The sequence below is a fragment of the Paenibacillus oralis genome, from assembly GCF_003863965.1.
GTDB classification, from domain to species: domain Bacteria; phylum Bacillota; class Bacilli; order Paenibacillales; family Paenibacillaceae; genus Fontibacillus; species Fontibacillus oralis.
In genome coordinates this window covers 230,686-346,028 of the sequence record NZ_RRCN01000001.1, presented here as the reverse complement: position 1 = coordinate 346,028, position 115,343 = coordinate 230,686, and the positions used below count along the sequence as shown (strand labels likewise).

Here is a 115,343-nt window from a genome sequence, read left to right as displayed (position 1 = left end):
ATACGGTAGCCGTGCAGACGATCGGGTATATCCGGAAATACTCCAATGCGTCGACGAACCTGGATTTTTATAAACAGATCCGCGCGCAAAAAGATACGCCGCCGGATATGCAGTATACGGAAACCGAGGACGTCGGTTACGACGGGCTGGAATTGTATTATCAAAGCGAGCTGCGCGGCAAAAACGGGTACAAAAGCGTTCCGATCGATCCGCGGAATATGGCCACGGGCATCCCTGAGGTAACGCCGCCGGTGAAAGGAAACGATCTGCATACAACGATCAACAAAAATGTCCAGCTTGTGGCCGAACAGGCGATTTTGGACCAAATCCAGTGGGTGCATACCCACCGGGTGTCCGGTGAAGTTCATCCCAATGCCAAAACCGGTTATGCCGTCGCTATGGAAGTAGATACCGGCAACGTGGTGGCGATGGCCAGCATGCCGGATTACGATACGAACGTCTGGCAGTCGGGCGGGGTTTCGCCTGATGATTGGAAGAAGATTTCAAGCAACTATATGAATGGAACCATTACCCCATTCAGTTCGGGGCGTTCAGGACATGATTTCGAATCTACCGTCTTGCTTGGATCCACGATTAAGCCGTTATCCGTGTTAATCGGCTTAAACGAAAACTTGTTTACGACAAATTCGTATTACAACGATACGGGTATAGCTTATTTCGGGAAAAACGATTCGTCGAGCGTCCGAAATTCCCAAAGACACGCGTATGGCGTTGTTGACCCAAGACTAGCGATCCTTCACTCCTCCAACACCTTTATGGTTGATATGGTTGGGGAAAGGCTATGGAAGAAATACGGAGACAAAGGGATCGACGTCTGGGACGACTATATGAAGCAGTTTGGCCTTGGCGTATCCACGGGTGTGGATCTTCCGCAGGAATACCTGGGCAAGCTGGAATATATGAACGATAAGGAAACCTCCTTGTCCCGGTTGGCGTACGCTTCCTTTGGACAGCAAGGGAAATATACCACGTTGCAGCTGGCCCAATATACGACAACGCTTGCGACCCGAGGCAAGCGGATGGAGCCGCATTTAGTGAGCAAAATTACCGATTCCGAAGGAAACGTCGTTGAGGAATTTAAACCGAAAGTGCTGAACGAGGTTAAATTTAACGACGCATACTGGAAAGAAGTAATTGCCGGGATGAGCACCAATGTGTCGTCCGCTTTTTCCGGCTTCCCGTATGACTTTGCCAGAAAAACGGGGACCTCGGAGCAATGGGGTGCCGGGAAAAATAGAGATAACGGCGTATTCATCGCCTTTGCGCCGCGTGAAAATCCCAAGCTCGCCGTTGCTGTCGTCATACCCGAAGGCGGATTTGGCGCCTACAGCGCCGCGCCGGTAGCCCGCAAAATTTTCGACGCTTACGATCAGGAGTACGGCCTCGACGGGGTGCCGAAGAAGACGAAAAATCAGCAGACGAACGGCCAATCCAGTAAGAACAACAAGGCGGAGTAAGAACCCGAAATTGAAAAATACATGCGTCAGCGATCTTTTCACAACATCGGTTGGGAAAAGATCGCTGATTTTTTTGCGGCCATTAAAACCAATATTCTCATTCTTCGAAGTTACAATCTCGATACAAGTCTTCTGAAATCCGAAACAAAATCCCTCTATAATAAAATCCAACGGGTTTGTTTATGGTAAAACCACGGTATCCCCGGGCTTCAGGCCATTCAGCACTTCAGTTTTGTCATCGGTTTCGATGCCTGTTTGTATCGTCTGCCGTTCGTAGTTGCCATTGCCTTTGTCCAGCATTACATAAGCTTCATTTTGCTCGCGCATGACTGCAAGACTGGGAACAACAATCGCCTTTTCCTTGCGTGCTGTTTCGATCTTACCTTCGAGGCTTATTCCGCCGATCAGGCTCGGGTCCGGCTTCAGATCAATCACAATATCAAACTGGGAAACCTGCTTCGGATCATTCTCCGCTCCTTTTTTGGCAAACTTCGAAATTCTACTGACCTTTCCGGTTAAGGGGATTTCTTTTTTACCGGTCATCTGCACCTTGACGGGCATACCTGCCTTGATGCGAAAGATTTCCTGCTCGCTGACGGCAGCCGTAAACTGGAGCTTGCCCGTATTTACAACAGTACCCACGTATTGTCCCTCGTTCACCATCCGGGTCTTCGTATCCGTCTCATTCAGCAAAAATACACCGGACGCCGGAGCAGATACCGTCGACATACCTATGAGGCTTTTTTTAAACGCGATATCCTGCTCTTTCACAGCAATAGCTTCCTCGTTTATATCGCTCATGAGACGCTTGGATTCCCTGTCGGCAAAAGCTTTCTTGCGTTCTTCTTCCGTAACGCCGGGCTGCTCGGCACCTTCTCCCTGCTTGGCTGATATTTTATTCAGCTTGTTCTCCAATCTGGATTTCATCATCTCGCTCTCCATTTGCTGAACCTCATTTTGCAACGTCTTCGAGTCCAGCGAAAACAACGCGGCCCCTTTACGAACCGCCTGTCCGTTCTCCACATGCCACTGCTTGATGGGTCCCGTAAACGGAGCGAATACGTCGGTTTGATCCGTATAAGCTGATTTTCCTTTTACTTGAATCTCCTGGGTTATCGTTTCCTGTGTAACTTGAAATGTAATGGGCGCCGGCGCCTCAACCGGTGCTTCCGGTGCCGGTTTATATTTTTGATACAAAAAAAATCCTGATCCTGCGAGCAGAAAAATAATAACGACCCGCTTGATCCATTTGACTGCTATCGATTTATTCATGCCGTTTGTCCTCTCATTAATTCGGATATCATCTTATTCAAGTTCCATTTAAGCGGATTTAATGACTTCTAACGCGTTGGTGCGCGAGGCGCTGATAGCGGGATAAATTCCCGAGACGATCCCGGTCAGGATCGAGAAGGCGACACCGGCGGGCAGCGCCGAAACCTGGATGACCACGTTAAGCGGGGTGCTGCTTTGAAGACTGATCTGATTGACCAACACTTGATTGACTCCCCCAATTGCTGCGTAGGCAATGACTACTCCAACGATACCTCCCAGCATACCCAATACAGCCGCTTCGGTGATAAACATTTGCCGAATCTGCCACAGGTTTGCCCCGAGCACCTTCATGACGCCAATCTGTTTGCGGCGCTGATGGGTGGACATAATCATGGCGACAATGATGGACAGGGAAGCTAATAGCATAACGAAGGTGCCAATCCCTATCGCCGCCTTTTCATACATGCCTAACTGCTCGCTCATCATTTTTTCCTGAAACAGATTGCTTTCTGTTCTGAGGGTCAGCCGTTTGATTTGCTCCTCCACCTGGGCGACATACTGCTTGTTTTCCACTTTTACGAGTGCCGAATTTAGCCTCCCGGCCGGAGAAGATGGGTTGGTCTGGAGCTGATCGGCAAGCATTCTTGCTGTCTCAAGCGAAACATACAATTTTTTATCATATTTGGCCGATTCCTCGTTTACCCCCTTCTGCATGTCCAATATGCCGGTAACGCGCAGCGGCGAGCTTGTTCTTATTTTGGATGGAGTATTCATATCCTGGGATTTCAGATTAATTTGGGCCTGAAAAAGCTCTGCGGGTGTGGACATCATTTGCATATACTCCTGAATCAACTGGTCGTTGTAAGGGTCTTCCATCAGTTTGTCATTCAATTGACGTACAACCTCGGGATCAGCCAGACCAAAAATGGCGCCGTAGTTGGCTACCACAGCCCCACCGGTCGTGGAGGCGCCGCCCTGGGCGAAGCGGGATCCGAAGCGGCTTAGTGTTCCCAGTTCTGTTCCGGTTACCTCCACCCACGAGCTTTTTCCGTCTGCTGTCGTCATTTCCAGCATGTCCAGTTTCAGCATGGGGGCCACGGAAACAACATGCGGCAGTTTGGAAATAATATCAATTTTCTGTTGGGTCAATGCTCCACGCTCGAAGGTGGACGTTTGCCCCTTGTTTCCGCCCGAGCTGATTCCTTCGTTCGGAGTGACCGTAATCTCATCCATCTTGTAGTTTTCATTCAGAGTTTTTTCCCCGTATTCCTGTACTGACGTCCCTATGCTGAGCGCCATAATCATGGCTGCGCAGCCAATGGACAACCCAACCATACATAGCAGGGTCACCACTTTTCGGCGAATGATCTGGCCCCATGACATTCGTATTAGATCAAGAAATCTCACACCTTTTCTCCTTTACTGTTCAATTCTGTCGCTTCCGGACAACTCGCCTTGTACAAGAGAACCATTATGGAGAGTAATGATATCTTGCATTTGCTCAGCTACTTCCGCCTCATGGGTGACAATGACGAACGTGGTGCTCAGCTCCTGATTCAGCTCCTGCAAAATCGAGATGATCTCCTCCTCGGTCTGCGTATCCAGATTCCCCGTTGGTTCGTCGGCAAAAATGACGGACGGTTCGGTAATCAAGGAACGCGCAATACTGACCCGCTGCTGTTGACCGCCGGATAGCTGAGACGGGAACAATTCCGCTTTGGGGGCAAGTCCTACCTGTTCCAGCAGTTGCATTGCTTTAGTCTTGCGGAGAGACGGACGTACGCCCATAAAAACGAGCGGCAGTTCCACATTTTCCCGAATCGTTAAATTTCCCAGCAGCTCATACGCCTGAAAAATAAACCCGATGTGAGTCCGCCGGAATTCGGCCAGCTTATTTTCGCTTAGCTGCACAATATCCTGATCTGCAATCCATATTTCTCCCGCATCAGGCTTCATCAGTCCGGCCATTAGATTCAGCAGCGTGGATTTGCCTGAGCCGGAGCTGCCCAGCAGCGCCACCATCCGGCCTTTGCTTACCGAGATGTTGATGTCTTGCAGGACAGGAACCGCGCCCTGAGCATTGCGGAATGAATGCGATACATGTTCAACACGCAGCATGTAAATAGCTCCTTTTCTCCTAGGTTCAGTACTTGTCGGAAATCATTATAATTGGCAGATGTATCCGTCTTGCTCACGATTGTATCCAAGTTGTAAAATGAGCCCGTGGCGCCTGGTTACCAGGCGCGGAACGTGAAGCGGTAAATCTCGCTTTTTTCCATGGAGCTGCTCACAACAAAGAGATTGTCGCCGTTCCATTTGAGATTGACAAAATTATCGATATTACGGTACACGACCGTGTCCGACAATAACTTGCCGCCTTCAAGATAGGCCATGTGCAGTTCGTTTTTTTGGTTTTCGAGCACCGTGAAATAAGCAATCCGGGACTCATCTTCATTCAGGTCGAAGCTCCAGATGTTGCTTTTCATCAGCAGGTCGAACCGCTTCGAGGCGTTTCGGTATATAAATAGTCCCTGCACCTTGTTCACAATACCTTGAACCAGTAAATCGCCGTTCTTAAGCACTCTAAATTGCTGGATTTCGTCGGCAGGGGTATATGCAACTACATTGTTCCGATCGTTCACGGAAAAACGGTATACCATGAACTTGTTATCCCCGCCGACAAGAGCATAAAAATACTGCAAATCCCTGCTGAACTCCATGGAATCGGGGAGAATCCACACCTCATCCGGATTCGGGATATGGTTCTCCTTGGCTACCAGATTCTTGATTTCTTCATCGCTGTACAGTAAACGCTTCTTGCCAGTACTTAAATCGATCATTCTGAAAACGAGGATATCATACCCGATATATGTGTCATTGCCGAAATACCGCCGAAAATAGAAGTTGTCATTGGCCAGTTTCCGCCGCTGTCCGGATTTTATGTCGTACTCATAGGTTGTTCTCTGTGCCTGCGCAGAGCGATATTCGGAGAAGATCATCTTCTCCTGATCGGGGCTTAAGGCTACGCCGTACTCGGTATTCGTCGCAAGATCCTTAACATGATTGTCATCCAGTTTAAGCATTGAGATTTTGATACCGGTATAAGAGTTTTCCGGCCGGCTCAGGATCAGGGTGTTTTGATCGGCGACTTCAAAATCGTAGATGGCAAAATCATTAGGCCGTTTGATCGCGGCTTCAATCTGGACCGTACTGTTTGGCGGAGAGACGAGACTGCTGTTGAACTGTTCTCCGGGGAGAATGACCGTCCTCAATTTGGAACCGCCTATCTCGAACATACTGCCGACCCCGAATATGCCGCCGACAAAAACGGCCAGCAAAACGGTTACCAGGAACATATCGCGATATTTTTTCCAGAAATCCCGGTTCTTCATGCCGGCCATTCTCCCGGAAGATGGATGTGTACCTGTGTGCCCTGGTTCACTGCACTTTTCATTTGAACGGTTCCTCCATGCTGTTCTATTGTATTTTTTACGATGGACAAGCCGAGGCCTGCGCTTCCTTTCTCTTTTCTGTTCGCACCGCTCTCCCGGTAAAACGGCTCAAGCACATGTTTCAACGCCTCTTCACCGATCCCTTCTCCCTGATCGCTGATCACCACAGAAGCCAAATGGCCCGACCGGAACGACCGGACTTCGATAATCGAATTGACATATCCATACTTGACCGAGTTATCGAGCACATTTAGGAACGCTTCCTTGAGCTTGTGCCGATCGCCCTGGATATGGAGGTTCTCCTCCAGTTCATAATGGATGCCGATATTATATTTGCCCGCCTTGATCGCCATGTCCTCGCAGGCCTCCCGAACGACCTTCGACACATCGATCCGTTCGAACCGATAAGCCTGCATCGCGGCGGACGATACGGAAAATTCCAGAATGTCCGCAACCATCACGTTCAGGCGCTGACTCTCATTAATAATGTAGTTCAAGCCCTTGTCGAAAAACGCTTTGTCCGTAAATCCATTATCCCGCAATATTTGGGCATATCCGAGAATGGTGGTCAACGGTGTTTTCAATTCATGGGTCACATTGTCAAAAAATAATTTGCTGCGCGCTTGCACCTGCTTCACTTCATCCCGCTCACGTTCAATCACGTCGATCTGTTCCCGCACACGGTTGATCATAATATTGAAGCTGGAAGCCAGTTCACCAATCTCGTCTTTCGTGGAGATGTTGACGTCCGCGTTCAGATTGCCCTGCGCCACTTGCACCGCGCGTTTCGTGAGCACGCGAATCGGCCTGGTGATTTGCCGGGAAATGAAGACGGAGGCGATAAATACAAATACAAAAATGATCGCCGCCAAGCCTTTGATCGTATTTTGAAAACGCTGATGCCGCTTGAACAGCCCGGTATAATTTTTCTCCAATTGAATGATGCCGATGACTTGCCGGCCAGACATGATGGGAAAGGACAGGCTGGCGATGACTTCATCCTCTTGCATCCATGTGGAATAAGCGATCTTCGATTTGAGGGCAGCCTGTACATCCGGCCGTTTGGCGGCACCAAAGGCAGGGCTGGACGAGGCATTATACGAAGAAGCGTCCGGGCGATAGAGCGTAACCTTACCGCCCGCTGCAGCGCCGATCTGCTCCGCAAGGTCCCGATTGACTGCCTCCAGCGACTTTTCGTTTAATCGTTTGTTTTGAATCAGGAAATATTGATTGAGCGCGATGTCCAGATTTTTTTTGACCTGAATCATGTCTTCATGTACTTCCCGATACATGTTCTCTTCACCCACCTTGTTTGAAAGGATGAGCAGGGAAGAGAAGCCGATAAATACGATGACCGAGAAAAGGACGACCATTTTGAACTGGATCGTCCACTTCATGTCCGCACCTGGGTATCCATCTTGTATCCAACGCCAAACACCGTCTCGATCATGGAAGCTCCCTGCTCGCCGTTTTCCAGTTTTTTGCGGATACGCTGCACATGAATGTCCACTGTGCGGGTGTCGCCGGCAAAGTCGTATCCCCATACCTTGTCCAGCAATTCGGACCGCGTAAACACCTTGCGGTTGTTGATGGCAAGAAAGAGCAGCAAATCGTACTCTTTGTTCGTCAGCCCCGCGCGCTGCCCGTCCTTCCAGACCTCCCGCTCATCTTTGCGGATCTCGATGTGCTTGCCGAGACGAATAACCTCAAACGATTGATTTTCCAGCGTCTCGCTGATCAGATCAATTCGGCGGAATATCGCCCGGATGCGCGCCACGACCTCCCGAATATCAAACGGCTTGGTGATGTAATCGTCTGCTCCCAGCTCCATGCCGAGCACCTTGTCCAACATATCCGATTTGGCCGTAATCATGATGACCGGTGTTTTAGTAGCGGCTGACATCTGCCTGCATATGTCAAACCCGCTCATGTCGGGCAGCATCAAATCCAGCAGTACCAGATCGGGGGTGAGCCGGCTCAACATTTCAAGCCCTTCCGTACCCGTTGATGCTTCATGAATAACGAATCCTTCCTTTCCCAAGGAATAGGACAGAATGTCACGGATAGCATCTTCGTCCTCGATGATCAATATTTGCTTTTGTCTCATAATCCTTTTAAGTCTCCCTTGCTCCATACAATTAAACCTTTTATATATTTTGAATCGTCTACGGACAATTGAATAGAGGGAAAAAATAAAAGTTACAACTTCGATACAAGTAATTTTTGAACCACCATTCCGGTTCACTTAAAACTGAAATGCTTGTGGAAAAATCCTCTTGCTTTTTTGTATGCTCTGCGTTTAAAATTTGCATTAGGGAAACATTTTTATATTCAACTAAAAAACGAGCATTAGGAAAACAAGTGTTCACTGGGGAAACTATTCCAAAATGAGGAGATGAACTTGGGAAAATGAGCGAAAAGGACGAATGGAAGATCAAAAAGAGCCCGTTTCAGCGGGCCAAGGTGACGCTGGGCATGCTGGCTTTAATCATTCTGGCGGCATGCTCGAAGGTGGAGGGGCAAGCCGATCTGACGCATCGGCACGATGACGGGACCCCTATTCAGGTCGTGTCGACGATCGGTATGATTACCGACATCGTTCAAGAGGTTGGCGGGAAGGAAGTGGACGCCGCCGGGCTGATGGGCCCGGGCGTCGATCCCCATTTGTACAAAGCGTCGCAAGGCGACGTGAAGAAGCTGGATGAGGCGGAGATTATTTTTTACGGTGGACTGCACCTGGAAGGAAAAATGACGGAAATTTTCGAGAAGCTGGAGCAGAAGAAGCGGACGGTCGCCGTTTCCCAAAATATCGACCCTGCGCTGCTTAGATCGGGCGAGGATGCGGGGGGCTCGCAATACGATCCGCACATCTGGTTCAACGTCAAGCATTGGGTGACCGCGACCGAAACGATCCGCGACACGCTGATGGAGTACGATCCAAAGCACGCCGAGGAGTACCGGCAAAATGCGGAGGCCTACATAGGCGAGCTTACGGAACTGGATGCCGAGGTTAAGCGGCAGATTGCGGAAATCCCCGAACAGGACCGGGTCCTGGTGACGGCGCATGACGCGTTCGGGTATTTCGGGGACGCTTACGGGATTAAGGTGATGGGGCTGCAGGGCATCAGTACGGCGGCGGAATACGGTTCGAGGGATGTCAGCAAGCTGCGGGATTTTTTGGTGGAGAACCAAATTAAAGCGGTGTTTGTGGAATCGAGCATACCGACGAAATCGATGGAAGCCGTGATCGCCGGCGCCAAGGAAAAAGGGCATACGGTGAAGATCGGCGGTGAATTGTACTCCGATTCGCTGGGCGAACCGGGCAGCGAGGCGGATACATACATCAAGATGGTCCGCCACAACGTAAACACCATCGTGGAAGCGTTGAAATAAATGAGGGGCGGCAGTGCTGCCCGGAGAAATGAGGCGATAAAATGAAGATGGTTCCGCTTGAAGTTGATCAACTGACGATTGCTTATCAAAAGAAACCGGTGTTAAGATCGGTGTCGTTTCAGATTCCCGCAGGAAAGCTGATCGGCGTGCTGGGCCCAAACGGAGCGGGCAAGTCGACCCTGCTCAAAGCGGTGCTTGGGCTCATCCCGAAAGTGGAGGGGGAAGTCCGTATTTACGGCAAACCATACCGGGAGCAGCGAAAAATCGTGGGATACGTGCCCCAACGGGAATCGGTGGATTGGGATTTTCCGACGAACGCGCTCGATGTGGTGATGATGGGCCGCTACGGTCATTTGGGCTGGTTTCGCCGGCCCGGCGCGAAAGAGCGGCAGATCGCCATGGAGTGCCTGGCGAAGGTGGGCATGGCCGATTATGCGAGCCGGCAAATCAGCCAGCTGTCCGGCGGGCAGCAGCAGCGGGTGTTCCTGGCCCGGGCGCTGGCGCAAAACGCGCAGCTCTATTTTATGGATGAGCCGTTTGCCGGGGTGGACGCCACGACCGAAAAAGCGATTATCAGCCTTTTGCATGAATTAAAAGAACAGGGTAAGACCGTGCTCGTCGTCCACCATGATCTGGCCACGGTTAGGGAATATTTCGACCACGTGCTGCTGCTGAACGGCGAACTGATCTCCGCCGGTCCGACCGCGGAGACGTTTACCCCGGAAAATTTACAAAAAACGTACGGCGGACGGATCGCCATGCTGCAGGATTTCGCGGCCGTACCGGCGGGGACGGTGTGACGAACATGCTGGCTAACCTGATCTCTTGGATCACGGATCCGAACATGCAGTGGATTTTGGCCGGTTCGCTGCTGCTCGGGCTCGGGAGCGGCGTGATCGGATCGTTTGCTTTTCTGCGCAAACAAAGCCTGCTGGGGGACGCGCTGGCGCATGCCGCGCTGCCCGGCATCTGCATCGCCTTCATGCTGAGCGGCGTCAAATCGGTGGGCCTGTTCATCATTGGAGCGATTCTTTCCGGGATGCTGGCGACATTCGGCATTTCGGCCATCACCCGCTATTCGCGCATCAAGCAGGACGCGGCGCTTGGCATCGTGTTGTCGGTCTTTTTCGGGATCGGCATCATCATGCTGACGAAGATCCAGCACAGCGGCAACGGCAATCAAAGCGGGCTGGACAAATATATGTTTGGCCAGGCGGCCTCGATGATGCTGTCCGACGTGTATATGATGGGGGCGGTGTCGCTGCTGCTGATCCTCATCTGCACCTTGTTGTTCAAGGAATTCAAGCTGGTCAGCTTTGACCCGGGATTCGCCCGGGGGATGGGGATGAACGTGGCTTTCCTAGAACAGGTGCTGCTGTTCATGACCGTGGTGGCCGTCGTCATCGGCATCCAGGCGGTTGGCGTCGTGCTCGTGGCGGCGCTGCTGATCACGCCGGCGGTGGCCGCCAGGTATTGGACGGACGCCCTGGGCCTCATGGTGCTGCTGGCCGGATTGTTTGGAGCGCTGTCCGGCGTTACGGGCACACTGATCAGTTCGACGCTGTCCAATCTGCCGACCGGGCCGGTGACGGTGCTGGCCGCCACCTCGCTGTTTTTGGTCTCGGCGCTATTCGCGCCAAACCGCGGACTGCTGGCAAAATGGGTCCGGCACTGGCGCAACCGCAGCGAAGTACGGCAGCACGTCGAAGGGGCGGTCATCCGCCAAAACGCAGGCACCGTGGAAAGGGGGGCGGAGTAACATGGCCGATGTATGGATTATCGTGACCGGCACGCTGGTCGCCGCTGCCTGCGGCATGCTGGGATGTTTTCTGATTTTGCGCAAAATGGCGATGGTGGGCGACGCGATCAGCCACTCCGTGTTGCCGGGGATCGCGATCGCGTTTCTGGTAAGCAGCTCACGGGATTCGCTGCTGATGCTGATCGGAGCGGCCGTGCTTGGCCTGATTACCGTTTTCCTGATTCAAGCGCTTCAGCACAGCGGGCTGCAGTCGGACGCCTCGATCGGCATCGTGTTTACGGCTCTGTTCGCTGTGGGCGTCATTCTCATCAGCCGCAACGCCGCCCATATCGACCTCGATCTCGACTGCGTGCTGTTTGGCGAAATCGCCTACGTGCAATGGGATACCTGGGTTTGGAACGGCTATGACATGGGCCCGGCCGCCGTGTGGATGCTGGGCGGCACGCTGCTCGTCGTGCTGGCGGCGATCCTGCTGTTCTACAAGCAGTTCAAGCTGTGCGCGTTCGACCCGGCGCTTGCCGCCGCCGTGGGCATTCCGGTGGCGCTGTTCCATTATCTGCTGATGGGACTTGTCTCCTTGTCCACGGTCGCTTCGTTCGAAAGCGTCGGGGCGATCCTGGTCGTCGGCATGCTGATCGTCCCGGCCTCGGCGGCTTATTTGCTGACCGACCGGCTTAGCGTGATGCTGCTCCTCAGCGTGCTGATCGGCGCGGCCAGCGCCGCCGGCGGATATTACGCCGCCCAATGGCTGGACGCTTCGATCGCCGGCTGCATGGTCGCCGTGGCCGGGCTGCTGTTTGTACTGGCGTTTCTGTTTTCGCCATCGCACGGTCTCGCGGCCCGGCTGAGCCGGCGCCGGCGGGTGAAATCCGCCGCGGCCGCTTAAGACGGCGGCGACTCCCGGCTTTCGCGGCCGTCAACGCCAACAACCACCTTCCATCTCTTTCAGAGAGAGTGGAGGTGGTTGTTGGCGTTCATGTTTACGCAGGCCGGTAGCGGAAATAGCGGTAAAAAAGGGCTCTATTTCGGGCGTGAGGGGGATTTGGGCCTCAATAAAGGAGTTTTTTACCGCTATGCTCGACGGATGGTGGCAGATGTGCGCTTTTTCCATGGCCGGCAACAAAATAAGTACATAAAGTTCCGCTATTCCTCCAGCGAAAGGGAGAATATCAAAAATAGCGGTAAAAATTACCGCTATCTTCGGTGGGGGCGGCGCTAACCGCGTTCTGTCTCCGTTAAAGGATGCCGTCAGGTATTTTCTCCCGCCCGGACTTAGCCGATGTTCGGCGTGGATTCCCGGATGACCGGTTTGGTGTGGATATGGGACACTTGGTAGGGTTGATTCGGATCTTTAATGCGCGAAAGCAGCATTTCGGCGGCTTTGACGCCCATTTCGTTGCTGAAGATATGGACCGTTGTCAAATGCGGCTCGACGATCACGGACTCGGGCCCGTTGTCGAAGCCGCAGATGACGATATCCTGAGGAATCGACAGGTTCCGGCTCTTCAGCGCCTTCATCACGCTCACGGCAATGTAGTCGTTTGCACAGACAAAAACAGAAGGGAGCTCCCGAATCCCGGCCACCCGCTCGTCCATCCATTCCGGTTTGGAGAAGAACAGCCGATCGTCATCGACGATGCACTGAGACAGGTCAAGGGCGATGCCGGCCTCGGTCAGCGCGCGGTTAAACCCGGCCCATCTTTCGTTAAAGCTCCGGCAATGGTTGTAATCGCCGATAAAGCCGAAGCTTTTGTAACCGCCATCAATTAATTTCCTGGTAAGCTGATAGGTGCTGTGTTCGTTCTCCATCAGCAGCACATCGGCACGAAAATCCGGGTAGCAAACGTAAGCCGAGCAGTCGATAAAGATGGTCGGGATGCCGAGCCCGGTGATGAGCTTGCTGTATTCCAGGTCAAACAGCTCGATGCAGATGATGCCGTCCACATTGGCCGCGTCGAAGTTGTTCGGCAGCGACAGCGATTTTTGCTCGATGTCCCTGACGATATGGATGGACAGGTTGTAGCCTTCGGCGCTGATTCTTTTTTCCAGGCCGCTGATCAGGGTTGAACCGAAATGGGATGTGTTCGGCAAGTTCTCCGTCAGCAAGGCGATGTTGCCCGAACTTTTGGACAAAAGGCCGTCGCTGTCCATAAAGGCAAACTGCTTGTATTTTAACTCAATGGCTTTTCTGATTACTTTATTGCGCGTTTCCGCCGGGATGCTTTCGCTTCCGTTCAGCGCTTTGGACGCCGTGTTGCGGGAGATGCCCAAAGCGTCGGCGATATCCTGAATCGTTACTTTTTCCTTCGCCATCATTTCACCTCTATAGTATCCTCGGGTCACGATGCATAAAAAGCGGGTATTTGCAAAGATTTCCTATTACCAATGTATAATAGATCGAGAAAAATAGCAACATTTATTTTACAAATGCACAGTAAGACTTTACATTTATTACGTTTACATTTGTCAATTTTCATCGCGACTTGCTGTTTGGTTTTTGTCTTGTGTACTACAGGGAAAACGCTGCTTTTCTGCTGCTATTTTTGTCAAAGTTGCTTATTCTAGTGTTTTTTGGCCAGTGAACAAAGCGTTTTTGTGCAAATATCGAGGCTTGTTTTAACAAATGCACAAAAATAATTTTACAAAATATATTGACTCAGAGAATCTTGTTTGTTAAATTGTAAATGCAACGGGGTGCAGACAGTGAATAAGTGTTTTTGCTGAAAGCCCTTACTTCACAAGAAAATGTAAACTTACCGGGAGAACGGAGGTAACAAAATTGCAAAGCACAATAAAGGCAGGTCAAGGAAAATCGGCACTCGGGAGATCCCGCGGACAAAGTCCTTTCGAATATTTGCGGAAATATGGATTTCTCTATTTACTGCTTGCGCCGGCCCTGATCCTCACCTTGATCTTCAAATACGGGCCGATGTACGGAGCGGTGATTGCGTTTAAAGATTTCAGTCCGATCAAAGGCATCCTCGGCAGCGATTGGGTCGGGCTCAAAAATTTCGACAAGTTTCTGTCCTCGCCCAACTTTGAAGTGATTTTTATGAATACGCTTAAATTAAGCTTGCTTGGGCTTGTGCTCAGCTTTCCCGTGCCGATCTTGCTGGCGCTGATGCTCAATCAGGTCCGCCGGGCCGGCGTAAAAAAGAACATCCAGTTGTTTCTGTACGCCCCCAATTTCATTTCCGTCGTGGTCGTCGTTGGGATGCTGTTCATCTTCCTGTCGCCGACGGGTCCAGTCAACCAGTTGTTCATCCGGTTTACGGATGAGCCGATTATGTTCATGTCGCGCCCCGAATATTTCCGGTGGATTTATATTTTGTCGGATATTTGGACGGGAGCGGGCTGGTCATCGATCATTTATGTGGCCGCGCTGGCCAACGTGGACCCGGAGCTGCACCATGCGGCCAACCTGGACGGCGCCAACCTGCTGCAGCGGATTCGCCACATCGATCTGCCGACCATTCGTCCGATTATGGCGATCGTGTTCATTCTCGCCGCGGGCGGAATCATGTCGATCGGATTCGAGAAGGCTTACCTGATGCAAACGGCCATGAACCTGCCAACCTCGGAGATCATTCCGACTTACGTGTACAAGATCGGTTTGCAGTCCGGGGATTACGCCTACTCCGCCGCCGTCGGACTATTCAATTCCGTCATCAACGTCATTCTGCTTGTGACCGTGAACTTTGTGGTTAAGAAGCTAAACGAGGGCGAAGGCCTCTATTAAATGGGGGGGCTAAACTCGCAATTGTATTGAAAGGAGCAAACTGCCATGCCCATCAAACATTCGAAATTCGACCGCTTTCTGCTGGGTTTAAACGTCATCGGGCTAGCGTTCGCCGTCTTGATCGTGGTCGTGCCGCTGATTTATGTCATCGTGGCCTCATTTATGGACCCCTCCGTATTGCTCAGCCGGGGCCTGTCCTTCAACATTGCGGACTGGACCCTGGACGGTTACAAGAAAATCCTGACCAATCCGGCGATGGTCCGGGGGTTCGGCAACGCCGTGCTGTACTCGACTTCTTTTGCCCTGATCACTGTGACGGTGTCGGTCTTCGCGGGCTACGCCCTGTCGGATCACCGGCTTGTCGGCCGCCGCATCTTTATGACCTTGTTTTTGATCACGATGTTTTTCGGCGGCGGGCTGGTGCCGACTTACCTGCTGGTCAAAGAGCTCGGCATGATCGATACGATCTGGGCGGTCATTATTCCCGGAGCGGTCAACGTATGGAACATCATCTTGTCGCGGACGTTTTTCAAAGGCGTGCCGAACGAGCTGAGGGAGGCCGCCAACGTTGACGGCGCTTCCGAAGCGATGATTTTCTTCCGCATCGTGCTGCCTCTGTCCAAGCCGATCGTTTTCGTGCTGGCGCTGTACGCCTTCGTCGGCCAGTGGAACGCCTATTTCGACGCGATGATCTACCTCGACAATCCGAACCTGCATCCGCTGCAGCTCGTGCTCCGGTCGATCCTGATCCAGAACCAGGTCGATCCCGGCATGATCGCCGACCAGCTGGCCATGGCGGAAATGAAGCGGTTGTCCGAGATGATCAAATATGCGGCGATCGTGATTTCGAGCCTGCCGCTCGTCGTGATGTATCCGTTTTTCCAGAAATACTTCGAGAAAGGTGTTATGGTCGGCTCCCTGAAATAACGCCGGCTGCACATAAATGCTTTGCCTAAAGCACAAACCTGGGAGGTCAAAAGACAATGGAAAAAAGCCAAAAGTTGAAATTCGCCCGCACCTGCAAAGCCGTATCCGTCTCCATACTTGCTTCCGCGCTTTTGCTGTCCGCCTGCGGTAACGGAGGAAGCAAAAATTCGGCCGGCAATGAACAGGACCCGAGCGGGAAAGTCACGCTGAACGTGATGACGCAAAGCTCGCCGCTGGCCCCCGCGGACCCCAACGACAAGCTGATTTTCAAACGGCTGGAGGAAAAAACGAACATCCATATTAATTGGAAGAATTTCACCAAGGATGTGTTCGTGGAAAAAAGAAATCTCGCCATGGCCAGCGGCGATTTGCCCGACGCCATCTTCGACGCCGGCTACGGCGATTACGAGCTGCTCAAGCTAGCCAAGGACGGCGCGATCATACCGCTAAACGACCTGATCGAGCAGTATATGCCGAATTTAAAAAAAGTGCTGGAAGAAGCGCCGGAATACAAGGCGATGATCACTGCGCCGGACGGCAACATCTACGCTTTTCCGTGGATCGAAGAGCTTGGCAAGGGGAAGGAGCGGATTCAATCCGTCGACGCCGTTCCGTGGATCAATGTGGAATGGCTGAATAAGCTCGGTCTTGAGATGCCGAAAACGACGGAGGAATTGAAGCAGGTGCTGATCGCCTTCAAAACCCAGGATCCGAACGGAAACGGGCAGGCCGACGAAATTCCGCTGTCTTTTATCAACAAGCCAGGGGCCGAGGATTTGGTGTTCCTGTTCGCTGCGTTTGGCTTAGGGGAAAATCCCGATCACGCGGTAGTTACGAACGACGGTAAAGTCGTGTTTGCGCCTGCCGAAGAAGGCTATAAAAACGCCGTCAAATATATCAACGAGTTATACAAGGAAGGACTCATCGATGTCGAAGCGTACACGCAGGATTGGAGCACGTATCTCGCCAAAGGCAAGGACCACAGATACGGCCTCTATTTCACCTGGGACAAGAGCAACATTACGGGCGCTAATGACAGCTACGAGGTCATGCCGCCGGTAGCCGGGCCGAACGGTGAAATCAATGTGGCCCAAACGAACGCGCTCGGCTTCCACCGCGGCCGGATGGTCGTTACGAGCACCAACAAAAACCTGGAAGCGACGGCCAAATGGGTGGACCAGATGTACGACCCGATTCAATCCGTGCAGAACAACTGGGGCACTTACGGGGACGAAACGCAGCAAAACATCTTTGAATACGACGAAGCGAGCAACAGCCTGAAGCACTTGCCGCTGAACGGAACCGCTCCGGTCGAACTGCGGGAGAAGACGAGCGTCGGGGGGCCACTGGCGATTCTGGACAGCTACTTCGGCAAATACACCACTGTGCCGGACGACGCCAAGGAAAGAATGCAGATCGTCAAGGAGGTTATGGCTCCCCACATGAAGGCGGAGCAGGCGATGCCGAACGTCTTCCATTCGATTGATGAGCTGGAACGGCTGACGACGATCGAAACCGATCTGTTCGCCTATGTGCTGAGAAAGCGCACCGAGTGGTACCAAAACGGCAAAATCGATCAAGAGTGGAGCGGCTATTTGCAGGAGCTCGACCGGCTCGGGCTGCAGGAATGGCTGAAAATCAAGCAGGACGGTTATGACCGGGCCATGAAGCAGTAAACCCGGGGAATAGAAAACGGCGGGTAGCCATAGAGATAGACGATTTTATTACGGAAACAAAAAGGAGAGACGCTGGAATGACGACAAGCGCTAAGCAGAACTACAGAGGCAGGTATCATTTCTCGCCGGAGAAGAATTGGATGAACGATCCGAACGGAATGGTTTATTTTGCCGGAGAATACCATCTATTCTATCAATATTATCCTCACGGAACGACCCATGGGCCGATGCATTGGGGCCATGCCGTAAGCGCCGACCTGGTTCGCTGGGAGGAGCTTGACATCGCGCTCTTCCCCGACGAGAACGGCACGATTTTTTCGGGAAGCGCGGTGGTGGATTGGCATAATACGACCGGTTTTTTCGGGGAGGAGCCGGGACTGGTCGCGATTTTCACCCATCACCTCGAAACGGAAGGCAAACCTCCCGTGCAGACACAAAGCCTCGCCTACAGCAAGGACAAAGGCAGAACCTGGACAAAATACGCGGGAAATCCGGTGCTGAGACACGATCACTTCGTTGATTTCCGCGATCCCAAGGTGTTCTGGCATGAAGCCACCCGGCGCTGGATTATGATCGTCGCCTGCGGACAGACGGTATGCCTGTATCATTCTCCCGATTTAAAAACTTGGACGTTCGGCAGCGAATTCGGCAGCGGAATCGGTTTCCATGAGGCGGTTTGGGAATGCCCTGATTTGTTCCCGCTGGCGGTCGATGGTGACGCCGCTCGGCAAAAATGGGTGATGCTGGTCAGCGTAGGCGATCATCCCGCTTATGCGGAAGGGTCGAGAACGCAGTTTTTTACCGGGGATTTCGACGGCGTGACGTTTACGCCCGACGAAGAATCGCGGAAGGTCCGCTGGGTGGACCACGGCCGGGACAACTACGCGGGAGTCAGTTGGTCCGATATCCCGGCAGAGGACGGGAGACGGCTAGTGATCGGCTGGATGAGCAACTGGAAGTATGCGAAGCTTACGCCGACGGAAGTGTTTCGCGGGGCGATGACGGTGCCGCGGGAACTTGCCCTTGAATCCAGGAACGGCGCCGTCGTCCTGGTGCAGAGGCCGGTGCGGGAACTGGCGCATGTTCGCCGGCCGGTGCTGACTCTGGCGGATGTCACCGCTAAGGAAGTTGAAGCGGCGCTGCGTTCCTTGCGGCTGGAAAGCTGTGAGCTGATTGCGGAAGCCGCACCCGGTGCGTCCTTTGCCTTCAAGGTCAGAACGGGGGCCGACCAGGAGACGGTTGTCGGCGTGAACGCGGCTTCCGGAGAGGTTTATGTGGACCGCACGAAGTCCGGACAGCACGAGTTTCACGAGCAATTCCGCGGCGTACACGCGGCCAAGCTGCACTCTGCAGAGGGTAGGGTCGAGCTGCGTATTTTCGTGGACCGCTCCTCCGTTGAAGTGTTTGCTAACGAAGGGGAGGCCGTCATTACCGACCTGATCTTTCCTGGGCCGAAGGCCACCGGCCTATCTCTGGCGGCGGAAACGGACTTGGTGCTGAAGTCGCTGTCGATTTATGAGCTGGCGCCGTAATTTAGGCGGAGGCAACGATGTCTGGGACGTTGTGACCGGAGGCAACGGTGGGTGCGCCGGCCTGGGCGGCTAACGGACCTGAGCGACCTTATTTGCTCGAAAAGACGGCGTTTCAAGCTCTAACGGACCGTAGCGCTCTTATTTGCCCGAAAATGACCGGAAACGCACGCTGTAATGCCAAATAAAGTCCGTGGTGTCCGTTACGCAATGCAAACTGTTGTTTTTGGCGAAATAACGGTGCTGGTGTCCGTTAGGATCGGCCCAGCGGCCGATGAATGCGGCCGGCTGAATGCGGCCGATGAAACATACAAGACGCGGGACCGCTCTGGACTGTATCGAAAAGGAGATCATCAACATGCGCATAGGAGCGATTGAGGCCGGCGGGACGAAATTTGTCTGCGGCATCGGCGATGAGCATGGCGTGATTGAGGATAACATCAGCTTTCCCACGGAAAGCCCGGAAATCACGCTCGGCAAAGCGATTGCTTATTTAAAGGACAAACAGGTGGAGGCGATCGGGGTCGGATCATTTGGCCCCATTGACCTTCGACAAGATAGCCCAACTTACGGCTATGTAACCACAACGCCTAAACCCGGCTGGAGCCGGTTCGATTTTCTTGGCACGCTGCACCGCGAATTCCCGGTTCCTCTGGGCTGGGATACCGACGTGAACGCGGCGGCGCTGGGGGAAGCGGTATGGGGGGCCGCGCAAGGCCTAAACAGCTGCCTGTATTATACGGTGGGAACCGGCGTCGGGATCGGCGTTTATTTGGAAGGCCGGCTGGTGCATGGACTGGTTCACCCGGAGGGCGGCCATGTGCCGGTAAGGCGGCACCCGGACGATGATTTTGCGGGCCGTTGCCCGTATCACGGCGATTGCCTGGAAGGCATGGCGTCGGGACCGGCGATTGAAGCCCGCTGGAAAGCCAAAGGGCATGAGCTGCCGGCGGATCATCCCGCTTGGGAGATCGAGGCGTTTTATCTTGCCCAGTCGATTACGGGGGCGGTGCTTCTGACCTCGCCGGAAAAGGTCATCCTGGGAGGCGGGGTTATGCAGCAGCCCCAGCTGTTCCCGTTGATCCGGGAGGCGGTGCGCCGGAACCTGAACGGGTACGTAAACGCCGGCGAGATTTTGGAGCGCATGGAGGAGTATATCGTGCCTCCCGGCCTTGGGCAGCAAACGGGGCTTTGCGGCGCTTTGGCATTGGGGCTGAAGGCGTTAACCGGGCGGCTGCCTTCTTCTTAAGCGAAAGCGAAGAAAGCGGCGAAGAGGGCGTGCCGGAGGGAGGCGTGGCCGTGATCCATGGCCTCCTGTACCGGAAGCCGAAGTTGTTTGTATCTCTCACTAGGAAAAGAGGGTGTATCATGGGCAAACGCAAATCCGTATTATCCATCCTTTTGTCCTCTGCGCTTATTTTTGCCGGGATCGGGGCGGGGATGGTCCACGCGGCGGGCACGGAGGCAGAAACGGGAAAGGGGGCTAACGCCATTTTTGAAAGCGCAATCAACTTTGAGACGAATTTGACCGGCTGGCGAATCGAAGGAAAAGGCCGGATGGAGACGGCGGAACAGGGGCTTCTGCTCGTCTCGGAGCCGAGGGAAAACGTCATGGCCCTCACGGAAACCCGGGCGGCTGATTTTATCTATGAAGCCGACGTCATGGTGATGAAGAGGCAGGCAGATGCCACGTTGGTTTTCCGCTCCAATGAGGACGGGTGGTCTTCCTATATGCTTCAGCTTGTGCCGAACGCGGGGCTGATCCGGCTCAGGGACGCGAGCGGAGAAGGCAAGCTGCGGGAAGAACGGCGGGTCGATTTGGCCGAAGGGGAAATCTATCATCTGAAAGTCAAAGCCGAAGGAAGCCGGCTTCAGGTGTATTGGGGGGACCGCTACCAACCGCTGATCGACGTGCATGATGAGGCTTATGCTTCCGGGTATTTGGGCCTGAACGTTTGGGACGGCTCCGCGCTGTTTCAGAACGTGAAGGTCAGCGAACTGAAAAGCAATTTAGGCGCGGCGATCGCGAGCTCGGGAGCCTGGCAGCCGGACCTGCGAGGGGAACTGGGAACGGCGGACGGTTCCCGGCGGGCGCTGCGGATTTATCAGGGTTATGAGCGGGATTTCGTGTTGGAAGGAAACGTGTCTTTTGCCGCCGATCAGGGGGATGCCGGATTGCGGTTCAGAGCGAACAAGCAGGGGACGGAAGGCTACGAGGCGGCTTTGCGAAAAGACGGCGGCCAGGTTTGGGCGGAGCTGAGAAAAGCAGGTGGCCATGTTATCGCGACCTCGAAACGTTCCTACCCATCGACTTTCACCACGAGACACCATCTGGAAATCCATGGGCTCGGGAGCCGGATTCAGGTATATGTGGACGGATACGCCGAACCGGCCGTCGATGCCGTCGAAGGTAGCTACGCGGACGGTCACGCGGGATTTGCGGTATCTGCGGGAGCGGCGTATTTTCAGGACGTTTACTTGACCGCGTCAGCCGATTATTACATGGAAAAATACCGCCCAGACTACCATTATTCACCGGCCCGCGGTTCGGCGAGCGATCCGAACGGGCTGGTCTTTTATGAAGGGGAATACCATCTGTTTCATCAGGACGGCGGAACTTGGGCCCATGCGGTCAGCACCGATCTAGTTCATTGGAAGCGGTTGCCCATCGCCTTGCCCTGGAACGATTTGGGACATGTCTGGTCGGGTTCGGCCGTCGCCGATCTTCATAATGCCTCCGGCTTGTTCACGGATTCCGGGGGAAAAGGCCTAATCGCTTATTATACTTCCTATAATCCGGACAGCCCAAACGGCAACCAGCGCATTGGGCTGGCGTACAGCAAGGATCGCGGCCGCACCTGGGAATACGCCGCAGAGCGCCCGATCGTGATCGAAAATCCGGGCAAGCAGGGGGACGATCCGGGAGGCTGGGATTTTCGCGATCCCAAGGTCGTGCGGGACGAAGAGCATAACCGCTGGGTTATGGTTGTGTCCGGCGGCGATCATATCCGCTTTTTCACTTCGACCAACCTGATCGACTGGACGCTTACCGACAATTTCGGATACGGGGCTTATGTCCGCGGCGGCGTGTGGGAGTGCCCCGATTTGTTCCAACTGGCCGTGGACGGCACGGGCGAGAAGAAATGGGTGCTCATGATCAGTACGGGCGCCCATCCGAATACCCAGGGTTCGGCGGCGGAGTATTTTGTCGGGGAGCTTACTCCGGAAGGCAAGTTCGTTAACGACAACCCTGCCGGCAAGGTGCTGACAACCGATTACGGAAAAGAGTTCTACGCCTCCATGTCTTTTGCCGATATGCCGGACGGACGCAGGGTGATGCTGGCCTGGATGACGAACTGGGATTACCCGTTTGCTTTTCCGACCGAGGGGTGGAAGGGGGTTCTAAGCCTTCCGCGCGAGTTAATGCTGCAGAAGACGGAAGAGGGAATCCGCCTGACGCAGGTGCCGATCCGCGAGCTGGAATCGCTGCGCGGCCAGCTGCTGTTTGCGGCGTCGGACCGCCGAGTTCAACCGGATAGGGCGAATCTGCTGAAAGGCGTGTCCTCCGGCGCCTATGAAATTGAAGCCGAAATTGAAATTCCGCAGGACAGCCGTGTGAGCGAATTCGGTTTCCGTCTCCGTGAGGGAGCGGGCAAGCGGACGGTCGTCGGCTACAAAACGGCGGAGAACGAGATGTATGTGGATCGCGCCCTTTCCGGCGATACCGGCTTCTCCGACCGGTTCACTACGCTTCATCAAGCGCCGCTTCCACCGGACAACCGCCGTGTGAAGCTGCGTATTTTCGTGGACGATTCCTCGCTGGAAGTATTCGGAGGGGATGGCCGGACGGTGTTTTCGGAGGTGATTTTTCCCGATCCCGCACACCGGGAAATGAGCTTCTTCGCCGCTGGCGGAGAAGTGAACGTAGTTTTCATGAAAGTACATGCGCTCAAAAATATATGGAACGAGGCGGCGGGAAGCCAAACCTCCATCGTCATGGATACAAGTCCGCGCGAAATGGGGCTGGGGGACACCCGGACCTTGTACGCGGCGGTGAGCGGCGGCGTGCAAGGCGGGCGCAGCGGCGGTACGGACGTCAACCCCAATCAGCCAATCCGCTGGGAGTCGAGCGATCCGGAAGTCGTGGACATCGCCTCATCCGATAAGCAGCAGGCGGTGATTCAAGCGGTTGGCCCTGGAGAGGCGGTGATCACCGCCTCCACCTCGAACGGAAAAGCATCGGCCAGCGTTCCGGTAAAGGTGTTCGCCGGGGAATTTCACACGAATCTGAGCGGCTGGGCTCCCGATTTGTCCGCCTCCGCCTGGGTGGCGACGGAGCAGGGCATTCGCGGCAGTTACGGGAGCGACGCTCTGTACGTGGCGGAGGAGACGGCCGGTGATTTTGTGTATGAGGCCGAAATGACGCTGGCCGAAGCGGGCGGGGCGGGCTCTATCCTGTTCCGGGCCAGCCGGGACGGGCGTAGCGGGTACTATTTTAATATTGATCCGAATATGAAAGCCTTCCGCTTATTTTACAAAATCGGCGGCGCGTTTGCCGAACGCCAGGTGCTGGCGAAAGTGCCAGCCTTCATCCAAACCGGCAAAAAGTACGCCATCGTCATTGAAGCGGACGGGCCGCGTATCCGGATTTCCGTGGACGGTGCCCAAATCATCGACCTTAATGACGGAACGTTTGCGGAAGGGCATTTCGGTGTTCACGTTTTTGGCGGAGCGGCGTATTACCAAAACGTCACCGCCGGCCGGGTGGAGCAGCCCAAGCTGCGGAAGACAAGCTTCGTTAACGCCGGCACGAATGCGTCGCTGTACGCCGCGAAAGCGGAAAACGGCGAGCTGGTTACACTGCTCCAAGGCGGTGACGGGGAAGTTTCCCGCCAGGCTTGGGTTTTGGTGCCGACCGGAGACGAGTTAGGCTCCTATTCGATCCGCACCATCGCGGGAGACAAAGCGTTGGACCTTGATACCGGCCAAAACAAACTCCAGTTGTACGATTATCTCGGCTACGACAATCAGCGTTGGCTGCTTCGCGATAACGGCGACGGCACAGTAGCCATTCTGTCGCTTCATACTCAGCAAGCGCTTGAAGCCTCGGCGGACGGCGGCTCTTTGCACTTGAAAGAGCCGAATCCGGGACTGGACCGGCAAAAATGGCAAATGGCGGAGAAGGTTTCTTCCGCTTGGGAGCTCTTTTTTTGGGTATTTGCGAGTAATGATATAGTTTATACTATATAAATCAACTTTCGCAGCAAAAAATCGGCAGGCAAGCCTTGAGGTAGCTGGGTAAAGCAGCAACCCATTGCCGGAGTTGAAGCTGAACCAGAGGCGGACAGTGTTTTCCCGGCTTTTTGGACTACTACGTTGATCAAGTCGAGCAACTGTTGTAAGGCAACCAGCCGACACCAGGTGAGGGGGCTGTCTAAAGGGTTCGTGTCTTGGTGTTCCTGCCTGCTGGCTGCCTTTGCATGATTATCCCTTTCGTTCATGGAGCAGGGGGGGAGGGCTAGAGCAAGGTCCAGAAAAAGTGAGAAGAAAAAACAAAAGAGATGGGGAAAAATGAGGCGGTCAGGTGAGATTTTCGGCTTGTTCAGAGAACGTATGCTCGGTATAATAAATTAAAGTGAACGTATGTGCGTAAATTCTTAATTCGGGGGAGGGAGCGGATATGGAAGTCAATGCGGGAACAGAACTTCAACCATTCAGCAGCCGTTATAACAGCGAGAGGCTACAGCAAAATCAAGGTCTTTTCGTTTCCCTCGCGTCTTGTCCTTGATCTCCTGTCTTGTTCTCTTGTCCAGTCTGTTTCACCTCTCCTAAACCTGATTCCTTCTCCTAAGCCCGTCTGAATTATCTCGAACCCATTTTCTTCTCCGCCAAATATTTTCTTCTCCCGAGCTTATCTGTTTCTCTGCTACCCGATCAAACGGGATAATCGTGCAAAGTCTCCGGACAACGAGTGTTGATCTGACGCCCGCCCTACTTTTCTATCCTCAAGCTGATTTTTGCTTTGCGAAAGGATTTCTACAACATCTGAATTTAATTGAATTAGAGAAAAATTTCAAAAACATCCGATAAACTCGTGTTGACGGAAGAGGAAGTCCGCTACATGCTTCATGCCGCCGACAGCATCGCCGGGCGCGCGGGAAGAACGATGCTGGCCAAAATACTGAAAGGTTCCCGCGCGCTCGTGCTGGAAGGCGCGCCGGTGGATGCAGGGGGCAATGCCTGGCCGATTATCAGGGAACGGAAGAGCGAACGATTGAAATGCCGGAAGGAGCGCAGGTCTCTCAAGACTCTTTGACTTTAATGGCTGGATATGATGCAATAACGGCTCGCAAGCTGCGACCGGCGAGTCTCCGGTCAGCCTGCCTGCTTTTGCCGAAGCTTTGTTGGGATTACGGGATTATGGTAAAATGGCGGTGTGCTACTATAGGATGACCCGAAGATGGGAGGAGCTTTTTTTTGAAGTACAAATTGTTGGCGCTCGATATGGACGGAACGTTGTTGAACGATGAGCAGCAAATTACGCCGGAAACGGAAAAATGGATTCGCAAGGCGGCAGCCGCCGGGGTACATGTCTGCCTGTCGACGGGGCGGGGATATCACGAGGCGATCGCGTACGGGGAGCAGCTTGATCTGGGCACGCCGATGATCACCGTGAACGGGAGCGAAATATGGAGAACGCCGAAAGAGCTGCACAGCCGGGTATTGCTTGACCGGTCGCTTGTTGCCGGGATGCACGCCATTGCCCAGGAAAAAAAGGTATGGTTTTGGGCCTACTCGGTGGAAGGCAGCTACAATGAAACGAATTGGATCCCTGAAGTGCTGGAGCGCAACCAGTGGATGAAATTCGGTTATTTTACCAAGGACGATGAGGTGCGGCAGGATATCAAACGGCGGCTTCAGGAGCTGGGCGGTCTGGAAGTCACCAATTCGTCGCCGTACAATTTGGAGATCAATCCCGCGGGGATCAGCAAAGCGAGCGGCATTCGCACTGTATGCGATTGGTTTGGACTCGATCTGTCCGAAGCCGTGGCGGTTGGGGACAGTCTGAACGACCTCGCCGCGATCGAAGCGGCCGGGCTCGGCGTCGCCATGGGCAACGCCCAGGAAGCCGTGAAGGCCAAGGCGGACGTGGTGACGGCCACCAACAACGAGGACGGCATCGCGCTGATTATCCGCGATTTTATTTTAACGGGAGGGTGAAGTTGTCGTGATGACCATGACCGTGCTCGGATGGATTTTGGTGATATTGCTGTTTGCTATCGGTATGGCGGGGGCGGTATATCCCGTGCTTCCCGGCGTAATCGCCATCTACTTTGCCTTTTTTGTGTACGGCTGGTTTTTCTCCTTCGAGCCGTTTGGGCCGTTTTTCTGGATCGTGCAGACGTTGATCGTCGTTGTGCTGCTGGTCGCGGACTATGCGGTCGGGGCCTGGGGCGTGAAAAAATTCGGCGGCAGCAAGCTGTCCGTCTGGCTCAGCACGATCGGCATCATCATCGGACCGTTTGTCATTCCGGCGTTTGGCCTTGTGATCGGGCCGCTGATCGGGGCGATGCTCGGGGAGCTCATCAGGGGCGAGTCGCTTTCCAAGGCGTTTAAAGTCGGGATCGGCTCGGTCGTTGGCCTGTTCAGCAGCATCGTCGTCAAGGTGATTTTGCAGCTGGTCATGATCGTCGCGTTTATTATCTGGATCATAGCGGCATAGCTTTGCGGCGGGTAGGCCGGTGCCAGGCTCTTAGAACGTTATAATCATCAGAGAAATGGACTTATTCAGGGTAGCGAAAGAAGGAATCGTTGTTGTCCAAAAAAGAATCGTTTATTAAAGGCACTTTGATTTTGGCGGGGGCGGCGCTGATCGCGAGGGTGCTCGGACTGTTTCAGCGCGTGCCGTTGGAGCACATTCTCGGCGACGTCGGGAACGCCTCCTATTCGCAGGCGAACGCGGCCTACTTCATGCTGCTGACGTTGGCCACGGCCGGCATTCCCAGCACGTTAAGCAAAATGGTTTCCGAACGCCACGCCTTAAACCGGCCCGACGAGGCCCGCCGCGTGTATCACGCCGCACTGATCTTTGCCGCAGCCGCCGGTGTGATCATGTTTGCGTTACTGTTTGTTATGGCGCCTTATTATGCGCAAGCTGCCGGCGTTCCTGAGTCGGTGGTGGCGATTCGGGCGCTTTCTCCAGCGCTGCTGTTGTTTCCGCTGATCGCGATCATCCGCGGTTATTTGCAGGGGCGGAACATTATGATCGCCGGCGGCGTCTCGCAGGTCATCGAACAAATTGTTCGGGTCGTGACCGGCATTGTGTTGGCCTTTTTGCTGTTCAACTGGGGTTTTTCGGGCGAGGACGTGGCTGCCGGCGCCACTTTCGGCGCGGTGCTTGGCGGTGTCGCCGCTTTAATCGTCATGTTGTATTTCAGCGTGAAAATGCTGCGGCAGGACCGGGGGGATCGAACGCCGGATGCCCAACCTGAGGAAAAACTGCCGTTTAAACGGATTTATGCGGAAATTTTCAAATTGTCGATCCCGATTGTGCTGACCGCGCTGGCGGTTCCGGCCGTCAATTTTATTGACAACTCGATTTTGAAGCCGCTGCTGAGCGGGCAAATCGGCTCCGGACAAGCCACCTATATCCTGGGGATTTTGGGCAACCGGGCGCAAATGATCGCTGGCATTCCGCCGATTTTGGCCATTGCGCTGAGTCAATCGCTGGTGCCGATTATTTCCGCAGCCTACGCCCGGAAAGATCAGGAGCATTTGCAGCGCCAGGTTACGTTGGCCATGCGGGTTTCGGTGCTGACCGGCATGCCGATCATCGTCGCGCTCGGTTCGGCGGCTTATTCCGTGAACGGCTTGCTGTTCAGCACGCGGGACGGCAGCAGCATCGTGGCTTTGCTGACGTTTGCGACGATTTTTCAAATTACGATGATGACCAGCAACTCGATCCTGCTCGGCGTGGGCAAAGCAAACCAATCGATGGTTCACGTCGCGATCGGGGTTGTCGTGAAGCTGGCGGCGAGCTATATTCTCGCACAGTTTTGGGGAATTTACGGCATCGTTACGGCAACGGGTTTGTGTTTCCTGGTCATTACGCTGCTCAATGTACGGGCGATGAAGCGGATCGTTCCGTTCTCGCTGATGGGCGACCGTTGGCTGGGTTTTCTGGCGACGGTGATCGTGCTGTCCGGCGTGGGCTACGGCCTGAATCAGGCCGGTATCCAAATGGAGGCGCTGATGCCGGCGCGGGTTGCCTTCTTCCTGACCTGCTGCATCGTCGGAGCGGCCGTGGTCGCTTTGTACCCGGTCATGCTGATCCTGCTGCGGGTGGTCCGCAAGGATGAACTGGCCGGTTATCCGAAGCCGCTGCGGAAAATCCTGTCCCCGCTCATGCGCCTGCAGCGCGGCGGCCAAACCACTGTCGGCAAGTAGGTTGTGGCGGCAGGCAGGGTTCGGGCGCTGCTGCTAATGCGACTTTTCCCGGCGAGCGTTCCCGTGCTGCGGGGGTGCTGGTTAGACCGTGTGCTGCGCTTGGACAAACTTTTGCCGTCTGGCGGAGCGAGGTAGCATTGAACGCGGCCGTGCTGGAACGGGCCGGCCTGCGGCCGCTTTGCGACCTGCGGCCGAACCCGGGCGTCCGCTAGCGGTAAAAAAGGGCGCTATTGATAGAATTTAGCTTGTTAACAGGAAGTTAGCGGAATTTTTGGGCGTTATTTTTGTGGGATCGGCTATGAAGCACCTGTTTTTGCCGGCGGCCCCTCAAATAACGCCTTTTTATTCCGCTATTTCCTTATGGGGGCAAACGTTGGCGGAATAAGACCATAATTTACCGCTATTTAATGGCGTATTATTTGGACTTAAGCGTGTTGGGGTGCGACTTGCGACAATGGTGCTCTCGAGCAACTGGGCAGGTGTAAATCACTTATGTCGCGTTTAGGAGCCATGCCCGATAGTTTTGTTCACGATAGTTTTGTTTACGCACGATAGTTTTGTTTACGATAGAAGTGTTGCGCGCAATTGGGAGTTTTGTCCATCTTAACGAGCAGCACCGGCTTTTAGGAGTCGCCCAGCGCATCGTGGAGCAGCGCCGTTTCAAGGATGCCGTTCCTGTGCTCGCGGCTGATGTCGCACAGGAACGGCCGCTTCGGCGCGCTGATCCCGTCCAGCGCGCGGTGGTCCTTGAGCCAATCCTCCCGGGATATTGGCTCATACGGTGTGTCGCCCCAAGCGCTTAGCAGATTGGGGCTGTAGAGACGCTCGCCCGCCGGCAGCGTCTCGCCTTGAAGAAGCTCTGACGCCTGCCTGCCGGCGGTCAGAGCTTCTTCCTTATTGGCCGTGAACAAGCCCGGCCAATAATCCGCCCGCGAGCCGCTGTGCGGCACGCTCGCGGCGAACCGCTCCGCGCCGCTGCGCACGGCGCGGTAGCCCATCAGCATCGCGTACAGGCTTTTGCCTAACGCGATGCGGGCGGGCAGGCTGCCGAAGTCGGAGACGACGCGCCCCGCGAGGCGGCGCACCTCCCACCCGGCAGCCGGCCCCGGCGCGGCGCCTTGCGCCTCCGCAGCGCCGCTCCTCGCGCTGGCCCGTCCCGGCAAAGCCGCGCCTTCCGCGCTGTCACTCCCGCCGGGATAGCCCGCTTCCGGAGCGCCCTCACCGCCGTCGTCACATACTTCCGCCCCGCCCTCTGCAGCGGAAGTATTCGCCCCGGCTCCACCCAACGCAGCCGCACCAGCCTCGGCCCCGCTCTGCGTGGGCTCCCCGGCTTTCCCGCGTTCTTCCCGTTCCAGCAGCGGAAACACGACTTGATTCAACCCGGCCAGGCTAAACAGATGAAACTTGGTTTTGCCCGTCACGTATTTTTGAAAATACGGATGGCGCACGACCCGCTTTTCGATATAATTCTGCTCGTTGATGATCAGTCCGACGGTGAGCAAAGCACTGCCCCGGTCAATCCAAAAACGCTCCCAAAACGGCCGCATAAACTGCGATACATGAAAATACGGGAGCAGATGGAAGTGGCTGGCTCCGCGTTCCCGGCTCTTCATATAAAGCAGCAGTTGAGGGTAGGCGTCCTGGAAAATGAGCGCATTGTTTCTCTCCAAAAACCGATAGGTCAGCCGTATCTCTTCGGCATCGATGATGTCGGCCATGCGGCTGCCGCTTAAGTCGGTCATATTCCATCCCGCATTGCGGGATACCATATGGGCGAGGAACGCCCAATGCAATTCGGGATACGCCTCATAGCAGTTCAGGTATGCCGCGGTGCGGGCAATATTGCTGATCCCGGCCCGATTCGTCTCGGCGGCGATCTCTTCTGCCAAATCCACATCCTCGGGACTCCAAAACGGCTCTTCCGCCGGACGGGTGGTTACGCCGCGCCGCAGCATGTCCTCGATTTCGGCGATGACGGTGCGGGCGGCCGATTCGTTCCAGTCCAAAGTTAGCGCCTCTTCGCGCATCCGTGAGGAATCGGCGAATTGGGCGGTTTTGTTTTTGAAAATGTTTAAGGCGATGGCGGGCAGTTGGGTGATCAGCTTTTTGGCATTTTCGGACAATACGTTGTTGCGGCGTGGTTGCGAACTCATGGCGGAGGGTTCCCTCCCCTTAATTCAAATTTATTCATCAGGATTGGATATTTCCAATAGAATAGCTGCCGCATTTGCTGCCCCATTTCCATTCAATTGGATATTTCCAAATAGTCATATCGCGTTTCGCCGCTTCCGGCTTCATCACTGGAGCGCCCAGCCAGACAATCGTTATTTACTTGCAAGTATGCCCAAAAAATTGACTTCCACTCCCGGATTTGGTTGACTTAAGGGGAGAGAGGAACAGAAAGGAAGGGAAGCAAAATGAAAAAAGTGACATCTCCCGGAGAATTTCAGGTCAGCATCCAATCCAGCAGCCTGGTGATCGCGGTTTTTAAAGCGGACTGGTGCGGTGATTGCAAATTTATAGATCCTTTTATGCCGGACGTTGAGGAGAAATACGCGGACCGGCTAACCTTCATCGAAGTGGATGTGGATCAGGTCGGCGAGGTGAGCCAGGAGCAAAACATTCTCGGCATTCCGAGCTTCGTGGCCTATACCGACGGCCGCGAGCTGGTTCGTTTCGTCAACAAGCTGCGCAAATCGCGCGAGGAGATCGAGCAGTTCCTCGGGCGGGCGCTGGATGTTTACCATACGCTGCATGATACGCCGGAGAGAAGAGATCTGTGAAGAGGTAATGCCGCCTATGAAAGAGGTTGCTTTATCGGTTATAATGAGAAGGATATGTCAACCGAATGAAGACAATGAAGATACAAAGGTGTGAACCATTTGAATACGAGACAATTAAAATGGCTCAGTTATGCTTCCTGCTTGGTGATGTTTCTGGCAACCTTGGGGGGCAGCGTCGTCACCAAAACGGAGTCCGGGCTGGGCTGCGGCAATGAGTGGCCGCTTTGTCACGGCAAATTCGTCCCTGCCCATACGCTCGCTTCGATGATCGAATATTCCCACCGGGCCGTGAGCGGAGCTGCCGGGCTGTTGTCGCTGGCGGTGTTCGTCGCCTTTTGGCTGTACCGGAAAAACCGCAGGGATCTCCAGCTTTTTTCGTTCCTGGCGTTGGTTTTCGTGATGGTACAAGCGTTTATGGGGGCGATGGCCGTCATTTACCCGACATCTTCCTACGTTATGGCGCTGCATTTCGGTTTTTCGCTGATCGCTTTCGCCAGCTCGATTATGCTGGTGCTGGGCATTCGCCAGGAGGAACGCAGGCAGGCGGGATTCGCGCCCAAGGCCGGGGTGTCCAAAACCTTCCGCAACCTGACCTGGATCGCAACCGGTTACACCTATATCGTCGTATATCTCGGCGCCTACGTCAGCCATACCGATTCGGCGGGGGGCTGCAGCGGGTGGCCGTTATGCAACGGACAGCTGATCCCGGGGCTGGCGGGGGGAGAGGGGATCGCGTTTACCCACCGGGTGGCCGCCGGCCTGCTCTTGCTCGTCATCGCCGCGCTCGGACATTTGGCCTTCTGGAAGCATCCCGATCTTCCCGAGATACGCAAGCTGGGACTCGCTGCAACGCTGCTGATCATCGTTCAGGTGTTCACCGGGGCGAGCATCGTGTTTACGCTGAACAACTATCATGTTTACTTGTTTACTTCGCTGGCGCACATTATCGTGTTGGCTGCGTTGTTCGGCGTGCTTTGTTACCTTAGCGTCCGCACTTGGCAGCTAAGCAGGGGAACCGAAGGGTCCTTGGCCGGTGCGCGCAAAGCGGTTTAGGAGGATTGATCAATCATGAGTTATAAGAACCTGCGACAATGGATCGATGCGCTGAAAAAAGAAAACCAACTGGCGATTATCGATGTTCCGGTTGACCCCTATCTGGAGTTGGCGGAAATTCACCGCCGGGTCATTGAGGAGGGCGGACCGGCGCTGCTGTTCACCAACGTGAAAGGAACCCCGTTTCCGGTGGCGACCAATTTGTTCGGCACGGTGCGCCGCGTGGAAATGGCGTTCGGCACCCGTCCGGAATTGCTGGCGAACCGGCTGGTCGACGCGATACATAAGCTTTTGCCGCCTTCGCCGAAGGCGCTGTGGAATGAGCGGGGATTAATCCGGGAAGTGCTAAAAGTGGGGATGAAAACCGTCACCAAAAGCGATGCCCCGATTTTGGAGGCGTGCCGGACCGAAACGCCGCTTAGGGAGTTGCCGAAGGTGACCAGCTGGCAGGAGGATGGCGGTCCTTTCATCACCTTGCCGCTCGTATATACGGAGAACCCGCTGCAGCCCAAGGAGAACAACCTGGGTATGTACCGGATTCAGCTGTATGACGATCAGACGACGGGGGTGCACTGGCAAATTCAAAAAGGCGGCGGCTTTCATTACCATGAAGCCGAGAAACGGGGAGAGCCGCTTCCGGTTTCGGTGTTTTTGGGCGGCCCGCCGGCGATGATCGCTTCGGCGATTTCCCCGGTGCCCGAGCATTTGTCGGAGCTGCTGGTCGCTTCGTTTATTCTCGGCGAAAAGCTGCCGATGGTCGACAATCCGCTCGGCGGACACCGGATTCCGGCGGAATCCGAATTCGCCATCACCGGGCTGGTGCCGCCGCATGAGCGCCGGCTGGAGGGCCCGTTCGGCGATCATTTTGGGTATTATTCCCTGCAGCATGAGTTTCCGGTACTGCATGTAAACCATATGTGGCACCGCAAAGACGCGATTTATCCGGCGACGATCGTCGGCAAGCCGCGCCAGGAAGATTATTATATGGGAGACTTTTTGCAAAAGCTGCTGTCCCCGGCTTTCCCGGTCGTCATGCCGGGCGTCCGCTCGCTTTGGACTTATGCGGAAAGCGGGTTTCACGCGCTCAGCTCGGCGGTCGTCCGGGAGAGCTATTCCCGCGAAGCGCTTGTTTCGGCGCTCCGGATTTTGGGGGAAGGCCAGCTGTCGCTGACGAAGATTTTGATGCTGACGGACAAGCCGGTTGATCTGGCCGATTTCCGTCTGCTGCTGAAGACGGTGCTGGAGCGCTTTGATCCGCGTACGGACTTGTTTATTCTGAACAATACCTCGCATGATACGCTGGATTATACCGGGCGCAAGCTGAACCACGGCAGCAAGGCGATTCTGATTGGGGTCGGCAATCCGGTCCGCGAGTTGCCGCAAGCGTACAACGAAGGCGAGATTGCCGAGATCGAGCGGGTCCGCGTGTTTCATGACGGATGCCTGGTCGTGTCCGGCGCGTCTTACGAGGCGGAGCCCGAGCTTGCGGAACGGCTGCTTGGCCGGCTTCGCGAGCGCGGCACGAGTTGGCCGCTGGTCGTTCTGGTCGATGACGCCGACGCGGCGACGCGGGATCAGACCGCCTTTTTATGGACGGTGTTTACGCGCTTTAATCCGGCGGACGATATTTTTGCCGCGGCCGAGGTGCGGCAGCATCATCTGGCTTACGGGCTGCCGCTGGTCGTCGATGCCCGGATGAAGCCGGGGTATCCTGACGAACTGTTTCCGCGGGAAGATATCGTGTCTTTGGTGGATGGGCGCTGGAAATCCTATTTTTCGTGAAACGGGGACAAACGAATGCTGCGAAGCTTACTTGGCGAACCGCCGAGACGAAATGAAGGCCGGCTGGCCGAGACGTTGGGTGCGATGGCGCAAACCGTGAAGCTGCTGCAGAAGGAAATGAAGCGGCATCAAGATCCTACCCATGATTTCCGTAAGCTGGAAGTTTGGATGCACGGCCTGATTACCTCGTTGGACGAATTGGAGCAATGCCTGTTTGCCGCGGCGTTTTTCCGCAAAAAAGTGCGGACCGGTTTCGTGGATGATATGGGAGCGGACGAGCGGGAGAATTATGCGCGGTACGTCTTTTTTTACAAGGACGGATTCATTCGGGTGTTTTCCGCCTTGGATAAGCTAGGCACGGTGCTGAACGAGCTGTTTGATTTGAATACGTCCAAGGTTAAGACGCATTTTTCCTATTTTACGGTGCTGCGCCAATTCGCGCATCTTCAGGTGCATTCCGAACTGGGCAGCAAGCTGACGGCGATTAAGGAGGAGTACCGCGAGGTGCTGGGCGTGCTGCGGCGCCGGCGGAACACGGAAATCCATTACATGAACTCGGAAATGAAGGACGATCTGTGGCAGCGGCACCAGGCCCTTCACGGGAAGATCGAACTGGAGGATCTCGACCGGCATCTGCGGGATTTGGAGCAGGGTTACCGCATGGTTTGCGAAACCTTCTGGACCGTTTTCGATTATACGAACCGGCGGTGGAAAAAGGTCGCAACAAACTGACTTCCAATGAGCTATTTTTCCTTTGACAAAATGCGAGAAAGTCTTTATACTCAACAATAGTTTCAGAAAGCGTGAAATAGTTTCTTCCAAATTTAATATTTTTCTTATCGAGAGAGGCGGAGGGAAAGGCCCGATGAAGCCCAGCAACCGATTCGACAAGGTGTTTTCGCGGGTACCCGCGGAGCTTGGCGGATGTCATGGTGCTAATTCCTTCAAAACCGATGGCTGCAGTGGCGGATTGGTTTTGGCAGATGAGAAGGCATTGTCTTTACGTAAAGAGAGCCCTTTGATTCTGTCAGGGGCTCTTTATTTATATGAAGCGGAAATGGTGTGGAAAAGGGGGTTAGGAGCTTGATTGAACTCAAAGGCATCACCAAAATTTACAGCGGCAAAAAAACGTCAACCACCGCGTTGTCGGGCCTTAATATGAGCGTGCAAAAAGGGGAAATCTTCGGCGTCATCGGCCACTCGGGGGCCGGCAAAAGCACGCTGATCCGCTGTATTAACTTGCTTGAACGTCCGACGGAAGGCGAGGTGTGGGTCGGCGGCGTGGAGCTGACGAAGCTGGGCAAACGCGAACTGCAGCAGCAGCGGCGCAAAATCGGCATGATTTTTCAGCATTTTAACCTGCTGTCGTCGGCCACCGTCTATGATAACATCGCTTTTCCACTGACGCTGATCGGAACGCCGAAGGCGGTCATTGCGGAAAAGGTGGGCAGCTTGCTGGCATTGGTCGGTTTGGAAGAGCACCGCCATAAATATCCGGCGCAGCTGTCCGGGGGCCAGAAGCAGCGGGTTGGCATCGCCCGGGCGCTGGCGAGCGACCCCGATGTCCTGCTGTGCGACGAAGCGACTTCGGCGCTTGATCCGCAAACGACGGACTCGATTTTGAAGCTGCTGCTGGACATCAATAAGAAGTTTCATTTAACAATCCTGCTCATTACGCACGAGATGCACGTCATTCAAAGCATCTGCGACCGGGTGGCGGTCATTCACGAGGGCGGCATCGTCGAGGAAGGGCCGGTGACCGAGGTGTTCCTGAAGCCGAAGCATCCGGTCACGCGTGAGTTTATTCACCGGGACGCCGCCGGGGAGGAAGGCGTCAAGCTGGGTGCTTCAGTGCCGCGTCCGGAATGGTCCCGGCTGGTGAAGATCACGTTCCTTGGGGCGAAGACGTACGAGTCGGTATTGTCCCAGGTCGTCCGGGAGACCGGCGTGAATTTCGCAATCCTGCAGGGGACGATATCGACGATCAAGGAAGTGCCGTACGGGCAGCTTACCGTTTCTTTTGAGGGCGCGGACGCCGATGTTGACCGGACGCTGGCGCTCCTGAAAGCACGGGATCTTGATGTGGAGGTGATCGGATAATGTGGAACGTGGATTTCGCCGGGTTGGATTGGCCCGAAATGGGCACGGCCACGATCGATACGCTGAAAATGCTGGGATATGCCTCCCTGTTCACGTTTTTGATCGGGCTTCCGCTTGGGGTGCTGCTGTTCACCTGTTCCCGTTCATCGTCCGCGGTGCTCGCCTGGATTTACCGGATTGTCTCGTTTATCGTCAATATCCTGCGTTCGGTGCCGTTTATCATTCTGATCGTCGCCTTGATTCCGGTGACCCGGGCGATCATGGGCGTTTCGACCGGCGTGGAAGGAACGATTCCGCCGCTGGTGATCGGGGCCGCTCCGTTTTTCGCCCGTTTGGTGGAAACGGCGTTGCGCGAGGTTGATCGCGGGGTGATTGAAGCGTCCCAAGCGATGGGCGCCTCATCGTTCCAAATCATCCGCAAGGTGCTGCTGCCGGAATCGCTGCCCGGCCTGATCGCCGGGATGACGATCACCGTCGTGACGCTCGTGTCCTACACGGCGATGTCGGGCATGGTCGGCGGCGGCGGACTCGGCGACCTGGCCATCCGTTACGGTTACTACCGTTACGAGTCGGGAGTGATGCTTGTCTCTGTCGTATTCATGGTCATTCTGGTGCAAGTGCTGCAAATGCTGGGCGACCGGCTGGTTATCTTTTTTACGCGGAAATAAGGAATTACCCAAATAGATATGAATCCTTATTCAAAACACATTTTAAGGGGGAAGAACTGCAATGAAAAAATGGACTTTATCTTTGCTTACGCTGGCGCTTGTATTGGTACTCTCGGCGTGCGGCAGCAACAACGCGGCAAATAATGGTGCGGGCAGCGCTGCAGGCGGAAACGCCGGTACGACGAATGCCGGGGCTGCTGAAGGCAGTTCGGAAAGCGGGGACACGAATACTGCGGCTGAACCGGTGAAACTGGTGGTAGGCGCAACGGTGCCTCATGCCGACATTTTGCGCTTCATCGCTCCGAAGCTGAAAGAGGAAGGCGTTGAGCTTGAAGTCAAGGAGTTCACCGACTACGTGCAACCTAACGTACAGCTTTTCGAAAAAGAACTCGATGCGAACTATTTCCAGCATCAGCCTTATCTTGACGAGCAAAACAAGCAAAACAGTTTTGACCTCGTTCCGGTAGTAGGCGTTCACGTTGAGCCGTTTGGCGCTTACTCGAACAAATACAAATCCGCGGACGAAATTCCGGACGGCGCGAAAGTGGCGATTCCGAACGACCCGACCAACGGCGGACGCGCGCTGCTGCTGCTCCAGAAACAAGGTTTGATCAAGCTGAAGGATGACGCCGGCATTACGGCCACGACAAAGGACATTACGGAAAATCCGAAAAACCTGAAGTTCGTCGAAGCCGATGCGGCCATGCTGCCTCGTCAGCTGGCGGAAGTGGATCTGGCGTTGATCAACACGAACTATGCGCTGGAAGCCGATCTGAACCCGACGCAGGACGCTTTGTTCATTGAGGATAAAGACTCACCGTACACCAATATTTTGGTAGCCCGCCCGGACAACAAAGATTCCGAGGCGATCCAAAAGCTGGCCAAAGCGCTGACTTCCGACGATGTCAGAACGTTCATCAACGATACGTACAAAGGCGCGCTGGTGCCGGTATTTTAAGAAATTGTTATAGTTATCCCGCTGCGAGAGCAGCGGGATTTTTCTGTTATTGGAGAATCCTGCACGGACCTGTTTGGTGCACTGTTGAATAGTTGTAAAATGTACACTTATTTAACAGGATATATGGTTATATGAGTGTTTAAATGCAAATCCTGCAATTAAATCTGTGTATCCCGAAGGGATGACGGAATAGTTTAGTTGTAGTTGCATGATATGCAATTAAAACATATGATTCCGTAACTTTAATTAAATCTAGTTGTAACTTTTACAACTAACCGTTCAAATATGCCGATAGACGTGTCTTTCGTGTGATTTTAAACTTGTCCAACATTTGTATATCCTCCAAAATAAAGGGGAAACGAATGAGTTTGCAGAATAACTTACCCAGCCGGAAAGAAGGTCAACCGATGAAATTTATCAAGCGATGACCGGCTTTGCACAAAATGCAGAACGGTTTTGCCTAAGCTAAGATTATTAGGAGGTTGATGGCCATGGGTTCGGTTCGTGCCGGAGCTTTTCAAGGTTTTTCCCCCGAAACATTGACGTTTCTGGAGGAAGTGCAGCGCAACAATTCCAAGCCGTGGTTTGAGGAAAATCGGGCAGTATATACGCGAGTTTTACTGGAGCCGATGCAGTCGTTGGTGGCGGATTTAAGCGAAGGTATGCTGAATATCGATCCACTGCTGGAAACCCGGCCATCCGTCAATAAAACGATATCGCGCATTCATTGCGACACCCGTTTTTCGAAGGATAAGCTCTTGTATCGCAACACCATGTGGATAACGTTTAAACGGCCGTCCAAGGAATGGAGGGACGCTCCGGCGTTTTTCTTCGAGCTGCATCCCGATTCTTATCGCTTTGGCATGGGATATTACGGCGCAACCAAGGAAACGATGGACAAGCTGCGCGAATGGATCGATGCTGAGCCGCAGCAGTTTCAACAAGTTACTTCATTTTTCAACTCGCAAAATACATTTGTGATCGAGGGGGAGCGTTACAAGCGTATTCTCGATCCGGCTAAATCCGCGGAAGTGCTGAACTGGTATCAGCGCAAAAACCTGTATTTGGTTCATAACGAGGCCGTTAATGACAAGTTGTTCAGTTCCGGGCTGGTCGTGGATCTTTCGTCCGGATTCAACTTATTGGCGGAGTTGTACCATAGTCTGTATAAGCTCAAAGCGATGTAAAGTGTTTGGCCGTTTGTGGGAACGTCCCAAATCTTTTATACTTGAAGTAAATGCGCAGTTTGGGAGGAGGAGTAGGAACGTTGCTGGGTAAGGTTGCCCTAATCACCGGGAGCGCCAAAGGTCTCGGAAAAAAGACGGCGCTCACGTTGGCCGCGCAAGGCTGCAATATCGCGCTGAATTTCGTACATAGCGAATCGGAAGCGCTCTCCCTTCGTTCCGAAATCGAGCGGATGGGCGTGCGCTGCATCGCAGTGCAGGCGGACATATCGCACGGAGAGCAAATCGAAGATCTGGCCCGGCAGGTGAACGAAAGCTTAGGGACGATCGATATCCTCGTCAACAATGCCGGCCCTTTCATCCGGGAACGCAAGCTGTTCGCCGATTACAGCCAGGCTGAAGTGCTGGAGATGATCAACGGCAATCTTGTCGGGACGATGCTGCTGGATCATCAGGTGCTAAAGGGCATGCGGGAAAAAAGCTGGGGACGGATCATCCACTTCGGCTTCGGGCACGCGGCGGAATCCCGGGCCTGGCCGCATCGCGCGGTGTATGCCGCCGCCAAAACGGGGCTCGTCTCCTTCACGAAGACGCTCGCCGTCGAAGAAGCGCCGTATGGGATTACCGTCAATATGGTATGTCCCGGCGACATTCGCGGACGGAACAAGGAGATTTCGATCCGCGAGGCGAGGGAGAAGCAGGACGGGGAAACGCCGCTCGGCCGGCCCGGCAGCGGCGAGGATATCGCCCGCGTCATCGCTTTTTTGTGCCATCCGGATTCCGATTTCATCACCGGGAACATTATGGACATTTCCGGCGGGCTGGACCCGATCCGTCCGTGGATCAAACCGTCATAACAAAACAAAAAACTCGGCCTCGCCGGCTAAAACCGGTTGGGCCGAGTTTATTATTGCATCATGATGGTCTTAGAATACTTGGACAACCTCTTCCACGCCTTCGACTTCTTCAAACAGGGCGCGTTCGATCCCCGCTTTGAGCGTGATGGTGGAGCTTGGGCAGCTGCCGCAGGCACCCATCAGTTTCAGTTTGACGATGCCGTCCTCCACGTCGACCAATTCAACGTCGCCGCCGTCGCGCTGCAGGAAAGGACGCAGTTTGTCGAGCACTTCGGAAACTTCGTCATACAATCTATCTTGTACATTTTCACTCATTGTGTTCAACTCCTTTCTTGCCTTATTATATTACAAAAAAGCTAAAATTTAAATGCTTCTTAAAGCGGGAGGCCGAAAAGTGAAGCCGATTATTGAATTTTGTGCAAACAATGCCGGTTTCGGGACCGGCGAGGCGATCCGCAAAGTGCGAGAGCGGCAGGATTGCGATGTTTACGAATACGGCTGCCTGACCAGCTGCGGAACCTGTTTTATGTTCCCCTACGTGCTGGTCGACGGGGAGCCGGTGGAGGCGAAGAACGCCGACCAGCTGTATGAGCGGATTCTGACGAAAATTAAGGAATCCGCGTCGGATTATTCGTAAACTTTGATTTCGTTGTAGAATGTGTCCCGCTCGACCGGGATGCGCCCGGCTCCTTTGACAAGCCAGATCAGCTCTTTCAGCGTGAGCCCTTCCGGCGTTTGCGCTCCGGCCGCGTGGCTGATTTGCTCTTTCAAAATCGTACCGTGCACATCGGAGGCTCCGAACGTGAGGGCGACTTGCGTCAGCTGCACGCCGATATTGATGAAATACGCCTTGATATGCTGGATATTGTCGAGCATCAGCCGGCTGATCGCGATTGTCTTGAGATCCTCGTAAGCCGAATTCCGGCGCATAATGCTGGCGTTTTTGTTGCGCGGCTGCATGGACAGCGGAATAAACACGCTAAATCCGCCGGTCTCGTCCTGGAGTTCGCGAATTTGAATCATATGGCGAATCCGGTCCTCATACGATTCGATCGAGCCGTACAGCATCGTCGTTGGCGTTTTCATGCCTAGCTCATGAGCGGTCCGGTGAACGTCCAAATACTGCTGGACATTCGCTTTTTCCACCTTCATTTTTTCCCGGTATTGGTCGGACAAAATTTCCGCGCCGCCGCCGGTTAACGACTGCAGGCCGGCTTTTTGCAGCTCCACGAGCACTTCCTTGGTGCTGAGGCCGCTAATCCGGGTGAAAAATTCGATTTCCGCCGCCGTATACGCCTTTAACGTCACATCCGGAAACCGCTCCTTCAGCGCTTTCAGCGAATCCACATAATATTGAAAAGGGACATGATTATTATGCCCACCTACGATATGGAATTCACGAACGCCGGGGGTAATGTGCTGCTCCACGAAAGCAACCATTTCCTCGCCGGACAACGTGTATGCTCCTTCTTCGCCCTGATCTTTGCGGAAGCTGCAAAACGCGCAGTGCGATTCGCAAACATTCGTAAAGTACAGGCTCATATTTTCGATAAAATAGACCTTTTTGCCGTTTTTCCGTAAATTGACCTCATTGGCTAATTGCCCAATAGTCAATATATCGTCGCTTTCATATAAATAGACCCCGTCCTCCAGAGTGAGGCGTTCTCCGCGGTGCACTTTATCGGCAATCTCCGCCATTTTTTGCTCCGTGTTGGGGGTGACGACTGTGGACATGACATTCCCTCCGTTTCCAACGATTCTGACAATGAAACCACCTTCCTATTATAAACCTCACTTTTTAAGGGGGCAATAAGCCTGCCTCTTGGAAAATGATCCGGCAATGAGAAATATCGCATTTATCGGATTTATTGGATTTGTTGAGCGGATTCGGGTTGTGGAGTATAATTTCTTATAAAGGAGTGTGAAAAACATGATTACAATTACCGATAGCGCGCTGGCGCGAATTAAAGATATGCTCGCTGAGGAGGAAACGCCGAACATGTTCCTTCGCGTCGGGGTCAATCCCGGCGGCTGCAGCGGTTTTTCATATGGGATGGGACTTGACGATCAGGAGAGCGAAGACGACGTGTACATGGACGTCAAAGGGCTTAAAGTGGTGGTTGAAAAAGAGAGCATCCGCTATCTGAACGGGCTGGAGATCGATTTCAAGGAATCCGGCATGAGCGGCGGCTTCACCATCCACAACCCGAACGCCATCGCCACCTGCGGCTGCGGACAGTCGTTCCGCTTTAAAGATGAAGAAGGCGCGCCGCAGCCTTGTGATTGATTAATGGTGAAAAATTGAGCGTTAACAACCCTGAAATCAGCGTTTTAGGGTTGAAGATCACGGCCTCTATGCGTGTAATCTTGTGATTACTACGCGTTGGAGGTCGTTTTTATGTCGCTTAAAAAAGAGAACGATGGTCCTTAACGGAGCCGGGACGCTCCGCGAATATCCGCGAACACTCTGGATTAGGCCTTGTGGCATGCAAGATAAGAAAAAAGCCTCACATAATTTCGTTAATTATGGTAGAATCCTGGTATGAAAGCCAGTCTCTGCCGAAAACCGTCACATGTTATGTTCGAGTATCATTGATAATGAGGAGGTAAAACAACCGGTTTAATTTGCTTAATTTATACCATGGAGGTCCCAACGTGAAGCTAAGAAAAACAATGAATAGTGAAATCCTATGATACCCCCAGTGAAATTTCCTCTGGTCTAGAAGAGTTAGAGCAAATTAAAAAAGAAGTTCCGAGTCTTAGCGGATACGCTAATCAGAAATATGATGAGTTAAATAGCAAACTAAAAATGTTTCAAGCAGTATCAGGAGCAATTAGATACATATTGATTGATCACACCGTTGAGCTCGAAGACGAAATGTCTCCCGCAAATTCTACAGTGATATTGATGAATGAGTATGAGGATGTCCAAAAGACGATATCGGCTCTTGAAAAATTAAGTTCTGACCTAAATTCACATATCATAGAAATTGAGGCAATTGAAGAAAAAGATAATAGTATTAATGGACTTTATGAAGCAATGACCGAAAATAAAAAGTGCCTGGATTCAAAAATCAACTATCTCAAAAAGAACAGTGCAAAAATCACCTCTTCAAATTCATTACTAACCGAGGATAATATTTTTGCTTTGTTAGACTCAACGGACATCATATCTGATGTTGAGGCTATCGATAGTCAAATTGAGACCTCTCTGAGCGATCTAAAACAAAGAGCTAAGAGCCTTAATGACCTGTATTAATCCATAGTGGAACGATGCTAAGAAGGCAGGTTTTAAGAGAAAATAAAAAAGTAAGGATGTAGCTGAATGAAAGAAAAAACACATTACTTTGTGATCAGTATTATATTATTACTTTTAGTTACTGGATGTAATTCAGGAAATAAAGCAGATGATATAGATATCTCTGCCCTTAACAAAAATGCCATTTCACCGGGCGATATAACTATTCTCGATAATAATAATCAAAAAGTATATCTCGGAATGAGCCGTAAGAGTGCCGAAAAAATATTAGGAAGCGGTGAACAAAGTGAGGAAGAGAAAAATAATTATGATTATGAGCATGGAGTTAAGATAATCTATGTAAATGATAAGGTCATTGCGATAAGTTTAAGTAGTGAATCAGAAAACTTTTATCGTACTATTCGCGGGGTGCATATTGGTATGTTAAAAGATAAGGTGATTAATTTATATGGGGAAGAATACATAGAGGAGGGGCCCATGGGAGATGAAAGTTTATTGGCCTATATGTATGATTCAACAAATAAAAAATACCTGAAGTCATCTACCCAGGATCATAGTGATTCCCAAATATACAGAGTCGCATTATCCCTTGATAAGGATGGTTTGGTGACGGGCATGGGTATGCTACCTCAATTTGTTCCGGATGACTTCTAGTAGCATAGATATTCATACTGCTGCGGAGCAATATGAGCTAACGAAATGAAAGAAAAGGCGGCTTTTCGTTAATTATAATGGCAGTCCTTACGGAGTTGTCCGTTTGGACTGTACTTTTTTTCAATTTCTCCGTCCAAAATCCGTGTCCCTCACGATAACACTCCCTACGCGGCCAAGAGCCCTAATTATGCGTAAATTGTGCGGAAAACGCACACTAGAAAAGGCCGCAAACCTCAACGGTCACAGCCGGTATATACGAAATTGCACTTATTATTAGGTTTATTTATTCACTGGAGGTGGGATTGAGGGCTAGTCTTCAACGTAGTGTAACAGATCATTTGGAGTACATCTCAATTCGCGGCAAAACGCATTAAGAACATCAACACTAATTGATTTGACTTCCTTCCCCTCTGCGCGCAGTTCCTCGTTATTTACCCACTGACTGACCGTATTTGGTCTAACCTTGGTGGCCTTGCTAAGTTGATACATAGTGATTCCGCGGTCACGAAGTACCTCCGACAGCTTAAACTCGATCATTACAGTCACCTCAAAATATTTTTGGGAAGTACAAATTTAACGCTTGACGTTACTAACGATTAGAGTTATTATCTAATTAAGTTATTAACTCAAAAAGATAATACGATTGTAGCACCATTTTCCAGAAAAATCTACTATTTTCTGCTTCTTTGTTGCACCCATTTTAGGTTTAGGAGGCGAAGGCCATGTATCGCGGAGGCCGACGGATAAACGGGCGGCTATATGTCCGGACACGCGGCGGAAACTGGATTGATTTACAGTTAATTATTTTAAATTTAAGCAGGACGTAGCGGCATTGGAGGGATGATTCGAGTGAACCTCGTAAAAATAACGGAGATTTGCGAAGACCCCGACGGTTTAGGCGAAACGAGCGTGCTTGTCTACGATGGGTTCAAATTAAGCGGAAATATCGCGGCCTACGTGGATCGATCCGGCACAGGCACGTATCTCGTTGTTGAGAGGGTCAAAGAAACGGAGAGCGGGCTGCGGACGGTCAGCGATCCCGGCAGTGTATTGTTTGACACCAATCTGCCGCAAAAGCTAACGATTCAGGAAATCGCCGCTATGACCGCGCTCGAATTATTGGAGGTGCTTGCACATGCCGGCAACCATTGGTCTTGAACGCGTTTTGGTCGTCGACGGCTATTTCTGCGGCGATCCGCTTGACTATGATCTGCACCGGGCGTGGCTAATCCGTGACGACCTGGCGCTATATTTTAGCGGTAACTATCTCGTTTTGCGCTGTGTCACGCGCTATGCCGACACCGCAAACCATCCGCGTCTCTACATTTCACGCGAGATCAAGTATTCCGTTCGGGTCGCGAAGGGGATCGAGCAGACGGACGAGATTGTCGCGGAAGTGGCCGCTTGCCTGTTACGGATGTCGGCGCTCGACTTTCTTGTCGAATGTGTTATGAACGATCCGGACGCCGGGGAAGAATTCCGAGTTGTACGATAGGGCCGCGCTACTCGATGATCCTACGCCGCTGCAACGGCTTAAGGTGTGCCAACACCGCAAGGGACCTTTTAGGAATATTTATCCACCATTTTAAGTAAATAATTTCGAAATTCTTCAACATAGGATTTGGGTTCTACGATTTCTAGATTTGTACCGAAACTTGCTAAAAATTGAAATCCAATGCTGTTTTGAGGAACATGGATGGTTGCCAAAAAAAGTTCAGAACTATAGTTTTCAATACTCTTTCGACCATACCTTTCCATGAAATGATCTTTTATGCTGGGCGAAATCAACGCTTTTACAGCGACTAGTTCCGGTTGATAACTGGCTTCATGTTCCTGTTCTAATGAATAATCTCTAGGGTTAAATGTTTTTTCATCCATTTGAAGATGATCGATCCGAGATAATTTAAATGTTCTATATCTCATACGATGTAAACAGAATCCTTTCAAATACCAACTCGTTTCGCTAAAATGAAGCTGGTATGGCTCGACCATTCTATTCGTTTTCATACCATTTTTATCGATATAATCAAATGAAATTAACCTTCTCGCTAATATTGCTTCTTGACACTTCTTCAAGGTTTGACGAATTTCAGACCGACCCTCCCAATCATAAAATGACAGTTGGATTGAACCTTTCAGAGACAATGGGCTAATCATGGCTTCTATTTTTTTTATAGTCACTGCAACTTCTTCGCTAATAAGAATTTGTTCCAATCCGCCGAGCGCAGTCAATATATTCTCCAAGTCAGAGCTGCTTAAAAGACGTTTATCAAACTTGTATTCATCCATAATACTGTAGCCACCATGAATTCCATTGACGGAATAGATGGGGATGTTTGATAAGCTCAGTGTTTCCATATCACGAAGAATCGTTCTTTTGGAAACGTTAAATAATTGTGTGAATTCTTTGGTTGAAACAACATCCTTTTTCAGCAATATCATGATGATGGAAATTAATCTCTCAACCTTTTCCATATGTTCTCCTTCTTTTTGGTTCAAAACCGAGATCAGTGCTTGACAAAATAAATTATAGCGTTCGTGTCTTGGTATCCCTGCATGCTGCTTTGCACGATTATTCCTTTTGTTCAGGGGGGGAGAGGGTGGGGGCTTATCACGGTCCTTTCAATTTTCCCGGTGCCTTACCCCATTCCTCCTGTCAGGTCTGCTTCACTTCGCCTAAACCTCCTTCCACAAACCTGTCTAACAATCTCGAACATGTCTGCTTCTCCCAACATATTCTCTTCTCCTGAATTTACTCTCTGCTTCCGGATCAAACGGGATAATCGTGCAAAGCGTCCGGACAGCGGATGTTGAACTGCCGATATTTCTTACCATGATCGGTTACCGGCTTGACTGTCAAGCGCTGATTATTAGGTTGAGCCTCTTCTTTTGTACTTTATTTATAAATGGTGACATACTTATGTCACCTCTTATTCATTATACTACATTCATAACAAGAAGGAGGTTTTGCTTTATGTCAGCTATTGTATATTTAAACTTTGATGGAGTTGCAGAACAAGCGATTGATTTTTATTCGAAGGCTTTAAATGCGAAAGAAGTTAAAAAAGTAAAATTTAAGGATTTCCCGCAAGATCCAAACTATCCATTGCCGGAAAATGAATTAAATATGATCATGGAGTCTTCAGTCGAATTTGCTGGCGGAAAAATCATGATATCGGATATTTTACCTTCCATGGCGGCGGTAACAGGGGAACTAGTGAAAGGAAATAATGTACTTATTAGTCTAGTCAATGATGATCAACCAACATTGGAAGAATACTTTAAACATTTGTCTGTTGGCGGCCATGTTGTGATGCCATTATCCAATACGCCTTGGTCTTCGTGCTTTGGAATGCTGGTTGATCAGTTCGGAGTTTCCTGGAAATTTAATAGCGACGCGGATCAGTTTCTTGATAATGTAATTTCGAACAAACAGTAAGTCATTCCAAAAAATGGTCTAAGGAAAAGGGATTTTAATAATGGACATTGAAAGCTTAATTCCCGTAAAATCGAGAGGAGATTTAAGGATCTGGCTGCAGGAAAATTGTAAGGTTGAAAAGTTCAGTTGGGTGTTGGTTAGTATGAAGCCCGTCCCTGATATGTTGTTATATTTGGACGCCGTAGAGGAAGCGTTGTGCTTTGGATGGATTGATGGAGTCAAAAAGAAAATATCTGAAACGGAGCTGGCGCAGAGACTATCTCCTAGAAGTAAAAAAAGTTCGTGGACTGAATTAAATAAAGAACGTGTCCGCCGCCTTGAAAAGTTGGGGTTAATGAGAGATGAGGGAAGAAAGGTTCTTCCTGATATGAATCCGGATTCTTTTAGAATAGATAAGGTGGTAGAGCAAAGGCTAAAAGAGGAGAGGCAAGTATATGAGAATTTTATGGCTTTTCCAGATCTTTATAAAAGAGTTCGGATCGACACAATCCAGAGCGTTATAAATCAGCCTGAATTATTTAAGAGTAGATTAGACAAATTCATAACAAACACGAGAGAAAATAAAATGTACGGTCAATGGAATGATAATGGTCGTTTACTAGATTGTTAAAAATTGACGATCTGCTGAGGGGAAAGCTTTAGCGGTGGGAACGGCTGTGCAGAGTACAGATAAATTCGTTTTAGGAACGGTAAAACAAAGTGCAGGCTTGCGGAGTAATTCCGTTGGGCCTGCGCTTTCTTGCGTCTTCGACTATATATAGTCGTGCGCGCTTGGGTTTGCTGCGGTATGTCCGATTAGGTATAATTGGGGTATCTATAATCTAAGTATAAAGTTCCGAGGGAACAGAAGAGGAATCAGGGGGCTAAGGGACACCAGAGCCGTTATTTTCGAAAAAACGGGGGTTTGCAAATTGTAACGGACACAGATGACGTTATTTACCTCAAATCGTCCTGGATGAACAGGTTTTGAGCGAAATAGGGGCGTTGATGTCCGTTAGGCTGGGAAATACCCGGGAAATAGGCGGATAAGGTCGCTGGTGTCCCTTAGAGTAACGTCTAAAGTAGAAGTCAAAGCCATTAAAAGACGCCGTTAGGCGTTTTTCTTATGTCGCAATATACGCGAGATAACACCGGCTCCAATCGCCTGCATGGCCGATTTTACGAGGTACTGGCCGAGAATAGCTGCCGGAACCGCAGACCACGGAAGGATTCCGGCCCCCAGCGGAGAGAGTCCGACGATGACAAAAACCGCGCTATCGATCGCGCCGCCAACCAGGCCGCTGTATAGCACACGTTTTGCCAGGCTGGCCTTTAGCCGTGTAAATATCTCGGTATCAATCGTTTCGGATAGCGCAAAAGTAATCGCGCTGGCCACGGAGATAAGCAGCGTGTCGCCAAGCAGGGCCGACGAGATTGCGGACAAGACTAGAGCTGCTAAAATTACCAAATAAGTGGCGCGGCGTCCGATCCTTTTTTGCACCAGGTCCCGAAGAATAAATGTCGCACCTATCAGAAACGTCCCCATCGGAACGATAAACGGCCCCCAAACCAGAGGAGAAAAGGCCGCCGTTATTACGTTTGCGCTGATAATGGCCAATAAATACAAGATGACCCGGATCAAGCGGCCTCACCTAACCTTTCGTATTTTTTTCGTGCATAGCCAAGTATACCATCTTCTATATGCTGCGTCTCTGCCGTTTCGGCACGCGGCTGAATAACTAAAATAAAGGCGCAGGTTCCCTTTGAGAACACCGCGCCTTTTGACTTAATAGTATTCGCCTGGTTTATACACCGCAACTGCTTCAAAATACAGATGCTTCATTTCATCCTCTTGCAGATCAGGAGAAAGTTCCTTAAACCAATCTTGTTGGAGATCTTCTTCCGTTAAAATAACGGGTCTCCATAATGACAGACCCATCTCCGGAAAATTATATGTATACCCTAGTTCACTATCATTTCGATCATATGGAGATACTTGATCAAGAATCTCTACTAATTCGGTCACTTTTGTATTAAATAGATCAATATCTCTATATAAACACCGATATCTGTCAGCCTCGCCATAACCTATCTCAATAAAATGGATTTTATCATTTGAATCATACTCTATTTTCGCAAAAAGATCGGCATGCGACTTGATAGCATTTTCAGCCTGGGTTTTGGTCATCCCTAACTTTATGTCTCCTATGGATTGCCCAGGTATAATATTCAGGTTGTCCAATGTAATCCTCCTAGTCCAATAGAAAAATGATTTGTAAGCCATCCGTCTGATTGGATATTTCCAATAAGAGGCAGAGCCAATGAGAAGTGGAACGGCTGGAGCGACGGCCCCGTCTATTTCACTTCCTCCAGCAGCTCGGGGGAATCGTTCCGGACGTTGCCGACCTTGGACGAGACCGGATAGGCGCGCATTTGCTCGGCATCGTAGGGCCGGAGCAAGCGGAGCAGGGCCGGAACGTCCGCATGGTCGCGGGCCAGCCATTCGGCCTCGTCTTCCTGGCGGAGGATGACCGGCATGCGGTTATGGATTTCGGCCATCAGCGCATTAGGCTCCGTAGTGATGATCGTGCAGGTGGCCAGTTTATTCCCGTCCGCGTCCGTCCAGATATCGTAAAGACCGGCCAGGGAAAACGGGCCGCCGTCCTGCATGACGATCCGGTACGGCTGCTTAATCCCGTCCCGCTGCTGCCATTCGTAAAAACCGTCGGCCGGGATGATGCAGCGCCGGGAAGCCAGCAGGCGGGCGAAGGAGGGCTTTTCGGTTAACGTCTCGGCCCGGGCATTGATCATTTTGCTGCCGATTTTGTCGTCCTTCGCCCAGGAAGGCACTAGCCCCCAGCGCAATTCACCCAGCCGGTTGCCCGTTTTGCCCCGGATGATGGCGGGGATAAACTGCATGGGAGCGGCATTATATCTCGGCATATAATTGAAGATTGCCGATTCCTGGATAAGGTAATGCAACATTAATTCATCGATCGGCAGCGTAATCGTAAACCGCCCGCACATCTTCGAACCCCTCCCGCAGGATTATTCTTTGGATGATCCGTTCTCGCTTTCCACATGACCCACGACTGCGGTGTCTGCCTTCGGCTCGTACAGGCCCGAACGCCGTTCGAACCATTGGAACAGATGCGTGCAAATGACTTTGAGCACAGCATATCCAGGGACGGCCAAAATAATGCCGAGCACCCCGAACAGATTGCCGGCGGTCAGGATGACGAAAATGATCGTAATCGGATGGATTTTCAGCGTTTTGCCCATAATTTGCGGCGAAATAAATTTGCCTTCGATCAACTGCACAACCGTCCAGACGATAATCAGCTTCACCAGCATGATCGGCGACGTGACGAGGGCGATGATCAACGCGGGCGTTATCGCAATCGCCGGCCCCAGGTACGGCACGATGCTCGTAAACGCGGCGATGATGGCCAGCACGAGCGAATAGTCGAGGCCGATAATGAGAAAGCCGACGTACATCAGCGCCCCGATGCAGAAGCTAACGATAATTTGCCCGCGGATGTAGGAGCTGATCTGGCCGTTCATTTCCGTCATAACATGGTGGGTTTGCTGACGGAGACGGACGGGAACGAATCTTAGAATGAAATGCGGCAATTTTTTGCCGTCCTTTAGCAAGTAGAACAAAATAAACGGTACGGTGACGATCGCCAGCACGACGTTTTTGACCGCTCCGATGAAGCCGCCGATGCCGGACCAGGCGCTATTGAGCAGCGCGGTAGCTTGTTCGGATAACGTGTTGCCGAGGTCGTTCGGGTTGAATCCCGTCGATTCCTGGAGCTGAGAAAAGAAATTGCCCCCGATCAGATCTTCAAATTGCCCCTGAATTTCAGTGCTGTATTGCGGAATATTTTCGATCAGGCCGGTCACCTGCTCCTTTACCAGAGGAACGACACTCATGATCACCACCGTGATGATCCCCGCGATGAAGAGATACAAGGCGGTAATGGTATACACCCGCCGGACTTTTCTCCCCTCCAGCCAATCCACAAGCGGATTCAGCAAGTAGTAGATCGCCCCTGTCAGCAGGATCGGCAGCAGTACGGTTTTAAGCAGCACCGTGACCGGTGTGAAGACAAACGAGATTTTGGTGAATACGAAAATATTCAAGCCAATAAGCAGCAAAATCAGCAGAAACAGCACAAAACGATTGTTGATGAACAACTTTTTGAACCGTTCGCTCCAAAGCTGAGTGGTTCCCATGCAAATATAACCCCCTGTAGAGATTCAGGCAGAAATTTTAAATTTTTTATATGTAGTAATACGTATCAGAACGATTTGGTTCCAAAAAAATTGGCGCCGGTGACGTCCTAGATCAATGATCCGGGCCGGGAAGCCTGCGTATATGCTAGAAAAATTGACGGTTTATCATCATCACGATCATGCCGGCGGCGACCAGCGAAAAGACGATGCAGCCGATCCCTAAGCCTTTGCGCGAGCTTTTGATCATTTTAAACCCGGTCAGGAACAAGGCGACGGTAATCGCCGCCAAAATGAGCGACATCGCGATCATCGCAAACCAGTACAATACTTGAAAAAATTTAGCCTCAAACGATTGCCCCGCATCCAAAACTTTCATTCCCCTTTCTTGATAGCATTGTTTTCCCCATCATATACGCTAATTCCCCAAAAATGCAAAAAAAGCTGCTGGAAAAAGGCCATTCGCGCGCTTCTCAAGGGCTAACGGGAAAAGGGGCGGGAGGCCTCGGACAAACATCCAAGAATATCTCTCTTTTTTGAGTAGTATATCGTATAGTGCGAGAAAGGGGATGGTGTAATGGCGGGAAGACAGCTGGCCAATAAATGGCTGAAAACCGAGGCGCTACTTAGCAACGCGGACGTGGCTCCCCACATACCGCTTACCCGATTGTACAGCGCCGACTCCCTGAAGCAAATGCTGCACCAGTTTGGCATGGTCGTGATCAAACCGGTTCGCGGCGGCGGGGGATACGGCGTCATTAAGGTCACATACGCAGGTGGGATTTACGCTTTTACCTATATGTCAAAGCGGAGAACATTCTCCAGTTTCGCGGCGATGTTCCGGGCGTTAAACCGCGCCAAGGTCGGGCGGAAATACATGATTCAGCAAGGCATTCATCTGGCCACGATCGCCGGACGGCCGATTGATTACCGGGTCAAAGTCGTCAAGGACAACGGAACTTGGGTATATCGTGCCATGGTGGGGCGCCTCGCCCGGCCGGGACTGTTTGTCACCAATCTTTGCAAAGGCGGAACGATGTTAAGCGCGCGCGAAGGGCTGGGGCGGTCGTTGGGCCGGAAAAAATCCGTCCGCAAACGCCGTGAAATGCGAACGCTGACCAATACCTGCGTGCACATTATGGAAAATGCTTTTCCGGGCGTCGGATCGCTCGGTTTTGATTACGGTATAGACCGCAGCGGAAAGATATGGATTTTTGAGGTAAATACACGACCGCAGTAAGGAAAAGATCAAAAATCTATGATTCTCAAAAAAATTTTTGCTAGGAAAAGGCGGTACGGCCATCCTGTGAATAACTTTTATCCACATTATCCCAATACATTTTTCAACGCTTTTCGCCGATTAATAACATGTTATTCACAGGATTTCCACAAGCGTTTGTGGATAACAGGAACACTTGTTCTACTAAACTTTTCCTGTTATGATTAGGAAAAATATAGAAAGGATGTGTGACTAATGGCGCTGTTAACGGATGAGCTGCTCCTGGAATCCTATCAAAAAGCAACGGAGTTGCAGTTGGATCGGGAGTTTATCGCACTGCTGTTAGCAGAAATCCACAAACGCGAATTGGAGCTGACCGTGTCGTCCGTTGTGCATTAAAATGGGACAATCTTATCCACAGTTTGAATGTATAGTGAGTTATCCACAACTTTTATGGCGCTTGCCAAGCGTTCACATGATAAATATAGGCTTCATGACAATGCGGACATTGGACAACATGTTCGCAGCCGGACGGAATGTTCGCGGAGATCGCGGAAGTGTATTGATCCGCCGAACCGTAAGGGCTGTAAGGCCCGACGTAATCCTCTTTCCTTCCGGCGTTCTCAAGTACGTGTCCGCAATCGGGACAGGTGGCGGTTAGTGATGCCAAGCCGTTGCATAACGGGCATATAAAAGGCAAGGGTATCTCTCCTTTACGGCAGAATATTCCGTATAGGTAAGATACCCTTTTGTTTGCAATCTCATGTATGGATTACAGTTTCATGTTGCTGCTGTGGCCCGGAGACAGTTTGGCGTCCGGGTCGATATACACCTTGGCGTTGTTGACCGCGGTTGGCGCTTCGCCGAAGCCGACGGCGATCAGATCGAGTTTGCCGGGATATGTCGTAATGTCTCCGGCGGCAAAAATGCCGGGAATCGAGCTTTCCATCCGCGAATCGACGACGATCGCGTTGGTTTCGATGTCGAGCCCCCATTCGGCGATCGGACCAAGCGAGGAAACGAAACCGAAATTGACGATAACATCGTCAACGGCGATTTCCCGCGTTTCTTTCGTTTTGACGTCGGCAAGGATGACGCGCTCGATGCGCTCTTCACCGTGCAGCGCGGTGATTTCCGTCGGCGTGATCACTTGCACGCGGGAGTTCATCAACTGCTCCACGCTGTGTTCATGGGCGCGGAATTTGTCCCGGCGGTGAATGAGCGTCACTTGCTCGGCGATCGGTTCAAGCATGAGCGCCCAGTCCACGGCGGAATCGCCGCCGCCGCTGATCAGCACTTTTTTGCCGCGGAACCGGTTCATGTCGCTGACGAAATAATGAAGGTTCGTTTTCTCGAACGCTTCAGCGTTTTCGAGCTCCAGCCGGCGCGGTTCGAAGGCGCCAACGCCTGCGGTAATAATGATGGCGCGTGCCTGATGCACGTCTTTATCGGTCGTTACGACGAAATGGCGTTCGTCTTTTTTCTCGATTTGGAGCACTTTTTCTTCCAGCCGGATGTCCGGCTGAAACAGCTTGAGCTGCTCGTTCAGGTTGTTGATCAGCTCCTGACCGGTGATCTTGGGGAAACCGGCGATATCATAAATATATTTCTCAGGGTAAAGGGCAGCAACCTGTCCCCCCAGTTGAGGCATACTTTCGATAAGTTTGACGGAAGCCTTTCTCATTCCTCCGTAAAAGGCGGCAAACATGCCTGCCGGGCCGCCGCCGATAATCAGCAGATCGGTAAATTCACCGCTATTGCTTTGGGATGACACGGGCCAAACACCTCCAGATGGTTTCTCTTTTATAAATGTCATTTCTACTTTATTATAAACGCCCCGCTTCGACTTGCAAAGGAAAGGCCGGTCAGGCGGAAAAACGTCAAGAAAAAGGTGGAAAGTCCCGCAATGGCGCGCAAATTAAGACTTGATCTTTTATGTAAAAGTCGATATTATTCAAATGTATGTACATTTATATGTGACGAAAAAAGTACATTTATGAAAAATACGGCTCCATTGATATAAAGTCGATAGAAGCTTTTCTTATGTGTGAATTTTCACATAAACATAAATGGGTTAATAAATAAATATAGAGTGTTTACATTTGGAAGGAGAACAAATTCATGAGTACCATACCGAAGATCGTGATTCTTGGGGCGGGGTATGGCGGGATTTTGACCGCGCAACGTCTGCAGAAGGAATTGAACTACAACGAAGCGGACGTAACCTTGGTGAACCGTCACGATTATCATTATTTTACGACCCATCTGCATATGCCTGCGGCGGGAACCGATTCGATCGATCATACCCGCGTAGCGATTTCCAAGCTGATCGATGAATTCAAAATCGATTTGGTGAAATCCAATGTTCAGGAAATCCGCCTGGCCGATAAGAAAGTCGTGCTTCAGGACGGCACGTTGTCATACGATTACCTTATTATTGCGCTGGGCGGCGAACCGGAATCGTTTGGCATTCCGGGGCTGACGGAATATGCGATGACGATCCGCAGCATCAACTCCGTGCGCTTGATCCGGCAGCATATCGAATATCAGTTTGCGCTGTACAAATTGGATGAAACCCGCACCGATCGTTTGAATTTCGTGGTGGGCGGCGCCGGGTTCAGCGGCATCGAATTCGTGGCCGAGCTTGCCGACCGCATCCCGCAGCTATGCAAAGAATACGACGTTGATCCTAACCTGGTCAATGTCTACAACGTGGAGGCGGCTCCGACGGCGCTGCCCGGCTTCGATCCCGAACTGGTCGATTACGCGATGGAAGTGCTCCGCAAGAAGGGCGTCCAGTTCAAAATCGGCGTGGCGATCAAAGAATGCTCGCAGGATGGCGTGGTTTTGGCTACGGGCGAAGAAATCAAATCGGCCACGGTGGTTTGGACCGGCGGTATCCGCGGCAACCGGCTGATCGAAGCGGCCGGCTTCGAAACGGCCCGCGGGCGCGTGAAGGTCGACGAATATTTGCGGGCGCCGGGACATGACAACATCTATATTATCGGCGATAATTCGCTGGTGATTAATCCGGAGGGCCGGCCGTATCCTCCGACGGCTCAAATCGCCATGCAGCAGGGCGTCACCTGCGCGCAAAACGTCGTAGCTTCGATCCGCAGCAAGGAAATGAAAAAGTTCGTGTTCAGCCATAAAGGAACGGTGGCTTCCCTCGGCAAAGGCGAAGCGATCGCTTCGGCTTTCGGCAAGACCTATAAAGGCTGGGTGGCGGCCCAGTTGAAAAAAATGGTGGATATGCGCTATCTGTTTATTATCGGCGGCATTCCGCTCGTGCTGAGAAAAGGCAGATTTTTCTAAAATGCGCCACTGCAGCGTTCAGGTGCGCGGGCTGTTGACCCGGGAGGAACTGGACCGGTACAATGCGCTGATGGAGGTTGGTTCCTTCCTCGAGTCGCAGCAGCGTTACGATTTGTCGTATACGATCCAGAAGGAAGTCGACATCCTGATCCTTCCGGCGATCGAGCGGCTGAAGGAGAAAAGCCGGGACCGCGACCGGGCGACGGCGGAATTTCTCGAATCGCTGAAATCCGGGGAAGAGGATGAGTAAAAGAAGGGGGTGCCCGTGTGTTGGGGGCATGCCCTTTTTCGTCCGTAACTTTTTATGCGGGGCCTCTTTTTTGTTTAAACGAAATGCAAAAGTACATCTCATGTGGCCCAATTTTCCCCTTTGGAGGCAACGGACTGCAAAAGTGCAGTTGAAAAGAGCGAATCTGTAAAAATATGGTTGTATAGGCGGAGACGAACTGCGCTTTTGCATTTGATCGGCTATTTTAGGGGCATTTTGATGAGAACAGACTGCACTTTTGCAGTTCGTGGTGGTAGTGGAGTGAGATAGGGCGCGGTACGACATAGAATAAAGGAAAAGGGATATGGGGCAGCACGGCGAAACCGTCCGCGAGGCCTCATATCCCTTATTTACTTGTTACAGCTTTAGCATTTCGTCAAGCAGCTCCGCGTTCAGCAGGTTGCCGACGAAAAAGCTGCCGAATTCGCCGAACCGCGCGCTCACTTCATCGAAGCGCATTTCGTACACCAGCTTTTTGAACTGCAGCGGGTCATCGGAGAACAAGGTGACGCCCCATTCCCAATCATCGAAGCCGACGGAGCCGGTGATGATCTGCTTCACCTTGCCGGCGTAGCCTCGCCCAATCATGCCGTGGCTGCGCATCATGGCGCGGCGCTCTTCCATCGACAGCATGTACCAGTTGTCGCTGAGGTCGCGCTTTTTGTTCATCGGGTAGAAGCACAGATGCTTCGCTTTGGGCAAAATCGGCTGCAGGCGGGCCATCACTTCCGGGTTGGCTTTAGGGTCGCCGTCGCCGGAGCCCAAATAGTTGCTGAGCTCGACGACGCTGACGTAGGAGTAGGCCTTGGTCGTATATTCCGCGAACGTCGTTTTGTTGAAGGCCGTTTCCAGCGCGTTCAGTTCCTCCATCGTTTCCCGGAGATGCATAAACACGATGTCCGCTTTTTGGCCGACGATCGAGTAGACCGCAGTGCTGCCCGTTTTATTTTGCTCCATATCGTTCCATTCCTGCAGGAAGTGGTGCAGCTCCTCCAGGGCGCCGGCGCGCTCTTCGTCGTCCGCCGCTTTCCAGGCTTTCCAGTTGATTGTGCGGAAATCGTGGAGGGCATACCAACCGTCCAGGGTTAATGCCGCTTCGTTCATTTATAATCACTCCTAGATCAATATCTAACCATTATCCATGTATAGGAAATTGTGCTGCTCTTATTGTATCGCATGGTAGGCGGACGGGGCAAACCGATTCACCAATATTTCATGTAAAGTTCATTGCTTCGTGACATTTTTTCTAGTAAACTAACTACTAGCTTGAATTCGTGTGATTTATTTTATAGTTCGCGTTTTGGACTGCTGTTTGAATAAAGGTTCAAAAGTCAGGTTTGGAGCACCGAGAGGACTTTTTGAACTACCTCTTAGAAGGGTGGGAGAACGATGGGCTGGCTCATCGTGTTGATTCTGATGGTTTTGTTTTTCGTCATGATGTTTGGCATCGGTTTCATTCTGAACATGCTGATGAAAACGACGTGGTTTCCCGCATATATTTTCATTTTGGTCATTTTGCCGATCGTCGTGTACACCTTGTGGAATCATGACAAAAGCTTCGGCGTTTATTTGGCATCGTTCCGGCTGGTCGATTATTTGACGGCGCTGGCCGGGCTTGGCGGAGCCATCTTGAGCGGATGGACGATCCGCAAGCTGCGGCAGGCCGGTTACAAAATGTTTTAAGGCAAGAAAAACTGCCTCTAAACACGGTTGGGCTTCCTTGAAAGTATAGTCGACGATACGCAGGTAAAGAAGGGAAGAGGAATCTGAAGGCTAAGGGACACCAGAGCCGTTATTTGCGGAAAAACGGACGTTTGCAAAATGCAACGGACACAGATGACCTTATTTACCTCAAATCGGCCCGGATGAACTGGGTTTGAGCCAAATAGAGTCATGTGGGTCCGTTAGGCTGGGAAATACTCGGGAAATGGACGGATAAGGTCGCTGGAGTCCCTTAGAGCAGCGTCCAAAGTTTAGAAAGAGCCGAGATCCTCGGTGCTTCTGCTGATGAAAGAAGGGAAGGGTTCTAGGAGTAAAACCGAAGAGGGGAATGGATGTGGGGTGAAACCCCATACCCATTCCCCTCGCGCATCCAACGTATGGGAATGCGCAGGCTTTTTTTGCGCTGGCCGTTATTCCTTTTGCCCCAGTTTCCACTTCTGGTATTCGAGGAAGTCCTTGAACTCTTTTTTGCTGACGCCAGAAGCCATCGCTTCCTGCACCAGCTCCCACCATTCCGGGTCAAGCAAGTCCTCCGCAGGGCGGTCGCCGTACAAGAGCAGGTGGATCGAAACGTTTAAAGCATCGGCGATTTTCTCGATGAAGGAAATGGAAGGATTCGATTGAATATTTCGTTCGACATTGCTCAGGTAGGATTTTGCCACATCCGCTTTATCCGCAAGCTCGGACAAGGAATATCCCCGGTTCTGGCGGATTTTCTGGATGCGTTCGCCAATACGTTCTGCCATGTAGCGATCGCCCTTCTATCAGAAATAATTTGATGCCATTATATCAAAATATACGTGATAGGACAAAGGCGTATAGTCGGAATTTTCGTGAAGAAAAGAACACCTTAACCCGAGGAGCGGGGTAAGGTGTTCTGCTTCGATTTGACGGCTGAATTATTTGAATTCTCCTGCGCCTTGCTTTGCTTCGAATGTCCATTTCAGGTTCAAAGCGTCACCTTGGAACTCGTTTTGATCCTGACCGTTATCCTTGAATTCGAAGTTGACGATCAGGTCGTCGGTATCGCCGGCTTTCAGACCCCCGTGCTCTTCGAACCAAGCCACCCATTTGTTTTCCACGGCGTCAGGGGCTAAATTTTGCAGGTCATACAGTGTGGTTTGGTAAATGACGGTTTCCCCTTTGTCGAGGTTCTTCAAAAATTTAACGACGATATGTTTGCCGAAGTCATCCACGTTTTCAGGGGCGCCCGGCTTATTCACAACCGTATAGGTCGTTTTCAGCAATACCTTGGCGATGTCGAGCGTACCGTCGTTTTTCAGTTGGAACGTGCGGGTTGCGGAATCCCCTGGTTTGAGGTTGCCCACGTCAATGATCGCCGTCGGATCGGCGTTGAGATCCAAGGTGCCTGCGGCGAATGTGCCGGTCGTTTCAATGGAATCGCTAAAGTAAGCGAACGTGCCTCCACCGATCAAAGTCAATCCAAGCGCTGCGGTAGCTACTCCAAAACCCAATGTCTTTTTGATACCCATACCCAATTCCTCCCTAATTTTAATTGATTTTTTATTATTGCACCCTTATGAAGTCATAAGGAGAACAACCGAAAGTAGGAAACAAGCGATACAGCGCGTCATGGGGCCTTGGTGTCCGGTTGGGCTGCGTTCGGATCCGGCTTCTTGTCTTCCAGTCCCGAAATGGCTTTCCATAAGGACGCTAAGGCATACAGGAACAAAAGGACCCCCGGGATGATCAACAGCGTGACGTTCCCCAATTTCGTCCCGGCGAAGTTGAGAGCGTATCCAATGTAAGGGACGGTAAAGCCGGTGTAAACGCCGGTGACATTGGCCGGATCAACCGGCTCCAGGTCGGCGGCATCGTTGTTGTCTCCCTTGGTCCGGTAAAGGAGCTGGCCGGTTTGCTCATTGCTGATTACTTCGACGATGCGGTGGGTAATCAGCTTCTGTTCGTCCGCCCGGAAGGTGATGACATCACCGGCGGCAAATCGGGTCATGTCGCCTCCGGGCTTAATGGCCACGATGGAACCGGTAGGTATGGAGGGCTCCATCGAGCCGGACAACACGGTTTTCAACTGATAACCGTAGAAATTCGGTCCGTTGCCGGACGTTTTCGACATGACGACGGAGCCGGCCACGGTTATAAAGGCAGCCACCATCAGAACCGTCAGCGCATTTCCCAACCATTTTCGAATCCGCATGACTCATTCACCACCTTTCGGATCATTTGCGGGAGAGGGGGCGGCATCGGCATCGGCGGAATCCGCCTGGCCTAACTCATCCTCGTCCTCGTCCTCGTCTTCAACTTCATCTTCGTCCGCCGAATCGCCGCCGCCGGTCGGAAGCACATCCTCCGGTTTGGTCAGGTCGAGATCGTCCGTCGCATCCGGTTGGGTTGGCGGAAGCGGCGGTTCCGACACAGGCGCGTCGCCATGATCCGGCGCCTCTGGTTGGCCGGCAGGTTGCCCACCTTCGTCCGGCGCGCCATCTTCGGAAGCCAGCGGTTCTCCGGGCAGCGCGGGACTTGGACCTGCGGCAGGCTGATCCGGGTGGGGCGGCGATGGTTCGTTTGCATGTGAATCGTTAGGATCGGCGGATTCTCCAGCGGAGGAGGAATTTTCGCCCACAGCGGCGTCGTCGTCGCCATCCACAGGAGTCCGTACATCCCCGTCGCCCGTCTCGCCAGCCGTCGGGGTCTCCCCATCGCCAGGCGCTTCACCCGTTGCCGGTTGTTCGTCTCCCGGCGGAGGCGCAGCGCCATCGCTCGGGTTCTCGGTCTCGCCCGGGGCGGCCGGTTCACCCTCTTCGGCTTGCTCTTCTTGTTTGGCCTGCTCCTCCTGCAGCTTCTTCAGCCGCTCGATTTCCGCCAATCGCTGTTCTTCCGCCTCCGCCAACAGCTGCGCTCTTTGCTCCTCTAGACTAGAGATGTCGGCGGTCAGACCGTCTATGGCCGACTGCAGCGAGGCCTGCACGCTTTCAAAGTATGCGAGCAACTCTTCTCCGACGGGGTCCCCATCGACAGCGATCTGGCTTTTGAAAGGTTGGGCGAAGGCAACAGCTGCATCGCTATCGGCTTCAAAGCCGTCAGACGTCGTCAATCCTAATTGATGGACGGAACGCAAGTAGTCCAGGATCTCTTGCAGCGTCCCGCTTAGCGGACCGGAATGCAATTCGTGCTGCTTCAAAAGGTCGGCGATGCGGTCCAGCAGCGTCGTTTGCGGCAGTTCGGCGCAATTCGGCTCCAGCTCGTTCAGCGAGGTTAGCAGTTCATGAATCGGCGCGGAGGTGGCGGCGATTTCCTGCTGCAGCTCCTGCCAAATGGACTGATTCAAGGCCTTTTGCTGCTCCAACTGCTGAATCATGGCGTTCAATTCACCAATTCGCTCCGACAGGCCGGCCGCGGCCGCCTTTAACCGGCTGCTGGCCTCGAATCCGCTTGCACCTTCGTCGCCGGTCGAATCGCCGCCGGCATGAACCGAATCGTTAGCGGATGGATTATAATCAGTAGGGATCACGGTAGCGCTCGTCAATCTTCCTTTTAATGAAGCGGCCCGTTCAAGGTGTTCGGCCAACAGCGAAAGTTGGCTTTCGATTTGGCTGGGAAATACCCGGCAAGCCTTGATTTCCGAATTATCCTCGCTTACGCTGGTGTATTCCCCGAAGGTGGTGCCAACTTGCTGGGTGGTCCACAATAGCAAGGTAGAAAGGATCAATCCGGATCGCAGCGATTTAACCACATTTTGTTTCTTGCGTTTTTGGCGCCGTTTGCGGATCGCGCCAGTTCGGGATCTTCGCAGAAAAGGTCTCTCCTTTCTAAGCAGGATTCCGGTTTTTGTTCGTTGATATGTTCGTTATTAAGAATGAATTCCTTGACTTAAATATACATGAAATACCAAGGAAAGGAAAATCGGAAATTCATTGGAATATTCTCAATAAAGAACAAATATCTTGTATTATCTTGGTTTTTTGGCCGTTTACGTTCGTTATTTATGAATATCGTTCTTTTTTAAGAACAAAAACCTTATTTTGCGTTTGTGATGTTTTTACTGAAATTGACATTAGATGTAATCATCAAACAATAAAAGCTAACTTTTTCCATGAAATTCGCTTGCTTGGTCTACGCGGAACGACATACTTTTCATATCGGGGACATTATAATAAGAACCAAGGAAGCTTTCTGGCTGAAAGCCCGGCATCCGTTGGCACAAAGTCTCAGATCTAAGATAGAGATACAAGTATGGCTGTCTGCCCGGGGACAAGCCCAAATAATGATCTTAGGAGGGGATTGTTGTTGAAAAAGTCCGCCCAGGTTATTGTTCGTGACCGGTACCCCGGAGAAATCGACCCGGAATGGGTGGTTCTGCTCGCCATGGCAAAGGATGCGGGGATATCCGCCGAGGAGGTTCGGCGCTTTTTGTCGGGGGAACGAGCAACAAATTATGCGCAATGGCATTTATATCATAAATAGCTGGAAAAGGGAGCAGGAGAATCGTCCCCGCGCGGAGTGGGACGGTTCTTTTTTTGGCGATCTTTCTTCGGAGGCAAAAAGGGGCGTAAAACGTGGAGCCAGCGCGGTGCGAGGGGAAAAACGGCGATTTTTGTATGCCAAAGGCGATTCAGGACGAAGCCTTTTATGCTAAAATAGAGGAAGTCTATTTGTGCGTGAGAGGGAAGGAGCGATGAATCCGTGCGCATGAACAACATGCTGCATTTTACCGAAAATCACCGTTATTGCGTATACCGTGACTTCTGTCTCAGTCCCGTAGACGGCAAGATGTTGGGGTTAGTCTATCAACCGATGGTCGGAGCGTTCGCCGTATCGTTATACCGGCTGCTCACGGAACAGGTTCCGCTGGAACAGGTGGGTTATTCCGCCGTGGAGCAGCAGCGGAAGCTGTTTCTGACGTTAAGCGTTGATCCGAGCGAAAAAGGACGGAAATTCCTGATCGAGCAGGCTTCCCGTTTGGAGGCGGTAGGTCTCCTGCAGACGAGCCGCCTGTATGTCCCGGACAGCGATGATTATATGTATGAATACGAGTTGCAGCCGCCGCTGGCGCCTGCGGAATTTTTCCGGACCCAGCATCTGACCCTGCTGCTGCGCGACAAGATCGGCAAGTTTGCGGTATTGGCGCTGCGGGAGCAGCTGTTCAGCAAGGAACCGGAGGCTTGGTCGGGTTTAAACTATAATAAGGAAAATATTTCGGTGCCTTTCTATGAAATTTTCGAGCTGAATACGCATTCCATAGATTACGAGCTGGAGCAGGCGATCGCCGAGACGTCGATTGCCAGACAGCCGGGCGTGCGGCTTGCGCCGGAGGAAGAAGCGATAAATTACGCGGATATCATTCTCCGGTTTCCGCGGGAATCGCGGAATCGCAGCTTCGTGGAGGCGCTGCGCTTCGATCCGGAAGGGATGGGCGTGGTCAATTACGTGGCCCGCAAATACGATTTGAGCGTACAGGATCTATGCCGATTGCTGGATGAGGACGGCGTGTTTGATCCGGGCGGCTTCATCCTGCTGGACGAGCTCCAGTATAAGGCGAACCTGCAGTTCCGGCAGGGAAAACGGCGCAAGGAGGAACGCGAGGTCGCCTACGGGAAAATCGTCGCGCTGCGCGGCGAGGGGCAGAAAGCGGCCCCTTCCGCGATCCTTCCGGAAGAGGTGGCGGTGCAGATGGAGTATTATGTGGACGTACCGCCGCAATTTCAGAGCAAATGCGATGTTCATCAATACAATATGATGCTGCGGAACGAGCCGTATACCCGGCTGCTGAAGACGTTTTTTCCGGGGACGGTGCCTGACAACCTGCTTGATATTTTTGAAAAAGTCGACCTGAATTACAAGCTGCCCGGCGAAGTGATCAACGTACTTATTCATTATTTGATGTCGCTGTTAACCTCTGGCGGGGAGCAGCGGATCAACCGCAATTTCATCGATGCGATCGCGGCAAACATGCTGCTGAAGCAGGTCGACACCTATGAGAAGGCGGTTCAATACATTAGAGACCAAGCCAAGGTCAAGGACAAAACAACCGGGAATGCGGCGGCAGCCGGCGGCGCCAAGCGGGGAAGAACCTACGGAAACCGGGGCGCGAAGCCGAAGCCGGAGATTCCGATCGTGCAGCAGTCGGGGGATGATCAGGCTGTATCCGAAGAGGAATTTGCCGAAATGATCAAAATGGCTGAACGGATGAAGGCAAGTAAGCAAAAAGGGATATGAATGATAACGGGCCATGGGGGCCGGGGAAGGTGAATGCGACATGGAAACACTTGGGGAACTGCTGTCGCAAATGAAAAGCTCGCAGCTAAGGCAGCGTTCGGAGGAGCTGGCCGCGAGACTCATGAACGATCCGCTGGTCTGGGAGCTGCGCGACAGCCATCCGGAGCTTGAGCAGCAGCAGCTCACGCGCGGCATGGCCAAGCTGTATCAATATGTGAACGACCGCCGGCACTGCGAAAACTGCCCCGGGCTCGAGAACTGCCCAAACGATTTTCCCGGGCATTATACGAAGCTTACGGTGGAGCAGTTGGGCGGCAAGCCGGAACTTGTGGATCTGCAGGTTCCCTGCGGCAAGCAGCTGCAGTATGAGCGGGAAGTTTCCGTGAAAAAGCGGATCCATAGCTTTTACGTGGATGAGCGAGCGTTAGAGACAGGGTATGATGAAGTTGAAATTATGATGAAAGATAACCAGCGTGCGCCGGCAGTTACCAAGGTTTTCAGCTACATCAATGAGGTCAGGGAACAAGGCCTGAAGCCAAGTGGGCTGTACCTTGAAGGGCATTTTGGCACGGGCAAAACGTTTCTGATGTGCTACCTTCTGCATGAGCTCGCTAAAGAGGGGCATTCCGGGGCAATCGTGTACATGCCCGAATTTGTGGAAGAACTGAAGTCGATGCTGCAGGACAGCGACAAGCTGCGCGACACGGTGGAGATGATGAAGCAGGTGGACCTGCTCATTTTTGACGATATCGGGGCGGAAAATTTGAACCCTTGGGCGCGGGACCATGTCTTGGGTTCGATTTTGAACTACCGGATGAACCGCAAGCCGACCTTCTACACGTCGAATTATTCGCTGAACGCGCTGGAGAAGCATTTGAGCTTCACGAGCAAGGACGGGGAAGAGGCTCATAAAGGCCAGCGGCTGATGGACCGGATCGCGCCGTTCGTGGAGGTCGTCCAGGTTCGCGGGACGAATAAGCGCGGGCGGTCTTGACGGGAAGCTTGGCAGGGGACGCGGATCGGATTAAACGGCCGCGGCTTGGGGCTGAACGTGAGGTGAACGGCCGCATCCTGGCCGCACTTGACGTGCCGCCGCCGTGGGGTGTGGTCCACGTTTGCTGAGGCCGCGGGAATAACGGTAAAAAAGGGCGTTATTTTCGCCGAGGTAAGGGCATGGCATAAAATAGCGGAATTTTTTTCCTCTATTTTTACCGGATGGGGGGAGAAAGGCGTTTTTTCAAGCCCAATAGGAAAATAGGGACCAAAAGTTCCGCTATTTTGTGCGTGAGGAGTAATATCGCAAAATAGCACCAAAAATTACCGCTATTTCCGGGAGGGCCAGTTTCTTCCCATAGAAACGGCAAAAAACCGGACTTCCGAAGGAAGCCCGGTTTTTTGCTGCCGTGCCGTAGCGAGTGCCAATGCCGGAGGTATGTAGGCGCTTCAATTAACCGGCAATAAATTTAATAATAACCATCCCGAAAAAGATCACAATCATTAACGTCAGCATGCCGAAGAAACCGTTCATCAGATCGAACAAGTCGTTGCGCGGTTCTTCGTTAATATGCTGCCTTGGATCGTTCGCATGTGTGTTTGCATCCATAGCGATGGGGCCTCCTCGCGAATTTATCGTGTCGTCAATTACATTTGTCATAGACAATTCGTTTTCAGGTTATTCTTAGTATAACCAATCGCTTTTCACTTTGTAAAGAAGAAGGGATGGGCCGAGCACTTTCTTTTTTTTAGTGGAATGTGGTATAATTGGTTCGGCAGCTGTCGCTTACCGTGACAGGCTCCCTGAAAATGTTCATCATGGAACGTTTTACCGGCGAGCGGTCTGCATCATTCTCACATTCAATCCAATTGCTGGGCTGCGGCAGCGGGTATTTGACGCGCTCCCAAGCAAACCTATAAGGAGGAGAATATCATGGCCATTGTTAATGTATCCGATCAGTCTTTCAATAGCGAAATTGAAGGGCAAGGTCCGGTTCTTGTTGATTTTTGGGCTCCCTGGTGCGGTCCCTGCAAAATGATCGCTCCAATTTTGGAGGAGCTGTCGGCAGAAGTGGGGGATGCGGTGAAAATCGCCAAGCTCAACGTGGATGACAATCCGGAAACGGCTTCCCGTTTTGGCGTAATGAGTATTCCTACCCTGATCCTGTTCAAAGACGGTCAACCGGTCGACAAAATCGTCGGGTTGAACTCGAAAGACACGCTGAAAAACCTGATCGCCAAGCATCAATAAGACAGGGATAAGGCGCAGGGACTTTTGCTTCGCGCCTTGGATTACGCCTCCGGTTTTGTCCGGGGGCGTTTTCTATGTAAGCGGTGTACGTTTCGGGCGGTACGGATGTTTTTCTAAATTCCATGCGGGAGGAGGACGAAGGGCGTGGACTCATTTGTTAACGACGTGCGGGAGCAGGAGAAGGCCTTGGAGGCGATTCGTCACAAGCTGGCGCTGCTGCCGGACTTGCCGGGCTGTTATTTGATGAAAAACAAAGACGGCAAAATCATCTATGTCGGCAAAGCCAAAGTGCTGAAAAACCGGGTCCGTTCTTATTTTACCGGCAGCCATGACGGCAAAACGCAGCGGCTGGTCTCGGAAATCCGCGATTTCGAATATATCGTAACCGGAAGCAACATGGAGGCGCTCATTCTGGAGTGCAATCTGATTAAGCAGCATCATCCGCGTTTTAACGTGCTTTTGAAGGATGACAAGACCTTCCCTTATATCAAAATTACGAATGAACCGCATCCCCGGCTCGAGGTGACCCGGCGGGTGCTTAAAGATAAAGCGAAATATTTCGGCCCGTACCCGAATGCGTATGCGGCCCAGCAAACGAAAAAGCTGCTTGACCGCATGTATCCGCTGCGCAAGTGCAACGTGATGCCCAAAGAGGTGTGCCTTTACTACCATATGGGGCAATGCCTGGCGCCATGCGTGCAGGAAGTGCAGCAATCGACCTATGATGATATGACCCAGGAAATAACGTCGTTTCTCAGCGGCGGGCATGAGGAGATCAAAAAAGAGCTGGAGCGCAAAATGCACGAGGCGGCCGAGGAGCTGCAATTCGAGCGGGCCAAGGAGCTGCGCGACCAGATCATCAATATCGACGCGCTGATGGAGAAGCAGAAGATCACGATGAAGGACGCCAAGGACCGCGACGTGTTTGGCTTTGCCGTGGACAAGGGCTGGATGTGCGTGCAGATTCTGTACATGCGGCAGGGGAAAATGATCGAGCGGCATGCGTCGGTGTTCCCGTTTTACGGCGATGCTTACGGGGATTTTCTGTCGTTCGTCACGCAGTATTACAGTGAAAATCCGGCTTTGCCGCAGGAGATTTTGCTGCCGGAGATGAAGGAGGATGCGGAGGGCCAGGCCGCTAGGGCTGAGGGGGATCCGAAGCCCGGGGCTGAGCCGGTTGAGGCCGCGGCGGCGGGCCAGGGCGAAGCCGGGGCCGGAGCAGAGCCAGAGCTGGCAGGCGCGGCTGGACAGGCCGAAGCGCCGGAAGGCGCGGACGGTGCGGTACCGGCGCTGGATGCACAGGCGGGGCTGGCTCCGGCAACAGAAGGCGAGGACGGCCTGCTGGCGGCGCCGGGCGCCCAAACGGGGGAAGCCATGCAACTGGCAGGCGAGGCTAGCCCGGTGCCAAAGCCGGATGGCGAAGCCGGCTCGGAAGACCAGCCCGCGGACCAGCCGGCGGCGCTGGATTCGGCCTCCGGCGCGGCGGCGCTGCAGGAATGGCTCGGCGTCAAGACGCTCGTGCCGCAGCGCGGCCTGAAGAAGCAGATGATAACGATGGCCGTGGAGAATGCGCGCGTGTCGCTTGACGAGAAATTCCGCCTGATCGAACGGGATGAGGAGCGGACCTCGAAGGCGGCGGAAAACCTCGCGCAGGCGATCGGCTTGGAGAAGGCGGCGCGCATCGAGGCGTTTGACAACTCCAATATCCAGGGGACGAATCCGGTATCGGCGATGGTCGTGTTCATTGACGGCAAGCCGGCCAAGAAGGAGTACCGCAAATACAAGGTGCGGACCGTACAAGGGCCGGACGATTACGAAACGATGCGCGAGGTGATCCGCCGCCGATACGAACGGGTGCTGAAAGAGAATCTGCCGCTTCCCGACGTGATCGTGGTCGATGGAGGCAAAGGGCAGATCTCCGCCGCGACCGATGTGTTGGAGAACGAGCTGGGCCTTTATATCCCGGTGTGCGGCCTTGTTAAGGACGCCAAGCATAAAACGGCGCAGCTGATGGCCTTTGACCCGCCTGAGCCGATTCATCTGCCGCGCGACAGCCAGGAGTTCTACCTGCTGCAGCGGATTCAGGACGAGGTGCACCGCTTCGCCATCACGTTCCACCGCGAGCAGCGCGGCAAGTCGATGGTCGTCTCGCGGCTTGATGCGATCCCCGGGATCGGGGAGAAACGCCGCAAGGCGCTGCTGAAGCATTTCGGCTCGCTGAAAAAAATCAAAGAGGCCTCAGTCGAAGACTTTCGGCCTCTGTCGATCGGCGACAAGCTTGCGCGCCAAATTATCGACGCCTTGCGGGACGAGGATGTGCCGGAGGAATCGTAAACTACGGCCAGTTTCGGAGCCATGGCTTACCATTATCGCAAGGAGCATGAGCACGCTGCCTGCGTTTTCGTGGAGGCTGTTGAAGGCCGCAGAAATAACGGTAAAAAATGTTCTTATTTTCAGCAAAAAAGGGAGATATGCTTAAATAGAGGAATTTTTTACCGTTATTTTAGAAAGATGAGGGCAAAAAGGTGCTTTTGCCAAGCTTGGCCCGCAGATAGGGACAAAAAGTTCCGCTATTTTGTGCAGGAGTGGGAAATTCTCAAAATAACGCCGAAAATTACCGCTATTTTACGGAAACAGAGGTAACGTTTAAAACATAAGTTTGCACACAAAAAACCGCCGGAGCAAATTGCTCTGACGGTTTTTTGTTCTGTCGCGTCCACCCTCTCCACTAGCCGCTACGACTGCAGCAGCAGCGTGGGGTTGCAGCGGCTGGAGGCTACGACTGCAGCAGCAGCGCGGGGGTTGCAGCGGCTGGAGGCTACGACTGCAGCAGCAGCGCGGGGGTTGCACGGCTGGAGGCTACGACTGCAGCAGCAGCGCGGGGGTTGCAGCGGCTGGGGGCTACGGCTGCTGCAACAGCTGCGGGGGCTCCGGCTGCTGTGGTTGCAGCGGCGAAGGGCCCGGGCGCTCTTTGCCCGGCGGGTTGAACAGATAGATCACGTAAGCGACGATCGCCGGCAGGGCAATGTAGAACAGGCCGGCGGCGATATTCAGCGCTCCGCCCATAAACATCAGGCTTAGCGCCATAAGGATGCTGTCAAAGATCACGTGCGAGAAAACGACGGTCGCAAAGCCGTAACGCAGGAAAATGAGGCTGAACAGCAGCCCGATAAAGGTCAGCTCGATCGGCCGCGATATGACCGGATAGATCGGGTACAGCGTATGGCCGAGAGCCCAGATCAAGGTCGTCAGCAAACTGGCGACGAACGTGCTGCGGAACATCTTTTTCAGCATCGGAATGCCGAACAACCGGTAGACGGCTTCTTCGCCGATCCCGGCCACCCAGGCGAGCAGCGGGAACAGGATCGGGTAGACCATGTTGTACGGTGATTGTGTCGCATCGGTTGTCGACCACGTATGAATCGTTCTTTCCAGGATAAAGAAGACGACCGACTGCACCCCGAGCAAAATCAACGCCCACGCGTAGCCGTCGGCCACCGAGGTCAGCACGTGGCGGCCGTAACCTTCCTCCCTGGACCGCGCCCACAGATTAATGCCGTTTTTCCGCCACAGTCCGTCTCCGCCCACGAGCGAGAAATATACGGAAGCGGCAAGAATCAAGGTGACCAGCCCTTGAACCGCAAACCCGACCACCAGCAGGATCGGATCGATCCCGTCCTTTTCGAACACCGGCAGCATGTTGACCGTCCCGATGACGGACAAGACGAAGTAGGCAGAGGCCAGGACAATCCCGCGTTTAAAAGAGGTGTGCGCCCGCGTCAGCGCGCTGTACACGATGGCCAGGATGCCGAGCACAAACGTGAACAGGGCGTATCCGGCAAAGGTAAGCCAGGTGGCCAGCCGCGTCTGGCCGGCAACGTAATCGGCATGCGGCTTAGGAACCGTGAAGTAGCTTTCGAGCGATGATACGGCGCCGTATTCGTAGCGGATATCGATCGCCGCCCGCGATTCTCCAAGCTCATACCCCTTTATGTTATAAAGCAGGCCGATATCACCCTCGCCGGACACGCGTTCGAGCTTGGACGGATCAAAACCAAACGCGGACAGATACGGCGCAGCGAGCTGCTCCTTCTCCTCCAGCGTCAAGTCGCCTTCCCAGGCGCGCATCGAGTCGTTGGTTTCGGTACCGTAGTTGAGCATCATCTGTTTGTTCGCATTGCTCGACGAAGCGATTTCCTCAAAACCGACGACTTTGCCGGTCGTCATGTGAACGTCCACGGTCAAAGCGCCAAGCACATCATTCGGCTCGTTAAAACGGACGCGAAAAACGTCGTACGGAAATTGTTTACCATACGTTTTCAGGTAAGAGGCGAGCAAATCCGCCTTCGTTAAATATCCGTACAGATCGGAGCGGGATTCATATGTAACGAGCGCATTTTCGGGGTGGCCGGACAAATCGATGTTCAGCACCGACTGGGTAAATTCGATCGCTTCCATTCTGGCTTGATCTTTGGTGATGACGTCATCCGACTGTTCCATCTGCAGCGTGTCGGAAGCCGTGGACGGAAAGACCTGGACGATGAAGAAAATGACCAAGCCGATCAGAGCCATCAGCCAAAGTGTTTTTGTCTTCAGCCTGCGGCTGGACGGTTTCATAGGTGAAAACATTACAAAACTCCTTTTAAAAAATTTTTGTGCATAAGTATGATTTTACTTTAACTACATCACAGTAAAGATAACATAGTGAGATTTCCAGCGCCAGTTGCAGGCAGAAATGATGAAAAGACGCAATATTCCCGTTATAAATTAGCATGGCTCAGATTGGACGGGAAGAAGATCGGAGATTCCCCCTATTCCAGCTCTTTTTCACCGTTTTTAATGAAAATACACCTTTGTAGTGAGGGTAAATAAGGATTATAATCCATTTGACGAAAATGAATGAAAACAATTGAAAAAAATATGGCCGAATTTCGATTTCGAAAACGGGGGAACCGATTTTTTTGGGGTGAATTTCGCTTGATTGGGGCGGCAGACGCATGGCTGCCTAGTCCGGCGATTAGGGCAACTGTGCATGTCCGAATCCGTCAGCTAACCTCGTAGGCCTCATGCAGCAGGAACCAAAACCGAAAGGCATTGGATTTCCAGTGCTTTTTTCTTTTGTTCTTTTTCACGACAACAATGGGGTGAATGAATTGCTTTTCAAAAAAATCAGCTTTTCCCCGCCGCAAATTTTGGTGATGGGGTTTGCGCTCATTATTCTGCTGGGATCGCTGCTGCTGATGCTGCCGATTTCCAGTGCGACGGGGGAGACGCTGCCGTTCGTCGACGCGCTGTTTACGGCTACTTCGGCAACTTGCGTAACGGGACTGGTCGTCGTCGATACAGGGACCTATTTTTCCACGTTTGGCCAAATCGTAATCATGCTGCTGATTCAGGTCGGCGGGCTTGGGTTCATGACCATGGCCACCTTGTTTTCGCTCGTGTTGAAACGGAAAATCTCGCTGAAGGACCGGCTGATCCTGCAGGAGGCGATGAACCAGAACACGATGGAGGGCATCGTCCGCCTGATCCGCAAGGTGCTGCTGTATTCGCTGGTCATCGAATCCTGCGCGGCGCTGCTGTTCGCCATTCGCTGGGCGTTTGACATGCCGCTGGGCCGTGCGCTGTACTTCGGCGTTTTTCACGCGGTATCCATGTTTAACAACGCCGGGTTTGACCTGTTTGGCGAATACCGCAGTTTGACGCAGTACGTGGCGGACCCGATCGTCAACTTTGTGGCGATGTTTCTGATCGTGTCCGGGGGCATCGGATTTATCGTGCTGTCGGACATTATGGATTTCCGGCGGCGCCGCAAGCTGTCGCTGCATTCCAAGGTGGTGCTGTCGATGACGTCGGCGCTGATTGTGATTGGGGCCTTGGTTATATTTATATTCGAATTCACCAATTCGCGTACGCTGGCCCCACTAAGCTGGGACGGGAAATTTTGGGCCTCGCTGTTTCAGTCGGTGACGCCGCGGACGGCGGGGGCCAACACGCTTGACATCGGCGCGCTGCGGCAGGCTTCGCAATTTTTTATGATCATCCTGATGTTCATCGGGGCTTCGCCCAGCTCGACCGGCGGCGGGATCAAAACGACAACGTTCACCATCCTCGTCGGCGCTGTGATCTCCATGATCCGCGGGCGGTCGGACCTCGTCCTGTTCCGGTACCGGATGGCGCAGGAACGTATTTTCAAAGCGGTTACGATTACCATGCTCGCATTATTCCTGGTGGTGGCCGTCGCCATGGTGTTGTCCACGACCGAGGACGCCAGCTTCCTGAGCATTCTGTTCGAGACGACCTCGGCGTTCGGAACCGTTGGTCTATCGATGGGGCTGACCGGTAAACTAACGGTGGTCGGTAAAATCCTCATCTGCTTTACGATGTTCGCCGGAAGACTCGGGCTGCTTACGCTCGCCTATGCGCTTGGACCGAAAAAGAGCAAGGAATTGTACCGCCATCCGGAAGGCAAAATGATTATAGGATAAGATAAGGGGACTCAGGATTAACCATGAAAATGCAGCAGTTTGTAGTCATCGGACTGGGCCGGTTCGGCTCCAGCCTCGCCTTGGAGTTGATGGACCTCGGGTATGAGGTGCTTGGCATCGACCGGGACGAAGAGGTGGTAAACGAAATGAGCGACCATCTTACGCACGCCGTCGTGGCGGACGCCACGGACGAGGAAGTGCTGAAATCGCTGGGCGTCCGCAATTTCGACTGCGGGATCGTCGCGATTGGCGACGATATTCAGATGAGCATTTTGGCGGCGATCTTGCTGAAGGATGTGGGGATCAAAACGGTGGTCGCCAAGGCGATTTCCGTCTTGCACGGCCGCGCGCTGCAAAAGCTCGGCGTGGACCGCGTTATTTTTCCGGAACGGGATATGGGCGTCCGCGTGGCGCATCAGCTCGTGACTCCAAATCTGCTGGATTATATCGAATTGTCCAAGGAGTACAGCATCGTGGAAATGAACGTTCCCGCTTGCCTTAATCAGAAAAACCTGGGCGAGCTGAACCCGCGTGCCCGCTTCGGCTGCAGCGTCGTTGCCATTCATCGCGACGGAAGCATCCTGGTGGCGCCTACCGCCATGGATCAACTGCACGAAGGGGACATTATGGTCATCATCGGATCGAAGAAAAATATCGAACAGTTTGAGGAAGTCATTAACGAGTAATTACCGGAACATTAAAAAATAGTTGGTTCACTTTAGATGGTTGGGATGTGGCGGAGATGGAATCGTCTGTAACCGAAGCGATACATCATTTTCTGATCTTAATTTTATTCGTCATCAGCGTTGGGGTGATCTCGGGCAAGCTGGCGGCATGGCTGAGGCTGCCGGATGTGGCGGTGTTCATCGCCGTCGGAATGCTGCTCGGTCCGGGACTTGGTTTGATTCACGAAACAAGCGGATCGCTGATCAATCAATTGATATTAACGGTCGGATCGGCGCTGATTTTGTTTGACGGCGGGCGGAATTTGCGGCTGAGCGGGCTCCGCAACGTATGGATTACGTTATCGCTGCTCAGCGTGCCGGGCGTGCTGATTTCGACGATCGTCGTGGGCGTGGGCGTTCACTACCTGTTTGGCGTTGATTGGATTTTTGCTTTTCTGGCCGCGGCGGTCGTCGCTTCGACGGATCCGGCTTCGATTATCCCGGTGTTTAAGCAGGTGAAAATCAAGGAGCGGGTCCGCGAAACGGTAGAGAGCGAATCGGCGTTTAACGACGCTACCGGATCGATTTTGACGTTTTCGCTGCTGGCCGCGGTTGCCGGCGGCGGGGCGCTGGATTTTGGCGCGATGTCCTGGGAGTTTGTCAAAACCGCGCTGGGCGGGATTCTCACGGGCCTGGCCGTCTCGGGCATACTGACTTATTTGGCGGGACATGTTCGCCACGGATTTTTTCGCGATTACTCCACGATCGTTATGATCGTCTGCGCCTTAGCTTCATACCTGATCGGCGACTTGCTGCATGTCAGCGGGTTTATGGCCACCTTTGTCGCGGGCGTGATCTGGGGGAACGCCGAAACCTTCGGCTTGTCCCTGAAAGACAACCATGTGGAAATGAGCTCTTTCGCCGAAAATATGACGGTTATGATGCGCATGCTGATCTTTGTGCTGCTCGGGAGCCAAGTGAATTTTGCCACGCTGGGGCAATTTTTCTGGCCAAGCCTTGCGGCGGTGCTGATCCTGATGTTAGTGGCCCGCCCGTTGTCGGTGCTGGCGTGCGCCTGGCCCGACCGGAAGGTGAAGTGGACATGGCGCGAGCTGCTGTTTATGTGCTGGGTGCGCGAAACCGGAGTGATCCCGGCCGCCTTGTCCGGCATGATCGCCGGGATGGGGATCGCCCATTCCAACGTGATTACCGCGCTGGCTTTTATGGCGATTGTGCTGACGATTATCATTCAAGCCGGCACGACCGGCTGGGTCGCCAGAAAACTCGGTTTGGAAGTAAAAGAAACCGCCGCCGGAAAGCCGTAAGGCTTGGGTGGCGGTTTTTTTTGCGGGGATGGAGGGGAATGATAGGGCATGTGAGTATAGTTTATAGTTGCAATCCGGCTTGGTAAGTACCTTAAAGAACAAACCAACTGCAAAAGTACATCTCATTGTGCGCGACTCCCCCTTTAGGTGGTTGGTGAAGTGTAAGAGTGCAGTTGCTTTGAATGGAATTGGAAATATATGGGGTTATATGGAGATTTGAACTGCACTTTTGCACTTGGACCGACCGTTTCGAGTTGTTTCGACGAAATTCGCCTGCACTTTTGCATTTCGCGGTGATAATTACAGCGACAACTCCTCCACTAGACTTTCCCGTATTTGCGTGAACCATTCTTTCGTTTCGCTGGACAGTTCCGATTTCTCGCCGTAAATCAGGCAAGTTTCTCGGCGGGTCTGCTCCAGCTCGGGGATCGGCACGGACACCAGCCCGTTGTCCCGCAGCAGCGGCTTGCGCAGGTACGATCTGGGGAGCAGGGAAGCCGCTTTGCAGATCGGCAGCAGCCGGACGATCGCCTCGAAGGAGTCGATCTCCATGCGGACATCGGGAACGATGCCGTAGCGGCCGAACAGGTCGTCGATCAGCCGGCGGTACCAGGTTCCTTTGGAAAAAATAATCATGGACCGGCCGTTCAGGTCGTCCATCGAGGGATGGCCGGCTTGGGTCCGGGAGGCGAGCTCATGTCCTTTGGGGACAACAAGCTCCAGATGGTCCTGAAACAGCGGGATGCATTTTAATCCAGCTTCGCTGATTGAGGAAGCGACGACGCCGATGTCCACCTTTTTGTCGCGGACGTGGGAGACGATTTCATGCGTTTTCCCGGTGACGAGCTTCAGCTCCATGTCCGGGAATTTGTCCATCATCGCCTTGACCAGCGGGGGCAGCGTCGTCTGGATGGTCGTCAGGCTGGCGCCGAGCGTAACGACGGTGCGTTCCGCCTTTTTGAAACGGGAAACGGCCTGCAGAAAGTTTTGATGGCGCTGCCGCTGCTCCAGCGCGTACAAATAAGCCTCTTGGCCGACGCGGGTCAATTCCAGGCGTTTTCCTTTCCGGTGGAACAGCGAAACCCCCCACTCTTCCTCCAATTTTGCGATTTTTCGGGAAAGCGCCGGCTGGGACAAATTGAGCAGCTTGGACGCTTTGTTTAAACTGGATTGCTCCACGACGGTGGTAAATACAAGCAGTTCTTCTAACATGGGGTAACCTCCTTTTTTTCGGAAAGAAAATAACAGGGCTCGACAATTGGCGCGGGCTGTTGCTGGACAAGTGATCGGACTATACCGGGCTATCGAGCTATATGGTGAAAAGGTGCTTATGTGTTTTTGGTATAACTATTAATAACTATATTGCAATTCCATTATAAGATAAAAAGGAGTAACATGAAAAGTGACACAAGATGTTCACATGTTACTTTTGTAACATAGTAAAACGATCCTAATGGTGTGGGGTATATCATATCCAAACCGAGGGGCTGTATTAATCGATTCGTCGATTATGGTTAAAATGCGCAAGATCAAGGGAAGATGGAAACTAGAAAGGGGTACGCGCACTTATGAAAGGGTTTTATTCCAGAAAACTTCATTCGCTGCTCGGAGTCATTCCGCTGGGATTTTTCATTCTGGAACATATGATCACCAACTTTGCGGCGGTGGAAGGCGGAAGCGAAGGATTCAAGGAAGCCGTAGCTTTCCTGAATAGCCTGCCGCTCGTGCTGGCGCTGGAGATCTTCGGCATCTGGTTGCCGCTGCTGTACCACGGCGTCTATGGATTGTATATCGCCTTTCAGGCGAAGCCGAATAACGGGCGGTTCCCGACGGAACGGAATCTGCGGTATTTGCTGCAGCGGATTTCGGGGGTGATCGTCTTAGTGTTTGTGATTTGGCACTTGTGGGAAACCCGTGTTCAAGTGGCGCTGGGCAATGTCACTCATGAAGAGCTTGGCGGGGTTATGCACAGCATCGTTACCCAACCGGTTTTCTTCTTATTGTATTTGATTTCGGTCGTGGCGGCGTCCTTCCATTTCGCCAACGGGTTATGGTCGTTTATGGTCAGCTGGGGCATCACCGTCGGACCGCGTGCGCAGCGCGTTTCCTCGTACATCTGCATGGGGCTTTTCGTTATCGTCACCGTGATGTTCGTCAGCTCGCTGATCGCTTTCCGCGGGGCCGAATTCCAGGCGGAAGGAACGGCTTTGCTGGAGTCGGCGAAGGCGCTGCTGGGGTAAGGCATAAGTTTATTATGGGAACAATTACAGGATAAAGCGGGTAAGATGCGGTTGCTAACAAAACTAAGCGGATGCTTCCGAAGCAAGTTTTGTACGAAGCAATTCAATGACGCAACGCTATACAAAACTTTTAGGAGTTGAAATACAATGGCTAAACAAAGCGTAATTGTCGTTGGCGGCGGTCTGGCGGGACTGATGGCTACGATTAAATCGGCTGAGGCGGGCGTGCCGGTGCATCTGTTTTCGCTCGTGCCGGTGAAACGTTCCCACTCCGTTTGCGCGCAGGGCGGCATTAACGGGGCCGTGAATACGAAAGGCGAAGGCGACTCCCCATGGGAGCATTTTGATGATACAGTGTACGGCGGCGACTTCCTGGCCAACCAGCCGCCGGTCAAAGCGATGTGCGAAGCGGCGCCCGGCATCATTCACCTGATGGACCGGATGGGCGTGATGTTCAACCGTACGCCGGAAGGTTTGCTCGATTTCCGCCGGTTCGGCGGCACCAAGCATCACCGGACCGCTTTTGCCGGGGCAACGACGGGGCAGCAGCTGCTGTACGCCCTCGATGAGCAGGTGCGCCGTCATGAAGCGGCGGGGCTGGTCACGAAATACGAAACCTGGGAGTTCCTCTCGGTCGTATTGGACGATGATGGCGTATGCCGCGGTATCACCGCGCAAAACCTGCGTTCCATGGAAATCGTAACGTTCGCTTCCGACGCGGTGATTTTGGCGACGGGCGGACCGGGGATTATTTTTGGCAAAACAACGAATTCGGTGATCAATACGGGGACGGCGGCCAGCGCGGTATACCAGCAAGGTGTCCACTACGCCAACGGCGAGTTCATCCAAATCCACCCAACGGCGATTCCGGGGGACGACAAGCTGCGGCTGATGTCGGAGTCGGCGCGCGGGGAAGGCGGACGGATCTGGACGTACAAAGACGGCAAACCGTGGTACTTCCTTGAGGAAAAATACCCGGCTTACGGCAACCTGGTGCCCCGCGACATCGCCACCCGGGAAATTTTCAACGTCTGCGTCGACCAGAAGCTGGGCATTAACGGCGAAAACATGGTGTACCTCGACTTGTCGCACAAGGACCCGAAAGAGCTGGACGTGAAGCTCGGCGGGATCATCGAAATCTATGAAAAATTCATGGGCGACGATCCGCGCAAAATTCCGATGAAAATTTTCCCGGCGGTCCATTACTCGATGGGCGGCATGTGGGTCGATTACAATCAAATGACCAATATCCCCGGGCTGTTTGCGGCAGGGGAATGCGAATACCAATACCACGGCGCGAACCGGCTTGGGGCCAACTCGCTGGTCTCCGCCATTTACGGCGGCATGGTGGCCGGGCCGAAAGCGGTGGAATATATCCGCAGCTTGAAAAAATCGGCGGACGACATCAGCCCGGACGTGTTCGAACGCTATCGCAAAACGCAGGCGGATAAATTCGAAGGCCTGCTGAACATGAACGGGACGGAGAACGCCTACGTTCTTCATAAAGAACTGGGCGAATGGATGACGGATAACATGACGGTCGTCCGTTACAACGACAGGCTGGAAGCGACGATCAACAAAATAAAAGAACTGAAGGAACGCTACAAGAAAATCAACATCAACGATACGTCCCGCTGGAACAATACCGGGGCCGCGTTTACCCGCCAGCTTTGGAACATGCTGGAGCTGGCCGAAGCGATGACGCTGGGAGCGCTGCTGCGCAACGAAAGCCGGGGCGCGCACTACAAGCCGGATTTCCCGGCGCGGAACGACGAGGAATTTTTGAAGACGACGAAAGCGACATGGACGCCGGACGGCCCGCAAATCTCGTATGAGGACGTGGACGTCTCTTTGATCCCGCCGCGGATTCGCGATTACTCGAAGGATAAATAGGAGGGGATAACCATGGCGATGGCGGAAACGGAAGCAGCCGCAAAGCTAAAGGCAGGCAAAAAAGTCAAATTTATCATTACGCGCCAGGACGACCCGAACTCCCAACCTTATACCGAGGAGTTTGAGCTGGACTATCGGCCGAACATGAACGTGATCAGCGCTTTGATGGAAATTCAGCGCAACCCGGTGAACCAGCAAGGCGAGCACACCGCTCCGGTATGCTGGGAATCGAACTGTCTGGAGGAAGTTTGCGGAGCCTGCTCGATGGTCATCAACGGTAAACCGCGCCAGGCTTGCGCGGCGCTGATCGATCAATTGGAGCAGCCGGTGCGCATCGAACCGATGCGGACGTTCCCGGTTGTGCGCGACTTGGTCATCGACCGCAGCCGGATGTTTAACGCCCTCAAACGGGTCAAAGCATGGATTCCGATCGACGGCACGTACGATTTGGGCCCAGGCCCGCGGATGCCGGAGAAAAAACGCCAATGGGCGTATGAGCTGTCGAAGTGCATGACCTGCGGCGTCTGCCTGGAGTCCTGCCCGAACGTCAACGAGAAAACGGATTTCATCGGCCCGGCGGCCATTTCCCAAGTGCGCCTGTTCAATGCGCACCCGACCGGTGCCATGAACGCCGACGAGCGCCTGGACGCGCTGATGGAAGACGGCGGCATCGAAGGCTGCGGCAATTCGCAGAACTGCGTCCGCGCCTGCCCGAAAGGTATCCCGCTGACGACTTCGATCGCCGAGATGAACCGGGATACGACGAAACGCATGTTTAAACGTTGGTTGACGGAGTAGGGGAATTATTTATAGGCATATATTAGCAGGGGAGCCATGAGAGTGGTTCCCCTGCTTTATTTACTTTATAAAGGTCCGTTAGCTGGGAAATACCCGGGAAATGGGTGAATAAGCGTTGATGTAACTAGGCTAGGCGGCTTCGTGCATCAGGTTCAGCAGTTGCAGTAAAGCGATCTGCCCCACCCGAGCGTACCTGCCCCACTCCAGCTTTCTCGGTCTTATGGTTGAATGGAATAGTTGCATAATGTACAGTTACTTTCCGGAAATGCCGCTGCAGCACTTGATTAAGTGTAAAACTTGCAGCTATTCCGCTATCTTTTGAAGAAGAGTCAAGGAGACGAGGAAATAGATGTATGAAATGCAATTAAACGAATGATTGGGTAAATGGATGTAAAAGTTAGTTGTATGATTTGCAATTAATGGTGAGGCCAAGCCGGTCAAGCACGCTTTTGCCAGCTATCCGGCCAGGCGAAATAAATAGCAGCGGTGTTTTTCTATTTATGTTGTAAATCTTCAGCGGTTAAGTCGATTTTGGTTCTGTGAAAGTTGCGCTATAAATTTCAGCGGAGCTGAACAATTCTATAATCAAGACGTTTTTCTTATTTCAATCTGTATATTTACAAAACCCATGAATACATTTCATATTCAGCTTACCTTTCGGCTTTAGTCTTTATTAGGATAAAGACAACAAGGAGGGGCTTATGAAAAAGAAGGTGATAGCCGCTATTTTAGCGTGCGGCATGCTGATGTCCAGCTTTAACTTTGCCGGTTTCATTGTACCGGCGAAGGCGGATTCATCAGAAGAAATGAACGTATTTATCTCTGAGATTTACCCGGATGACCAATCCAATCAGAATGTAATTGAGGGAGCGGGCAGTGCGGACCTGTTTGAGTATGTAGAGATCTACAATCATTCCGGGCAACCTCTGGCTTTCAATGACGAATATGCCATTCGATATAACTACAACAGCGGCGCCAAAAATCTGACGGTAACCGATACGGTATATGATGATCCGAATGCCGTCGTTATTCCGGCTGAAAGTCCAGCGGTACTGTGGGTGAAGCGGACAAGCTCATCCATTACCGGGGCGGCCGCCAATCTGACCGAAGCCGATTTCCGGCAGTATCATTCCGTGCCGGATGATGTGCCGGTTTATATGCTTAAGGGGCAGGACGGCCTGAACAATACGGACCGGGGCCTTCTCATTACCCGCAAAGGGGATGCCTCCGCGGTCATCAGTGAGTATTACTACACCGCCGATGATGTCGGTGACGGAAAGAGCGTGCATCTGCAGCTTCCTTCGAGCGGAACGGCGATGGTCCCGTTTGCCCGGGAAGCGGCTCCATCGGCCGGCCAGGTTGAGCCTGCGCAGCTCACGGCAACAAATAATCGCATTCCCGAAATCACGCATACGCCAATCGCAACGGCGGACCGTTCCCAGCCCTTAACCGTGACGGCCGGCGTGTACGATGAGGACGGGGATTCACTTACCGTCAAGCTGTACTACAAAACGGTGGCGAACGGTTCTTACAACGAACTGCTTATGGAAGACCGGGGGAACGGATTGTTTGCCGGCGAAATTCCTTCCGCTCGCCTTGGAGGGGACAAGCTGTATTATGTGCTGGAGGCGGGCGACGGCATCGGGTGGGCCAGATCTCCGGAGTATGAGACCGTGCTTACCGGAGAGGTGTCCGATGCGGATATTCCCCGCATTTTGATCACCGAGATCCTGCCGAATCCTGCCGGCGATTACCGGTGGGGAAGCGGGAACCAGTACGAGTATTTGGAGTTATACAATCATTCCGGGCAGACCCTTGATTTGAAAGATTATACACTATGGTACCTTTATCCTGGAACGACGGCTCCGAAGAAATGGGTCATTCCGCAGCACACAAGCATTGAGCCCTACAGCGCAGCCGTCATCTGGTTTGCCAAGGAAGCGGTGGCCAATGGCAAAGGCTATACCACAACCGCCGATTTCAACCTGCATTTCAACAGTACGTTATCTGACAGCGACATTATATTTTACGACAATTCGCAGTCTTCGGACTTCAATCTTCCGAATGCTACGCATCGCGGGCTGGCCCTGTCATCCCCGGACGCTCCGGACCAATACATAGTGGAGGCCTGGTATGATTCAACCAGCACCGGCAGCCCGGACCGTCTCGTAAACGATGTCCGGAATGCGGTGATCCGCTATGCGTATCCGCTAACCGGAACGGCCATGATGAGGTTGGATAACCGGATGTATGCCAATCCCGGCAGCATTGATCCGGGCCAGGTTCCGGTTGTGGCCGGTGTGGATATGGTCGCGCCTACGCTTCAACACGAGCAGACCGTATACAATCTGGGGAAAGGCCAGGCCTACTCCGTTGCGGTAACGAGCGACGAACCTTTGGCTTCCGCCGAAATCTTGTATGGAGCATCTGCAGAGGAGCCGACGCTGTTCACGGGCAAGCAGCCTCTTACGCTGACCGGAGAGGACGGCGGCAGGTATATCTATGAAGGCAGCCTGTCGTTCGATGAGCCGGGCGTCTACCGTTATATCATCGATGCCGCGGATGCCGGAGGCAACCGGACAAGAGTGCCTTATAATTCCAGAGGCGGAATGCTGACCGTAAATGAGGCCGGAATGGATACGGAGCTTCCGGACCCGGGCTTATCCATAAAGGGCGGAAGCATGCTGAAAGGAAAAGCTCCCTTCTATGCGTACGGACGTCAGGCTGCTGAAAATATCGAGGTCCTCTTTAACGGCCAGCCGGTGTCCTTGCGTAAAGCATTGCCGGGCAAGACCCAACTGGGGATGCAGACCCGAGGAGTCGATCAAATTTATCAGGCTTCGGTCAGCGCGCTGAACCCGGCAGGGGAGCCGAGCTTCTTCAGCCGCATTCTGCCGAAATACACCAATGACGCCTGGTCCATGTTCGACATGCCGGCGGATCTGTTTGTGACCGGTACTACGGTTTCAGTGCATACCGGCAACGAAAATGCGCCTTATCAATTAAAGGATCATGACAAGGTGTTCGGCAGCAACAATCATGATGACTTTGAAGTGAAAAATGTTCACCTGGTGCTGCCGGACGGCAGCGTTGTAAAGCCTGATAAGGTATTGAACTATTTGGGGAACCTGACGCAAACCACCGTGGATTACAGAGAAGATACGTATTACGGATTTGGGGACGCGGAGTACGGGAGCAATCCCAACAAACCGATGATCAGCGATTTTCATTTCCCGGTCCCGGACGACAAATTCACGGCCCGGTATGCCGAATTGGATACTGCGGCAGTCCAGGACGGAGTATATCCGTTAACGATGACGATTGACGGACAGGAAATCGCCGCGATTCAGGTTATGGTGGACAACACGTCGCCGGTTATCGAGGGAATCTCTTATGGTGACGGACAGCTGCTGGAAAACTCCATGTTTCTCAAAGGCCCGTTTACGCTTAATGTGCTGGCTTCGGACAATTTGAGCGGCGTCGGCAAAATGGAAGCGGAGCTTGACGGGAGAACCGTTGAATTGCCGTACGATTCCTCCTCGACGCTGCTGAGTGCAGGTGAGCACCGTCTGAAGGTAACCGTATACGATGGAGCGGGGAACACGGCTGTCCTGGAAAAATCGTTCCAAATCGAGGATGAGAAGCCTCTTGAACCCGGCCAGGTATCGCCGGCTGACTTTGCGGACAAAGTGCCAATGAATACCAGGCTTCGGGCCAATGTCAGCGATCCTGGCGGCGATGCCATGGATGTCCGCTTCCTTCAAGGGGATAAATATGATTTTGCCAGGCAGGATGGAATCAGCGGCTATACCGATGTTGCGGACCGTGAGCCCCCGTTGGTCCTGAACCCGGACGGCGAGGCTGAAATCGGAGCAGCCGAGGCCGGGAAAATTGCCTTTGCGGACGGAGAGTATCTCGTAACGGACACCGACTCCGGATTTCCGTACCACCGCTTTGAAATTGAACTGAAAGAAGAGGTTCAACCCGCAGACAAGGTGGAGGTCTACTGGCAGGGCCGTACCCTGCCCGGACGCATTGTAACCCTTTATGCCTGGGATTATGATGCGGGCAAGTGGACTCCGCTGAAATCGGAGACCGGACAGGACGCCGAGACCGATATCATCCTGACCGCCGAAATTGAGGCCGGACGGTATGTCCGTGACGGGCGTATTCAGGCACTGGTACAGGATGAGGTCAAGAGCGCGAACGATCCTTTTACGATGCTGTGGTTTACGGATACGCAGTATTATGCCGAATCCTACCCCGAAATTTTTGACAGGCTGGGGGACTGGATTTCCGAAGAGTATAAAAAGGGCACTTTTGCTTATGCCATTCATACGGGCGATATCGTCAACGTCGCGAATGATGAGCAGCAGTGGGCGGTAGCCGACCGCAACCTGAAAAAGCTGGATGATGCCGGTGTGCCGTACGGAGTGCTGGCGGGCAATCATGATGTCATCATCGACGGAGTCAATTACTCATACTTCGGTAAATATGTTGGAGCCGACCGGTATAAGGATAATCCTTGGTACGGCGGGGAAATGGACAACAACCGGAATCACTATGACCTGTTTTCGTTCGGCGGCCATGATTTTATTTTCCTTTACATCGGCTTTGGCTTGGAGGATACGCCGGAGACCGTGGCGTGGGCCAACGAAGTGCTGCAAAAGCATGCGGACCGGATTGCGATCGTCGGCATGCACGCTTATCTGGAATCCAACGGTACCTTATCCAATATGGCGCAAAATGTATTCGATCAGGTGATCGCGCCCAACAAAAATGTACAGCTTGTGCTGAGCGGACATTATCATGCGGCTAACCGGGTCGTAAAGACGGTGACGCATCCGGACGGGACAAGCAGACAAGTGATCGAGATGCTGGCGGACTATCAGGGAGGGCCAAACGGCGGCAACGGCTATGTCCGGCTTCTGAAGTTCGACCCGGCAGCGGGCACGCTTGATGTGGATACCTATTCGCCGTATCTGGATGACTACAATTTCTTCGATGATGCGACCGAGGACTTTACGGAGCCTTTTGCGTTCAGGGATATCCAAAAACGGGTGGCTACCGATTATTTTGCGGTTAATGTATATAAGGATAAGCTGATCGGGGAGCAAAAAGGAGTAGCCTCCGGCAGTGTTGCTTCCGTGCCGTGGAACGGGCTTGCGTCAGGAAAAACCTATAATTGGTACATGGACATTACGGACGAATACGGCGCCTCGACGCTCAGTCCTATTTACCGCTTTACAACAGCCAATAATGGAACCACACCAACGGTTCCGGGCGATAACAACGGAGATGATGACGATGACGATAATGATGACGACAGAGGAAACGGCGGTAGTGGAAAAGAAAATGACGGGAATGGTTCTGCAGGTACCGGCGGTGGCGTGAGCGTCAACCCGGGGAGCAATGTCAAGCCTGCTCCATCCGGTTCCGGCACGATCACGGCTCAAGCGGCGATCAGCGGAAACCAGGCTGTTGTCTCCATCACTGAAGAGGAGCTCAGCGCAGCCTTTTCCAACGTCAGCGCAGACAAGAGAGGAATTAAAAAAGTATCCGTTGTACTGGACGACAGCGGGAACCGTTTCGACGGCGAATTTATCACCCAGCTTCCGTCGGCCTTCTTCAACGAAACGGATGGACGGAGCCGGATTGAGGTTGTTACTCCGCATGCCCGCGTGGCTCTGCCCTCGGGGATGCTGAGCCGTACCGGTACGGCCGGTCCGATCGTGGAACTGGTTATTCGTCCCGGCGTTCCAGCCGGATTATTGTCGGAAATGCAGGGGCTGATCGGCGGCAGACCGGCCATCGGGCTTGCGCTGCGCATTGACGGCAAGGACGTTGACTGGCAGGGGAGCGTGACGGATGTTGCGGTGTCCGTTCCTTATGTCCCTGGTGAAGGAGAGCAGACCGGCGCCCTTGCGGTCTGGTCCATAGATGCGGGCGGCCCGGCAAAAGCGGTGCTGAACAGCCATTATAATGAAGATCAGCAGGCAGTTGTATTTCATACCGGCCGTCTGGGGCATTTTGTCCTTGGGGGCAAGACGGTATCCTATCAGGATGTGAGCCCTTCAAGCTGGTATGCCCAAGCCGTTAATTACCTGTCGGCAAGGGACGTAGTCAAAGGAAGTGGAGAAGGACGTTTTCTGCCGCGAAGCGACATTAGCCGTGCGGAGTTTCTCGTGATGACCATGAATGCTTTCGGGATGGAGCCGGCGGCAGGCGAGGCCGGAAGTAATTTTGCGGACGCCGGCGACCGGTATTATAGCCCGTACTTGGCGGCTGCCAAGAACATGGGACTGGTTAAGGGAACAGGGGATAACCGTTTCCGGCCGGAAGCGAAAATTACCCGTCAGGATATGGCTGTGATCCTTCACTCCATCATCGCAGCGGCGGGAACCGAGCTGTCGGCGGATAACCCAAGTACGGCACAGAGCTTTAGCGATGCCGGAGATATTGCCGATTATGCGCAGTCAGCCATCAACGATATGTTAGGAACCGGTCTGATGCAGGGAACCGGCGACGGCCGCCTATCTCCGCAGAGCTTTACGAACCGGGCGATGGCGGCGCAAGTCATTTATAATTATCTTATTAAAAGCAGAGAAGATATTTCATTAGAATAACTCTTTTCTAGTGGAAGAAACGCCCGCAGGTCTGCAGCTTGCGGGACGTTTCTTGTTTTCTGAGCGGCAGCGGCAAAACGGAATTACCGTATAGGCGGCGGGAACGTTGCAGCAAGCCGGTGTGAGAGTCATAATGGTGACATGGGATCCCGTTAGCGAAACTAAAGGAGTTGATGGTCATGAATTCGGATTGGAAACGAGCGGAGGAAGCATTAAGGCTTGTTGAGGTGGTAGGTCAAGAAAACAATAAGCCTGTTTCCGTTATCCGGTTTGCGGAAAATTTGCGCTGCATCGGTATCGGTACGGATGCTGCCGTGTTTTATGATCCAGACACTCCTGATTACGCCTATAAAGTGTATACCGCTCAGTCTTTAGAAAAGAAGGATGTTGAGGCAAGGATTTATGATCGGTTAAAAGGTTCGCGCTATTTTCCACGATGTTATGGTGTTGGTCCTAACTATTTGGTTTTAAGTTTAGAACAAGGAATGACGTTGTACGATTGTCTTCTGCACGGCGTGCCGGTTCCCGAGCAAGCAATCCAGGACGTGGAAGAAGCCCGTCAGTTCGTCCGAAGCCAAGGGCTGAACCCAAGGGATATTCATCTTAAGAACGTTCTCTTGCAAGAGGGGAGGGGAAAAGTCCTCGATGTTTCGGAATATATCAAAGAGGGCAACGACAACAGGTGGGAGCATTTGGTCTGGGCGTATCAGCACGTTTATCCGCTCATTTCCGGGGCGAAAGTTCCATTATGGATATTGGAAACCATAACCAACTGGTACAACCGGATCGATACGGCAACCTTCGGCATTGAAGACTTCGCTAAGCGAGTGAGTGGGCTATTCTTCGGAGAACGCAAATAAACCGGGGATCACATTTACAATATCGAAAAATAAGCTATTGATGCTTTTTTATGTGAGATTATTCCCCGGAAAGCAGGCGATATCCGATACCCGGTTCCGTAATAATTAATTTCGGTTGGGTCGAGTCTTCTTCCAGCTTCTTACGCAAATGTCCGATATAAATCCTCAGGTAGTGACTTTCTGACTCGTCATGATGGCTGCCCCATACTTCCTGAAGCAGTTGCCGCTGCGTTACGATCTTCCCGGCGTTCGAGGCGAGAACTTTTAGCAGGTCATATTCTGTCGGGGTCAATTTTACCCGTTCTCCATTCATTTCCACCATTCGCTGTGCCAGATCGATGGCTAGTCCACCAATCCGAAGAATAGGTTCGTTTGCCGATTTGGCTGCATGGCGCAGTGCCACACGAATTCTGGCCACCAGTTCTCCCATGCTGAACGGTTTGGTAACATAATCGTCGGCACCGCTGTCCAAGGCCACGATCTTGTCTTCTTCCCTGTCTTTGGCCGTCAGTACGATGATTGGCACGTTTGACCAGTCCCGTATGCGCTTCAACACATCCATCCCGGAGATATCCGGCAATCCGAGATCCAGCACGATCAGATCCGGATGAATCAATGAGGCTTGCAGTACTCCTTCCTCTCCCGTGGATGCTTCATGAATTGAAAACTGATGAGCCAGCAAAGTCACCGTCAGCAGTTTGCGAATTTGAGGTTCGTCATCGACAATTAATATGCGAGCTCCATGATTATTTATGGTTCTCCTCCTCCATTTCTTCAAAATGTACTCCGCGCTGCTTGCTTAGGGGAAGTGTAATTTTAATTACGGTCCCTTGCGGTTCATTCGGCTTCGCCGTTATGGTTCCATTGTGCAGTTCCACGATTCCCTTGCAAATGGCAAGTCCCAATCCCGTGCCCGTCACTTGCCTGGCGGTAGCGGAACGGTAAAATTTTTCGAAGATCCGGCTGTATTCGTCACCGGCAAGTCCGGTTCCCGTATCGGAAACAAGGAAGATAAGTTCGTCGTCCTCGGTTATTACAGATATGAGAATATCGCTGTAATCCGAACTATATTTGATCGCGTTGCTAACCACATTGACCAGCACCTGCTCGAGCAATACTTCATCACCCATTACCATAGGAACGGACGCCGGAAGGTCTACCCGCAGCTTTCGATGCTGTTGAAAATCTTTGACCTGAGCCAAGGTGACGCCGATCAGATCTTCTACATCACACCAATTTTTTCTAAGACGCAGCATGCCGCTTTCCAATTGCACCATGCTGAGCAGGTTTTTGACCAATCGATTCATACGGAGGGCACCGTCCCGAATGTTCAGGAGCAATTCCATGCGATCCTCTGAAGAAAAAAGAGAATTGCCTTCGATAAGGCTGGTTGCCGAGCCGATAATGGCTGCTAACGGAGTACGCAATTCATGAGAAACAGAATCTAGAATCGTTGTGCGAAGCCGTTCCGATTCAGCCGTCAAATGAGCGATTTTGGCTTCCTCCATCAGTTTCACGCGAGCTATAGCGCCGGCCGCCAAACCGCCCAGGGCGTCCAACATGCGTTGTTGCTCGGTTGTGAACCTGTTTTTCCGATCTTTCAGATTAAGCGCCAATACCCCATGCACGCGGTCCTCGGTTCTCAGCGGCAGGTAATAGCCTAAAGAGTCTCTCAAGGTATGGGTTCCATTTCCGACAGCTTCGCTGTGATCAAACGCCAGCTTCGCCATCACTTTTTCCGTTTCGCCTTGTCCCCAGTCGTTATGAACCGCGGTGCAGTGGGCTAACACGAGATTGTTCCGTTCATCCGGCAAATAAATCGCAATTTCCGTACCGATGGTTTGTGAAACTTGCCGGGAGACATTATTGAGCAGGGAATGAATGTCCGTGATATCGCTCATTTGCCGGCTAAGCACGTAGAGCGCGGCTGTATGCTCCTCCCTCTGCTTAGCGTATAGCAACTGCCGTTTCAGCTTTGCCGCCAGGCTGGCCGTTAACGCGGCTACTGCCAAATAAACGCCGAACGAGATCAGATAGCGCAAGTCCGCGATCGTAAAACTCAGAACCGGAGAAACGAAAAAGAAATCGAACGCCAGGACTCCCATCACTGCTGCATAAAGAGCGGGACGCAGTCCCCAGAAGACGGCACTCAAAAGCACGGGCAGCAAATAGAGAAGTGCTATATTGACTAAATCAAACGCTAGTCCGAACGGGTGCATGGCGGCGGTCATGAAAGCGATGAGCAAAGTGATGCTTACATAAGGCTTCCATAGTATCCACATCGATTTCAACTTATACATTTAACTACTCCTGTCCGTCTATATTCCCGTTTCTAACTATAGTTCAGGGTAATGTAAAAAAGAAATAAAATAAACCGTTCATAGGTGTAAAAATTCCGTAAAAATACATGAAAAGTCATATAATCATGAGTATTTGGGAGAAAAATGAAGGTCTATCATATTGAGAACGCTAACTTCTTCTTAAAATTCTTTATTTCAACGGATATTCAAACTACACCGTTTTACAATATTTTAGTCAAGGAGTATGATACAGTCCATGAATTGAATTGCTATTCGATTCTGTTATGGAGTTGCCGATTGAAAACGGGGAGTCAACGGACCGAGGCTTGTGTGAGAGCAAGCGATCGGAACCGTTAGGGACGAATGTCATTCGCTCATGGCTCATTCGGCGAAGACGGGCGCCTCTCACCGCCCGAATCTCACAGCTAACCGTAATCAAGCGAAAGTAGGCTTTTTGAAGGATGATTTCTTAAAACGCTGAATCCTTGAAAGACACAAGGAACGGGGGAACCAATGGAAGCCGTTAGCCGGCTTCATGGGGTGAATCACCCGGCACTTTCAAATGCCGGGTGTAGGGCGACTCTCGCGCCCGAATCCGGCAGCTAACCTCGTAAGCGTGTGGAGAGGCAACATTTTGTCGCGGGCCGGTCAGGATGACTGCAAGAAGCCGCGGAAAAGGTTCCTCTTTTCCAAGGCTTCTTTTTTGTTGCCTTTTTCCTTGATCCGGGGGAGGAGTGTATGGAGAAGAGTCGTATTTTAGTGGCCGCTTCAAATAAAGCGGGGAGAAACTTCGTTCAATTGCTGCTGTATCGAAAAGTCCCGGTAGTGGCCCTAACCAATAACAAAAGGGAAGAAAAGCTGCTGAAGGAAATGGGAGTAGATGAGATTTTGCGCGTAAATACTGCCCGTATTAAAGGGAGTGGGGTGCCTGCATTTCCGATCGGGCGCGTATTTATTTTTGAGACCAGCTTGCCGCTGAGCTGCCAGTATTTGCAATTCATTGCCCGATGGCCCTGCAAAGCGGTAACTGTCGTGACGACGGCGTGGTACCCGGATACGATTTATAAAAGTCTCGGTGCTTCGTATGTAGTTCACACAAAAAACGGGGAAGTCGGGTTTTTGCTCAGTGACCTGACTGAATAACCATTTGAGGAGTGTCGTGATGCTGGATATTTGGATGGGACTAACATTGACCGCCGCCTTCGCGCTTATAGTTGGATTTGTCATTTGGTGCGGTAAAACGTTAGAGGATACGGGAGGCGAACGCGAATGACCATCGTGTTGATTTTTACGTTTGCATTGCTGATCTATCTAATCTATGCGTTGCTTCATCCAGAAAAGTTTTAACGAGTTTTGTTTATAGTGCAAGTTCAAAAAGTCAACCTCTAACAGTGGGAGGAACGGTCATGGATATATTGCAAATCGTAATTGTGATCGGTATTTTGATGCTGATCGCCAAACCGCTCGGTAATTATTTGTATCACGTTTTCTCTAACGAACCCAATCGCACGGATAAAATATTCGGCTGGGCCGAGAAGCCCATTTATGCGGTCATCGGGCCTGCGCATCGCACGGGCATGAGCTGGAAGCAGTACGCGATCAGCTTTATCGCAACCAACCTTGTGCTCGTCGCGGTAAGTTATTTGCTGCTGCGGGTGCAGAGCAGCTTGCCGTTGAATCCGAACGATATCGGCAATATGGAGCCGACGCTGGTGATGAACACGGTGATCAGCTTCATTACGAATACAAACCTGCAGCATTACAGCGGCGAGACGGGGCTGACGTACTTCTCGCAAATGGCCGTGATCATGATGATGATGTTTACGTCGGCGGCTACGGGCCTTTCGGTCGCAGTAGCGTTTGTCCGGGGCATTACGAGCAAAGGCAAGAGCTTAGGCAATTTCTTTGAGGATTTCGTCAAGGCGCATACGCGGATTTTCTTCCCGCTGGCGTTGATCGTCACGCTCGTGCTTGTTGCGCTGCAGGTGCCGCAGACGCTGGATCCTACGCTGACGGTAACGACGCTGGAAGGCGCGAATCAGCAGATTGCGATCGGGCCTGTCGCTTCGCTGGAGTCGATCAAGCATCTGGGCACCAACGGCGGCGGCTTCTTTGGCGCCAACTCGGCCCATCCGTTTGAGAATCCGAACCCGCTGACCAATGTGATCGAGATCCTGTCGATGTGGTCATTGTCCGCGGCGCTGCCCTTCATGTACGGCAGATTCGCGAAGAGCCGCAAGCAGGGGTGGGTTATATTTTCAGCGATGATGGTCTTGTTTCTTGTGTTTCTTACCGTTGCCTACACTGCCGAGAAGAGCGGCAATCCGGCGCTGAACGCGCTTGGCATCGATGCTTCGCAGGGCAGCATGGAAGGGAAAGAGGTGCGCTTCGGCATCGCTCAATCCGCGCTGTTCACTACCGTGACGACGGCGGCGACGACCGGCACGGTCAACAATATGCACGATACGCTGACTCCGCTCGGCGGTCTGGTGCCGCTGGCGGAGATGATGCTGAACGTCGTATTCGGCGGAAAAGGCGTCGGACTAGTCAATATGCTGATGTACGCCATACTCGCCGTGTTTATCTGCGGATTAATGGTCGGCCGTACGCCGGAGTTCCTTGGCCGCAAGATCGAGCCGCGCGAGATGAAGCTGATCGCGATTGCGATTCTGGCGCACCCGTTTATTATCCTGGCGCCGTCGGCGATCGCCTTCCTGACCGATCTCGGCAAGGGAGCGATTACGAATCCCGGCTTCCACGGCATCACGCAGGTGCTGTACGAATATACGTCGGCGGCCGCAAACAATGGCTCCGGCTTCGAGGGGCTGGCGGACAATACACCGTTTTGGAACATGACGACCGGCCTGGTGATGTTTTTCGGACGGTATATATCGATGATCGCGATGCTTGCCGTTGCCGGATCGTTGACGCGCAAGCAATGGGTGCCGGAGACGATCGGCACGTTCCGTACGGACAATGCGCTGTTCACCGTCCTGCTGATCGGCACCGTCATTTTGATCGGGGCGCTGACTTTCCTGCCGGTGATTGCCCTGGGGCCAGTCGCTGAGCATCTGACGATTCGTTAAGTAAGAAAATGGGGTGAAGTTGCCATGAACGATAAACGTAAAAAAAGCATGTTTTCCGGTCTGCTTATTGCACAAGCTTTGAAGGCGAGCGTGATCAAGCTGAATCCGGCCGTTATGATGAAAAATCCGGTGATGTTCGTCGTTGAGGTTGGCACGGTCATCGTACTGCTGATGACGGTGTTTCCCGGTTACTTCGATGCGGAGGACCGCATCGGCTTTAATCTCACCGTGTTTGTGATCTTGTTGTTTACGGTACTGTTCGCCAATTTCGCCGAAGCCTTGGCGGAGGGCAGAGGCAAGGCGCAAGCCGATACGTTGAAGCGGACGAAGAAAGAAATTACCGCGAACAAAGTGGTTGGCAATGGCGTTAAAACCGTGCCTTCAACGGAGCTGCGCAAGGGGGATATCGTCGCCGTTTCCCAAGGGGAGATGATTCCTGGCGACGGCGAAGTGATTGAAGGGCTCGCCTCCGTCGACGAGTCGGCGATTACCGGCGAATCGGCGCCGGTGATCAAGGAAGCGGGCGGCGATTTCAATTCGGTCACGGGCGGAACGCGCGTCATTAGCGACCGTATTAAGGTGAGAATTACCAGCGATCCCGGTGAGACGTTTATCGACCGGATGATCACGCTTGTCGAAGGCGCGAAACGGCAGAAAACGCCGAATGAAATTGCGCTTAATACGCTGTTGATCAGTCTGACGCTTATTTTTCTGATCGTCGTCGTGACGCTTGGACCGATCGCTTCTTATGTGGATATTGATTTGGAAATCCCGGTACTCATCGCCTTGCTTGTTTGTTTGATCCCGACAACGATCGGGGGCCTGCTGTCGGCCATCGGCATTGCCGGCATGGACCGGGTGACGCAGTTCAATGTGCTGGCGATGTCCGGTAAAGCGGTTGAGGCTGCGGGTGATATCAACACGATGATTCTCGACAAAACCGGAACGATTACCTTCGGGAACCGGATGGCCAGCGAAATCATACCGGTTGGAGGCGCCGGCATCGATGAGGCGGCTGCCTGGGCGGCGGTATCTTCGGTTCAGGACGAAACCCCGGAAGGCCGCTCGGTACTGGAATGGATGAAGAAAAACGGGAAGTCCTATGACGCTTCGCTCGGCGAGGGTGGCAGCTTTGTTGAATTCAAGGCGGAGACGCGGATGAGCGGCGTCGATCTGAAGGACGGACGCCAAGTGCGCAAAGGGGCGGTTGACGCCATCCGTAAATGGGTGGCTTCACAAGGCGGGTTGATTCCGGAGGAGTTGGAGAAACAGGCCCATCGCGTCGCCTCGGAGGGCGGAACCCCATTGGCCGTGGCGGTCGATAAACAGGTATTCGGCATCATTTATTTGAAGGACACGGTGAAGCCCGGCATGCGGGAACGGTTCGATCAACTGCGCGCGATGGGCATCAAGACGATCATGTGCACCGGCGACAATCCGCTGACGGCAGCGACCATCGCCCGGGAGGCGGGCGTCGATGATTTTATCGCCGAGAGCAAGCCGGAGGATAAAATCGCCGTGATCCGCCGCGAGCAGGCCGAAGGCAAGCTGGTCGCGATGACCGGCGACGGCACGAACGATGCGCCGGCATTGGCGCAAGCGGATGTCGGGCTGGCGATGAACAGCGGCACGACGGCGGCTAAGGAAGCGGCCAATATGGTCGATCTCGATTCCGACCCGTCGAAGATTATCGAGGTGGTGGCGATCGGCAAGCAGCTGCTCATGACGCGCGGCGCCCTAACCACGTTTAGCATCGCCAACGACATCGCCAAATATTTTGCGATCATTCCGGCGATGTTCATGCTGGCCATTCCGGAAATGGAAGCCTTGAACATCATGAAGCTCGGCTCGCCGCTTTCGGCGGTGCTTTCGGCTTTGATCTTTAACGCCATGATCATCCCGCTGCTGATTCCGCTGGCGATGAAGGGCGTCGCCTACCGGCCGATGAGCGCCTCGCGCCTGCTTAGCCGCAACTTGCTCGTATACGGCTTAGGCGGCGTTGTTGCCCCGTTCATTGGCATCAAGTTGATTGATTTGCTCGTTCATTTGTGGATTTAAGATGGCTTTTTGAACAATATCTTTAATGAAGAAAGAAGGAACCGGCTATGAGTAATATTGCGCAAGAGGGGCGGGACGGGCGCTCCGGGGGAGCGGTTTTCTGGATTGCCCTGCGCACCAGTCTATTGTTCATCATCCTATGCGGTATCGTATATCCGCTCGTCAGCACAGGCCTCGCGCAACTGCTGTTCCCTCATCAGGCGAATGGCAGTTTATTAAAAGATAAGGACGGCAACGTGGTCGGCTCCGAATTGATCGGACAGCCGTTCACCGGCTCAAGTTATTTTCAGGGGCGCGTATCGAGCATCGATTACAAGGCGGAGGCGTCTGGTTCCAACAACTACGCGCCTTCCAATCCGGATATGCTTGCGCGTACGCAAGCGTCCATCGAGCAATGGCACCGGGACAACCCGGATGTACCGATCGATCGATTGCCGATTGCCCTCGTTACCAACTCGGGCTCGGGACTTGATCCGCACATTACTCCGCAATCGGCGCTGGTGCAGGTGCCGCGAATCAGCAAGCTAACCGGCATTTCCGCGGCTGACCTGGAAACGCTGGTAGGCGAATATACGGAGAATCGCGACCTGGGAGTATTCGGCGATAGACGGGTCAACGTGCTGAAACTTAATTTGGCTTTGAAAGAGATGCTGGGGAAATAACGATATAACAGGGGATGGGATGAACCGATAGTGGAGCGATCGTTGACCCCATCGCGGGAGGTGGCCAATGAGTGACCGAGTTTAGGCGAAAAACGCCGGAAGAAATTTTACGATCGATTTCGCAGCTGCGGAAGGGACGGCTCAAAATTATTATTGGCCCGGTTAGCGGTTCGGGCAAAACGTATCATATGCTGAACGAAGGCAATCTGTTAAAACAGCAGGGGATCGATGTGATCATTTGCGCGATATCGACCATGCAGCGATCGGAGACCGCGCAACAAACGATGGAGCTGGAGCGTGTGCAGAGCATCCACTGGTGGAAGGAAGGCAAGGAGTACAAAGATTTGCCGCTTGAAGCGATTTTAGCCCGCAATCCGGAGGTGCTGCTGGTTGACGGCCTCGCTCATCGCAACCGTAAGGGAGCGAAGTTTAAGACGCGCCTGGAAGATATTCGCTACTTGATGGAGCGCGGGATCAGCATTATTACGACGATTAACGTATATGAGTTGGATGGAGTGGACGAGATTGTTTTTAAGCGGACGGGAATTCGGGCGGAAGAAACGGTGCCTTCTGACACGCTGGAACTGGCTGATGAAGTGCGGCTTATCGATGTTTCGCCGGAGACGATGTTGAAGCGAATCGATGAAGGGGTGCTTGGCGATCAAACGTTTCCGGCGATGGCCCGGCGCGGCAATCTCGGCATCTTGCGGGAAATTTCGCTGCGGCTGATGGCGGAAGGGGTTAACGATTCGCTCGAGAAGCATCGCGAGGAGCTCGGGTTGGTCGGTCCGTCGGGTGCGGCGGAGCGGATCCTTGTTTCGGCGCAATATCACTGGAACGGATCGCTTTATGTGCGCAGAGGGCAGCAAATCGCCAAACGGTTGAATGGCGACTTGATTGTAGTTACGTTCGTTTTGTCTAGACGGAAATTATCGAAGGATCAGCAGATGTTCAAGCGTTCGCTCCGGAAGCTGGCGGAGAAGATAGACGCCGGATTCGAAGAGCTTCCACTTCCGCATCTGCGCAAGCTTCCGTCCATGCTCGTACGTTATGCCATTCAAAATAACGTCACCCGAATTGTGATGGGGCATTCCCAGAAAAGCCGCTGGCAGGAGCGCTGGCAAGGTTCAATTGCAGGCAGGGTGCTTAGAAAAATGCGGAATGTGGACGTGTTTTTAATGGCGGATCGCGCTAAGCATGAGGGAGAGAGGGTACTGCCGATCAAACCGAAATCAAGCGGCGGGACAGAGCCGTTCCGCAGACTTAGCTCCAAAGAAATAGAGAGGAAAATTGAAACGATCCGCCGCGGCACGTTTAAAATATATATCGGTGCTGCTCCAGGTGTAGGCAAGACCTATAAAATGCTGCAAGAAGGTAATCGTTTGCAATGCAAAGGAATCGATGTCGTAATCGGTTTATTGGAGACGCACGGCAGAAAAGAAACAGCGGAACAAATAGGTGAATTGCCGCTTATTCCAAGGGCGAAAATCGCTTATCAGTCGGCGCAATTGGAGGAGATGGACACGGAAGCCGTTATCGCCCGTCATCCCGAAGTCGTGCTGGTCGATGAACTCGCGCATACGAACGTGCCGGGCAGCCGCAACAAGAAAAGATACGAGGATGTCATCCGTTTACTGGAAAGCGGTATTTCCGTAATATCTACGCTTAACGTGCAACACCTAGAAAGCCTGAATGACGCGGTGGAGCAATTGACCGGCGTCCGCGTGCGGGAGACGGTGCCGGATGCGATACTGAAAATGGCGGATGAAGTTGAACTGATCGATGTGACGCCGCAAATGTTGCAACAACGCATGCGGGAAGGGAAGATTTATGCTTTTGAAAAAGTGGATCAGGCGCTGGGTTCGTTTTTTAAAATCGGCAATTTGATTGCCTTGCGTGAACTGGCGCTCCGGGAAATTGCCGACGATGTAGATGAACGTTTAGAATCATGGGATCGCAATACCTCACAGCGCGGACCACGGCATAGGCAGGAGGTCATCTTCGTCTGTGTAAACACTGGCCCGAGAGCTGAACGGTTAATTCGCCGCGGCTTCCGCATCGCTCACCGGCTCAAGGCGGAATGGTACGTCCATTATGTACATCGTGGTGCGGCCATATCCAATACCGATGCCAAGAGGTTGGATACCTTACGCCAATTATGCGAAAGACTCGGTGGAAAGATGGAGGTGTCTGAGCTTGGGAGCTATAGGAATATCGGTGAAGCGTTACTGCAACGAATGGGTGAAGTGCGCGCCACCCAACTGATCATCGGGCAATCCCGCAGGCCCTTATGGTATTCGCTGGTTCAGGAAACGGTTGTTCATTTCATGCTTCGCCGTGCCCGCTGGATCGATATGTTGATCGTGGCTGATTTTGATCGGGCGGTTTCCGAGGAAGGGCTGCAATCGATTTGATCAATATTTACCGACAATCCGTTTCCGGAACAATGGGTTTTATTAGAAGCTATAGAAGCTCATTCAATCGATGGAAGAAATCGAGAACTTTATGTGGCACATACAAGTAAGATGGAATTAGAGATTATTGAGCGTCAGTGGCAGATGTTCGTGAATACAACAACATTATATGACAGGGATAGAAGATAAAAAGAAGAGGGGCCGCAAGGCCCCTAATTCATTTAAATATGTAGCTTTAATTGAAAAAAATGATTTTGAGAGATAATATTATGAGCATAGGAGGGAGTTTGTTTGATTAAATGTGTGTGATACATTTGAGTGAAAACTATCGGATTTAATTGAATATACGCCTGATAACTGAAAACATTAATCGATGTGGAGGTAACTCGCAGAAGGACCCCGTCGTAGCACAATGCATCTAGCTGTGGAGCATTCGCCTCATAGTTGTCGGATGTGAAAGCAAAGAAGAATATTCAGACAACACACGACCCGACCTAAGATAGGCACTATCTAAGGCCGGGTCGTGTCGTAGATGCGGGAACGTGATGTGAAATTCCTGCAATGGGAGTGAAAAATGAAAAAAATAATCTTTTTATTATCAGCAATCTTTATTATTTCTAATGTCGTTTGGGGTTTTATGTATTTTAAGAGGATCGATCCACCGTCAAATATTGTTGTTCAAGTGTACAATCTTAATGGTACGGGTGAAGTGTGGGACATTACTGATTACAAAATAATAGTTTCGCCCAATAAAATTTTACGAGGACATGGAAAGTTAGCATACAAAGGTGATCCAAAGAATGTTGAGAATAGCACCTATTATAAATTTGAAATTAAAAAAATAAATCCTTATGGCAAGGACGAAACAGTTTTTGTGAATGAAGCAAGTTCGGAAGCTGGACCAGTAGGTCTTCTAGATAATCTTGATGATATAGGTTTACATGGAACGATAATGAAGGCGAGTTCTATTCTGAAACAATCAATCTTTATATAGATAGTACGATTCCCCTTGATTGATCAGAAATTATTAGAATCGGTTTGCCTCGGTGCTAAAAGGTCCGGTTCGCAAAATGTTTATTGAAAAAGGAGCGATGCTTAATGCAATATTTTATCAGAAGAGCAGAGCTAAAGGATATTGAATACTTGTCAGATCTTTTTCATGATTTTATTGGCAAAGACTCTAATAAAGACAAGATGAAAAAACAGTTAAAAACAATTAATGAGAACTCAAATTACTTTGTTGCTGTTGCCGATAACAGTAATAAAGTGATTGGAACTGCAATGGGAGTAATTTGTTATGACTTAGTAGGAGAATGCGGCACATTCATGTTAGTAGAGAATGTAGTCGTTGCCCCTGATTATCAGGGTTATGGCGTTGGCAAGGCTCTTATGAATTGCTTAGAAAGCTTTGGGGCAGACAATCAATGTAAATATGTAATTCTTGTATCTGAGAGTGAACGTGAAGGCTCACATGAATTTTATAAAGCCATTGGATATACTACCGACCAAAAAGGATTTAAGAAGAAATTAAAGTAATGATGAAGATATCAAAGAAGACGTTAGATGAACCTCCGAGATTATGCGGTATTGAAAGCTGAGGTGCAATGAAGTGACCATATGTAGATTAATCCATGAAGATGAATTAGAAGACCTTTTATTGCTATATAGCTTTTTACAGCCTTCGGATCCTGTGTTAGAGAGAAATCAGGCGTTATTCGATCACTGGCGGGAAATGTTGGAAGATAAGAATATGAATATTCTTGTAGTTGAACATAATGGGAGAATTGTAGCGTCTTGCGTCCTGGTTATAATAAAGAATTTGACTAGAAGTGCAAGGCCTTATGGTCTAATCGAAAATGTCGTGACGCATGAAGAGTATAGACGAAATGGATTCGGTCTGGTGGTGTTGGGAAAGGCTAAAGAAATTGCAAAAGAAATGAACTGCTATAAAGTGATGTTAATGACCAGTTCTCAGAAGGATGAGGTACATAAATTTTATGAAAAGGCAGGTTTTATAAAAGGTAAGAAAACGGGATTTATAATAAATATGTAATAAACGAAAATGGTCGGGCTACGGGAAGATAAAAGATCGATTCATGATTTTATTGCGAGGACGGAAGTAGTTTATAATAAATAATTTTTCCCGTTGAGCTACGGTGGATGGGACATCCGGATAAAATAACATCGTGTCCACGCCTCGCAGCCATTCGGCTGCCCGTCCGCCGTAGTATTCTTAGGGAGTATAATCAGGAGGGACAAGCTCTGGCGAACCTAACCGTATCGCAATAAAAAAATATTGAAAGAAGTTGTTTTAATGAATATACGACACTACTCGTTTGAGGATTTTCAAGGCTGCGTTGAATTATTTATACATGTATTCAACCAAGAGCCATGGAAAGATAATTGGACGCAAGAGAAAGCTCGGCAATATTTGCAAGACTATATAGACACCCCAGGGTTTAAGGGGGTTGTAGCAGATGACATAAACATAAAAGGATTCATCATGGGAATTAGAAAGAGATGGTGGAGCGGTGATGAGTTTTTCATTAATGAAATGTGCGTAGACACAGCCAACCAAAGAAGTGGAGTAGGAACAAGGTTGCTGGATCATCTTGATAACGCATTAAAGAGTGAAGGAATTGAGCGAATAACATTATTGACAAGCAAGGGAGTACCGGCAGAGCAATTCTATAGGAAAAACGGATTAAGTACAATTGATGATTTGATCTTTATGTATAAAAAGATCTAAGTGATACAATTTAAAACTGAAGATATAACCTGGAGGGATCGATATGGCTGGATTTGATGCTTTTACAAAGAAGAGGCTGGAAAAAATTCTCGACCGTTATATTGAAGGGAAAATTCCCAAGCACCTTAGGGATGAATTTAAAATCCTTTATAAATTTAGAGGAAACACAGTCACTCTTTCACAAGATAGACCCTCGTATAGGCCCGGACAACGCGTTGAATTGCCGATTGCTCAATTTAGATTTGAAGAAAACAAGTGGAAGATCTATTGGAAGGACAGTAAAGATAAGTGGCATTTCGTGGAGGATATAAAACCGATAGAAGACTTTGAAAAGCAATTAAGGATGCTTGATCGAAATGAATATGGGTATTTTTGGATGTAATCAAAGAAGGCATAGACCTCAGATAACACTGCCTTCTTACAGCCAAAAAATGAAAGGAATCACCTAATAAAGGAATATATTGAATTTTCCTTTTATTTACCACCATCTAGAAATTATAACATTGTTCAAGAAGGCTCACACAACAAAACGACCCAGCTTAAGATAGGAGCTACCTAAGGCTGGGTCGTTTTGTAAATGTTTAGGAGGCTATATATGAAAAAATTGCTGACCATTCAATTAGAAAGACTAATACTACGACCTTTCAGTTTAGATGATGCAACGGTAGTTCATTCGCCCATTTGAGAGGAATAGAGGGAATTTATGTCGCTATTTTCTCGAATCACAAGGAAATGACCGCGTTCTGAACCATTCCTAGGTAAATAAGAACCAAAATGTCGCTAATGAGGATGAACAGGCCTGACTCCGGATAATGAGTACATAAAATGCCACTATTTTGAAAGCGGATTGAAGGCTGATGGTTCGAAGAAAGGGTGATAACCAATGAGTTCAATTAAAAAATTCGAAAAACTTCTTGAGGATCTTCCAAAGATCATAAATAACATGGAAGAGAATGAGTTTCGTAAAAAGGTTTCTATAAATAAGTGGTCAAAACAAGAAATCCTTGGGCATTTATGCGATTCAGCGGCTAATAACCATTCCCGATTTGTCAGGATCATATTGAGTGACGAACTCGTTCGTATTGATGGATACAAGCAGGATGAATGGGTTGAAATCCATGATTATCAAAATAACTATAACAAATCAGATTTGCTTGCATTATGGGTTCAACTTAACAAACACATTTTAAACGTTATAAAAAAAGCTGAACCATCGGATTTCAACAAACATTGTGTCTTAAGCGATAAAAGCAGAGTAACTCTTGGTTGGTTATTTGATGATTATGTGAATCATCTGGAGCATCATATCAGACAAATTCTAAGTTAGGTTTCGATAATCCGAAGTAATCCAATACAGTATTTTCAGGTATATATAGGGGAAGGGTGTCGGCATGGACAAAAATGCGGTTTATAAAACAAACAGCTTCTATTGGGATACAAATGGAAACGACTTTTTAGGAGCAATCGTGCTTCCTTTTTATGGATCATTTGTCTCAGAAGAAAAATGCCAACTTTTTGGTGATGTCTCAGGAAAAAAGGGCGTATTTATTTTCAGTTGGTCTCATCCTATACACAAATGTGTTGTTGCGGAAAATAATATGCTTGCTTTTAACAAGTGTTATTTCGATGAATCTTGGTATTCGTTATCTCCTGATTTGGCCGGAGAAGGTGTGCTAACATTATCGGACCGCAAACTATCAACCTATGTGAATGCGCTCTCCAAAGCGGGATTTGTCATTGAGCAAATGATTGAGCAATCGGATGATGAAATTATGCAATCGAGGGACGATAACAGCGATTTTGCAAAAAAAGCAAAGATGCTCCCTTTAACTTTTGTTATCAAGGCGAGAAAACTATAAGAGGGAGACCGGCGGGCGATGCTGTCTCTCGGTTTCGGAAAGCATTAATGTAAAGACGGCCGCTCCGGCCAAAAGAGCGAGCGAAATATAGAAGGATAGACTGTAATTTCCCGATTTGCTGTAAAACAATCCGGGCCAATAGCCTTCTTTCTCTTGGGGACGGTTCCGCAAGAACAGACCTACCGTGGGGAAGACTACAATGACTAAAATCAGACAAAAGAGGTGTCTTTCATTATTATCGATCATCAGCCCGACCTAAATCAACTGCCAAGAGCATTGAAAGCTTGAGGATAGGGAAGTGGGGTGGGCGGCAGATCAACACTCGCTGTCCGGACGCTTTGCACGATTATCCCGTTTGATCAGGTAGCAGAGAAACCGACAAGCTCGGGAGAAGAAAATATTTGGTGGAGAAGCAGATCGGTTCGAGATAATTTAGACGGGCTTAGGAGAAGGAATCAGGTTTAGGGGAGGTGAAACAGGCCGGACAAGAGATCAAGGACAAACCGCGAGGGAAACGAAAAGACGTGATTTTGCTGTAGCCTGAACCTTTCCATTTGCAGCAACGCCCGGACTGTTATGTTAACCCCTACCCATTAAGTTGATCTGCGTCAAACCCGCCGTTCCAGCGCCACGATCAGGCCGCAGCCGCAAGGGGCTGGTTCGGTTGGCGTGCGATCAGCCGGCGGTAAGGGATAGCCGGAATCGCCACACACATGCGCAGTAACTCCTGCCGCATCGTTTCTTCCGCTCCGGGCCGGCGTAGCGAGCGGCGTACGGTGTATTCGTTTAGGTACGCCTGAAGATGCTTCAGTCCCAAGGCTACATACGTACTCTTCAGCGATTCCCACGCCTCTCTCACCACTTTCCGCAAGGGCGCATACAGCCGAAAGGCTAGAGGAAACGACTCTACCGCCGATGTACGGACATCCACATGCTCGTTGAGGAACGCGGCGAGTTCGAGACGGTTTGCCCTTTGTCCGTCTCCTCTCTTATGCGGCACCAGGCGGATTTTGACCTGCTCCGGCTCGCCCGACTCCGTGACCGTGCATCCCGCTACGACCGCCGAGGCATACGGATTCGAAACCTGAAACCGGGACGGATTACACCCATACAGATCGCTGTTCACCTTCACGTCTCCGCAGAGCAGCTCCCGGGCATCGAACTCTAGGGCGGCATGGCGTATTTTGTGCAGCAGCAACCAGGCGGTTTTGTAGGTGACCCGGATCACCTTGCTCAGCCGCATCGCCGAGATGCCGCCCTCAAGCAAGAACAACTCCAGCGCCTTGAACCACTTGAGCAGGGGCAGATGCGTTCCTTCAAAAATCGTGCCGACCAAAGCCGATGTTTGATGCTTGCACCTTCCGCACTCGAACAAGGGGATATGCCTAGAGGTCAGACGACTGCACCGGGTGTGAGCGCAGCGCGGGCAGACGAAGCCGTTCTGCCACTTCATCGCGATCACCGCCTCCATGCAGGCCTGCTCGCTGTTATAACGGCTGCTGAATGATTGAAGTTCCGTTCCCGCATTGCCCTCCATGTTCACTCGCCCCCGAATCAAGAATTTACGAACGCACGTTCCATTTATTTCATTATACCAAACATATGTTCCCTGATCAAGCCGAAAATCTCACCTGAACCGCCTCATTTTTCACCATCTCTTTTTCTTCTCTCTTTTGGAACCCTCACTCTAGCCCCCACCCCCTACTTCCTTAACGAAAGGGATAATCGTGCAAAGGCTGCAGGCAGGGACACAAAGACACCGAGACACCAAGACGCCAAGACGCCAAGACGCCAAGACACGAACACTTTAGACAGCCCCCTCACCTGGTGTCGATTTGAGCCACTGCTCGAAACGGCTACAGTGCAAAAGGTAGATGTGCTGACCTCGGCGGATCGTGACGCCCTTTTCATCGTTGACGCTTCCATGCTTCCATGTTTGAACGGAATCGCAGCAAAGCGGTCGAGTTGCTTGCCCGATTTAGAGATCATGCCACCGGCACGTTTTACAAGGGAACTCCTATGCTCACGATGGGCTGGTGTACCCGCCACATTGGATGCTCTCTCGCACCAACGGATATCAAGCCATACAGAAAAAACAACTAAAAAATACATCGGCAGAACACTATGCGTATTTGCAAGGGAAGGGGACCGCCTCCTTAAAAATGAGGAGTCAAACATTATAAATCATAAGTATCGAATTCGAGAGGGCACTCCTATAATTAAATTAAGCTTTTGAAAGCGAATACAAAACGCCGATGGCCTCCAAAACAACGTGCTATAATAAATAGCTAAAAACCATTTTGAAGCCTGAAGGTGTGAGCTATGAATATTTTGCAAGCGATTGCAACGCGTCTTCGAAGTCTGCGTCTTGTTCACAAACTGTTTATCGGATATATCCTGCTCATCTGCATTCCTTTTGCCGTGTTTGGATTCGTCTTCTATCGACAAATGTACATGAACCAGCTGGATCACTTTAAAAGCGGCAAAACGCAAATGATGGAGCAGGCTTACCGGAATCTGGAGGTGGATCTTACCAAAATTGAAGCGATGTACCCGCTGTTTCAAAACAACACCAGTCTCATTGACTATTTGGGAGGCTTCAGCGCCGAGGATTGGGATCAAGCCTACATTTATAAAAAAGAAATCGGCCCTACTTTTTCATTTGCTTATATATCCAATCAGCTAGTCGATAAGATTACGATGTATAAAGCCGATTCAAAAGTGCCCATCCTGTCTCCCGAAGTGGAGGATATCGCTAGATTTACGGCTCAGCAGCACGCAGAAGCGGAAGCCGTCGAGCAGTTGCCTCCGAACAGGGGACTGTGGGTGTACGAAGCATCCAGTGACCGCGATCGGCTGCCGTCCATTCGATACTTGCACAAAATGTATAACACCAGCTACACGCGCACCATCGGCTTGCTGCAGTTGACCTTGAACGATGGACTGATCAAGCAGTTTTTCAATACGCAGCAAAGCAAGGACGAGGTATGGCGGATAGTCGCGGACGCAAGCGGCCGCGTGCTGTACGAGGACCCTGCTCTGGAGCTTGATGAACAGGCCCAAAGCGAACTTCTGTCCCGGGTTCCCAAGGCCGGCATGGCCAGCTTTTACACCAAGGACCGTCATTATTTGATCGGCGCGGCTCGAATCGAACGCTTTAACCTTACGCTGGTGGAGGTTTACAAAACGCGGGATGCACTGAATATCGGAAAAGAAGCCGGGTTAGCCGTAGGTCTCGGCCTGCTGCTGCTCACGCTGCTGTCCGTCATGTACTTCACGATCGCCTCGTCGATCACGCTAAGGATTGTGCGTTTTTCCCGCCATATGAGAAGGGTCGATGATCCGAAAAATGCCATTTACCCGGCCGACGAAGGCGGCGCCGATGAAATTGGTTACCTGATTTCGGCATATAACTCGATGATCAGCCGGGTTGACGAATTGAAGCAGGTGGTTACGCAAACGGAGCTGCTGAAGAAGGAAGCCGAGATCAAAATGCTGCAAGCGCAAATCAATCCGCATTTCCTGTACAACACGCTGGAAACGATGTGTATGCTGGCGGCCATGAACGACGACAACGAAGTCGCCGACATCGGCTTGAAGCTGGGGAAGCTGCTTAGGTACAGCTTGTCCAAAACCAAAGATGAAAGCACGCTGGGCGAAGAACTCGAAAATGTCAGGCATTATCTCGATATCCACCGGGTCCGGATGGGCGATAAATTGATCACCGATTTTGTCATCCATGAGGAGGCGCTGCCGCTTCCTTGTCCAAGGTTTATTCTTCAGCCCCTTGTGGAAAACAGCATCCTTCACGGATTCAAGAATGTTCGCGGGCCGGCGGAATTGCGGCTGGAGTTGTTGGCCGAGGAATCGGGGGTTCTGCTGCGGATATCCGACAGCGGGTCCGGCATTCCGGCTGAGCGGCTGACCATGATCCGCGAGGTGCTCGAAGGGCGGCTGCCCTTGGCGGAAATCTCATCCTCCGGGGGCATTGGGCTGCACAATGTGAATGAACGGCTTAAAGCTTTTTTTGGCAGCGAGGCAACATTGGATGTCCAAAGCACCGAAGGACAGGGAACCACGATAACGTCTTATCTGGCCAAAGGAGGGCGGCGCCATGCTTAAGCTTATGATCGTTGACGACGAAGCCATCATTGTCAAAGGATTGCAGCATGTTATCCGCAGAATGAAGACGCCGTTTACGGATATTGTCGGGATCAGCGACAGTGTGGAGGCGCTGCGCATGGCCGCGGAGTTCAAGCCGGATCTTTTGATTACGGATATCCAAATGCCGGAACTGAGCGGACTGGACTTAATTCAATCGGTTTCGGAAAAGAAAGCCGCTTCCAAATTTATTATTTTGACCGGTTACGAAACATTTGATTATGCGAGGAAGGCGATACGTCTTCAGGTCGCGGATTATTTGCTCAAGCCGGTGGATCCCCAGGAGTTATCCGGCCTGCTGAACCGGTTGTCGATGGAGATTGTAGAGGAGCGAAGCCGGCTGCAAGCAGCAACGGATACGGAAGAGCCCCCTGAGGATCAAGACAGCAATCATAACATTCGTAGATTCAAAGATTTTATTCACGGCAACTATATGAGGGACATCTCGCTGGAAGACGTGGCCGACTATTTGAACCTTCATCCCAGCTATGTGTGCAGTCTGCTGAAGCGGGAGACCCATCAGACCTTTGTGCAATATTTGCGCGGATTTCGGATCGACAAAGGCAAAAAGCTCTTGCGCGAGCTGCCGAATCTTCCGCTGGAGCAAGTCGCGAAGGCCATTGGCTTTAGAAGCCAGGCGCATTTCTACAAAGTATTTAAACAAGAAAGCGGGGTTACCCCCGGAGACTACCGGAATATGAGAGATTAAACCGTAAGGGGTGTGGTTTGTGAACATAGCTAAAATCGAGGCGAGGGCAGCGAAGCCAAAGCTGGGAATACGTCCCCGCTTCGGTGTCGTCTGGAAATACCGCTGGCTGTATGCTTTTATGATTCCAGGCATCCTCTATTTTATTATTTTTAAGTATGTTCCGCTTTGGGGCCTGATTATGGCCTTCAAAAATTATCAGCCTTATGCGGGGCTTATGGGAAGCGAGTGGGTGGGATTCGCCCATTTCCAGCATTTCTTCGGTATGGACGAATTCTGGCAGCTGTTCCGGAATACGCTCCTGCTGGGGTTATACAACACGGTTATCTATTTCCCGATCACAATTGTGCTCGCGCTGCTCTTGAACGAAATAAGAAAAGAGGCCTTCAAAAGAGTCGTGCAAACGCTCGTTTATGTGCCGCATTTTCTATCATGGGTCGTGATCGCCGGGATCTCCTATGTGCTGCTGTCCACTGAAAACGGTATCATTAATAGCGGGATTACGGCTCTGAGCGGTCAGACGGTTGAATTTCTGACCAGCACCGCATGGTTTCGTCCGCTCATTATCCTCCAGCTCATCTGGAAGGATGCCGGATGGGGAACGATTATTTTTCTGGCGGCGCTCGCGGGAGTGAACACGCAGCTGTATGAAGCGGCCAGAATGGACGGCGCCAGCAGGTTCAGGCTGCTGTGGCATATTACGCTTCCGTCCATCCGCAGCGTGATTGTGGTGCTGTTTATCCTCCGGATGGGTACCTTCCTGGATCTTGGCTTTGAACAGATATTCCTGATGCTGAACGCGATCAACCGCGAGGTCGGCGAGGTGTTTGATACGTATGTGTACCGGGTAGGGCTGCTGCAGGGACAATTCAGCTACAGCACTGCCGTGGGCTTGTTCAAATCCGTGATCGGTTTTATTTTGGTCATTCTCGCGAATAAAATCGCCAAAATGTTTGGCGAAGAAGGAATCTATTAGAGAGAGGAGGGATAGCCCATGCATACGCATCCTACCCTATTAAGCCGGCTGTTTGACGCCTTCAACTATCTGTTGCTGAGCCTTGTGGGGTTGGCCATGTTTTTACCGTTTGTTTATGTGGTGATCACTTCATTTTCGAATCAGAACACCGTGTGGCCCACGGAATTTTCCTTGGAACCTTACCGGTATATTTTCTCCACCCACACTTTCATGCAGAGCATAGGGGTCTCAGTATACATTACGCTGGCGGGTACGTTCCTCAGTTTGCTGACGACCGCGCTGATGGCGTATTCGCTGTCCTACAAGGTTCTGCCCGGGCGGAGCGGCATTCTGCTGATGGTCCTGTTCACGATGGTGTTCCAGGGAGGTATGATTCCTACGTATTTCGTCGTCAAAAACCTGCACATGCTGGATACGACCTGGTCCCTGATTATTCCGGGGATGATCAGCGCGTTCTATTTGATCGTGATGCGCGATTTCTTCTCCAGCGTGCCGCCCGAACTGCTCGAATCCGCAAAAATCGACGGCGCCCATGAACTGACGGTATTGCTCCGGATCGTGTTTCCGCTGTCGCTTCCGGCTTTGGCCGCGTTTGGATTATTTTATGCGGTAGGTATCTGGAACCAGTATTTCAATGCGATTCTGTATATCAATAAACCGGATTTATGGCCGGTCCAGGTGATCCTCAGACAGATCGTGATCCTGGCTTCCGCCGGACTCGGTTCGGGAGACGGGGGAGAGAGCGTGGCCTACTATGGGCAAGGGGTCAAAATGGCCGTGATCGTCGTTTCGACGCTGCCGATTATGATCGTCTATCCGTTTCTGCAAAAGCATTTCGCCAAAGGGGCTCTGATGGGCTCCGTGAAGGGTTGATGAGATTATTTTATTCAAAAGGGAGGCAATAGGTATGAAACGTAGAAATAGGTTATGGAAAAAATCAGGAGCCGCAGCGCTCATTTTGGCTCTAGCCGGCTCGCTGCTGGCAGGGTGCGGCTCCGACGAGGCAAACAAGGCAGGCTCCGGCGCGGACTCCGGTTCCGGATCGGCTGATCAGCCGCTCAAAATCAAGATGACCCTGAACTTTGACGGGAAAGAAGTTCCGCAAAAAGATAACGAAATCGAGCAGGCGATGGAGAAATACACAAACACCGAACTTGATCTTACCCACATTTCCAGCAACGATTTCTGCACCAAGCTGCCGGTCATGATCGCCTCCGGTGAGCTGCCGCAGGTACTGGCGAGCTGTGGCGCGCCCAACCAGTCCTATTTGATCACGGCCGCCAAAAACGGCGCCTTCTGGGATATTACGGATCTGATTAAAGATTATAAAAATCTGGCCTCCATGCCTCAGCTCGTCTACGACAACGTATCCATCGAAGGTAGGGTTTACGGGATTCCGCGGTTCCGTCCCGTCTCCCGGTATACTTCGGTTTACCGTCAGGACTGGCTTGATCATCTCGGCATGCAGCCGCCCAAAACGCTTGATGATTTATATCAAATGTTAAAAGCGTTTACAGAGCAGGACCCCGACAAAAACGGTAAAAACGATACCGTTGGGGTTACGATCATGATCAGCAACAACAATATCTCCTTTGACCTTAGCTCTGCTTTCGGCGCCCCCAACAATTGGAGCGAGACGGACGGGAAATTCGTAAAAGCGGAAGAGACGCCGGAATACCTGGAATATCTCAAATTTATGAAAAAGCTCTACGATGAAGGGCTGATGAACAAAGATTTTGCCTCGATCGATGTCGGACAAAACGAAGGCAATCTGGAGAACGGCAAAGCCGGCGTGATCAACGCCACGACCAACAATGTGCTCGGCTTTCAAACCCGTGTTGAGAAAGTGAACCCCGCGGCGAAGCTGGATTTTGTCAGCGCGCTGAAAGGGCCGCAAGGGCAAAGGGTGTCCGCGGACCGCGGCTCCAACGGCATTCTCATGTTTCCGAAATCAAGCGTGAAGAGCGAAGAAGAGCTGAAGCAACTGCTGACGTTCTTTGACAAGCTGGCGGATAAGGAAATGGCGGATCTGCTGGAGTGGGGGATTGAAGGCAAGCATTACGAAATCAAAGACGGGAAGGCGGCTCGCCTCAACCAGGAGCTTTACGATAATGAGGTTTCCTTCCCCTACAACAAACCTCTTGTTACGGTGCCTTTAACTTCGATCAAAACGCCGGGCGACCTTGATCCGATCTCCGAGAAAGTGGTTCAGGTGGAGAAGGAAAATGAGCAATTTGCCATCAAGGACCCTACGATGAGCCTTGTCTCCGATACTTGGGCGGAACGCGGCGCGGAACTGACGCAAATCCTGATTGACGCCAAAGTGAAATTCATCATGGGCAAGCTGGATGAGAACGGCTGGAAACAACAGCTGGAGAAATTTAAGCAAGCGGGCGGCGACAAGGTGGCCGAAGAGTATGCCGCCGCATTGGCCAAATCGAAATAGCAAAAAGCGGAGGTATTTCCATGCAACGGCTAAGCAATCACGATAAGGTTTACAAATGCTGGCTGCGGTACGCGGCGGTCACTGATCCGGAAAAACTTCAGGATTACCGGAAATGGTGCGGGGAGCTTGTCTCCCCGGCAGCCGCCGGCGTCGTACTTGAATCGGCAGTAGAGGAGCTTCAACAAGGTATTCTTTCGATGATCGGTATGGGGCCGCAAAATAGCCAATCCCCTTCCGCATCCCATTATATTTTGCTGGGGACCCGCGGACAGTCGAAAGCAATCGACGAAGCTTTATCCTCGTTATCTGCTTCATCCGCGGATAGTTACATACTCAAAACTTTGCCTCTGGACGGGCGGAAGTGCCTGCTCGCCGCCGGGCGATCGGACCGCGGAACTTTGTACGCGGCTTTTCATCTGCTTAGGCTCATGCAGATGGGTAGCACGCTGGAGGACCTGGATATCCAGGAGTCCCCCTTGAACGGGCTAAGAATGATCAACCAGTGGGATAACATGGACGGAAGCATTGAACGCGGGTACGCGGGGCAATCGATTTTTTACGAAAATAACCGCATCATTAGCGATCTTTCCCGGATCAAGGATTATGCCCGGCTTTTGTCCTCTACGGGAATCAACGGGATATCCATCAACAACGTCAATGTCCATCATCACGAGACTCTGCTCATTACGCAGCCGCAGTTGTCCGAAGTGGCCCGGGTTGCCGAGGTACTGCGCAAGTATGGCATCGTGACGTTTCTAAGCGTCAATTTCGCAAGCCCGATGCAGGTTGGAGGTTTGCTCACAGCCGATCCTCTGGATGAAGAGGTCAGAACGTGGTGGAAGAATGCGGTGAAGGAAATTTACCGGGTTATTCCCGATTTCGGCGGTTTTTTGGTCAAGGCGGATTCCGAATCCCGTCCCGGGCCGTTTACGTATGGCCGCAACCATGTCGACGGGGCGAACATGCTGGCGGAAGCGCTGCAGCCTTACGGCGGCACCGTGATATGGCGCTGTTTCGTTTACAACTGTCAGCAGGACTGGCGCGACCGCAGCACGGACCGGGCCAGAGCCGCCTACGATCATTTCACACCGCTCGACGGTGGGTTCCACGACAATGTGATTTTGCAGATCAAAAATGGGCCGATGGATTTTCAGGTCCGTGAGCCGGTATCGCCATTGTTCGGGGCGTTGCCCTCGACAAACCAGGTGCTGGAGCTGCAAATCGCCCAGGAGTATACGGGTCAAGCAAGGCATGTCTGTTATCTGGTGCCGCAATGGAAAGAAGTGCTTGAGTTTGACACGTTTGCGCGCGGCGAAGGCTCCGACGTGGCCAAGGTGGTATCCGGCTCGTTGTTTGGCGGCAAGTTAGGCGGGATCGCGGCCGTATCCAATATCGGGAACGATGCGAACTGGACGGGACATGTTTTGGCCCAGGCGAATTTATACGGATTTGGCCGCTTGAGCTGGAACCCGCAGCTGACCTCGGAACAGATTGCCAGAGAGTGGATTTATTTAACGTTTGGCACCGAACCGAAGCTGGTGGAGGTCATTCTGAATATTCTTTTGAACTCTTGGCAGACCTACGAAAATTACACCGCCCCGCTTGGCGTTGGCTGGATGGTGAACCCGGATCATCATTACGGGCCGAACGTGGACGGCTACGAATATTCCAGGTGGGGGACCTATCATTTTGCCGACAGGGACGGCATCGGCGTGGACCGGACGGTGAAATCGGGAACCGGGTACACCGCCCAATATCCTAAACCGCATGCGGACCGTTATGAATCGCCGGATACCTGCCCGGACGAATTGCTGCTGTTCTTCCATCATGTTCCGTATACCCATAAGCTGCGTTCCGGCAAAACGGTCATTCAGCACATTTACGACACGCATTTTGCCGGTGCGGAGCAGGCGGCGAGCTTTTTGGAATCGTGGCTGACCCTGGAAGGAAGCATGGACGCCCAGCAGTTTGAGAATGTGCGTGGCCGTCTTCAGGAACAAGCGCAGCACGCTTTGGAGTGGCGGGACCAAATCAATACGTATTTTTTCCGTAAATCCGGTATTGCCGATGAACACGGGCGTACGATCTATTAGAGGTTGCACTATTATTAGGAACGGGAATGAGGTCGAAACGCGATGAATATGAAGATACGGTTTAATGATGGTTGGGAATTTGCCAAAAGCGGCCTGGAAGTTGTGAGCCCTGCCGATCTGAGCTTTGAACCGGTTGATATTCCCCATGACTGGCTGATCTACAATACGCTGGATCTGTACGAAAAGAGCATCGGCTGGTATAGGAAAACGTTCACTTACACAGGCAGCGATGAGGAGGTTTTGTTGGCTTTCGACGGGGTTTATATGGACTCTACTTTGTATGTGAACGGGCAGCAGATAGGAGAGTGGAAATACGGGTATTCCTCCTTCGAGCATGAAATCACGGAGGCGCTGGTGGCCGGGAACAACGAAATTTTGCTCAAGGTCGTGTTTCAAAGTCCCAACAGCAGGTGGTACTCCGGTGCGGGGATTTACCGCAATATATGGCTGAAAACACGGGGCCGCAGCCATATCGTCACGGATGGCATCTATGTTTCGACCGCGCGGGACGGAGACGAATGGCAGGTGGATATCGAAACCGAATTAAAACTTGATCGGGATGCGGTGCTTTCTCATACTCTTTTGTACAAAGGGGAGATCATTCAGTCCGGTTCGCAGCAGGTCGCCGCAGGCAGCAACGATTCCGCCGTAATTCTGAACCTGCAAAAGCTGACGGTCCCTCATCCGTATCTTTGGAGCACGGAGGAGCCGCATTTGTATAAGCTCGTGACTGAGCTGCGGCATATTGTGGCGGAAGCGGGCGGCTCCGTTAGCGCTCCGGTCATTGAAACCGTTACCCAATCCGTCGGATTCCGGGAGATCCGCCTTGATCCCAACGCAGGTTTCTTATTGAACGGGAAATCTATGAAGTTAAACGGCGTCTGCGAACACCATGATCTTGGCGCTTTGGGAGCGGCTTTCAACAAGGAAGCCTTGCGGCGGAGATTGCGGATTTTGCGGGAGATGGGCGTGAATGCCATCCGGACGGCCCACAATATGCCGGCGCCCGAGCTGATGGATTTGGCGGATGAGATGGGTTTTCTGATCGTGTCCGAAGCTTTTGACATGTGGGAAAGACCGAAAACGACTTACGATTACGCGCGCTTTTTCAAAGATTGGGCCGCTGTGGATGTGAAGAGCTGGGTCAAACGGGACCGCAACCACCCCAGCCTGTTGATGTGGAGCATCGGGAATGAAATCTATGATACCCATGCCGATGAAAGAGGGCAGGAAATTACCAGGCTGCTGATGGAGGAAGTGCGTAAATACGATCCGAGACAAAACGCCCGAATTACGATCGGCTCCAATTACATGCCTTGGGAAAATGCGCAGAAATGCGCGGATATCGTCAAGGTCGCAGGCTACAATTATGCGGAAAAATACTACCGCCAGCATCATGCCGAGCATCCGGACTGGATCATCTACGGCAGTGAAACGGCTTCGGTCGTGCAGAGCCGGGGCGTGTACCATTTCCCGTTTGAGCAATCGATATTGGCTGATGACGATGAACAGTGCTCGGCGCTCGGGAACAGCTCCACCAGTTGGGGGGCGAAATCGGCGGAGGCTTGTATTTTGGCGGAAAGGGATGCTCCGTTCTCCCTGGGGCAGTTCATTTGGACCGGGTTTGACTACATCGGGGAACCGACCCCTTACCATACGAAAAACGCTTATTTCGGACAGATTGATACGGCGACGTTCCCCAAAGACTCGTATTACATCTATCAGGCGGAATGGACGGATTACAGAGACCGGCCTATGGTGCATCTTTTTCCGTATTGGGATTTCAATCCCGGGCAAATGATCGATATCCGCGTCTGCTCGAACGCCCCCCGAGTGGAGCTGATCTGTAACGACGTTACCGTCGGAAGTCATGAGATCGATCACCGGAATGGGCAAGAGCTGGCCGGATGGTGGAAGCTCCCTTATCAGGCAGGGGAAATCAAAGCCATCGCATATGACGAGAACGGCCGGGTGATTGCCACCGATGTCCGCACCTCCTTCAAAGACGCGAGACAGATCAAACTGACGCCTGATAAGGAATCTCTGATCGCAAACGGAACGGATCTCATTTTCGTGGAAATTACGATGGAGGATGAGGACGGCCGGGTTGTGGAGAACGCGAATAACCGGGTTTTCGTTGAAGTTACGGGGGCGGGACGGCTGGTGGGGCTTGATAATGGAGACAGCACGGATTACGATCCGTACAAAGGCTTAAGCCGGAGATTGTTCAGCGGAAAATTGATGGCGATCGTTGCGGCCGGCGCTGAGCCGGGCACGATCCGGATGAAGGTGAGTGCAATCGGCATGGGCAGCCGGACGCTGGAATTTGCCGCCCTGCCTTGTCCGGCAG

Annotated in this window: 103 protein-coding genes, 1 pseudogene and 3 riboswitches (2 of these 107 only partly in view); of the genes and pseudogenes, 73 read left to right on the top strand and 31 right to left on the bottom strand. The window is 52.0% G+C overall.

Annotation, left to right across the window (positions count from 1 at the left end; all coding sequences use genetic code 11):
* A protein-coding gene (locus EHV15_RS01585) for a peptidoglycan D,D-transpeptidase FtsI family protein (RefSeq protein WP_128629737.1) crosses the window boundary here: on the top strand, positions 1-1,478 show its 3' portion. It extends 577 nt beyond the left edge of the window; the window shows 1,478 of its 2,055 coding nt (coding positions 578-2,055); its start codon lies beyond the left edge, outside the window; its stop codon occupies positions 1,476-1,478.
* Between the two features lie 180 nt (positions 1,479-1,658).
* On the opposite strand, the gene EHV15_RS01580 is transcribed toward EHV15_RS01585, so the two are convergent.
* The 6 genes from EHV15_RS01580 to EHV15_RS01555 all read right to left on the bottom strand — a co-directional run bounded on the left by EHV15_RS01580 (position 1,659) and on the right by EHV15_RS01555 (position 8,309).
* The gene (locus tag EHV15_RS01580; RefSeq protein ID WP_128629736.1) at positions 1,659-2,750 is read right to left on the bottom strand and encodes an efflux RND transporter periplasmic adaptor subunit; all 1,092 of its coding nucleotides are present in this window, start codon (positions 2,748-2,750) and stop codon (positions 1,659-1,661) included.
* 48 nt (positions 2,751-2,798) lie between these two features.
* Positions 2,799-4,157 (bottom strand): ABC transporter permease, encoded by a 1,359-nt coding sequence (locus tag EHV15_RS01575; protein ID WP_128629735.1) that lies wholly within the window; start codon positions 4,155-4,157, stop codon positions 2,799-2,801.
* Between the two features lie 12 nt (positions 4,158-4,169).
* Positions 4,170-4,868 (bottom strand): ABC transporter ATP-binding protein, encoded by a 699-nt coding sequence (locus EHV15_RS01570; RefSeq protein WP_128629734.1) that lies wholly within the window; start codon positions 4,866-4,868, stop codon positions 4,170-4,172.
* 116 nt (positions 4,869-4,984) lie between these two features.
* Complete coding sequence (locus tag EHV15_RS01565; RefSeq protein WP_128629733.1) at positions 4,985-6,142, bottom strand: hypothetical protein; 1,158 nt, start codon at positions 6,140-6,142, stop codon at positions 4,985-4,987.
* A complete protein-coding gene (locus tag EHV15_RS01560; RefSeq protein ID WP_128629732.1) occupies positions 6,139-7,599 on the bottom strand; it encodes a sensor histidine kinase in 1,461 nt (486 codons plus the stop codon). The genes EHV15_RS01565 and EHV15_RS01560 overlap by 4 nt, the downstream gene beginning before the upstream one ends.
* Positions 7,596-8,309, bottom strand: a complete 714-nt coding sequence (locus tag EHV15_RS01555; protein WP_128629731.1) for a response regulator transcription factor — start codon at positions 8,307-8,309, stop codon at positions 7,596-7,598. Before EHV15_RS01555 ends, EHV15_RS01560 begins: the two co-directional genes overlap by 4 nt.
* 302 nt (positions 8,310-8,611) lie before the next feature.
* Between EHV15_RS01555 and EHV15_RS01550 the strand changes: the two genes are divergently transcribed.
* From EHV15_RS01550 to EHV15_RS01530, 5 genes are all read left to right on the top strand, one after another.
* Positions 8,612-9,595 (top strand): metal ABC transporter solute-binding protein, Zn/Mn family, encoded by a 984-nt coding sequence (locus EHV15_RS01550; RefSeq protein ID WP_128629730.1) that lies wholly within the window; start codon positions 8,612-8,614, stop codon positions 9,593-9,595.
* Positions 9,596-9,636: 41 nt separating this feature from the next.
* Entirely contained in the window at positions 9,637-10,395 is a 759-nt protein-coding gene (locus tag EHV15_RS01545) for a metal ABC transporter ATP-binding protein (RefSeq protein ID WP_128629729.1), read from the top strand.
* Between the two features lie 5 nt (positions 10,396-10,400).
* Positions 10,401-11,354 carry a metal ABC transporter permease gene (locus EHV15_RS01540; protein WP_128635122.1) on the top strand — a complete coding sequence of 318 codons (954 nt, stop codon included), beginning with the start codon at positions 10,401-10,403 and terminating at the stop codon, positions 11,352-11,354.
* Between the two features lies 1 nt (position 11,355).
* A complete protein-coding gene (locus EHV15_RS01535; RefSeq protein WP_128629728.1) occupies positions 11,356-12,240 on the top strand; it encodes a metal ABC transporter permease in 885 nt (294 codons plus the stop codon).
* Between the two features lie 81 nt (positions 12,241-12,321).
* On the top strand, positions 12,322-12,573 hold the full coding sequence (locus EHV15_RS01530) for a hypothetical protein (protein ID WP_128629727.1): 252 nt from the start codon (positions 12,322-12,324) through the stop codon (positions 12,571-12,573).
* Between the two features lie 53 nt (positions 12,574-12,626).
* Here EHV15_RS01530 and EHV15_RS01525 read toward each other — a convergent pair whose 3' ends face one another.
* The gene (locus EHV15_RS01525; protein WP_128635121.1) at positions 12,627-13,667 is read right to left on the bottom strand and encodes a LacI family DNA-binding transcriptional regulator; all 1,041 of its coding nucleotides are present in this window, start codon (positions 13,665-13,667) and stop codon (positions 12,627-12,629) included.
* A gap of 466 nt (positions 13,668-14,133) precedes the next feature.
* Here EHV15_RS01525 and EHV15_RS01520 point away from each other — a divergent pair, with 466 nt between their 5' ends.
* The 6 genes from EHV15_RS01520 (at position 14,134) to EHV15_RS01495 (ending at position 24,475) form a co-directional block, all read left to right on the top strand.
* Positions 14,134-15,093 (top strand): ABC transporter permease, encoded by a 960-nt coding sequence (locus tag EHV15_RS01520; protein WP_128629726.1) that lies wholly within the window; start codon positions 14,134-14,136, stop codon positions 15,091-15,093.
* A gap of 45 nt (positions 15,094-15,138) precedes the next feature.
* Positions 15,139-16,020 (top strand): carbohydrate ABC transporter permease, encoded by an 882-nt coding sequence (locus tag EHV15_RS01515; protein ID WP_128629725.1) that lies wholly within the window; start codon positions 15,139-15,141, stop codon positions 16,018-16,020.
* A 56-nt stretch (positions 16,021-16,076) separates the two neighbouring features.
* Positions 16,077-17,696: an ABC transporter substrate-binding protein gene (locus EHV15_RS01510; RefSeq protein ID WP_128629724.1), complete on the top strand. Its 1,620-nt coding sequence runs from the start codon at positions 16,077-16,079 to the stop codon at positions 17,694-17,696.
* Positions 17,697-17,773: 77 nt separating this feature from the next.
* Positions 17,774-19,228 (top strand): glycoside hydrolase family 32 protein, encoded by a 1,455-nt coding sequence (locus EHV15_RS01505; RefSeq protein WP_128629723.1) that lies wholly within the window; start codon positions 17,774-17,776, stop codon positions 19,226-19,228.
* A 355-nt stretch (positions 19,229-19,583) separates the two neighbouring features.
* Entirely contained in the window at positions 19,584-20,474 is an 891-nt protein-coding gene (locus EHV15_RS01500) for an ROK family protein (protein ID WP_128629722.1), read from the top strand.
* Positions 20,475-20,593: 119 nt separating this feature from the next.
* Complete coding sequence (locus EHV15_RS01495; RefSeq protein WP_246061249.1) at positions 20,594-24,475, top strand: GH32 C-terminal domain-containing protein; 3,882 nt, start codon at positions 20,594-20,596, stop codon at positions 24,473-24,475.
* A gap of 1 nt (position 24,476) precedes the next feature.
* Here the strand turns inward: EHV15_RS01495 and EHV15_RS38170 are convergent.
* A pseudogene (locus tag EHV15_RS38170) lies at positions 24,477-24,633 on the bottom strand (IS4 family transposase); the annotation flags it as partial.
* A 713-nt stretch (positions 24,634-25,346) separates the two neighbouring features.
* Between EHV15_RS38170 and EHV15_RS01485 the strand changes: the two are divergent.
* The 5 genes from EHV15_RS01485 (at position 25,347) to EHV15_RS36275 (ending at position 28,884) form a co-directional block, all read left to right on the top strand.
* Entirely contained in the window at positions 25,347-25,541 is a 195-nt protein-coding gene (locus EHV15_RS01485) for a hypothetical protein (RefSeq protein ID WP_128629721.1), read from the top strand.
* A 161-nt stretch (positions 25,542-25,702) separates the two neighbouring features.
* Entirely contained in the window at positions 25,703-26,446 is a 744-nt protein-coding gene (locus EHV15_RS01480) for a Cof-type HAD-IIB family hydrolase (RefSeq protein WP_128629720.1), read from the top strand.
* Between the two features lie 16 nt (positions 26,447-26,462).
* Entirely contained in the window at positions 26,463-26,948 is a 486-nt protein-coding gene (locus EHV15_RS01475) for a DUF456 domain-containing protein (RefSeq protein ID WP_128635119.1), read from the top strand.
* Positions 26,949-27,040: 92 nt separating this feature from the next.
* Positions 27,041-28,672 (top strand): putative polysaccharide biosynthesis protein, encoded by a 1,632-nt coding sequence (locus tag EHV15_RS01470; RefSeq protein WP_128629719.1) that lies wholly within the window; start codon positions 27,041-27,043, stop codon positions 28,670-28,672.
* Positions 28,673-28,746: 74 nt separating this feature from the next.
* On the top strand, positions 28,747-28,884 hold the full coding sequence (locus EHV15_RS36275; protein ID WP_178075712.1) for a hypothetical protein: 138 nt from the start codon (positions 28,747-28,749) through the stop codon (positions 28,882-28,884).
* 411 nt (positions 28,885-29,295) lie between these two features.
* Here the strand turns inward: EHV15_RS36275 and EHV15_RS01465 are convergent, their stop codons facing one another.
* Positions 29,296-30,825: a DUF2515 family protein gene (locus tag EHV15_RS01465; protein WP_128629718.1), complete on the bottom strand. Its 1,530-nt coding sequence runs from the start codon at positions 30,823-30,825 to the stop codon at positions 29,296-29,298.
* A 264-nt stretch (positions 30,826-31,089) separates the two neighbouring features.
* On the opposite strand from EHV15_RS01465, the gene EHV15_RS01460 reads away from it, so the two are divergent.
* The 9 genes from EHV15_RS01460 (at position 31,090) to EHV15_RS01420 (ending at position 40,057) form a co-directional block, all read left to right on the top strand.
* Positions 31,090-31,455: a thioredoxin family protein gene (locus tag EHV15_RS01460; protein ID WP_128629717.1), complete on the top strand. Its 366-nt coding sequence runs from the start codon at positions 31,090-31,092 to the stop codon at positions 31,453-31,455.
* A gap of 99 nt (positions 31,456-31,554) precedes the next feature.
* Positions 31,555-32,508 (top strand): COX15/CtaA family protein, encoded by a 954-nt coding sequence (locus tag EHV15_RS01455; RefSeq protein ID WP_128629716.1) that lies wholly within the window; start codon positions 31,555-31,557, stop codon positions 32,506-32,508.
* A 15-nt stretch (positions 32,509-32,523) separates the two neighbouring features.
* The gene (locus EHV15_RS01450) at positions 32,524-34,290 is read left to right on the top strand and encodes a UbiD family decarboxylase (RefSeq protein WP_128629715.1); all 1,767 of its coding nucleotides are present in this window, start codon (positions 32,524-32,526) and stop codon (positions 34,288-34,290) included.
* A 15-nt stretch (positions 34,291-34,305) separates the two neighbouring features.
* Positions 34,306-35,022, top strand: a complete 717-nt coding sequence (locus EHV15_RS01445) for a Cthe_2314 family HEPN domain-containing protein (protein WP_128629714.1) — start codon at positions 34,306-34,308, stop codon at positions 35,020-35,022.
* Between the two features lie 101 nt (positions 35,023-35,123).
* A riboswitch (SAM riboswitch) is annotated at positions 35,124-35,280 on the top strand.
* 93 nt (positions 35,281-35,373) lie between these two features.
* Positions 35,374-36,390 (top strand): methionine ABC transporter ATP-binding protein, encoded by a 1,017-nt coding sequence (locus EHV15_RS01440; RefSeq protein WP_128629713.1) that lies wholly within the window; start codon positions 35,374-35,376, stop codon positions 36,388-36,390.
* Positions 36,390-37,058: a methionine ABC transporter permease gene (locus tag EHV15_RS01435; RefSeq protein WP_128629712.1), complete on the top strand. Its 669-nt coding sequence runs from the start codon at positions 36,390-36,392 to the stop codon at positions 37,056-37,058. The genes EHV15_RS01440 and EHV15_RS01435 overlap by 1 nt, the downstream gene beginning before the upstream one ends.
* Positions 37,059-37,119: 61 nt before the next feature.
* On the top strand, positions 37,120-38,016 hold the full coding sequence (locus tag EHV15_RS01430) for a MetQ/NlpA family ABC transporter substrate-binding protein (protein WP_128629711.1): 897 nt from the start codon (positions 37,120-37,122) through the stop codon (positions 38,014-38,016).
* 491 nt (positions 38,017-38,507) lie between these two features.
* The gene (locus EHV15_RS01425; protein WP_128629710.1) at positions 38,508-39,203 is read left to right on the top strand and encodes a DUF2461 domain-containing protein; all 696 of its coding nucleotides are present in this window, start codon (positions 38,508-38,510) and stop codon (positions 39,201-39,203) included.
* A gap of 80 nt (positions 39,204-39,283) precedes the next feature.
* The gene (locus EHV15_RS01420) at positions 39,284-40,057 is read left to right on the top strand and encodes an SDR family oxidoreductase (protein WP_128629709.1); all 774 of its coding nucleotides are present in this window, start codon (positions 39,284-39,286) and stop codon (positions 40,055-40,057) included.
* 69 nt (positions 40,058-40,126) lie between these two features.
* On the opposite strand, the gene EHV15_RS01415 is transcribed toward EHV15_RS01420, so the two are convergent.
* Complete coding sequence (locus EHV15_RS01415) at positions 40,127-40,372, bottom strand: NifU family protein (RefSeq protein WP_036620067.1); 246 nt, start codon at positions 40,370-40,372, stop codon at positions 40,127-40,129.
* 79 nt (positions 40,373-40,451) lie between these two features.
* On the opposite strand from EHV15_RS01415, the gene EHV15_RS01410 reads away from it, so the two are divergent.
* Positions 40,452-40,694, top strand: coding sequence for a YuzB family protein (locus EHV15_RS01410; RefSeq protein WP_128629708.1), 243 nt, complete (start codon positions 40,452-40,454; stop codon positions 40,692-40,694).
* On the opposite strand, the gene mqnE is transcribed toward EHV15_RS01410, so the two are convergent.
* The gene (gene mqnE, locus EHV15_RS01405) at positions 40,685-41,791 is read right to left on the bottom strand and encodes an aminofutalosine synthase MqnE (RefSeq protein WP_128629707.1); all 1,107 of its coding nucleotides are present in this window, start codon (positions 41,789-41,791) and stop codon (positions 40,685-40,687) included. The two genes, EHV15_RS01410 and mqnE, sit on opposite strands and share 10 nt — an antisense overlap.
* A gap of 196 nt (positions 41,792-41,987) precedes the next feature.
* Here mqnE and EHV15_RS01400 point away from each other — a divergent pair, with 196 nt between their 5' ends.
* The 3 genes from EHV15_RS01400 to EHV15_RS01390 all read left to right on the top strand — a co-directional run bounded on the left by EHV15_RS01400 (position 41,988) and on the right by EHV15_RS01390 (position 43,970).
* Entirely contained in the window at positions 41,988-42,344 is a 357-nt protein-coding gene (locus EHV15_RS01400; RefSeq protein WP_128629706.1) for a HesB/IscA family protein, read from the top strand.
* Between the two features lie 393 nt (positions 42,345-42,737).
* On the top strand, positions 42,738-43,316 hold the full coding sequence (locus EHV15_RS01395; RefSeq protein WP_128629705.1) for a hypothetical protein: 579 nt from the start codon (positions 42,738-42,740) through the stop codon (positions 43,314-43,316).
* Positions 43,317-43,382: 66 nt separating this feature from the next.
* Positions 43,383-43,970 carry a hypothetical protein gene (locus EHV15_RS01390; RefSeq protein ID WP_128629704.1) on the top strand — a complete coding sequence of 196 codons (588 nt, stop codon included), beginning with the start codon at positions 43,383-43,385 and terminating at the stop codon, positions 43,968-43,970.
* Positions 43,971-44,279: 309 nt separating this feature from the next.
* Here the strand turns inward: EHV15_RS01390 and EHV15_RS01385 are convergent, their stop codons facing one another.
* Positions 44,280-44,507 carry a helix-turn-helix domain-containing protein gene (locus EHV15_RS01385; RefSeq protein WP_128629703.1) on the bottom strand — a complete coding sequence of 76 codons (228 nt, stop codon included), beginning with the start codon at positions 44,505-44,507 and terminating at the stop codon, positions 44,280-44,282.
* Positions 44,508-44,819: 312 nt separating this feature from the next.
* Here EHV15_RS01385 and EHV15_RS01380 point away from each other — a divergent pair, with 312 nt between their 5' ends.
* Together EHV15_RS01380 and EHV15_RS01375 are read left to right on the top strand one after the other, a co-directional pair.
* Positions 44,820-45,128 (top strand): hypothetical protein, encoded by a 309-nt coding sequence (locus EHV15_RS01380; protein ID WP_128629702.1) that lies wholly within the window; start codon positions 44,820-44,822, stop codon positions 45,126-45,128.
* Positions 45,106-45,465 (top strand): hypothetical protein, encoded by a 360-nt coding sequence (locus EHV15_RS01375; RefSeq protein ID WP_128629701.1) that lies wholly within the window; start codon positions 45,106-45,108, stop codon positions 45,463-45,465. Before EHV15_RS01380 ends, EHV15_RS01375 begins: the two co-directional genes overlap by 23 nt.
* Positions 45,466-45,533: 68 nt before the next feature.
* Here EHV15_RS01375 and EHV15_RS01370 read toward each other — a convergent pair whose 3' ends face one another.
* Positions 45,534-46,445 (bottom strand): helix-turn-helix transcriptional regulator, encoded by a 912-nt coding sequence (locus tag EHV15_RS01370; protein WP_128629700.1) that lies wholly within the window; start codon positions 46,443-46,445, stop codon positions 45,534-45,536.
* A 499-nt stretch (positions 46,446-46,944) separates the two neighbouring features.
* Between EHV15_RS01370 and EHV15_RS01365 the strand changes: the two genes are divergently transcribed.
* Complete coding sequence (locus EHV15_RS01365) at positions 46,945-47,409, top strand: VOC family protein (RefSeq protein WP_128629699.1); 465 nt, start codon at positions 46,945-46,947, stop codon at positions 47,407-47,409.
* A 40-nt stretch (positions 47,410-47,449) separates the two neighbouring features.
* Entirely contained in the window at positions 47,450-48,019 is a 570-nt protein-coding gene (locus EHV15_RS01360; RefSeq protein WP_128629698.1) for a YdeI/OmpD-associated family protein, read from the top strand.
* 480 nt (positions 48,020-48,499) lie between these two features.
* On the opposite strand, the gene EHV15_RS01355 is transcribed toward EHV15_RS01360, so the two are convergent.
* From EHV15_RS01355 to EHV15_RS01335, 5 genes are all read right to left on the bottom strand, one after another.
* Positions 48,500-49,027 (bottom strand): VUT family protein, encoded by a 528-nt coding sequence (locus EHV15_RS01355; protein WP_128635118.1) that lies wholly within the window; start codon positions 49,025-49,027, stop codon positions 48,500-48,502.
* 147 nt (positions 49,028-49,174) lie between these two features.
* Positions 49,175-49,630 (bottom strand): hypothetical protein, encoded by a 456-nt coding sequence (locus EHV15_RS01350; RefSeq protein ID WP_128629697.1) that lies wholly within the window; start codon positions 49,628-49,630, stop codon positions 49,175-49,177.
* Positions 49,631-49,743: 113 nt separating this feature from the next.
* Positions 49,744-50,415, bottom strand: a complete 672-nt coding sequence (locus EHV15_RS01345; RefSeq protein WP_128629696.1) for an SOS response-associated peptidase — start codon at positions 50,413-50,415, stop codon at positions 49,744-49,746.
* A 21-nt stretch (positions 50,416-50,436) separates the two neighbouring features.
* The gene (locus tag EHV15_RS01340) at positions 50,437-51,627 is read right to left on the bottom strand and encodes an AI-2E family transporter (RefSeq protein ID WP_128629695.1); all 1,191 of its coding nucleotides are present in this window, start codon (positions 51,625-51,627) and stop codon (positions 50,437-50,439) included.
* Positions 51,628-51,772: 145 nt separating this feature from the next.
* Positions 51,773-52,003: a hypothetical protein gene (locus EHV15_RS01335; protein WP_128629694.1), complete on the bottom strand. Its 231-nt coding sequence runs from the start codon at positions 52,001-52,003 to the stop codon at positions 51,773-51,775.
* 198 nt (positions 52,004-52,201) lie between these two features.
* Between EHV15_RS01335 and EHV15_RS01330 the strand changes: the two genes are divergently transcribed.
* Positions 52,202-52,864 carry a YheC/YheD family protein gene (locus EHV15_RS01330; protein WP_128629693.1) on the top strand — a complete coding sequence of 221 codons (663 nt, stop codon included), beginning with the start codon at positions 52,202-52,204 and terminating at the stop codon, positions 52,862-52,864.
* A 234-nt stretch (positions 52,865-53,098) separates the two neighbouring features.
* Positions 53,099-53,242, top strand: a complete 144-nt coding sequence (gene sda / locus EHV15_RS01325; protein ID WP_128629692.1) for a sporulation histidine kinase inhibitor Sda — start codon at positions 53,099-53,101, stop codon at positions 53,240-53,242.
* 52 nt (positions 53,243-53,294) lie between these two features.
* Here the strand turns inward: sda and EHV15_RS01320 are convergent, their stop codons facing one another.
* Positions 53,295-53,543, bottom strand: coding sequence for a hypothetical protein (locus EHV15_RS01320; RefSeq protein WP_128629691.1), 249 nt, complete (start codon positions 53,541-53,543; stop codon positions 53,295-53,297).
* 72 nt (positions 53,544-53,615) lie between these two features.
* Positions 53,616-54,617 carry an NAD(P)/FAD-dependent oxidoreductase gene (locus tag EHV15_RS01315; RefSeq protein WP_128629690.1) on the bottom strand — a complete coding sequence of 334 codons (1,002 nt, stop codon included), beginning with the start codon at positions 54,615-54,617 and terminating at the stop codon, positions 53,616-53,618.
* Positions 54,618-54,964: 347 nt separating this feature from the next.
* Here EHV15_RS01315 and EHV15_RS01310 point away from each other — a divergent pair, with 347 nt between their 5' ends.
* Positions 54,965-56,158, top strand: a complete 1,194-nt coding sequence (locus tag EHV15_RS01310) for an NAD(P)/FAD-dependent oxidoreductase (RefSeq protein WP_128629689.1) — start codon at positions 54,965-54,967, stop codon at positions 56,156-56,158.
* Position 56,159: 1 nt separating this feature from the next.
* Positions 56,160-56,408 carry a hypothetical protein gene (locus EHV15_RS01305; RefSeq protein ID WP_128629688.1) on the top strand — a complete coding sequence of 83 codons (249 nt, stop codon included), beginning with the start codon at positions 56,160-56,162 and terminating at the stop codon, positions 56,406-56,408.
* 375 nt (positions 56,409-56,783) lie between these two features.
* On the opposite strand, the gene hemQ is transcribed toward EHV15_RS01305, so the two are convergent.
* Entirely contained in the window at positions 56,784-57,530 is a 747-nt protein-coding gene (gene hemQ / locus EHV15_RS01300; RefSeq protein WP_128629687.1) for a hydrogen peroxide-dependent heme synthase, read from the bottom strand.
* 285 nt (positions 57,531-57,815) lie between these two features.
* Here hemQ and EHV15_RS01295 point away from each other — a divergent pair, with 285 nt between their 5' ends.
* Positions 57,816-58,109 (top strand): YuiB family protein, encoded by a 294-nt coding sequence (locus tag EHV15_RS01295; RefSeq protein WP_036620114.1) that lies wholly within the window; start codon positions 57,816-57,818, stop codon positions 58,107-58,109.
* 449 nt (positions 58,110-58,558) lie between these two features.
* Here EHV15_RS01295 and EHV15_RS01290 read toward each other — a convergent pair whose 3' ends face one another.
* The 4 genes from EHV15_RS01290 to EHV15_RS01275 all read right to left on the bottom strand — a co-directional run bounded on the left by EHV15_RS01290 (position 58,559) and on the right by EHV15_RS01275 (position 61,860).
* A complete protein-coding gene (locus EHV15_RS01290; RefSeq protein WP_128629686.1) occupies positions 58,559-58,894 on the bottom strand; it encodes a helix-turn-helix domain-containing protein in 336 nt (111 codons plus the stop codon).
* A gap of 153 nt (positions 58,895-59,047) precedes the next feature.
* The gene (locus EHV15_RS01285) at positions 59,048-59,641 is read right to left on the bottom strand and encodes a TasA family protein (protein WP_128629685.1); all 594 of its coding nucleotides are present in this window, start codon (positions 59,639-59,641) and stop codon (positions 59,048-59,050) included.
* Positions 59,642-59,739: 98 nt separating this feature from the next.
* Positions 59,740-60,324, bottom strand: coding sequence for a signal peptidase I SipW (gene sipW, locus EHV15_RS01280; protein WP_128629684.1), 585 nt, complete (start codon positions 60,322-60,324; stop codon positions 59,740-59,742).
* Between the two features lie 3 nt (positions 60,325-60,327).
* Positions 60,328-61,860: a hypothetical protein gene (locus tag EHV15_RS01275; RefSeq protein ID WP_246061248.1), complete on the bottom strand. Its 1,533-nt coding sequence runs from the start codon at positions 61,858-61,860 to the stop codon at positions 60,328-60,330.
* Between the two features lie 554 nt (positions 61,861-62,414).
* On the opposite strand from EHV15_RS01275, the gene EHV15_RS01270 reads away from it, so the two are divergent.
* The 4 genes from EHV15_RS01270 to EHV15_RS37835 all read left to right on the top strand — a co-directional run bounded on the left by EHV15_RS01270 (position 62,415) and on the right by EHV15_RS37835 (position 65,465).
* A complete protein-coding gene (locus EHV15_RS01270) occupies positions 62,415-62,591 on the top strand; it encodes an anti-repressor SinI family protein (RefSeq protein ID WP_128629683.1) in 177 nt (58 codons plus the stop codon).
* Positions 62,592-62,810: 219 nt separating this feature from the next.
* Positions 62,811-64,343 carry a replication initiation and membrane attachment family protein gene (locus EHV15_RS01265; RefSeq protein ID WP_128629682.1) on the top strand — a complete coding sequence of 511 codons (1,533 nt, stop codon included), beginning with the start codon at positions 62,811-62,813 and terminating at the stop codon, positions 64,341-64,343.
* Between the two features lie 40 nt (positions 64,344-64,383).
* Positions 64,384-65,337 (top strand): primosomal protein DnaI, encoded by a 954-nt coding sequence (gene dnaI / locus EHV15_RS01260; protein ID WP_128629681.1) that lies wholly within the window; start codon positions 64,384-64,386, stop codon positions 65,335-65,337.
* Positions 65,334-65,465 carry a hypothetical protein gene (locus EHV15_RS37835; protein WP_281281590.1) on the top strand — a complete coding sequence of 44 codons (132 nt, stop codon included), beginning with the start codon at positions 65,334-65,336 and terminating at the stop codon, positions 65,463-65,465. Before dnaI ends, EHV15_RS37835 begins: the two co-directional genes overlap by 4 nt.
* Positions 65,466-65,790: 325 nt before the next feature.
* Here EHV15_RS37835 and EHV15_RS01255 read toward each other — a convergent pair whose 3' ends face one another.
* Positions 65,791-65,946: a YqzM family protein gene (locus EHV15_RS01255; protein ID WP_115311354.1), complete on the bottom strand. Its 156-nt coding sequence runs from the start codon at positions 65,944-65,946 to the stop codon at positions 65,791-65,793.
* A 324-nt stretch (positions 65,947-66,270) separates the two neighbouring features.
* On the opposite strand from EHV15_RS01255, the gene trxA reads away from it, so the two are divergent.
* Positions 66,271-66,588 carry a thioredoxin gene (gene trxA, locus EHV15_RS01250; RefSeq protein WP_128629680.1) on the top strand — a complete coding sequence of 106 codons (318 nt, stop codon included), beginning with the start codon at positions 66,271-66,273 and terminating at the stop codon, positions 66,586-66,588.
* A 144-nt stretch (positions 66,589-66,732) separates the two neighbouring features.
* Positions 66,733-68,922: an excinuclease ABC subunit UvrC gene (uvrC, locus tag EHV15_RS01245; protein WP_128629679.1), complete on the top strand. Its 2,190-nt coding sequence runs from the start codon at positions 66,733-66,735 to the stop codon at positions 68,920-68,922.
* A 567-nt stretch (positions 68,923-69,489) separates the two neighbouring features.
* Here the strand turns inward: uvrC and EHV15_RS01240 are convergent.
* Entirely contained in the window at positions 69,490-71,217 is a 1,728-nt protein-coding gene (locus EHV15_RS01240) for a CPBP family intramembrane glutamic endopeptidase (protein ID WP_128629678.1), read from the bottom strand.
* Positions 71,218-71,500: 283 nt separating this feature from the next.
* Positions 71,501-71,667, top strand: a riboswitch (cyclic di-AMP (ydaO/yuaA leader).
* Positions 71,668-71,786: 119 nt separating this feature from the next.
* On the opposite strand from EHV15_RS01240, the gene EHV15_RS01235 reads away from it, so the two are divergent.
* The 3 genes from EHV15_RS01235 to EHV15_RS01225 are packed head-to-tail and all read left to right on the top strand — an operon-like array spanning position 71,787 to position 75,066.
* Positions 71,787-73,076: a TrkH family potassium uptake protein gene (locus tag EHV15_RS01235; protein ID WP_246061879.1), complete on the top strand. Its 1,290-nt coding sequence runs from the start codon at positions 71,787-71,789 to the stop codon at positions 73,074-73,076.
* Between the two features lie 23 nt (positions 73,077-73,099).
* On the top strand, positions 73,100-73,762 hold the full coding sequence (locus EHV15_RS01230) for a potassium channel family protein (protein ID WP_128629676.1): 663 nt from the start codon (positions 73,100-73,102) through the stop codon (positions 73,760-73,762).
* Positions 73,763-73,818: 56 nt separating this feature from the next.
* A complete protein-coding gene (locus tag EHV15_RS01225; protein WP_128629675.1) occupies positions 73,819-75,066 on the top strand; it encodes a cation:proton antiporter in 1,248 nt (415 codons plus the stop codon).
* A 300-nt stretch (positions 75,067-75,366) separates the two neighbouring features.
* Here the strand turns inward: EHV15_RS01225 and EHV15_RS01220 are convergent, their stop codons facing one another.
* Positions 75,367-76,278 carry a LysR family transcriptional regulator gene (locus tag EHV15_RS01220; protein ID WP_128629674.1) on the bottom strand — a complete coding sequence of 304 codons (912 nt, stop codon included), beginning with the start codon at positions 76,276-76,278 and terminating at the stop codon, positions 75,367-75,369.
* A 356-nt stretch (positions 76,279-76,634) separates the two neighbouring features.
* On the opposite strand from EHV15_RS01220, the gene EHV15_RS01215 reads away from it, so the two are divergent.
* The 5 genes from EHV15_RS01215 to EHV15_RS01195 all read left to right on the top strand — a co-directional run bounded on the left by EHV15_RS01215 (position 76,635) and on the right by EHV15_RS01195 (position 87,483).
* Complete coding sequence (locus EHV15_RS01215; RefSeq protein ID WP_128629673.1) at positions 76,635-77,306, top strand: succinate dehydrogenase cytochrome b558 subunit; 672 nt, start codon at positions 76,635-76,637, stop codon at positions 77,304-77,306.
* A gap of 147 nt (positions 77,307-77,453) precedes the next feature.
* On the top strand, positions 77,454-79,199 hold the full coding sequence (sdhA, locus tag EHV15_RS01210) for a succinate dehydrogenase flavoprotein subunit (RefSeq protein WP_128629672.1): 1,746 nt from the start codon (positions 77,454-77,456) through the stop codon (positions 79,197-79,199).
* An 18-nt stretch (positions 79,200-79,217) separates the two neighbouring features.
* Positions 79,218-79,997, top strand: a complete 780-nt coding sequence (gene sdhB / locus EHV15_RS01205; protein WP_128635117.1) for a succinate dehydrogenase iron-sulfur subunit — start codon at positions 79,218-79,220, stop codon at positions 79,995-79,997.
* A 701-nt stretch (positions 79,998-80,698) separates the two neighbouring features.
* On the top strand, positions 80,699-86,623 hold the full coding sequence (locus tag EHV15_RS01200) for an S-layer homology domain-containing protein (protein ID WP_128629671.1): 5,925 nt from the start codon (positions 80,699-80,701) through the stop codon (positions 86,621-86,623).
* A 179-nt stretch (positions 86,624-86,802) separates the two neighbouring features.
* The gene (locus tag EHV15_RS01195; protein WP_128629670.1) at positions 86,803-87,483 is read left to right on the top strand and encodes a serine/threonine protein kinase; all 681 of its coding nucleotides are present in this window, start codon (positions 86,803-86,805) and stop codon (positions 87,481-87,483) included.
* A 58-nt stretch (positions 87,484-87,541) separates the two neighbouring features.
* On the opposite strand, the gene EHV15_RS01190 is transcribed toward EHV15_RS01195, so the two are convergent.
* Together EHV15_RS01190 and EHV15_RS01185 are read right to left on the bottom strand one after the other, a co-directional pair.
* Positions 87,542-88,261: a response regulator gene (locus EHV15_RS01190; RefSeq protein ID WP_246061247.1), complete on the bottom strand. Its 720-nt coding sequence runs from the start codon at positions 88,259-88,261 to the stop codon at positions 87,542-87,544.
* Positions 88,230-89,783, bottom strand: a complete 1,554-nt coding sequence (locus EHV15_RS01185; protein ID WP_128629669.1) for an ATP-binding protein — start codon at positions 89,781-89,783, stop codon at positions 88,230-88,232. The genes EHV15_RS01190 and EHV15_RS01185 overlap by 32 nt, the downstream gene beginning before the upstream one ends.
* A gap of 465 nt (positions 89,784-90,248) precedes the next feature.
* Positions 90,249-90,414, top strand: a riboswitch (cyclic di-AMP (ydaO/yuaA leader).
* Positions 90,415-90,521: 107 nt separating this feature from the next.
* Here EHV15_RS01185 and EHV15_RS01180 point away from each other — a divergent pair.
* From EHV15_RS01180 to EHV15_RS01110, 13 genes are all read left to right on the top strand, one after another.
* The gene (locus EHV15_RS01180) at positions 90,522-90,926 is read left to right on the top strand and encodes a hypothetical protein (RefSeq protein ID WP_128629668.1); all 405 of its coding nucleotides are present in this window, start codon (positions 90,522-90,524) and stop codon (positions 90,924-90,926) included.
* Between the two features lie 126 nt (positions 90,927-91,052).
* Positions 91,053-91,130, top strand: a complete 78-nt coding sequence (kdpF, locus tag EHV15_RS38165; RefSeq protein WP_128635115.1) for a K(+)-transporting ATPase subunit F — start codon at positions 91,053-91,055, stop codon at positions 91,128-91,130.
* Positions 91,131-91,189: 59 nt separating this feature from the next.
* Positions 91,190-92,869, top strand: coding sequence for a potassium-transporting ATPase subunit KdpA (kdpA, locus tag EHV15_RS01170; protein ID WP_128629667.1), 1,680 nt, complete (start codon positions 91,190-91,192; stop codon positions 92,867-92,869).
* Between the two features lie 24 nt (positions 92,870-92,893).
* Positions 92,894-94,927 carry a potassium-transporting ATPase subunit KdpB gene (gene kdpB / locus EHV15_RS01165; RefSeq protein WP_128629666.1) on the top strand — a complete coding sequence of 678 codons (2,034 nt, stop codon included), beginning with the start codon at positions 92,894-92,896 and terminating at the stop codon, positions 94,925-94,927.
* 47 nt (positions 94,928-94,974) lie between these two features.
* A complete protein-coding gene (kdpC, locus tag EHV15_RS01160) occupies positions 94,975-95,589 on the top strand; it encodes a potassium-transporting ATPase subunit KdpC (RefSeq protein WP_128629665.1) in 615 nt (204 codons plus the stop codon).
* A 71-nt stretch (positions 95,590-95,660) separates the two neighbouring features.
* Positions 95,661-98,003 (top strand): histidine kinase, encoded by a 2,343-nt coding sequence (locus tag EHV15_RS01155; protein WP_128629664.1) that lies wholly within the window; start codon positions 95,661-95,663, stop codon positions 98,001-98,003.
* Between the two features lie 574 nt (positions 98,004-98,577).
* Entirely contained in the window at positions 98,578-98,997 is a 420-nt protein-coding gene (locus EHV15_RS01145; protein WP_128629663.1) for a hypothetical protein, read from the top strand.
* A gap of 104 nt (positions 98,998-99,101) precedes the next feature.
* Positions 99,102-99,539 carry a GNAT family N-acetyltransferase gene (locus EHV15_RS01140; RefSeq protein WP_128629662.1) on the top strand — a complete coding sequence of 146 codons (438 nt, stop codon included), beginning with the start codon at positions 99,102-99,104 and terminating at the stop codon, positions 99,537-99,539.
* Positions 99,540-99,612: 73 nt separating this feature from the next.
* Positions 99,613-100,056 (top strand): GNAT family N-acetyltransferase, encoded by a 444-nt coding sequence (locus EHV15_RS01135; RefSeq protein WP_128629661.1) that lies wholly within the window; start codon positions 99,613-99,615, stop codon positions 100,054-100,056.
* 261 nt (positions 100,057-100,317) lie between these two features.
* On the top strand, positions 100,318-100,752 hold the full coding sequence (locus EHV15_RS01130) for a GNAT family N-acetyltransferase (RefSeq protein WP_128629660.1): 435 nt from the start codon (positions 100,318-100,320) through the stop codon (positions 100,750-100,752).
* Between the two features lie 43 nt (positions 100,753-100,795).
* Positions 100,796-101,134, top strand: coding sequence for a DUF3024 domain-containing protein (locus tag EHV15_RS01125; protein WP_128629659.1), 339 nt, complete (start codon positions 100,796-100,798; stop codon positions 101,132-101,134).
* 501 nt (positions 101,135-101,635) lie between these two features.
* Entirely contained in the window at positions 101,636-102,079 is a 444-nt protein-coding gene (locus EHV15_RS01115; RefSeq protein ID WP_128629658.1) for a DinB family protein, read from the top strand.
* 64 nt (positions 102,080-102,143) lie between these two features.
* Positions 102,144-102,611, top strand: a complete 468-nt coding sequence (locus EHV15_RS01110; RefSeq protein ID WP_128629657.1) for a hypothetical protein — start codon at positions 102,144-102,146, stop codon at positions 102,609-102,611.
* 634 nt (positions 102,612-103,245) lie between these two features.
* On the opposite strand, the gene EHV15_RS01105 is transcribed toward EHV15_RS01110, so the two are convergent.
* On the bottom strand, positions 103,246-104,148 hold the full coding sequence (locus tag EHV15_RS01105) for a transposase (protein ID WP_128629656.1): 903 nt from the start codon (positions 104,146-104,148) through the stop codon (positions 103,246-103,248).
* Between the two features lie 785 nt (positions 104,149-104,933).
* Between EHV15_RS01105 and EHV15_RS01095 the strand changes: the two genes are divergently transcribed.
* The 7 genes in view from EHV15_RS01095 to EHV15_RS01065 are tightly spaced (at most 42 nt apart) and all read left to right on the top strand, a layout consistent with a single transcriptional unit that may run on beyond the window.
* On the top strand, positions 104,934-106,733 hold the full coding sequence (locus EHV15_RS01095) for a cache domain-containing sensor histidine kinase (RefSeq protein ID WP_128629655.1): 1,800 nt from the start codon (positions 104,934-104,936) through the stop codon (positions 106,731-106,733).
* Positions 106,726-107,481: a response regulator transcription factor gene (locus tag EHV15_RS01090; RefSeq protein ID WP_128629654.1), complete on the top strand. Its 756-nt coding sequence runs from the start codon at positions 106,726-106,728 to the stop codon at positions 107,479-107,481. The genes EHV15_RS01095 and EHV15_RS01090 overlap by 8 nt, the downstream gene beginning before the upstream one ends.
* A gap of 19 nt (positions 107,482-107,500) precedes the next feature.
* Entirely contained in the window at positions 107,501-108,454 is a 954-nt protein-coding gene (locus EHV15_RS01085; protein WP_128629653.1) for an ABC transporter permease, read from the top strand.
* 18 nt (positions 108,455-108,472) lie between these two features.
* Entirely contained in the window at positions 108,473-109,327 is an 855-nt protein-coding gene (locus tag EHV15_RS01080; protein ID WP_128629652.1) for a carbohydrate ABC transporter permease, read from the top strand.
* A gap of 34 nt (positions 109,328-109,361) precedes the next feature.
* Positions 109,362-110,900 carry an extracellular solute-binding protein gene (locus tag EHV15_RS01075; protein ID WP_128629651.1) on the top strand — a complete coding sequence of 513 codons (1,539 nt, stop codon included), beginning with the start codon at positions 109,362-109,364 and terminating at the stop codon, positions 110,898-110,900.
* 20 nt (positions 110,901-110,920) lie between these two features.
* On the top strand, positions 110,921-112,993 hold the full coding sequence (locus EHV15_RS01070) for an alpha-glucuronidase family glycosyl hydrolase (protein WP_128629650.1): 2,073 nt from the start codon (positions 110,921-110,923) through the stop codon (positions 112,991-112,993).
* Between the two features lie 42 nt (positions 112,994-113,035).
* Positions 113,036-115,343, top strand: partial view of a glycoside hydrolase family 2 TIM barrel-domain containing protein gene (locus EHV15_RS01065; RefSeq protein ID WP_128629649.1) — the 5' portion only. The gene runs 1,142 nt beyond the window's last position; the window shows 2,308 of its 3,450 coding nt (coding positions 1-2,308); the start codon lies at positions 113,036-113,038; its stop codon lies off the right edge, out of view.

Excerpts from the sequence above, each read along its gene's own strand:
- EHV15_RS01580 (WP_128629736.1), bottom strand. The coding sequence starts at position 2,750 with ATGAATAAATCGATAGCAGTCAAATGGATCAAGCGGGTCGTTATTATT.
- EHV15_RS01570 (WP_128629734.1), bottom strand. The coding sequence starts at position 4,868 with ATGCTGCGTGTTGAACATGTATCGCATTCATTCCGCAATGCTCAGGGC.
- EHV15_RS01565 (WP_128629733.1), bottom strand. The coding sequence starts at position 6,142 with ATGAAGAACCGGGATTTCTGGAAAAAATATCGCGATATGTTCCTGGTA.
- EHV15_RS01560 (WP_128629732.1), bottom strand. The coding sequence starts at position 7,599 with ATGAAGTGGACGATCCAGTTCAAAATGGTCGTCCTTTTCTCGGTCATC.
- EHV15_RS01555 (WP_128629731.1), bottom strand. The coding sequence starts at position 8,309 with ATGAGACAAAAGCAAATATTGATCATCGAGGACGAAGATGCTATCCGT.
- EHV15_RS01550 (WP_128629730.1), top strand. The coding sequence starts at position 8,612 with ATGAGCGAAAAGGACGAATGGAAGATCAAAAAGAGCCCGTTTCAGCGG.
- EHV15_RS01545 (WP_128629729.1), top strand. The coding sequence starts at position 9,637 with ATGAAGATGGTTCCGCTTGAAGTTGATCAACTGACGATTGCTTATCAA.
- EHV15_RS01540 (WP_128635122.1), top strand. The coding sequence starts at position 10,401 with ATGCTGGCTAACCTGATCTCTTGGATCACGGATCCGAACATGCAGTGG.
- EHV15_RS01535 (WP_128629728.1), top strand. The coding sequence starts at position 11,356 with ATGGCCGATGTATGGATTATCGTGACCGGCACGCTGGTCGCCGCTGCC.
- EHV15_RS01525 (WP_128635121.1), bottom strand. The coding sequence starts at position 13,667 with ATGGCGAAGGAAAAAGTAACGATTCAGGATATCGCCGACGCTTTGGGC.
- EHV15_RS01515 (WP_128629725.1), top strand. The coding sequence starts at position 15,139 with ATGCCCATCAAACATTCGAAATTCGACCGCTTTCTGCTGGGTTTAAAC.
- EHV15_RS01510 (WP_128629724.1), top strand. The coding sequence starts at position 16,077 with ATGGAAAAAAGCCAAAAGTTGAAATTCGCCCGCACCTGCAAAGCCGTA.
- EHV15_RS01505 (WP_128629723.1), top strand. The coding sequence starts at position 17,774 with ATGACGACAAGCGCTAAGCAGAACTACAGAGGCAGGTATCATTTCTCG.
- EHV15_RS01500 (WP_128629722.1), top strand. The coding sequence starts at position 19,584 with ATGCGCATAGGAGCGATTGAGGCCGGCGGGACGAAATTTGTCTGCGGC.
- EHV15_RS01495 (WP_246061249.1), top strand. The coding sequence starts at position 20,594 with ATGGGCAAACGCAAATCCGTATTATCCATCCTTTTGTCCTCTGCGCTT.
- EHV15_RS01485 (WP_128629721.1), top strand. The coding sequence starts at position 25,347 with ATGCTTCATGCCGCCGACAGCATCGCCGGGCGCGCGGGAAGAACGATG.
- EHV15_RS01475 (WP_128635119.1), top strand. The coding sequence starts at position 26,463 with ATGACCGTGCTCGGATGGATTTTGGTGATATTGCTGTTTGCTATCGGT.
- EHV15_RS01465 (WP_128629718.1), bottom strand. The coding sequence starts at position 30,825 with ATGAGTTCGCAACCACGCCGCAACAACGTATTGTCCGAAAATGCCAAA.
- EHV15_RS01460 (WP_128629717.1), top strand. The coding sequence starts at position 31,090 with ATGAAAAAAGTGACATCTCCCGGAGAATTTCAGGTCAGCATCCAATCC.
- EHV15_RS01450 (WP_128629715.1), top strand. The coding sequence starts at position 32,524 with ATGAGTTATAAGAACCTGCGACAATGGATCGATGCGCTGAAAAAAGAA.
- EHV15_RS01445 (WP_128629714.1), top strand. The coding sequence starts at position 34,306 with ATGCTGCGAAGCTTACTTGGCGAACCGCCGAGACGAAATGAAGGCCGG.
- EHV15_RS01435 (WP_128629712.1), top strand. The coding sequence starts at position 36,390 with ATGTGGAACGTGGATTTCGCCGGGTTGGATTGGCCCGAAATGGGCACG.
- EHV15_RS01430 (WP_128629711.1), top strand. The coding sequence starts at position 37,120 with ATGAAAAAATGGACTTTATCTTTGCTTACGCTGGCGCTTGTATTGGTA.
- EHV15_RS01425 (WP_128629710.1), top strand. The coding sequence starts at position 38,508 with ATGGGTTCGGTTCGTGCCGGAGCTTTTCAAGGTTTTTCCCCCGAAACA.
- EHV15_RS01415 (WP_036620067.1), bottom strand. The coding sequence starts at position 40,372 with ATGAGTGAAAATGTACAAGATAGATTGTATGACGAAGTTTCCGAAGTG.
- mqnE (WP_128629707.1), bottom strand. The coding sequence starts at position 41,791 with ATGTCCACAGTCGTCACCCCCAACACGGAGCAAAAAATGGCGGAGATT.
- EHV15_RS01400 (WP_128629706.1), top strand. The coding sequence starts at position 41,988 with ATGATTACAATTACCGATAGCGCGCTGGCGCGAATTAAAGATATGCTC.
- EHV15_RS01390 (WP_128629704.1), top strand. The coding sequence starts at position 43,383 with ATGAAAGAAAAAACACATTACTTTGTGATCAGTATTATATTATTACTT.
- EHV15_RS01385 (WP_128629703.1), bottom strand. The coding sequence starts at position 44,507 with ATGATCGAGTTTAAGCTGTCGGAGGTACTTCGTGACCGCGGAATCACT.
- EHV15_RS01375 (WP_128629701.1), top strand. The coding sequence starts at position 45,106 with ATGCCGGCAACCATTGGTCTTGAACGCGTTTTGGTCGTCGACGGCTAT.
- EHV15_RS01370 (WP_128629700.1), bottom strand. The coding sequence starts at position 46,445 with ATGGAAAAGGTTGAGAGATTAATTTCCATCATCATGATATTGCTGAAA.
- EHV15_RS01365 (WP_128629699.1), top strand. The coding sequence starts at position 46,945 with ATGTCAGCTATTGTATATTTAAACTTTGATGGAGTTGCAGAACAAGCG.
- EHV15_RS01360 (WP_128629698.1), top strand. The coding sequence starts at position 47,450 with ATGGACATTGAAAGCTTAATTCCCGTAAAATCGAGAGGAGATTTAAGG.
- EHV15_RS01345 (WP_128629696.1), bottom strand. The coding sequence starts at position 50,415 with ATGTGCGGGCGGTTTACGATTACGCTGCCGATCGATGAATTAATGTTG.
- EHV15_RS01340 (WP_128629695.1), bottom strand. The coding sequence starts at position 51,627 with ATGGGAACCACTCAGCTTTGGAGCGAACGGTTCAAAAAGTTGTTCATC.
- EHV15_RS01335 (WP_128629694.1), bottom strand. The coding sequence starts at position 52,003 with ATGAAAGTTTTGGATGCGGGGCAATCGTTTGAGGCTAAATTTTTTCAA.
- EHV15_RS01330 (WP_128629693.1), top strand. The coding sequence starts at position 52,202 with ATGGCGGGAAGACAGCTGGCCAATAAATGGCTGAAAACCGAGGCGCTA.
- sda (WP_128629692.1), top strand. The coding sequence starts at position 53,099 with ATGGCGCTGTTAACGGATGAGCTGCTCCTGGAATCCTATCAAAAAGCA.
- EHV15_RS01310 (WP_128629689.1), top strand. The coding sequence starts at position 54,965 with ATGAGTACCATACCGAAGATCGTGATTCTTGGGGCGGGGTATGGCGGG.
- EHV15_RS01305 (WP_128629688.1), top strand. The coding sequence starts at position 56,160 with ATGCGCCACTGCAGCGTTCAGGTGCGCGGGCTGTTGACCCGGGAGGAA.
- hemQ (WP_128629687.1), bottom strand. The coding sequence starts at position 57,530 with ATGAACGAAGCGGCATTAACCCTGGACGGTTGGTATGCCCTCCACGAT.
- EHV15_RS01295 (WP_036620114.1), top strand. The coding sequence starts at position 57,816 with ATGGGCTGGCTCATCGTGTTGATTCTGATGGTTTTGTTTTTCGTCATG.
- EHV15_RS01290 (WP_128629686.1), bottom strand. The coding sequence starts at position 58,894 with ATGGCAGAACGTATTGGCGAACGCATCCAGAAAATCCGCCAGAACCGG.
- EHV15_RS01285 (WP_128629685.1), bottom strand. The coding sequence starts at position 59,641 with ATGGGTATCAAAAAGACATTGGGTTTTGGAGTAGCTACCGCAGCGCTT.
- sipW (WP_128629684.1), bottom strand. The coding sequence starts at position 60,324 with ATGCGGATTCGAAAATGGTTGGGAAATGCGCTGACGGTTCTGATGGTG.
- dnaI (WP_128629681.1), top strand. The coding sequence starts at position 64,384 with ATGGAAACACTTGGGGAACTGCTGTCGCAAATGAAAAGCTCGCAGCTA.
- EHV15_RS01255 (WP_115311354.1), bottom strand. The coding sequence starts at position 65,946 with ATGGATGCAAACACACATGCGAACGATCCAAGGCAGCATATTAACGAA.
- trxA (WP_128629680.1), top strand. The coding sequence starts at position 66,271 with ATGGCCATTGTTAATGTATCCGATCAGTCTTTCAATAGCGAAATTGAA.
- EHV15_RS01240 (WP_128629678.1), bottom strand. The coding sequence starts at position 71,217 with ATGTTTTCACCTATGAAACCGTCCAGCCGCAGGCTGAAGACAAAAACA.
- EHV15_RS01235 (WP_246061879.1), top strand. The coding sequence starts at position 71,787 with ATGGGGTTTGCGCTCATTATTCTGCTGGGATCGCTGCTGCTGATGCTG.
- EHV15_RS01230 (WP_128629676.1), top strand. The coding sequence starts at position 73,100 with ATGAAAATGCAGCAGTTTGTAGTCATCGGACTGGGCCGGTTCGGCTCC.
- EHV15_RS01225 (WP_128629675.1), top strand. The coding sequence starts at position 73,819 with ATGGAATCGTCTGTAACCGAAGCGATACATCATTTTCTGATCTTAATT.
- EHV15_RS01220 (WP_128629674.1), bottom strand. The coding sequence starts at position 76,278 with ATGTTAGAAGAACTGCTTGTATTTACCACCGTCGTGGAGCAATCCAGT.
- EHV15_RS01215 (WP_128629673.1), top strand. The coding sequence starts at position 76,635 with ATGAAAGGGTTTTATTCCAGAAAACTTCATTCGCTGCTCGGAGTCATT.
- sdhA (WP_128629672.1), top strand. The coding sequence starts at position 77,454 with ATGGCTAAACAAAGCGTAATTGTCGTTGGCGGCGGTCTGGCGGGACTG.
- sdhB (WP_128635117.1), top strand. The coding sequence starts at position 79,218 with ATGGCGGAAACGGAAGCAGCCGCAAAGCTAAAGGCAGGCAAAAAAGTC.
- EHV15_RS01200 (WP_128629671.1), top strand. The coding sequence starts at position 80,699 with ATGAAAAAGAAGGTGATAGCCGCTATTTTAGCGTGCGGCATGCTGATG.
- EHV15_RS01195 (WP_128629670.1), top strand. The coding sequence starts at position 86,803 with ATGAATTCGGATTGGAAACGAGCGGAGGAAGCATTAAGGCTTGTTGAG.
- EHV15_RS01185 (WP_128629669.1), bottom strand. The coding sequence starts at position 89,783 with ATGTATAAGTTGAAATCGATGTGGATACTATGGAAGCCTTATGTAAGC.
- EHV15_RS01180 (WP_128629668.1), top strand. The coding sequence starts at position 90,522 with ATGGAGAAGAGTCGTATTTTAGTGGCCGCTTCAAATAAAGCGGGGAGA.
- kdpF (WP_128635115.1), top strand. The coding sequence starts at position 91,053 with ATGACCATCGTGTTGATTTTTACGTTTGCATTGCTGATCTATCTAATC.
- kdpA (WP_128629667.1), top strand. The coding sequence starts at position 91,190 with ATGGATATATTGCAAATCGTAATTGTGATCGGTATTTTGATGCTGATC.
- kdpB (WP_128629666.1), top strand. The coding sequence starts at position 92,894 with ATGAACGATAAACGTAAAAAAAGCATGTTTTCCGGTCTGCTTATTGCA.
- kdpC (WP_128629665.1), top strand. The coding sequence starts at position 94,975 with ATGAGTAATATTGCGCAAGAGGGGCGGGACGGGCGCTCCGGGGGAGCG.
- EHV15_RS01145 (WP_128629663.1), top strand. The coding sequence starts at position 98,578 with ATGAAAAAAATAATCTTTTTATTATCAGCAATCTTTATTATTTCTAAT.
- EHV15_RS01140 (WP_128629662.1), top strand. The coding sequence starts at position 99,102 with ATGCAATATTTTATCAGAAGAGCAGAGCTAAAGGATATTGAATACTTG.
- EHV15_RS01130 (WP_128629660.1), top strand. The coding sequence starts at position 100,318 with ATGAATATACGACACTACTCGTTTGAGGATTTTCAAGGCTGCGTTGAA.
- EHV15_RS01125 (WP_128629659.1), top strand. The coding sequence starts at position 100,796 with ATGGCTGGATTTGATGCTTTTACAAAGAAGAGGCTGGAAAAAATTCTC.
- EHV15_RS01115 (WP_128629658.1), top strand. The coding sequence starts at position 101,636 with ATGAGTTCAATTAAAAAATTCGAAAAACTTCTTGAGGATCTTCCAAAG.
- EHV15_RS01110 (WP_128629657.1), top strand. The coding sequence starts at position 102,144 with ATGGACAAAAATGCGGTTTATAAAACAAACAGCTTCTATTGGGATACA.
- EHV15_RS01105 (WP_128629656.1), bottom strand. The coding sequence starts at position 104,148 with ATGGAGGGCAATGCGGGAACGGAACTTCAATCATTCAGCAGCCGTTAT.
- EHV15_RS01095 (WP_128629655.1), top strand. The coding sequence starts at position 104,934 with ATGAATATTTTGCAAGCGATTGCAACGCGTCTTCGAAGTCTGCGTCTT.
- EHV15_RS01090 (WP_128629654.1), top strand. The coding sequence starts at position 106,726 with ATGCTTAAGCTTATGATCGTTGACGACGAAGCCATCATTGTCAAAGGA.
- EHV15_RS01080 (WP_128629652.1), top strand. The coding sequence starts at position 108,473 with ATGCATACGCATCCTACCCTATTAAGCCGGCTGTTTGACGCCTTCAAC.
- EHV15_RS01075 (WP_128629651.1), top strand. The coding sequence starts at position 109,362 with ATGAAACGTAGAAATAGGTTATGGAAAAAATCAGGAGCCGCAGCGCTC.
- EHV15_RS01070 (WP_128629650.1), top strand. The coding sequence starts at position 110,921 with ATGCAACGGCTAAGCAATCACGATAAGGTTTACAAATGCTGGCTGCGG.